The 113,711-nt window shown below is 70.8% G+C and carries 101 protein-coding genes (2 of these 101 only partly in view); 43 read left to right on the top strand and 58 right to left on the bottom strand.

Annotation, left to right across the window (positions count from 1 at the left end):
- The 5 genes in view from tkt to pgl are tightly spaced (at most 34 nt apart) and all read left to right on the top strand, a layout consistent with a single transcriptional unit that may run on beyond the window.
- Positions 1-1,815 carry the 3' portion of a transketolase gene (tkt, locus tag B072_RS0128115; RefSeq protein WP_018533293.1) on the top strand. The gene continues 273 nt to the left of window position 1, outside the view, so the window shows 1,815 of its 2,088 coding nt (coding positions 274-2,088); the start codon falls outside the window, past its left edge; the stop codon is at positions 1,813-1,815.
- Positions 1,816-1,849: 34 nt separating this feature from the next.
- Complete coding sequence (tal, locus tag B072_RS0128110) at positions 1,850-2,968, top strand: transaldolase (RefSeq protein ID WP_018533292.1); 1,119 nt, start codon at positions 1,850-1,852, stop codon at positions 2,966-2,968.
- Positions 2,969-2,972: 4 nt separating this feature from the next.
- A complete protein-coding gene (gene zwf, locus B072_RS0128105) occupies positions 2,973-4,502 on the top strand; it encodes a glucose-6-phosphate dehydrogenase (RefSeq protein WP_026246382.1) in 1,530 nt (509 codons plus the stop codon).
- A complete protein-coding gene (gene opcA / locus B072_RS0128100; RefSeq protein ID WP_018533290.1) occupies positions 4,499-5,587 on the top strand; it encodes a glucose-6-phosphate dehydrogenase assembly protein OpcA in 1,089 nt (362 codons plus the stop codon). Before zwf ends, opcA begins: the two co-directional genes overlap by 4 nt.
- Positions 5,584-6,369 (top strand): 6-phosphogluconolactonase, encoded by a 786-nt coding sequence (gene pgl, locus B072_RS0128095; protein WP_026246381.1) that lies wholly within the window; start codon positions 5,584-5,586, stop codon positions 6,367-6,369. Before opcA ends, pgl begins: the two co-directional genes overlap by 4 nt.
- Before the next feature lie 39 nt (positions 6,370-6,408).
- Here the strand turns inward: pgl and B072_RS49380 are convergent, their stop codons facing one another.
- The 14 genes from B072_RS49380 to B072_RS0128025 form a co-directional block, all read right to left on the bottom strand.
- Positions 6,409-6,630, bottom strand: coding sequence for a DUF2087 domain-containing protein (locus B072_RS49380; RefSeq protein ID WP_051127314.1), 222 nt, complete (start codon positions 6,628-6,630; stop codon positions 6,409-6,411).
- 327 nt (positions 6,631-6,957) lie between these two features.
- Entirely contained in the window at positions 6,958-8,613 is a 1,656-nt protein-coding gene (gene pgi / locus B072_RS0128085; protein WP_018533287.1) for a glucose-6-phosphate isomerase, read from the bottom strand.
- Between the two features lie 157 nt (positions 8,614-8,770).
- Positions 8,771-9,106, bottom strand: coding sequence for an RNA polymerase-binding protein RbpA (locus B072_RS0128080; protein WP_003976875.1), 336 nt, complete (start codon positions 9,104-9,106; stop codon positions 8,771-8,773).
- 266 nt (positions 9,107-9,372) lie between these two features.
- A complete protein-coding gene (gene secG / locus B072_RS0128075) occupies positions 9,373-9,603 on the bottom strand; it encodes a preprotein translocase subunit SecG (RefSeq protein WP_018533286.1) in 231 nt (76 codons plus the stop codon).
- Between the two features lie 104 nt (positions 9,604-9,707).
- Complete coding sequence (tpiA, locus tag B072_RS0128070) at positions 9,708-10,484, bottom strand: triose-phosphate isomerase (protein ID WP_018533285.1); 777 nt, start codon at positions 10,482-10,484, stop codon at positions 9,708-9,710.
- Between the two features lie 5 nt (positions 10,485-10,489).
- Positions 10,490-11,701, bottom strand: a complete 1,212-nt coding sequence (locus tag B072_RS0128065) for a phosphoglycerate kinase (protein ID WP_018533284.1) — start codon at positions 11,699-11,701, stop codon at positions 10,490-10,492.
- Positions 11,702-11,843: 142 nt separating this feature from the next.
- Positions 11,844-12,854 (bottom strand): type I glyceraldehyde-3-phosphate dehydrogenase, encoded by a 1,011-nt coding sequence (gene gap, locus B072_RS0128060; protein WP_018533283.1) that lies wholly within the window; start codon positions 12,852-12,854, stop codon positions 11,844-11,846.
- A 201-nt stretch (positions 12,855-13,055) separates the two neighbouring features.
- Positions 13,056-15,989: a M14 family metallopeptidase gene (locus B072_RS0128055; protein ID WP_026246380.1), complete on the bottom strand. Its 2,934-nt coding sequence runs from the start codon at positions 15,987-15,989 to the stop codon at positions 13,056-13,058.
- A gap of 183 nt (positions 15,990-16,172) precedes the next feature.
- A complete protein-coding gene (gene whiA, locus B072_RS0128050) occupies positions 16,173-17,186 on the bottom strand; it encodes a DNA-binding protein WhiA (RefSeq protein ID WP_018533281.1) in 1,014 nt (337 codons plus the stop codon).
- The gene (locus B072_RS0128045) at positions 17,177-18,214 is read right to left on the bottom strand and encodes a gluconeogenesis factor YvcK family protein (RefSeq protein ID WP_026246379.1); all 1,038 of its coding nucleotides are present in this window, start codon (positions 18,212-18,214) and stop codon (positions 17,177-17,179) included. The genes whiA and B072_RS0128045 overlap by 10 nt, the downstream gene beginning before the upstream one ends.
- Positions 18,211-19,221, bottom strand: a complete 1,011-nt coding sequence (rapZ, locus tag B072_RS0128040) for an RNase adapter RapZ (protein ID WP_078506607.1) — start codon at positions 19,219-19,221, stop codon at positions 18,211-18,213. The genes B072_RS0128045 and rapZ overlap by 4 nt, the downstream gene beginning before the upstream one ends.
- Positions 19,218-21,284, bottom strand: coding sequence for an excinuclease ABC subunit UvrC (gene uvrC, locus B072_RS0128035; protein ID WP_026246378.1), 2,067 nt, complete (start codon positions 21,282-21,284; stop codon positions 19,218-19,220). Before uvrC ends, rapZ begins: the two co-directional genes overlap by 4 nt.
- 71 nt (positions 21,285-21,355) lie before the next feature.
- Positions 21,356-22,138, bottom strand: a complete 783-nt coding sequence (locus B072_RS0128030; protein ID WP_043244878.1) for a hypothetical protein — start codon at positions 22,136-22,138, stop codon at positions 21,356-21,358.
- Between the two features lie 5 nt (positions 22,139-22,143).
- Complete coding sequence (locus B072_RS0128025) at positions 22,144-22,761, bottom strand: papain-like cysteine protease family protein (RefSeq protein ID WP_018533276.1); 618 nt, start codon at positions 22,759-22,761, stop codon at positions 22,144-22,146.
- Positions 22,762-23,012: 251 nt separating this feature from the next.
- Here B072_RS0128025 and B072_RS0128020 point away from each other — a divergent pair, with 251 nt between their 5' ends.
- Complete coding sequence (locus B072_RS0128020; protein ID WP_018533275.1) at positions 23,013-23,963, top strand: hypothetical protein; 951 nt, start codon at positions 23,013-23,015, stop codon at positions 23,961-23,963.
- 41 nt (positions 23,964-24,004) lie between these two features.
- On the opposite strand, the gene B072_RS0128015 is transcribed toward B072_RS0128020, so the two are convergent.
- Positions 24,005-24,436: a Rieske (2Fe-2S) protein gene (locus B072_RS0128015; protein WP_018533274.1), complete on the bottom strand. Its 432-nt coding sequence runs from the start codon at positions 24,434-24,436 to the stop codon at positions 24,005-24,007.
- Between the two features lie 432 nt (positions 24,437-24,868).
- Here B072_RS0128015 and B072_RS0128010 point away from each other — a divergent pair, with 432 nt between their 5' ends.
- On the top strand, positions 24,869-25,810 hold the full coding sequence (locus tag B072_RS0128010) for a carbohydrate kinase family protein (RefSeq protein WP_018533273.1): 942 nt from the start codon (positions 24,869-24,871) through the stop codon (positions 25,808-25,810).
- Between the two features lie 35 nt (positions 25,811-25,845).
- Here B072_RS0128010 and B072_RS0128005 read toward each other — a convergent pair whose 3' ends face one another.
- Complete coding sequence (locus tag B072_RS0128005) at positions 25,846-26,703, bottom strand: helix-turn-helix domain-containing protein (protein ID WP_018533272.1); 858 nt, start codon at positions 26,701-26,703, stop codon at positions 25,846-25,848.
- 101 nt (positions 26,704-26,804) lie between these two features.
- On the opposite strand from B072_RS0128005, the gene B072_RS0128000 reads away from it, so the two are divergent.
- On the top strand, positions 26,805-27,407 hold the full coding sequence (locus B072_RS0128000; protein WP_018533271.1) for a YceI family protein: 603 nt from the start codon (positions 26,805-26,807) through the stop codon (positions 27,405-27,407).
- Between the two features lie 81 nt (positions 27,408-27,488).
- Here the strand turns inward: B072_RS0128000 and uvrA are convergent, their stop codons facing one another.
- Complete coding sequence (uvrA, locus tag B072_RS0127995; protein WP_018533270.1) at positions 27,489-30,581, bottom strand: excinuclease ABC subunit UvrA; 3,093 nt, start codon at positions 30,579-30,581, stop codon at positions 27,489-27,491.
- Positions 30,582-30,876: 295 nt separating this feature from the next.
- On the opposite strand from uvrA, the gene B072_RS0127990 reads away from it, so the two are divergent.
- The 5 genes from B072_RS0127990 to B072_RS0127970 all read left to right on the top strand — a co-directional run bounded on the left by B072_RS0127990 (position 30,877) and on the right by B072_RS0127970 (position 34,904).
- A complete protein-coding gene (locus tag B072_RS0127990) occupies positions 30,877-31,608 on the top strand; it encodes a maleylpyruvate isomerase family mycothiol-dependent enzyme (RefSeq protein ID WP_026246376.1) in 732 nt (243 codons plus the stop codon).
- A gap of 9 nt (positions 31,609-31,617) precedes the next feature.
- Positions 31,618-32,274, top strand: coding sequence for an MBL fold metallo-hydrolase (locus B072_RS0127985; RefSeq protein WP_018533268.1), 657 nt, complete (start codon positions 31,618-31,620; stop codon positions 32,272-32,274).
- Between the two features lie 133 nt (positions 32,275-32,407).
- Complete coding sequence (locus B072_RS0127980; RefSeq protein WP_026246375.1) at positions 32,408-33,280, top strand: ABC transporter substrate-binding protein; 873 nt, start codon at positions 32,408-32,410, stop codon at positions 33,278-33,280.
- Positions 33,277-34,158, top strand: a complete 882-nt coding sequence (locus tag B072_RS0127975; protein ID WP_018533266.1) for an amino acid ABC transporter permease — start codon at positions 33,277-33,279, stop codon at positions 34,156-34,158. The genes B072_RS0127980 and B072_RS0127975 overlap by 4 nt, the downstream gene beginning before the upstream one ends.
- On the top strand, positions 34,155-34,904 hold the full coding sequence (locus B072_RS0127970; RefSeq protein WP_018533265.1) for an amino acid ABC transporter ATP-binding protein: 750 nt from the start codon (positions 34,155-34,157) through the stop codon (positions 34,902-34,904). The genes B072_RS0127975 and B072_RS0127970 overlap by 4 nt, the downstream gene beginning before the upstream one ends.
- Before the next feature lie 7 nt (positions 34,905-34,911).
- Here B072_RS0127970 and aroQ read toward each other — a convergent pair whose 3' ends face one another.
- The 8 genes from aroQ to B072_RS0127930 form a co-directional block, all read right to left on the bottom strand.
- Complete coding sequence (gene aroQ / locus B072_RS0127965; protein WP_018533264.1) at positions 34,912-35,385, bottom strand: type II 3-dehydroquinate dehydratase; 474 nt, start codon at positions 35,383-35,385, stop codon at positions 34,912-34,914.
- Positions 35,386-35,518: 133 nt separating this feature from the next.
- Positions 35,519-36,619 carry a calcium:proton antiporter gene (locus tag B072_RS0127960; RefSeq protein ID WP_018533263.1) on the bottom strand — a complete coding sequence of 367 codons (1,101 nt, stop codon included), beginning with the start codon at positions 36,617-36,619 and terminating at the stop codon, positions 35,519-35,521.
- An 82-nt stretch (positions 36,620-36,701) separates the two neighbouring features.
- The gene (locus B072_RS0127955; protein ID WP_018533262.1) at positions 36,702-37,010 is read right to left on the bottom strand and encodes a hypothetical protein; all 309 of its coding nucleotides are present in this window, start codon (positions 37,008-37,010) and stop codon (positions 36,702-36,704) included.
- Between the two features lie 131 nt (positions 37,011-37,141).
- A complete protein-coding gene (locus B072_RS0127950; RefSeq protein ID WP_026246374.1) occupies positions 37,142-38,131 on the bottom strand; it encodes a TerC family protein in 990 nt (329 codons plus the stop codon).
- A gap of 233 nt (positions 38,132-38,364) precedes the next feature.
- Positions 38,365-40,260: a TerD family protein gene (locus B072_RS0127945; protein ID WP_018533260.1), complete on the bottom strand. Its 1,896-nt coding sequence runs from the start codon at positions 40,258-40,260 to the stop codon at positions 38,365-38,367.
- A 10-nt stretch (positions 40,261-40,270) separates the two neighbouring features.
- On the bottom strand, positions 40,271-40,849 hold the full coding sequence (locus tag B072_RS0127940) for a TerD family protein (RefSeq protein WP_018533259.1): 579 nt from the start codon (positions 40,847-40,849) through the stop codon (positions 40,271-40,273).
- Between the two features lie 151 nt (positions 40,850-41,000).
- Positions 41,001-43,136 carry an excinuclease ABC subunit UvrB gene (gene uvrB, locus B072_RS0127935; RefSeq protein WP_018533258.1) on the bottom strand — a complete coding sequence of 712 codons (2,136 nt, stop codon included), beginning with the start codon at positions 43,134-43,136 and terminating at the stop codon, positions 41,001-41,003.
- Between the two features lie 60 nt (positions 43,137-43,196).
- Positions 43,197-44,051 carry an MHYT domain-containing protein gene (locus B072_RS0127930; RefSeq protein ID WP_018533257.1) on the bottom strand — a complete coding sequence of 285 codons (855 nt, stop codon included), beginning with the start codon at positions 44,049-44,051 and terminating at the stop codon, positions 43,197-43,199.
- 271 nt (positions 44,052-44,322) lie between these two features.
- Here B072_RS0127930 and B072_RS0127925 point away from each other — a divergent pair, with 271 nt between their 5' ends.
- The 3 genes from B072_RS0127925 (at position 44,323) to B072_RS0127915 (ending at position 47,195) form a co-directional block, all read left to right on the top strand.
- On the top strand, positions 44,323-45,207 hold the full coding sequence (locus tag B072_RS0127925) for a glycerophosphodiester phosphodiesterase family protein (protein ID WP_026246373.1): 885 nt from the start codon (positions 44,323-44,325) through the stop codon (positions 45,205-45,207).
- Between the two features lie 44 nt (positions 45,208-45,251).
- Positions 45,252-45,824 carry a methylated-DNA--[protein]-cysteine S-methyltransferase gene (locus B072_RS0127920; RefSeq protein WP_026246372.1) on the top strand — a complete coding sequence of 191 codons (573 nt, stop codon included), beginning with the start codon at positions 45,252-45,254 and terminating at the stop codon, positions 45,822-45,824.
- 153 nt (positions 45,825-45,977) lie between these two features.
- Positions 45,978-47,195, top strand: a complete 1,218-nt coding sequence (locus tag B072_RS0127915) for an MFS transporter (RefSeq protein WP_202539112.1) — start codon at positions 45,978-45,980, stop codon at positions 47,193-47,195.
- Positions 47,196-47,238: 43 nt separating this feature from the next.
- Here the strand turns inward: B072_RS0127915 and B072_RS0127910 are convergent, their stop codons facing one another.
- The gene (locus B072_RS0127910) at positions 47,239-47,640 is read right to left on the bottom strand and encodes a cupin domain-containing protein (RefSeq protein ID WP_018533253.1); all 402 of its coding nucleotides are present in this window, start codon (positions 47,638-47,640) and stop codon (positions 47,239-47,241) included.
- A 153-nt stretch (positions 47,641-47,793) separates the two neighbouring features.
- On the opposite strand from B072_RS0127910, the gene B072_RS0127905 reads away from it, so the two are divergent.
- The 4 genes from B072_RS0127905 (at position 47,794) to B072_RS0127890 (ending at position 51,488) form a co-directional block, all read left to right on the top strand.
- Positions 47,794-48,057, top strand: coding sequence for a GlsB/YeaQ/YmgE family stress response membrane protein (locus tag B072_RS0127905; RefSeq protein ID WP_018533252.1), 264 nt, complete (start codon positions 47,794-47,796; stop codon positions 48,055-48,057).
- Positions 48,058-48,228: 171 nt separating this feature from the next.
- On the top strand, positions 48,229-49,455 hold the full coding sequence (gene fdhA / locus B072_RS0127900) for a formaldehyde dehydrogenase, glutathione-independent (protein WP_018533251.1): 1,227 nt from the start codon (positions 48,229-48,231) through the stop codon (positions 49,453-49,455).
- Positions 49,456-49,677: 222 nt separating this feature from the next.
- Complete coding sequence (locus tag B072_RS0127895) at positions 49,678-50,583, top strand: pseudouridine-5'-phosphate glycosidase (protein WP_018533250.1); 906 nt, start codon at positions 49,678-49,680, stop codon at positions 50,581-50,583.
- Positions 50,580-51,488: a carbohydrate kinase family protein gene (locus tag B072_RS0127890; RefSeq protein WP_018533249.1), complete on the top strand. Its 909-nt coding sequence runs from the start codon at positions 50,580-50,582 to the stop codon at positions 51,486-51,488. Before B072_RS0127895 ends, B072_RS0127890 begins: the two co-directional genes overlap by 4 nt.
- A gap of 510 nt (positions 51,489-51,998) precedes the next feature.
- On the opposite strand, the gene B072_RS0127885 is transcribed toward B072_RS0127890, so the two are convergent.
- Entirely contained in the window at positions 51,999-52,799 is an 801-nt protein-coding gene (locus B072_RS0127885) for a methyltransferase domain-containing protein (RefSeq protein ID WP_018533248.1), read from the bottom strand.
- Between the two features lie 220 nt (positions 52,800-53,019).
- Here B072_RS0127885 and B072_RS0127880 point away from each other — a divergent pair, with 220 nt between their 5' ends.
- Positions 53,020-54,147, top strand: coding sequence for a magnesium and cobalt transport protein CorA (locus B072_RS0127880; RefSeq protein WP_018533247.1), 1,128 nt, complete (start codon positions 53,020-53,022; stop codon positions 54,145-54,147).
- Between the two features lie 5 nt (positions 54,148-54,152).
- On the opposite strand, the gene B072_RS0127875 is transcribed toward B072_RS0127880, so the two are convergent.
- A complete protein-coding gene (locus B072_RS0127875) occupies positions 54,153-54,797 on the bottom strand; it encodes a uridine kinase (RefSeq protein WP_043244804.1) in 645 nt (214 codons plus the stop codon).
- A gap of 56 nt (positions 54,798-54,853) precedes the next feature.
- Here B072_RS0127875 and B072_RS0127870 point away from each other — a divergent pair, with 56 nt between their 5' ends.
- The 4 genes from B072_RS0127870 to B072_RS0127855 all read left to right on the top strand — a co-directional run bounded on the left by B072_RS0127870 (position 54,854) and on the right by B072_RS0127855 (position 59,457).
- Complete coding sequence (locus tag B072_RS0127870; RefSeq protein ID WP_018533245.1) at positions 54,854-55,579, top strand: DUF2293 domain-containing protein; 726 nt, start codon at positions 54,854-54,856, stop codon at positions 55,577-55,579.
- Between the two features lie 236 nt (positions 55,580-55,815).
- On the top strand, positions 55,816-56,301 hold the full coding sequence (locus B072_RS0127865; protein ID WP_018533244.1) for a DUF1772 domain-containing protein: 486 nt from the start codon (positions 55,816-55,818) through the stop codon (positions 56,299-56,301).
- Positions 56,302-56,382: 81 nt separating this feature from the next.
- Positions 56,383-57,873 carry a glutamate synthase subunit beta gene (locus tag B072_RS0127860; RefSeq protein WP_018533243.1) on the top strand — a complete coding sequence of 497 codons (1,491 nt, stop codon included), beginning with the start codon at positions 56,383-56,385 and terminating at the stop codon, positions 57,871-57,873.
- Between the two features lie 102 nt (positions 57,874-57,975).
- Positions 57,976-59,457: a PLP-dependent aminotransferase family protein gene (locus B072_RS0127855; protein WP_018533242.1), complete on the top strand. Its 1,482-nt coding sequence runs from the start codon at positions 57,976-57,978 to the stop codon at positions 59,455-59,457.
- 315 nt (positions 59,458-59,772) lie between these two features.
- Here the strand turns inward: B072_RS0127855 and B072_RS0127850 are convergent, their stop codons facing one another.
- Positions 59,773-60,045 carry a DUF397 domain-containing protein gene (locus B072_RS0127850; RefSeq protein ID WP_018533241.1) on the bottom strand — a complete coding sequence of 91 codons (273 nt, stop codon included), beginning with the start codon at positions 60,043-60,045 and terminating at the stop codon, positions 59,773-59,775.
- Positions 60,046-60,915 carry a helix-turn-helix domain-containing protein gene (locus B072_RS0127845; RefSeq protein ID WP_018533240.1) on the bottom strand — a complete coding sequence of 290 codons (870 nt, stop codon included), beginning with the start codon at positions 60,913-60,915 and terminating at the stop codon, positions 60,046-60,048.
- A gap of 255 nt (positions 60,916-61,170) precedes the next feature.
- Here B072_RS0127845 and B072_RS44225 point away from each other — a divergent pair, with 255 nt between their 5' ends.
- On the top strand, positions 61,171-61,743 hold the full coding sequence (locus B072_RS44225) for an ATP-binding protein (RefSeq protein WP_106432949.1): 573 nt from the start codon (positions 61,171-61,173) through the stop codon (positions 61,741-61,743).
- A gap of 77 nt (positions 61,744-61,820) precedes the next feature.
- Complete coding sequence (locus B072_RS0127835) at positions 61,821-62,273, top strand: hypothetical protein (protein WP_018533238.1); 453 nt, start codon at positions 61,821-61,823, stop codon at positions 62,271-62,273.
- A 358-nt stretch (positions 62,274-62,631) separates the two neighbouring features.
- On the opposite strand, the gene B072_RS0127830 is transcribed toward B072_RS0127835, so the two are convergent.
- From B072_RS0127830 to B072_RS0127820, 3 genes are all read right to left on the bottom strand, one after another.
- Positions 62,632-62,814, bottom strand: coding sequence for a hypothetical protein (locus tag B072_RS0127830; protein ID WP_078506606.1), 183 nt, complete (start codon positions 62,812-62,814; stop codon positions 62,632-62,634).
- A 245-nt stretch (positions 62,815-63,059) separates the two neighbouring features.
- A complete protein-coding gene (locus B072_RS0127825) occupies positions 63,060-63,752 on the bottom strand; it encodes a DUF899 domain-containing protein (protein ID WP_018533236.1) in 693 nt (230 codons plus the stop codon).
- Positions 63,753-63,858: 106 nt separating this feature from the next.
- A complete protein-coding gene (locus tag B072_RS0127820; protein WP_018533235.1) occupies positions 63,859-65,331 on the bottom strand; it encodes an amidohydrolase in 1,473 nt (490 codons plus the stop codon).
- An 85-nt stretch (positions 65,332-65,416) separates the two neighbouring features.
- Between B072_RS0127820 and B072_RS0127815 the strand changes: the two genes are divergently transcribed.
- A complete protein-coding gene (locus tag B072_RS0127815) occupies positions 65,417-66,550 on the top strand; it encodes an endonuclease/exonuclease/phosphatase family protein (RefSeq protein WP_018533234.1) in 1,134 nt (377 codons plus the stop codon).
- Between the two features lie 105 nt (positions 66,551-66,655).
- A complete protein-coding gene (locus B072_RS0127810) occupies positions 66,656-67,507 on the top strand; it encodes a S1 family peptidase (RefSeq protein ID WP_018533233.1) in 852 nt (283 codons plus the stop codon).
- Between the two features lie 9 nt (positions 67,508-67,516).
- On the opposite strand, the gene B072_RS0127805 is transcribed toward B072_RS0127810, so the two are convergent.
- Positions 67,517-69,340, bottom strand: coding sequence for an FUSC family protein (locus B072_RS0127805; protein WP_234018932.1), 1,824 nt, complete (start codon positions 69,338-69,340; stop codon positions 67,517-67,519).
- Positions 69,341-69,465: 125 nt separating this feature from the next.
- On the opposite strand from B072_RS0127805, the gene B072_RS0127795 reads away from it, so the two are divergent.
- Complete coding sequence (locus tag B072_RS0127795) at positions 69,466-70,017, top strand: 2'-5' RNA ligase family protein (RefSeq protein WP_043244801.1); 552 nt, start codon at positions 69,466-69,468, stop codon at positions 70,015-70,017.
- Here B072_RS0127795 and B072_RS0127790 read toward each other — a convergent pair.
- The 3 genes from B072_RS0127790 to B072_RS0127780 form a co-directional block, all read right to left on the bottom strand.
- Positions 69,990-70,808 carry a nucleotidyltransferase family protein gene (locus tag B072_RS0127790; protein ID WP_018533229.1) on the bottom strand — a complete coding sequence of 273 codons (819 nt, stop codon included), beginning with the start codon at positions 70,806-70,808 and terminating at the stop codon, positions 69,990-69,992. The genes B072_RS0127795 and B072_RS0127790 overlap by 28 nt on opposite strands.
- A 71-nt stretch (positions 70,809-70,879) precedes the next feature.
- Positions 70,880-71,848 (bottom strand): glycoside hydrolase family 6 protein, encoded by a 969-nt coding sequence (locus tag B072_RS0127785; protein WP_234018931.1) that lies wholly within the window; start codon positions 71,846-71,848, stop codon positions 70,880-70,882.
- A 115-nt stretch (positions 71,849-71,963) separates the two neighbouring features.
- Complete coding sequence (locus B072_RS0127780; RefSeq protein ID WP_018533227.1) at positions 71,964-73,439, bottom strand: NCS1 family nucleobase:cation symporter-1; 1,476 nt, start codon at positions 73,437-73,439, stop codon at positions 71,964-71,966.
- Positions 73,440-73,574: 135 nt separating this feature from the next.
- Here B072_RS0127780 and B072_RS0127775 point away from each other — a divergent pair, with 135 nt between their 5' ends.
- Positions 73,575-74,252, top strand: a complete 678-nt coding sequence (locus B072_RS0127775; protein ID WP_018533226.1) for a GntR family transcriptional regulator — start codon at positions 73,575-73,577, stop codon at positions 74,250-74,252.
- Between the two features lie 16 nt (positions 74,253-74,268).
- On the opposite strand, the gene pip is transcribed toward B072_RS0127775, so the two are convergent.
- The 4 genes from pip to B072_RS0127755 all read right to left on the bottom strand — a co-directional run bounded on the left by pip (position 74,269) and on the right by B072_RS0127755 (position 79,554).
- A complete protein-coding gene (pip, locus tag B072_RS0127770) occupies positions 74,269-75,219 on the bottom strand; it encodes a prolyl aminopeptidase (RefSeq protein WP_018533225.1) in 951 nt (316 codons plus the stop codon).
- Positions 75,220-75,244: 25 nt separating this feature from the next.
- Entirely contained in the window at positions 75,245-76,456 is a 1,212-nt protein-coding gene (locus B072_RS0127765) for an MFS transporter (RefSeq protein ID WP_018533224.1), read from the bottom strand.
- 180 nt (positions 76,457-76,636) lie between these two features.
- Positions 76,637-78,163, bottom strand: a complete 1,527-nt coding sequence (locus B072_RS0127760) for a YfcC family protein (protein ID WP_018533223.1) — start codon at positions 78,161-78,163, stop codon at positions 76,637-76,639.
- Positions 78,160-79,554 carry a M20/M25/M40 family metallo-hydrolase gene (locus B072_RS0127755; protein ID WP_018533222.1) on the bottom strand — a complete coding sequence of 465 codons (1,395 nt, stop codon included), beginning with the start codon at positions 79,552-79,554 and terminating at the stop codon, positions 78,160-78,162. Before B072_RS0127755 ends, B072_RS0127760 begins: the two co-directional genes overlap by 4 nt.
- Positions 79,555-79,681: 127 nt before the next feature.
- Here B072_RS0127755 and B072_RS0127750 point away from each other — a divergent pair, with 127 nt between their 5' ends.
- On the top strand, positions 79,682-80,170 hold the full coding sequence (locus B072_RS0127750) for an RNA-binding S4 domain-containing protein (RefSeq protein ID WP_018533221.1): 489 nt from the start codon (positions 79,682-79,684) through the stop codon (positions 80,168-80,170).
- 83 nt (positions 80,171-80,253) lie between these two features.
- Here the strand turns inward: B072_RS0127750 and B072_RS0127745 are convergent, their stop codons facing one another.
- The 4 genes from B072_RS0127745 to B072_RS0127730 all read right to left on the bottom strand — a co-directional run bounded on the left by B072_RS0127745 (position 80,254) and on the right by B072_RS0127730 (position 83,795).
- Positions 80,254-80,691: a DoxX family protein gene (locus tag B072_RS0127745; RefSeq protein WP_018533220.1), complete on the bottom strand. Its 438-nt coding sequence runs from the start codon at positions 80,689-80,691 to the stop codon at positions 80,254-80,256.
- 111 nt (positions 80,692-80,802) lie between these two features.
- Positions 80,803-81,483 (bottom strand): class I SAM-dependent methyltransferase, encoded by a 681-nt coding sequence (locus tag B072_RS0127740; RefSeq protein WP_018533219.1) that lies wholly within the window; start codon positions 81,481-81,483, stop codon positions 80,803-80,805.
- A 57-nt stretch (positions 81,484-81,540) separates the two neighbouring features.
- Positions 81,541-82,530 (bottom strand): acyltransferase domain-containing protein, encoded by a 990-nt coding sequence (locus B072_RS0127735; protein WP_018533218.1) that lies wholly within the window; start codon positions 82,528-82,530, stop codon positions 81,541-81,543.
- 23 nt (positions 82,531-82,553) lie between these two features.
- The gene (locus B072_RS0127730; RefSeq protein ID WP_018533217.1) at positions 82,554-83,795 is read right to left on the bottom strand and encodes a helix-turn-helix domain-containing protein; all 1,242 of its coding nucleotides are present in this window, start codon (positions 83,793-83,795) and stop codon (positions 82,554-82,556) included.
- 187 nt (positions 83,796-83,982) lie between these two features.
- Between B072_RS0127730 and B072_RS0127725 the strand changes: the two genes are divergently transcribed.
- The 3 genes from B072_RS0127725 to B072_RS0127715 all read left to right on the top strand — a co-directional run bounded on the left by B072_RS0127725 (position 83,983) and on the right by B072_RS0127715 (position 87,251).
- Positions 83,983-84,825, top strand: coding sequence for an SGNH/GDSL hydrolase family protein (locus B072_RS0127725; protein WP_202539109.1), 843 nt, complete (start codon positions 83,983-83,985; stop codon positions 84,823-84,825).
- Between the two features lie 7 nt (positions 84,826-84,832).
- Complete coding sequence (locus B072_RS0127720; RefSeq protein ID WP_018533215.1) at positions 84,833-86,839, top strand: hypothetical protein; 2,007 nt, start codon at positions 84,833-84,835, stop codon at positions 86,837-86,839.
- Positions 86,840-86,978: 139 nt separating this feature from the next.
- Entirely contained in the window at positions 86,979-87,251 is a 273-nt protein-coding gene (locus tag B072_RS0127715; RefSeq protein ID WP_018533214.1) for a DUF6343 family protein, read from the top strand.
- Between the two features lie 10 nt (positions 87,252-87,261).
- Here B072_RS0127715 and B072_RS0127710 read toward each other — a convergent pair whose 3' ends face one another.
- The 6 genes from B072_RS0127710 to rpsA all read right to left on the bottom strand — a co-directional run bounded on the left by B072_RS0127710 (position 87,262) and on the right by rpsA (position 93,260).
- Positions 87,262-87,624 (bottom strand): tetratricopeptide repeat protein, encoded by a 363-nt coding sequence (locus tag B072_RS0127710; RefSeq protein ID WP_026246367.1) that lies wholly within the window; start codon positions 87,622-87,624, stop codon positions 87,262-87,264.
- An 82-nt stretch (positions 87,625-87,706) separates the two neighbouring features.
- A complete protein-coding gene (locus B072_RS0127705; RefSeq protein WP_018533212.1) occupies positions 87,707-88,090 on the bottom strand; it encodes a DUF3592 domain-containing protein in 384 nt (127 codons plus the stop codon).
- Positions 88,087-88,695: a dephospho-CoA kinase gene (gene coaE / locus B072_RS0127700; protein ID WP_026246366.1), complete on the bottom strand. Its 609-nt coding sequence runs from the start codon at positions 88,693-88,695 to the stop codon at positions 88,087-88,089. Before coaE ends, B072_RS0127705 begins: the two co-directional genes overlap by 4 nt.
- Before the next feature lie 131 nt (positions 88,696-88,826).
- Positions 88,827-89,762, bottom strand: a complete 936-nt coding sequence (locus B072_RS0127695; protein ID WP_026246365.1) for a PAC2 family protein — start codon at positions 89,760-89,762, stop codon at positions 88,827-88,829.
- A gap of 103 nt (positions 89,763-89,865) precedes the next feature.
- Entirely contained in the window at positions 89,866-91,392 is a 1,527-nt protein-coding gene (locus tag B072_RS0127690) for a flavin monoamine oxidase family protein (RefSeq protein ID WP_018533209.1), read from the bottom strand.
- A 362-nt stretch (positions 91,393-91,754) separates the two neighbouring features.
- Entirely contained in the window at positions 91,755-93,260 is a 1,506-nt protein-coding gene (gene rpsA / locus B072_RS0127685) for a 30S ribosomal protein S1 (RefSeq protein ID WP_018533208.1), read from the bottom strand.
- A 389-nt stretch (positions 93,261-93,649) separates the two neighbouring features.
- Here rpsA and B072_RS0127680 point away from each other — a divergent pair, with 389 nt between their 5' ends.
- Positions 93,650-94,450, top strand: coding sequence for a class I SAM-dependent methyltransferase (locus tag B072_RS0127680; RefSeq protein WP_018533207.1), 801 nt, complete (start codon positions 93,650-93,652; stop codon positions 94,448-94,450).
- Positions 94,451-94,480: 30 nt separating this feature from the next.
- Here the strand turns inward: B072_RS0127680 and B072_RS44220 are convergent, their stop codons facing one another.
- Complete coding sequence (locus tag B072_RS44220; RefSeq protein WP_018533206.1) at positions 94,481-94,927, bottom strand: hypothetical protein; 447 nt, start codon at positions 94,925-94,927, stop codon at positions 94,481-94,483.
- A 35-nt stretch (positions 94,928-94,962) separates the two neighbouring features.
- On the opposite strand from B072_RS44220, the gene hrpB reads away from it, so the two are divergent.
- Positions 94,963-97,512, top strand: a complete 2,550-nt coding sequence (gene hrpB, locus B072_RS0127670; RefSeq protein ID WP_018533205.1) for an ATP-dependent helicase HrpB — start codon at positions 94,963-94,965, stop codon at positions 97,510-97,512.
- Here hrpB and B072_RS0127665 read toward each other — a convergent pair.
- From B072_RS0127665 to B072_RS0127655, 3 genes are all read right to left on the bottom strand, one after another.
- Positions 97,502-98,497, bottom strand: a complete 996-nt coding sequence (locus B072_RS0127665; protein ID WP_018533204.1) for a DUF3068 domain-containing protein — start codon at positions 98,495-98,497, stop codon at positions 97,502-97,504. The two genes, hrpB and B072_RS0127665, sit on opposite strands and share 11 nt — an antisense overlap.
- Positions 98,498-98,527: 30 nt before the next feature.
- Positions 98,528-98,662, bottom strand: coding sequence for an SPW_0924 family protein (locus B072_RS47840; RefSeq protein WP_018533203.1), 135 nt, complete (start codon positions 98,660-98,662; stop codon positions 98,528-98,530).
- A gap of 162 nt (positions 98,663-98,824) precedes the next feature.
- Positions 98,825-100,555 (bottom strand): lytic transglycosylase domain-containing protein, encoded by a 1,731-nt coding sequence (locus tag B072_RS0127655; protein WP_018533202.1) that lies wholly within the window; start codon positions 100,553-100,555, stop codon positions 98,825-98,827.
- A gap of 251 nt (positions 100,556-100,806) precedes the next feature.
- Between B072_RS0127655 and B072_RS0127650 the strand changes: the two genes are divergently transcribed.
- Positions 100,807-101,676 (top strand): DUF4184 family protein, encoded by an 870-nt coding sequence (locus tag B072_RS0127650; RefSeq protein ID WP_018533201.1) that lies wholly within the window; start codon positions 100,807-100,809, stop codon positions 101,674-101,676.
- Here B072_RS0127650 and B072_RS47835 read toward each other — a convergent pair.
- Together B072_RS47835 and polA are read right to left on the bottom strand one after the other, a co-directional pair.
- Positions 101,573-102,559, bottom strand: coding sequence for a serine hydrolase (locus B072_RS47835; protein ID WP_078506602.1), 987 nt, complete (start codon positions 102,557-102,559; stop codon positions 101,573-101,575). The genes B072_RS0127650 and B072_RS47835 overlap by 104 nt on opposite strands.
- A 301-nt stretch (positions 102,560-102,860) precedes the next feature.
- The gene (gene polA / locus B072_RS0127640) at positions 102,861-105,530 is read right to left on the bottom strand and encodes a DNA polymerase I (protein ID WP_018533199.1); all 2,670 of its coding nucleotides are present in this window, start codon (positions 105,528-105,530) and stop codon (positions 102,861-102,863) included.
- A 232-nt stretch (positions 105,531-105,762) separates the two neighbouring features.
- On the opposite strand from polA, the gene B072_RS0127635 reads away from it, so the two are divergent.
- Together B072_RS0127635 and B072_RS0127630 are read left to right on the top strand one after the other, a co-directional pair.
- Positions 105,763-108,042, top strand: coding sequence for an FdhF/YdeP family oxidoreductase (locus tag B072_RS0127635; protein WP_018533198.1), 2,280 nt, complete (start codon positions 105,763-105,765; stop codon positions 108,040-108,042).
- A gap of 57 nt (positions 108,043-108,099) precedes the next feature.
- The gene (locus tag B072_RS0127630) at positions 108,100-108,582 is read left to right on the top strand and encodes a PaaI family thioesterase (RefSeq protein WP_018533197.1); all 483 of its coding nucleotides are present in this window, start codon (positions 108,100-108,102) and stop codon (positions 108,580-108,582) included.
- Here B072_RS0127630 and B072_RS0127625 read toward each other — a convergent pair.
- On the bottom strand, positions 108,551-110,494 hold the full coding sequence (locus B072_RS0127625; RefSeq protein WP_018533196.1) for a Xaa-Pro dipeptidyl-peptidase: 1,944 nt from the start codon (positions 110,492-110,494) through the stop codon (positions 108,551-108,553). The two genes, B072_RS0127630 and B072_RS0127625, sit on opposite strands and share 32 nt — an antisense overlap.
- 147 nt (positions 110,495-110,641) lie before the next feature.
- On the opposite strand from B072_RS0127625, the gene B072_RS47455 reads away from it, so the two are divergent.
- From B072_RS47455 to B072_RS0127610, 3 genes are all read left to right on the top strand, one after another.
- Positions 110,642-111,289, top strand: a complete 648-nt coding sequence (locus tag B072_RS47455; RefSeq protein ID WP_018533195.1) for a hypothetical protein — start codon at positions 110,642-110,644, stop codon at positions 111,287-111,289.
- Between the two features lie 422 nt (positions 111,290-111,711).
- On the top strand, positions 111,712-112,941 hold the full coding sequence (locus B072_RS0127615; protein ID WP_018533194.1) for a branched-chain amino acid ABC transporter substrate-binding protein: 1,230 nt from the start codon (positions 111,712-111,714) through the stop codon (positions 112,939-112,941).
- Positions 112,942-113,091: 150 nt separating this feature from the next.
- On the top strand, positions 113,092-113,711 hold the 5' portion of the coding sequence (locus B072_RS0127610; protein ID WP_018533193.1) for a branched-chain amino acid ABC transporter permease. 307 nt of this gene lie beyond the right edge of the window; only the first 620 of its 927 coding nucleotides appear in the window; the start codon lies at positions 113,092-113,094; its stop codon lies beyond the right edge, outside the window.

Genomic DNA, 113,711 nt, shown 5'->3' with positions numbered 1-113,711 from the left:
TTCGGCCTGGAGCTGGACGACCTGAAGGCCTTCCGCACCTGGGGATCCAAGACCCCCGGTCACCCGGAGTACGGCCACACCACCGGCGTGGAGACGACGACCGGCCCGCTGGGCCAGGGCGTCGCCAACGCGGTGGGCATGGCCATGGCCGCCCGCTACGAGCGCGGCCTGTTCGACCCGGCGGCCGCCGTCGGCGAGAGCCCCTTCGACCACTTCATCTACGCCATCGCCGGTGACGGCTGCCTCCAGGAGGGCATCTCCTCCGAGGCGTCCTCGCTCGCGGGCCACCAGAAGCTCGGCAACCTGATCCTGCTGTGGGACGACAACCACATCTCGATCGAGGGCGACACGGAGACCGCGGTCTCCGAGGACACCTGCAAGCGGTACGAGGCGTACGGCTGGCACGTGCAGCGCGTGGCCCCGAAGCCGGACGGCGACCTGGACCACGAGGCGATCTACGACGCCATCGAGGCGGCCAAGAAGGTCACGGACAAGCCGTCCTTCATCGCGATGCGCTCGATCATCGCCTGGCCCGCCCCGAACGCGCAGAACACCGAGGCCGCGCACGGCTCGGCGCTCGGCGACGACGAGGTGGCCGCCACCAAGCGCGTCCTCGGCTTCGACCCCGAGAAGACCTTCGAGGTTCCCGACGAGGTCATCGCCCACACCCGCAAGGCCCTCGACCGCGGCGCCCAGGCCAAGGCCGAGTGGGAGAAGTCGTTCCAGGAGTGGCGCACCGCCAACCCGGAGCGCGCCGCCGACTTCGACCGCATCAACGCGGGCGAGCTGCCGGCCGGCTGGGAGGAGAAGCTCCCGGTCTTCGAGACCGGCAAGGGTGTCGCCACGCGCGCGGCGTCCGGCAAGGTCCTCGAGGCACTCGGCCCGGTCATCCCCGAGCTGTGGGGCGGCTCCGCCGACCTCGCGGGCTCGAACAACACGACGTTCGACAAGACGTCGTCGTTCCTCCCCGCGGACAACCCGCTGCCGGAGGCGAACCCGTACGGCCGCACCGTGCACTTCGGCATCCGCGAGCACTCCATGGCCGCGGAGATGAACGGCATCGCGCTGCACGGCCACACCCGCATCTACGGCGGCACCTTCCTGGTGTTCTCCGACTACATGCGCAATGCCGTCCGCCTGTCCGCCCTGATGCACCTCCCGGTGACGTACGTGTGGACGCACGACTCCGTCGGTCTCGGCGAGGACGGCCCGACCCACCAGCCCGTCGAGCACCTCGCCTCGCTGCGGGCCATCCCGGGCCTGAACGTGATCCGCCCGGCTGACGCCAACGAGACGGCCATCGCCTGGCGCGAGGTCCTCAAGCGCGGCAAGAAGGACTACGGCAAGAGCGCCCCGCACGGCTTCGCCCTGACCCGTCAGGGTGTGCCGACGTACGCGCCGAACGAGGACACCGTCAAGGGCGGCTACGTGCTCGTCGAGGCCTCCAAGGAGACCCCGGACCTGATCCTGATCGCCACCGGTTCCGAGGTGCAGCTGGCCGTCGAGGCCCGCGAGCAGCTGGAGGCCGAGGGTGTCGCCACGCGCGTCGTGTCGATGCCGTGCGTCGAGTGGTTCGAGGAGCAGGAGCAGGGGTACCGGGACAGCGTCCTGCCGCCTGCGGTGAAGGCGCGGGTCTCGGTCGAGGCCGGTATCGGTCTGACCTGGCACAAGTACGTCGGTGACGCGGGCCGCATCGTCTCGCTGGAGCACTTCGGTGCCTCGGCCGACGGGAAGGTCCTCTTCAAGGAGTTCGGTTTCACCGCCGAGAACGTGGCGGCCAAGGCGCGGGAATCCCTCGCCGCGGCCCAGCGCTGACGCCCGTACACGACACGTAGGAGATGCAATTTCCATGACAGACGCACTGAAGCGCCTCTCCGAGGAGGGCGTCGCGATCTGGCTGGACGACCTGTCGCGCAAGCGGATCACGTCCGGCAACCTTGCCGAGCTGATCGACCAGCAGCACGTCGTGGGCGTCACCACCAACCCGTCGATCTTCCAGAAGGCGATCTCGGAGGGTGATGGTTACGACCAGCAGCTCACCGATCTCGCGGCCCGCAAGGTCACCGTCGAGGAAGCCATCCGCATGATCACGACGGCGGACGTCCGCGACGCCGCCGACATCCTGCGCCCGGTCTTCGACGCGACAGGCGGCCAGGACGGCCGGGTCTCGATCGAGGTCGACCCGCGGCTCGCCCACAACACCAAGGCCACCATCGCCGAGGCCAAGCAACTGGCGTGGCTGGTGGACCGGCCGAACACGCTGATCAAGATCCCGGCGACCAAGGCGGGCCTTCCGGCCATCACCGAGGTCATCGGCAAGGGCATCAGCGTCAACGTCACGCTGATCTTCTCCCTCGAGCGGTACCGGGAGGTCATGGACGCCTACCTGGCCGGTCTGGAGAAGGCGAAGGCCGCGGGCCTGGACCTGTCCGAGATCCACTCCGTCGCGTCCTTCTTCGTGTCCCGCGTGGACACCGAGATCGACAAGCGGATCGACGCCCTCGGCACCGACGAGGCCAAGTCGGCGCGCGGCAAGGCCGCCCTCGCCAACGCCCGGCTCGCCTACGAGGCGTACGAGGAGGTCTTCTCCTCCGACCGCTGGGCCGCCCTGGACAAGGCGCAGGCCAACAAGCAGCGCCCGCTGTGGGCCTCGACCGGCGTCAAGGACAAGGCGTACAAGGACACTCTGTACGTCGACGACCTGGTCGCCCCGGGCACGGTGAACACCATGCCGGAGGCCACCCTCGACGCCACCGCCGACCACGGTCAGATCACCGGCAACACGATCGCGGGCACGTACGACAAGTCCCGCGCCGAGATCGAGGCCGTCGAGAAGCTGGGGATCTCGTACGACGAGGTCGTGCAGCTGCTCGAGGACGAGGGCGTGGAGAAGTTCGAGGCGTCCTGGAACGACCTGCTCAAGTCGACCGAGGCGGAGCTCAAGCGCCTCGCCCCCTCGGAGGGCTGAAACCTTGACCGCACACGGAGCCAACCCGCTCCGTGACGCCGCCGACCGACGGCTCCCGCGCATCGCGGGGCCGTCGGGCCTGGTGATCTTCGGCGTTACGGGCGATTTGTCACGTAAAAAGCTGATGCCTGCTGTTTATGACCTCGCCAACCGGGGTCTTCTCCCGCCCGGCTTCTCGTTGATCGGGTTCGCCCGCCGCGAGTGGCAGGACGAGGACTTCGCGCAGGAGGTGCACGACGCGGTCAAGCAGCACTCCCGGACGCCGTTCCGCGAGGAGGTCTGGCAGCAGCTCATCCAGGGGATGCGCTTCGTCCAGGGCAACTTCGACGACGACGACGCCTTCGAGACCCTGAAGCACACGATCCAGGATCTCGACAAGTCTCAGGGCACGGGCGGGAACTTCGCGTTCTACCTCTCCGTACCTCCCAAGTTCTTCCCGCAGGTCGTGCAGCAGCTGAAGAAGCACGGGCTCGCGGACGCGCCGAACGGCTCCTGGCGGCGGGCCGTCATCGAGAAGCCGTTCGGTCACGACCTCGCGTCGGCCAAGGAGCTGAACGCGATCGTGCACGAGGTGTTCGACCCGGACCAGGTGTTCCGTATCGACCACTACCTCGGCAAGGAGACCGTCCAGAACATCCTGGCGCTCCGCTTCGCGAACCAGATGTTCGAGCCGATCTGGAACCGGTCGTACGTGGACCACGTGCAGATCACGATGGCCGAGGACATCGGCATCGGCGGCCGCGCCGGCTACTACGACGGCATCGGCGCCGCCCGCGACGTCATCCAGAACCACCTCCTCCAACTGATGGCGCTGACCGCCATGGAGGAGCCCGCTTCCTTCGACGCGGACGCGCTCGTCGCCGAGAAGGCCAAGGTGCTCGGCGCGATCCGGCTGCCGAAGGACCTGGGCAAGGACACGGTGCGCGGCCAGTACGCGGCCGGGTGGCAGGGCGGCGAGAAGGCCGTCGGCTACCTCCAGGAAGACGGCATCGACCCGAAGTCGAAGACCGACACGTATGCGGCCATCAAGTTGGAGGTGGACAACCGCCGTTGGGCGGGGGTGCCCTTCTACCTGCGTACGGGTAAGCGACTCGGGCGCCGCGTCACCGAGATCGCCGTCGTCTTCCAGCGTGCGCCCCACTCCCCCTTCGACCACACGGCGACGGAGGAGCTGGGCCAGAACGCGATCGTGATCCGCGTCCAGCCGGACGAGGGCATCACCGTTCGCTTCGGCTCCAAGGTGCCGGGCACGTCGATGGAGATCCGGGACGTCTCGATGGACTTCGCCTATGGCGAGTCGTTCACCGAGTCGAGCCCGGAGGCGTACGAACGACTCATCCTGGACGTGCTGTTGGGCGACTCCAACCTCTTCCCGCGCACGGAGGAGGTCGAGCTGTCCTGGAACATTCTCGACCCGATCGAGAACTACTGGGACACGCACGGAAAGCCCGCGCAGTACCCGTCCGGCACGTGGGGGCCCGCCGAGGCGGACGAAATGCTCGCACGAGACGGACGGAGCTGGCGGCGCCCATGAAGATCGACCTTACGGACACCACCTCCAGCAAGATCAACAAGGCGCTCGTGCAGGGGCGTCGGGCCATCGGCACCCCTGCCGTCGGCATGGTGCTCACCCTCGTCATCGTCACCGACGAGGAGAACGCCTACGACTCCCTGAGAGCGGCCAACGACGCGTCGCGCGAGCACCCTTCGCGCACCCTGGTCGTCATCAAGCGCGTCTCCCGCTCCCCGCGCGACCGCACCAAGTCGCGGCTCGACGCCGAGGTGCGGGTCGGCGCGGAGGCGGGCACCGGCGAGACGGTCATGCTCCGGCTGTACGGCGAGGTCGTGAACCACGCCCAGTCGGTCGTCCTCCCGCTGCTCCTGCCGGACGCCCCGACGGTCGTCTGGTGGCCCGTGGACGCGCCTCTCGACCCCGCGAACGACCCGCTGGGCTCTCTGGCCCGGCGGCGCGTCACGGACACGTACGCGGCCGAACAGCCGGTCCACGAGCTGGAGGCCCGCGCGGCGTCCTACTCCCCCGGCGACACCGACCTGTCCTGGACCCGGATCACGCCGTGGCGCTCCATGCTCGCGGCGGCCCTGGACCAGGTCACGACCGACGTCACGTCGGTCGAGGTCGAGGGCGAGGAGTTCAACCCGAGCTGTGAGCTGCTCGCCATGTGGCTCGCGGACCGGCTGGACGTGCCGGTGAAGCGGACCCTGTCGGCGGGCCCGGGCCTGACCGGCGTACGGCTCGATTCCACGCAGGGCCCGATCGTCCTCGACCGGGCCGACGGCACGCTGGCCACCTTGTCCATCCAGGGGCAGCCGGACCGCGCGGTGGCGCTCAAGCGCCGCGAGACGTCCGAGCTGATCGCCGAGGAACTGCGGCGCCTGGACCCGGACGACACGTATGCGGCCGCCCTGCGGTTCGGCGTGGACCGGCTCGGTGAACCGGCCGAGCAGCGGACGGTGCCCGCGGAGCCCGCCCCGGAAAAGGCCCCCGCCGCGCAGGCCGCACCCGCCAAGACGGCTGCCAAGAAGACGGCCGCCAAGAAGACAACCGCGAAAAAGGCCCCTGCCAAGAAGGCTCCGGCCAAGAAAGCAGCAACTAAGTGAGTGCAGCACCCCAACTGGTCGTCCATCGCGACAAGGAGCTGATGGCGCAGGCGGCCGCGGCCCGGCTGATCACCAAGATCGTCGACGCCCAGGCCGCCCGCGGCTCCGCCTCCGTCGTCCTGACGGGCGGCCGCAACGGCAACGGCCTGCTGGCCGCGCTGAGTTCGTCCCCCGCGCGGGACGCGATCGACTGGGGCCGCCTCGACCTGTGGTGGGGCGACGAGCGGTTCCTGCCGGAAGGTGACCCGGAGCGCAACTACACGCAGGCCAAGGAGGCGCTGCTCGACGCCGTTCCGCTCGACCCCGCGCGCGTGCACGCCATGCCCGCGTCGGACGGGCCGTACGGCAACGACGCGGACGCGGCCGCAGAGGCGTACGCGGCCGAACTCGCCGCGGCGGCCGGCCCCGAGGACCACGGGGACGTGCCGACCTTCGACGTCCTGATGCTCGGCGTCGGTCCGGACACCCACGTCGCCTCGCTCTTCCCCGAGCTCCCGGCGGTGCGGGAGACGGAGCGCACGGTCGTCGGCGTACACGGCGCCCCCAAGCCCCCGCCCGTCCGTGTCTCGCTCACGCTTTCGGCGATCCGGGCCGCGCGCGAGGTATGGCTCCTCGCGGCGGGCGAGGACAAGGCCAAGGCGGCCGCGATCGCCCTGTCGGGCGCGGGCGAGGTCCAGGCCCCGGCCGCGGGCGCGTACGGCCGCTCGCGCACCCTGTGGCTGCTCGACGCGGCCGCGGCGTCGCAGCTGCCGCCCGAGCTGTATCCGCCGGCCGTTTCCTGAATCACCGTCAGGGCCCCGCACCTCTCGTGGTGCGGGGCCCTACGCGTGCTGCGGCAGCCGGTAGTCGGACCCGTCGCGCTCCCGTACGAGAACGCCCTCGCTGACGCAGGAGCGGCGCAGCGCGGCCGTGTCGTCGTGGACGGTGCGCAGCGCCTCGTTGACCTCGCGCTCGCTGTAGGTGCGGTCGGCGTCGAAGAGCGTGTCCGTGAGATGGACGAGGAGTTCGTGCCGCACGGCCGGGCGCACCGGGATCGTCGTCAGCCGGCCGCGGGCGAAGAACCCGGTGAGGTGGCGCGGAACCGCCGTGGCTGGCTCGGGAGTCCTGGCCCGTCGGAAGACCTCGGTCCCGGCGCTCAGCGACCCGTCCTCGCCCCGCCGGACGAGCCCCGCGGCGATCAGCTTGCCCAGATGCTTGCGGGCGACCGGCGAGTCGGCCTCGCGCGGCGGCAGGTCGTCGAGGACGACGCGCGCGTACAGCCTCAGTCGTTCGGGGTCGGCGAGCGCCGACATGAGCTGGTCCACAGGGGCCTCCCGGCGGGTGACGGACGGAACGGCAGTCTCACCCGCGGAAGGCCCCCACGCACGTGATTAACGCCCGCGCAGTTCCCGGTACTTGGCCACGAGCGCGGTGGTCGACTCGTCGAGCCCCGGCACGTCGGCACCCTCGGTCAGCGCCGGCTCGACGCGCTTCGCGAGCACCTTGCCGAGCTCGACGCCCCACTGGTCGAAGGAGTCGATGTTCCAGACGGCGCCCTGCACGAACACCTTGTGCTCGTAGAGCGCGACGAGTTGGCCGAGCACGGACGGGGTGAGCTCCTTCGAGAGGAGTGTCGTGGTCGGGTGGTTGCCCTTGAACGTCTTGTGCGGCACGAGCTCCTCGGGCACCCCTTCGGCACGCACCTCGTCCGGGGTCTTGCCGAAGGCCAGCGCCTGCGTCTGCGCGAAGAAGTTGGCCATCAGCAGGTCGTGCTGCGCGACCAGTCCCGGCAGCAGATCCGCGACCGGCTCGGCGAAGCCGATGAAGTCGGCGGGGATCAGCTTCGTTCCCTGGTGGATGAGTTGGTAGTAGGCGTGCTGACCGTTGGTGCCCGGCGTGCCCCACACCACGGGCCCGGTCTGCCACCCCACCTCCTCGCCGTTGCGCTGCACGTACTTGCCGTTGGACTCCATGTCGAGCTGCTGCAAGTAGGCGGTGAACTTCGACAGGTAGTGGCTGTACGGCAGCACGGCGTGCGACTGGGCGTCATGGAAGTTGCCGTACCAGACGCCCAACAGGCCCATCAGCAGCGGCACGTTGGACTCGGCGGGCGCGGTGCGGAAGTGCTCGTCGACGAGGTGGAACCCGTCGAGCATCTCGCGGAACGCGTCAGGTCCGATGGCGATCATCAGGGAGAGCCCGATCGCGGAGTCATACGAATAACGTCCGCCGACCCAGTCCCAGAACTCGAACATGTTGGCGGTGTCGATGCCGAAGTCGGAGACCTTCTCGGCGTTGGTCGACAGCGCCACGAAGTGCTTTGCGACCGCTTCCTGACCGGCTTTCAGCTCCGTGAGCAGCCAATTGCGGGCGGACGTCGCGTTGGTGATCGTCTCGATGGTGGTGAAGGTCTTCGAGGCGATGATGAACAGCGTCTCGGCCGGGTCCAAGTCCCGTACGGCTTCGTGGAGATCGGCCCCGTCGACGTTCGACACGAAGCGGACGGTGAGGTCGCGGTCGGTGAAGGAACGCAGCACTTCGTACGCCATGGCGGGCCCGAGGTCGGAGCCGCCGATACCGATGTTGACGACGTTCTTGATGCGCTTTCCGGTGTGGCCGACCCACTCGCCGCCGCGCACCCTGTCCGCGAACGCGCCCATCTTGTCGAGCACGGCGTGCACATCAGGTACGACGTTCTCGCCGTCGACCTCCACGACGGAATCGCGCGGAGCGCGCAGCGCCGTGTGCAGGACGGCCCGGTCCTCGGTCGTATTGATCTTGTCACCGCGGAACATGGCGTCCCGGAGGCCGAAGACATCGGTCGCGGCGGCCAGCTCGCGCAGCAGTCGCAGCGTCTCGTCCGTGACCAGGTGCTTGGAGTAGTCGACATGCAGATCGCCGACCTGGAGCACATAGCCGGAGCCGCGCGCGGGATCAGCCGCGAACAGTTCGCGGAGTTGCACGTCGCCCAGCTGTTCCCTGTGCTTGACGAGCGCCTGCCACTCGGGCGTCTGGTTCAGTGCTGCCTGCTTGTCGGACGCGTTCATCTCGACCTTCAGCCTTCTTTCGTACGCGCGTACGGGCCATGCCCCACTACTGCGACCCAACCTAATTGATCAGGGTGAATCGGGCCTTTCGGCGCAGCGAATCCCGCGCACGCGAACGGGCCGGGCACCGTCCCTGGTGCCCGGCCCGGCCGGTATGTCAGATCTCGCCCCGCAGTTTCGCGAGCGCCTCGGCGAGGATGGCCTCGCCGTCCGCGTCGCTGCGCCGTTCCCGTACGTACGCGAGGTGCGTCTTGTACGGCTCGGTGCGCGGCGGGTCCGGCGGATTGTCCCGGTCCTGTCCGGCCGGAAATCCGCAGCGCGGACAGTCCCAGGTCTCCGGCACCTGCGCGTCGGAGGCGAAGCTCGGCTGCGTCTCGTGCCCGTTCGAGCACCAGAAGGAGATGCGCAGGCGCGGCGCGGACTCGCCACGCTCGGCCTCGCCCATCGGCCCCGCCCCGACCCGACTTCCTCGGATCGCGTTGCCACTTGCCACGGTCGTAACTCCCTGCGTAATGGTGCCGCGAAGCGTGTCGGCGTCTCGCTTCGCCGCGGAGCGCCTCAGTCTACGTAAGGCCCAACGCGCGTCCAGTGATTGGAGTTACATCCCCTCCCCCTAGACGCAAGCCCCATGATAGGCCGCGCAGTTGAGCGCGTACCTTACATGGGGCCTTACGTGAAAATACGTGACCTATGTGCAGTTGTAACGAGTCGAGACTGCCGAAACGTGTCGAGTCGAACCGAAGACTCGGCGCCCGAAGGTCAGTTGTTGATCTTCATGAGAATGCCGAGCACCACGATGCACGCGAACCACAGAAGACCGATCACGATCGTGATCCGGTCCAGGTTCCGCTCGGCGACCGAGGAGCCGCCGACGGAGGACTGCATGCCGCCACCGAACATGTCGGAGAGGCCGCCGCCCTTTCCCTTGTGCATGAGCACCAGGAGCATCAGCAGCAGGCTGAAGACGATCAGGGCGATCGAGAACCCCATAACCACGGCTGGACCAACTTCCTCGGACTTATTTGGACGACGGGGGCCGAGCAGTACTCCACTCAGCCCCCGACAGGGTACGACGTATCGCCGCTAGCGCATACTCACTGCTCGCCGAAGCGGACGATCTTGACGAACTCGTCGGCGTCCAGCGAGGCGCCACCGATCAGGGCGCCGTCGATATCGGCCTGGCCCATGATCTCCTTGACGTTGCCGGACTTGACCGAGCCGCCGTACTGGATGCGGATCTTGTCGGCGACGTCCTGCGAGTACAGCTCGGCGAGCTTGCCGCGGATCGCCTTGCAGACCTCCTGCGCGTCGTCGGCGCCGCACACCTTGCCGGTGCCGATGGCCCACACGGGCTCGTAGGCGACGACGACGGTCTCGGCCTGCTCGGCAGGAAGGTCCTTGAGGCCGCCCTCGACCTGGCTGAGCGTGTGGGAGACGTGGTTGCCCGCCTCGCGGACGTCCAGCTCCTCACCGACGCACAGGATCGGCGTGAGGCCGTGCTTGTAGGCGGCCTTCACCTTGGCGTTGACGATCTCGTCGGTCTCGTTGTGGTACTGCCGGCGCTCGGAGTGACCGATCGCGACGTACGTGCACTTGAGCTTGGCGAGCATCGAGCCCGAGATCTCGCCGGTGTAGGCACCGGAGTCCTGCGCCGAGAGGTCCTGGGCGCCGTACTTGATCTTGAGCTTGTCGCCGTCGACCAGGGTCTGCACGGAGCGCAGGTCGGTGAACGGGGGCAGGACGGCGACCTCGACGGCCTCGTAGTCCTTGTCCGCGAGGGCGAAGGCGAGCTTCTGGACGTGGGCGATGGCCTCGAGGTGGTTGAGGTTCATCTTCCAGTTGCCCGCCATGATCGGCGTGCGGGTGCTCATTAAGGTCAGTCCTCCAGTGCGGCGAGACCGGGCAGCGTCTTGCCCTCGAGGTACTCGAGGGAGGCGCCGCCGCCGGTCGAGATGTGGCCGAATGCCTTCTCGTCGAAGCCCAGGGTACGGACGGCCGCGGCGGAGTCGCCGCCGCCCACCACGGTGAAGCCCGGGGAGTCGATGAGGGCCTGGGCGACCGCCTTGGTGCCCTCGGCGTAGTCGGGGTGCTCGAAGACGCCCATCGGGCCGTTCCAGAAGACGGTCTGCGCGTCGGCGAGCTTCGAGGCGTACAGCTTGCGGGTCTCCGGACCGATGTCCAGGCCCTCCTGGTCGGCCGGGATGGCGTCCGCGGCGACGGTGCTGGGGTTGGCCGGGGTCTTGCCCTTGAGGTCGGGGAACTCCGTCGAGACCAGGACGTCGACCGGCAGCACGATCTCCACGCCGTTCTTCTCGGCGCGCGCCATGTACTCGGTGACGGTCGGGATCTGGTCCTCCTGGAGGAGCGAGATGCCGACCTCGTAGCCCTTGGCCTTGAGGAACGTGTACGCCATGCCGCCGCCGATGAGCAGACGGTCGGCCTTGCCGAGCAGCTGGTCGATGACGGCCAGCTTGTCGGAGACCTTGGCGCCGCCGAGCGCGACCACGTAGGGGCGCTTGACCTCGTCGGTGAGCTTCTTCAGGACGCCGACCTCGGTGGCGATGAGGAAGCCGGCGTAGTGCGGGAGCTTCTTCGGCAGGTCGTACACGGAAGCGTGCTTACGGTGCACCGCGCCGAAGCCGTCGCCCACGTAGACGTCGGCGAGGGCCGCGAGCTGGTCGGCGAACTCGCCGCGCTCGGTGTCGTCCTTGCTCGTCTCGGCCGCGTTGAAGCGCAGGTTCTCGACGACGGCGACCTGGCCCGGCTCGAGGCCGTTGACGGCGTCGTGCGCGGCGGGGCCGACCGTGTCCTGGGCGAACGCGACCGGGTTGCCGAGGAGTTCGGCCAGGCGCTCGGCCGCGGGCAGCAGCGAGAACTGCAGGTCCGACGCGCTCTTGGGCCGGCCAAGGTGGGAGGCGACGATCACCTTGGCGCCCGCGTCGGCCAGGGCCTTGACGGTCGGCAGGACGGCGCGGATGCGGCCGTCGTCGGTGATCAGGCCGTCGGCCAGCGGCACGTTGAGGTCGGCGCGGACGAACACCCGCTTGCCGTCGACCCCTTCGGCGAGAAGTTCCTCAATGGTCTTCATGAGTGGGCTCCTTGAGAGGACGTACGAAGCCGGGAGGCTTGGGAGGCTGACGTGCGAAGGGTCCGGACTGTCGCGCGGCGTCGCGCGGGTCCGGACCCTTCGCTCACATCTGAGTGCCTTGCTGCTCTGGAACCTTAGAGGTTCAGAGCTGACCGCCGACGAAGACCGTGAGGTCGACGAGGCGGTTGGAGTAGCCCCACTCGTTGTCGTACCAGCCGAGGATCTTCACCGTCTTGCCCTCCTGGACCATCGTCAGGGAGGAGTCGAAGGTGCAGGAAGCCGGGTCGCTGACGATGTCCGAGGACACGATCGGGTCCTCGGTGTAGAACAGGATGCCCTTGAGGTCGCCGTCGTCGGCGGCCTTCTTGAACGCGGCGTTGACCTCGTCCTTGGTGACCTCGCGCTGCAGCTCCACGACCAGGTCGGTGGCCGAGCCGGTGGGAACCGGGACGCGCATGGCGATGCCGTCCAGCTTGCCCTTCAGCTGCGGGAGCACCAGGGCGGTGGCCTTGGCGGCACCGGTGGTGGTCGGGATGATGTTCTCGGCGGCGGCGCGGGCGCGGCGCAGGTCCGAGTGCGGGAAGTCCAGGATGCGCTGGTCGTTGGTGTACGCGTGGACCGTCGTCATCAAGCCCTTGACGATGCCGAAGTTCTCGTCCAGAACCTTGGCCATCGGCGCCACACAGTTGGTGGTGCAGGACGCGTTGGAGATGACGTGGTGGTTGGCCGCGTCGTACTTGTCCTGGTTGACGCCCATCACGATGGTGATGTCCTCGTCCTTGGCCGGAGCCGAGATGAGGACCTTCTTCGCGCCACCGGCGATGTGCTTCTCGGCGTCGGCCTTCTTGGTGAAGATGCCGGTCGACTCGATGACGATGTCGACACCCAGCTGACCCCACGGGATGTCGGCGGGGTTGCGCTCGGACAGCACCTTGATGGTGTGGCCGTCGACGGTGATGGTGTCCTCGGTGTGCGACACCTCGGCCTTGAGGCGGCCCAGGATGGTGTCGTACTTCAGGAGGTGCGCAGTGGTCGCGGTGTCACCCAGGTCGTTGACAGCCACGATCTCGATGTCCGCACCCTGCTCCAGCAGCGCGCGGAAGTAGTTACGACCGATGCGGCCAAAGCCGTTGATGCCTACGCGGATCGTCACGAACCGATCTCCTCGTTGGTACGCCGGTTTCGACGCCGGCGAGATGTATTTGGGATGTCCCCGACCGCCTTCGACCCTACCTCCCATAAGGGCTTTGGGTGACATCGAGCGGCTCTATGTGGGGCACAGCGGCCCGTACTCGCCAGTAACGTACGGGCCGCCGCATATTTCGCCGGTATTTCCATGCCGATCAGCGGTCGATCAGTCGCTAATTGAGCGCAGGGCCTTTCTGATGAGCGCATTTCGATCAGCGGCCGTGGTGACGTGTTCCAGCCCGAATCCGAGGAGAACGGTGTCGGGGGTGCTGATCGCCCCGTAGGTCGTGAACAGGTCCTGGGCGCGCGCCCAGTCCTTCACGGCCGGCGGGCTGCCCGCGGGCGGTCCCGGGACCTGCCAGACGCCCAGGGACGTCTCGAAGCCCTCGGTCGCCGTGGCCTGTCCCCCGATGACGACGGAGGCGTTGTCCGCGCGCACGCCCTCGCCTCCGCTGCCGGGGTCGGTGACGTAGGCGAGCGAGACCTCGACGGAGTGGCCCGCGTAGGCGCTCAGGTCGTACGTGACCGTCTTCCAGTCGTCCGAGGAGCCGGTGAGGCTGTTCCAGGTCCCGGAGGTGCCGGACGCCGTGCAGGCGGCGCCGTCGGGCGTCAGGTAGCGCGTGAGCGCCGGGTGGTCCGCGATGAAGAAGCCGGCCTCGCACTCGGTGGGCACTTCGGTAGAGGTCAGGCCGTCCTTGTCCGGCAGGGTCGTCCAGTCCTCCGCGCCGACCGTGTGCGCCTCGAGCAGTACGTGGTCGTAGCCCTGCTCGGTGTCCCACAGGAGCTGCATGCGCAGGGACGGCTGGTCGGCGGCGCTGACGGCGGTGAGGTCGACGGTGCGGGTCAGGCGTTTGTACGCGTCGTCCGTGTGGACGGCGGCGGCCATCCCCGCGCCTTCGTACTGGCCCGCCCCCGCGCTCGTGAACCGCGGCAGCGTGGCGGACGTGGCCTCGTACAGGCCCGCGCCGTTCAGCGGGTTGCCCGGGGCATCGCCCAGAGTCGCCGCGATGCCGTCGAGGGCGCCCGAGCCGTCGAACCGGGTCGCCACGGGGGCGGCCGTACGGGAGTAAGCGCCCAGGTAGTACTGGCTGAAGTCGTTCGTCGTGGTGCCGCCGATGTCGACGGAGCCGCCCGCCTTCTCGCCCGCCTCGACGAGCTTGCCGCCCTCGTTCAGGTAGTCGCGCAGAGCGAGCTGGGTGGCGAGGCCCGGCCGGTCGGCGCCCGTGTAGTGGACGACCGCCTCGAAGTGGCCCAGGACGCCGAGCGGGTCGGGGGCGCCCTGCTCGGCGACGTTCCAGACGGCTGCCCGGCGGCCGTCGGCCCTGAGCGCGTCTACGTAGGCGGCTGTTTGCCGACCAGAGGCGTCGTTTTCCGCGACGACGAGAGTGTCACCCTTAGGCCGCTCGGCGACGGTGTACGTGAAGTGTTCACCGGCGGTCCGCTTTCCGGATTTCGTACGTCCGGTGAACCACACCTCTACCTTGTCGCCGACATCGGCGTCCTCGACCTTCGCCCTATAGGCGTCGAAGTAGAGGTTGTCCTCCCCTCCGTAGGTCTCGCCGCCCTTCCATGCGCGCAATTTCTCGTCGTGCGGGCGACCGCCATTGATCCGGTAGTTCAGCTCCTTGTCGCGTACGGACTTCCGGGCGACCACGGAGACTTCCTGGTCGCCTCCCCGCGCGTACGAGGTGGTGAACTTCGCCGGGGTGAAGTCGGGGGCGTCCAGGCCGACCGAGGAGGACGGCTGGTCAGGGTGGGAGGCCGTCTCGGCGACGGACAGCGCGAAGGGGACGTTCTTCTCGAACTCGTCCTGGATGAGTTTCTCGTCGTCCGGGAACGTGAAGACCGAGGCGCAGTCCGACGGCTCCCACGCGTCGTCCGGGTCGCTCGCCGAGACGGTCTGGCACTCGCTCATCTCGGGGGTGAACATCCCCATGCCGTTGACGTTGGCGGCGTGCCCGTCGGCCTCGCCGTTGGTCGTGTAGAGCTCCGAGGAGACCTGTGGGTGGTAGCCGGGGATCGCCGAGTTGTCCGGCGTGCCGGCGAGCGCCTTGTAGAGAACGTCGTCCGGCGTCGGGGTGGCGACCTGCCAGCCCACACCGTAGAGGAGCAGTTCGGCCGCGGAGTGGTAGTTGATGCCGTACTCGAAGCCGACGCGCTTCTCGAAGGCGTCGAGCGCCTTGGTCTCCGGTTCGGAGTTCGGACCCGCGCCCCGGTAGGTCTGGCCGGCCGGGTCGGGGGACGAACCCTCGTCGTCGTAGCCCCACTTGTAGGCGAAGTTGCGGTTGAGGTCGACGCCGTCACCGGTGGTGTACTCGCCGTCGCCGTTCACGTCGCGCATGTTCTTGCGCCACTGGCGGTTGCTCGCCGACTTGAAGGTCCAGTCGTAGCCGTCGGGGTTGGCGGACAGGACGAACCACAGCTCCGTCGAGTCGACGATCTTCTTGATGCGCGCGTTCTTGGCGTAGTTGTCCACGTAGTAGTGCATCAGGCGGCGCGTCATCTCCGGGGTGATCCACTCGCGCGCGTGCTGGTTGGACATGTAGAGGACCGACGGCTTCGCGCCGTCCTTGGCCTTCTTGGCGCCCTTGCTGAGCTTGAGCGCGAGGATGTCCTGCCCCTGGATCGTCTTGCCTATGGAGACGACCTTGGTGAGGTCCGGGTTCTCCTGGGCGGTGCGGAGCACCTCCTCCTGGAGGTTTCCCCGGCCGCTGTACGGGCGGAAGACGCCGTCGCCCGCGGCCTCCACCCGGGCCCGCGCCGTGGCCGTCAGCCGGTGCTCGGTGAGCTTCACGCCCTCCTTGCGCAGCTGTGCGGCCTGGCGGTCGGTGAGGTACACCTCGACCTTCGCCGTGCCCTTCTCGGGCACCTGCTCGCCCAGCTCGTGGCTGTCCTGGCCCGCCTGGAGGAGCAGGGGCAACTGCTCCTTCGAGACGTCGGCGCGGAACACCTTGACGGCGTCCGCGCCCGGGTCTTCGTTCGCTGAACTTCTGCTGGTGGCGCTGTCGCTGTCCGCCTGGGCGGCGGGCGCGAGTACCGCGCCTCCCAGACCCAGGACCAGTGCTCCGACAGCGAGGACCGATCTCGCTCTTCGTCTCATGAGCCCCCCTTGCAGTTGTCTGTCGCGGTTGTGGCGTGATGCCGCAGAAGCGAACAGGCGCCAGACTCATGACAGTTCATGGTCAAGTCAAGGGGGCGTCAAGTACCCGCCAGGTATGACAAAAAGCCGGTGGTGGCGCCCTCGAATGGGCGCCACCACCGGCTTGTCGACTCAGGGACGGGCTCAGCCCACCATGTTGTCCGCCATCTCCTCGGTCAGCTCCTCCGCGAGCTCTTCCGAGAGGTTCGACTCCGTGCCCGGGATGCCGAGGTCCTGGGCCCGCTTGTCCGCCATGGCGAGCAGGCGGCGGATACGGCCCGCTACGGCGTCCTTGGTCAGCGGCGGGTCGGCCAGCGCGCCCAGCTCCTCCAGAGAGGCCTGCTTGTGCTCCATGCGCAGTCGGCCCGCGGCGGCGAGGTGCTCCGGCACCTCGTCGGCGAGGATCTCCAGGGCGCGCTGCACCCGGGCACCCGCGGCGACGGCCGCGCGGGCCGAGCGGCGCAGGTTCGCGTCGTCGAAGTTGGCGAGGCGGTTCGCGGTGGCGCGGACCTCGCGGCGCATCCGCCGCTCCTCCCAGGCCAGCACCGACTCGTGGGCGCCCATACGGGTGAGCAGGGCGCCGATCGCGTCGCCGTCGCGCACGACCACCCGGTCCACACCGCGCACCTCACGGGCCTTCGCGGCGATCGACAGGCGACGGGCGGCGCCGACCAGGGCGAGCGCGGCCTCCGGGCCCGGGCAGGTCACCTCGAGGGAGCTCGAACGCCCCGGCTCGGTGAGCGAGCCGTGCGCCAGGAAAGCGCCCCGCCAGGCCGCCTCCGCGTCGCAGGTGGCCCCCGAGACCACCTGCGGGGGCAGGCCGCGAATCGGGCGGCCACGGCCGTCCACGAGGCCCGTCTGACGCGCCAGCTGGTCGCCACCCGCGACCACACGTACAACGAAACGCGAGCCGCGGCGCAGCCCGCCGGGCGCCATCACGATCAGCTCCGAGCTGTGCCCGAAGATCTCGAGAATGTCCCGCTTGAGCCGCCGGGCGGCCATCGCGGTGTCCAGCTCCGCCTCGATCACGATGCGGCCGCTCACCAGGTGAAGGCCGCCCGCAAACCGCAGGATCGCCGAGACCTCGGCCTTCCTGCAGCAAGTCCGGGTGACGGGAAGCCGGGAGATTTCGTCCTTCACCGCTGCCGTCATCGCCATGGGCCGATCCTTCCATGCATCCGAAAAATACGGTCGTACGCGGCGGCCAACAGCTCCGGATCGTGCCTCGGAGTCCCGTCGGGCCTGGCTACCGGCGCCAGCTCGACCGCAGCACCGAAACGCTCTTTGGCAGCGTCGATGAGTTCTTCGCGGTCGGGCACGGCGGCCTCGTCGGCCAGCACCACGTCCAGGGCGAGTTTAGGGGCGTGTCGTCCCAAAACCTCCAAATGACGCTGCGGGGAGAAGCCATCGGTTTCTCCCGGTTGTGGAGCGAGGTTGAGCGAGAGGACCTTGCGGGCCTTCGTCTCGACGAGCGCGTCGAGCAGTTCGGGGACCAGAAGGTGCGGGATCACGGAGGAGAACCAGGAGCCCGGGCCGAGCACCACCCAGTCCGCGTCGAGCACCGCGGCGACCGCCTCCGGGACGGCCGGCGGGTCGTGCGGCACCACGTGCACGGACTGGACCTCGCCCGGGGTGAGGGCGACGTTGGCCTGCCCGCGGACCGTGCGGATGTCGTCCGGGCGCGCCGGATCATGGCCCCTGACCTCGGCCTGCAACTCCAGCGGCACGGCGGACATGGGCAGCACGCGCCCGTGCGCGCCGAGCAGCTTGCCGACCAGGTCCAGGGCCTGCACGTGGTCGCCGAGCTGCTCCCACAGGGCGACGATCAGCAGATTGCCGACCGCGTGGCCGTTCATCTCGCCCGGCGACTGGAAGCGGTGCTGGATGACGCGGGCCCAGGTCTGGCCCCAGTCGTCGTCGCCGCACAGGGCCGCGAGCGCCTTGCGCAGGTCGCCGGGCGGCAGCACGCCCAGCTCGTCGCGGAGACGTCCGCTGGAGCCGCCGTCGTCGGCGACCGTGACGACGGCCGTGAGGTCGCCCGTGATGCGGCGCAGCGCCGCCAGGGACGCCGACAGCCCCATTCCGCCGCCGAGGGCGACGACCTTGGGTGTGGTGCCCCTGCCGGGCCTCGCCGGTGAGCTTCTGCGGCGGATCCTGCTCGTGAGCCGCAGCGTACGTCCTGTCATTCGCGGCCCATGTCCCGGTGGACGACGACGGTCTCCACACCCTGGGAGGCGAGTCGGGCGGCCAGCTTCTCCGAGGTGGCGACGGAACGGTGCTTGCCGCCCGTACAGCCGACGGCAATGGTCACGTAGCGCTTGCCCTCACGGCGGTAACCGGCCGCGATGAGCTGGAGCAGCTCGGTGTAGCGGTCCAGGAACTCCTTGGCGCTGGGCTGCGAGAAGACGTAGTTCGAGACCTCTTCGTTCAGGCCGGTGAAGGGGCGCAGCTCGGGCACCCAGTGCGGGTTCGGCAGGAAGCGCATGTCGACGACCAGGTCGGCGTCGACGGGCAGGCCGTACTTGAAGCCGAACGACATGACGGTGGCCCGCAGTTCGGGCTCCTCCTCGCCCGCGAACTGGGCGTCCATCTTGGCGCGCAGCTCGTGGACGTTCAGGCTGGAGGTGTCGATGACCAGGTCGGCGTCGCCACGCAGTTCGCGCAGCAGCTCGCGCTCGGCGGCGATGCCGTCGACGATGCGGCCGTCGCCCTGCAGGGGGTGCGGGCGGCGCACCGACTCGAAGCGGCGCACCAGGGCCTCGTCGGAGGACTCCAGGAAGACGATGCGGCGCGTGACGTGCTTGCTCTCCAGGTCCGCGAGGGACTCCCGGAGGTTGTCGAAGAAACGGCGGCCTCTGACGTCGACGACGACCGCGATGCGGGCCACATTGCCCTGCGAGCGGGCGCCCAGCTCCACCATGGTGGGGATGAGGGCGGGCGGCAGGTTGTCGACGACGAACCAGCCGAGGTCCTCCAGACACTTGGCCGCCGTGGAGCGGCCGGCGCCCGACATGCCGGAGATGATCACCAGCTCGGGGATGGCCGAATCGGGGACGCCCGCGTCGATGCTGGTGCCTGTGCCGGTACTCACTGATGCTCCATGTTCCGGTTGCTGCCCGGATAGCTGCTCCGGTTGTGCGGGGCTGTGCGCCGTACCGCTGGGGTCGCTGCTTTCGTGGTCCTGCTCGGTCATGGCTCCTGCCCCCGTCGTTCTTCCGAGGCGCCGACCGGCTCCTCGGGGGGCCGCACGTGCGCCGCGCGGTCCGTGGTGTTCTCTTCGTCTTCCATGATCTCTCCGGTGGCCGTGTTCACCGCGGGCGCCACCGGTGCCGCCTGCGCGAAGGCCGCCACGATCGTCTCGGCGGTCTTGCGGCCTATGCCGGGAATCTCACAGATCTGGTCGATTGTGGCGGACCGTAGCCGCTTCACCGAACCAAAGTGCTTGATGAGTGCCTGTTTGCGCGCGTCACCGAGTCCCGGTACGTCGTCCAGCGGACCCGCCTTGAAGCGCTTGGCCCGCTTGGTGCGCTGGTAGGTGATCGCGAAGCGGTGGGCCTCGTCACGGACCCGCTGCAGAAGGTAGAGCCCTTCGCTGGTGCGCGGCAGCACCACCGGGTCGTCCTCGTCCGGCACCCACACCTCTTCGAGGCGCTTGGCGAGGCCGCACACCGCGATGTCGTCGATGCCGAGCTCGTCCAGGGCGCGCTTGGCCGCCGCCACCTGCGGCTGACCGCCGTCGACCACGACGAGCTGGGGCGGGTAGGCGAACTTCTTCGGGCGGCCGTCGTCCTCCGTGAGACGGGACTCCTGCTCGGTCTCCTCGTCCGGCTCGGCGTCGGTCCAGTCTCCCGACTTCTCCTGTGCGGACAGGTAGCGCTTGAAGCGACGCGTGATCACCTCGTGCATGGAGCGGACGTCGTCCTGGCCCTCGAAGCCCTTGATCTGGAAGCGGCGGTACTCGCTCTTGCGGGCGAGGCCGTCCTCGAAGACCACCATGGAGGCCACGACGTCGTCGCCCTGGAGGTGCGAGATGTCGTAGCACTCGATGCGCAGGGGTGCGCTGCCCAGGTCGAGGGCCTCGGCGATCTCCTCCAGGGCGCGGGAGCGGGTGGTCAGGTCGGAGGCGCGCTTCGTCTTGTGCAGGGCGAGCGCCTGCAGCGCGTTCCTGTGGACCGTCTCCATGAGCGCCTTCTTGTCGCCGCGCTGCGGGATGCGCAACGAGACGTTCGAACCGCGGCGCTCGGTCAGCCAGGCCTGGATCGGCTCCAACGGCTCGGGCAGCGCCGGGACGAGGACCTCCTTGGGGACGGCGTCGCCGCTCTCCTCGCCGTAGAGCTGCTGGAGCGCGTGCTCGACGAGGTCGCCGCTGGTGACGGCCTCCACCTTGTCGGTGACCCAGCCGCGCTGGCCGCGCACGCGTCCGCCGCGGACGTGGAAGATCTGGACCGCGGCTTCCAGCTCGTCCTCCGCGAGGGCGATGAGGTCGGCGTCGGTGGCGTCCGCGAGGACGACCGCGCTCTTCTCCATCGCCTTCTTCAGGGCCTCGATGTCGTCGCGCAGGCGGGCCGCCCGCTCGTACTCCATGTCCTCGGCCGCGACCTGCATGTCCTTCTCGAGGCGGCGGATGTACGTGCCCGTACGCCCCGCCATGAAGTCGCAGAACTCCTCGGCCAGTTCACGGTGCTCTTCCGGGGTGACACGGTCCACGCAGGGTGCCGAGCACTTGCCGATGTAGCCGAGGAGGCAGGGGCGGCCGGTGCGGGTCGCGTTGTTGAACACGCCCTTGGAGCAGGTCCGTACCGGGAAGACACGCAGCAGAAGGTCCACGGTGTCGCGGATCGCCCACGCGTGTCCGTAGGGACCGAAGTAGCGCACGCCCTTCTTCTTCTGACCGCGCATCACCTGGACGCGCGGAAAGTCCTCGTTCATGGTCACCGCGAGGTACGGGTAGCTCTTGTCGTCGCGGTACTTGACGTTGAACCGGGGGTCGTACTCCTTGATCCAGGAGTACTCCAGCTGCAGGGCCTCGACCTCCGTGGACACGACCGTCCATTCCACGGACGCGGCCGTGGTGACCATCGTGCGGGTGCGCGGGTGCAGGTTCGCCAGGTCCTGGAAGTAGCTCGCCAGGCGCTGGCGCAGGCTCTTCGCCTTTCCGACGTAGATCACCCGGCGGTGCTCGTCGCGGAACCTGTACACCCCTGGGGAGTCGGGAATCTGTCCCGGCTTGGGGCGGTAGCTGGAGGGGTCGGCCATGTCAGACACCCTACTTCCGGGGTGTGACAGTCCGGGGTGCCCGGCGGGGTGGAACCGGGCACCCCGTGAGGTCAGCCCGTACGGCGGGACCGGCGCGCCCGGCGCACGACGACGCCACTCAGGCCGAGAGCGACCAGGGCCCCGGCTCCCGCGGCGGTCGACGCGGCCGTCAGGGGGCCTCGTGCCGCGTGCCGGGGCGGGCCGTAGCCGCCCGCCTCGCCCTTCTTCGCGTACGCGGAACCGGGCAGCTTGTCGCCGTAGGCCTTGTCGACACGCGTCCGGTAAGCCGCCAGGGAGACCCCGTCACGGCCGACGGCCCGCACGGCGTCGGCGTCGAGCGGCAGCACGCGCGCGTGGTCGGCCACGTACCAGGCGTTGATCTGCGGCTCCCGGAAGACCGTGCCGCCGGGCAGCTTGCGCGCCCCCAGACCCGCGTACCGGACCTCGTCGTCCCCGGAGGCGACGTTGACCACCTTCCAGGATCCCTGCCGTTCGACGGTCCACAGGGATGCCTTCTGCCCGTCGGAGGACACGGCCCCACTGGCGAGGAAGGCGAGCTCGGCGATGTCCGCGTCTTTCTCGCCGGCCACGAAATCGCGTGACAAGTAGTACACGGGTACTGCTTGTTCGCCCTCTATGCGGGGCGCTGCGGCCGCCTTGGTGACCGCGCCGTCGCGGGCGAAGAAGCGGGAGAGCGTGTCGAGGATTCGGGGTGACGTCGCCGCGTCGTGTGCCGCCACGCGCGCGTGGGCGGGAACCGGAGGGGGCGCCGCACTCGCGTGGGGGGCCGCGAGGGCGAGCAGAAGGGTCGCGGTGGCGCCCGTGAGCACGGGGGCCGTGATGCGTCGTCTCATCGCCTTCACGCCCCGATCCGGTACAGCGAGTGGGTCCAGGAGAACGAGCTGTTGCTGATGTACCAGTCGTGGGACGCCCAGTTGTAGCGGTTGTCGGAGGGCCAGGGATCGCCCCAGTAGACCCAGCTGCTCGCGTCGTCGTAGCCGTACAGGACGTGCATGTGGCCGCCGCCGCTCGACCACTGGATGCGGGTCTCCACGGGGCGGCCTGCGTTGATCTCCGTCTGGACGGTGGAGTAGCGCAGCCAGCCGGTCACGTAGGAGCCGGGGTTGATGCCGGCCCAGGAGAGGCCGTCCTGCACATTGCCGAGCGTGGCCTGCGAGTTGGGGCACTCGGTGCCCTGGGCGCGGCCGAAGGCGGCGTTGCAGAACTGGTTCTGGGAGTACGTGCGGCCGAACCAGGTGGCGATGGTGTTGCCGCTCGCGGCCCAGCACCAGTTCGTCTTCTGCTGGGCCTGCATGGTGATGTTGAGGCGCTTCGCGGCGAGGGCGGTCTCGGTGTCCGCTGTGGCGGTGGTCGTGGGCAGGGCCAGGGCGGCGGCCAGCGCGGCCGTCACGGCGGCCTGCCGCAGGCGTCTGCGGCGCGTGGCGCCTGTTCGGGGTCGGGGGTTCGGGGTGCGCATCGCGGTCCTCCCTGGACGGGATGTGGGGTGGAGGAGCGCGTCCGGACGCGTTGACGAGGATCAGCTCTTGTCGGGGGCAGGTCAACACGCTTCAATGCCGGGTGACTTGGGGCAGTGAATGACGTCGTACAGATGTGAACAACTCTCGTACGCCGACCAGCCGCCCCGCTCCGACCGGCGCGAACGCTCGGATACGGCGATGTGAATGTTCACAGTCCGCGGGCGGTGCGCGGAGAAGCAGGAGGCCTCCTATGCGGCTCGGCGAACGGCACACCGAAGTGGAACGGACACCGGCTCTGGAGACGGCCCTGCGCACCGGCCCGTTCCACGTCGCCCTGCGGGCCGCGATCGCCGCTCGGCGACTGCCGCTGCACCGTGTGCAGCACCATCTGTCGCGCCAGGGCATCAAGGTCGGCGTGACAAGCCTGAGTTACTGGCAGCAGGGCGCGCGCAGACCGCAGCGGGACGAGTCGATGCGGGCCGTACGAGCCCTGGAGGAGATCCTCCAGCTGCCCGAGGAGTCGCTGATCCGGCTGCTGGGACCGGGCGAGAAGGTTGCCGCCCCACAGCGGCCCGCGGCCCGCTCCTACCGTTCGCTCGTCGAGGCCTCAGGGGTGCTCCAACGGCTCCTGACGGAGCTGGGGTCGCCGCTGGACGGCGGTCTGCACACGGTCGGGCACTTCGAACGGGTACGGATCGGGGCCCGCAGGGAACTGGTCGGCAGGGATTCGCAGCACATCGTGCGGGCGCACCGCGACGGGGTGGACCGCTATGTGGCCATCCACCACGGCGACCCCGGGTGCTCGCCCGGGGATGTGGCGGTGGAGGCCATGGAGAACTGCCGTACGGGACGCGTGCGCTGGGACAAGGGAACCGGTGTCCTGGTGGCGGAGCTGCTGTTCGACGCACGGTTGCGGGCCGGCGACACCTATCTGTTCCGCTACGGATTCGAGGACGGCACGGCGGGCGCGTCGAGCGAGTACATCCGCGGGTTCAGCTTCACCGGCGGGCAGTACGCCCTCCAGGTGCGGTTCGCCGACGACGCGCTGCCGGTGCGCTGCCACCGCTTCACCCAGCAGTCGACGGCGGCCCCGCGCGCCGGCCGCCAGGAGCTGACACTCAGCGGCCGGCACCGGTCGGTGCACGTGGTGGAGCAGCAGGTGCGGGCGGGGTTGCTGGGGATCGGCTGGGACTGGGAGTAGCCCCAGCCGGGTCCCGCACCTCGGCCGACGGGGGCCGCGCGCTACTGCTTCGGGCCCGCGACGATCTTGCCGCCCTCGACCTTCACCGACAGTTCCTCCAGTGGCGCCGTCGCCGGGGACTGCAGCACCTTCCCGGTGGTCGCATCGAACTTGCTGCCGTGGCAGTTGCAGGTCAGCTCGGTGCCCTTGAGCATGGCGATCGGACAGCCCGCGTGGGTGCAGATCGTGCTGAACGCCCTGTAGTCGCCGCCCTTCGTCCGGCTGACCACGACGTGCTCGTCCTTGTAGAGCTTGGCGCCGCCCGCGGGGACCTCGTCGGCCTTGCCCAGATCGACCGGCGCCGTGGGCGCCGCGGCCGCGCCCGAGTCGGAGCCGGCGGAGCACGCGGTCAGGCCGATGCCTGCCGTCCCCGCCACGGCGACGCCGCGCAGTGCGGTGCGGCGGGAGATGCGGGAAGGGGTTGTGCCGGGCATCGGGGCTCCACGGGTGTCGCTGGGCGGAGGAACAGCCGAGCGACGGATCGCGGTCCGACCGATCGTGAGGCTGACCAGGGGTGACAGATCAGACGATACCGGCGGGGATACGGGCACTTCTCGGGGCCCCTGTTCCTTGATGGGGCGGCTTTTCCTGGTGGGGCGGCTGCTACTTGGCGGGGCGGCAGTTTGGTGGGGCAACTGCTTCGTGGTGGGTCACTGCTTCTTACGCTGCCCGATCCCGGCCTCGATGTGCCCGGTTCGGCGATGGTGGTGCCCGTGTCGGGGGCGAGGGGTGTCCCGCGAGCGGTGAGGCTCTAGCCTGCGGTCTGGCGACCTGGTCCGCGCAGGTGGTCCGTCGCCGCGGGGCGCCATGGCCGTGTCGCCGCCCGCCGTCCCGACCGCCCAGAACCCGCCCCGAGAGGAACCGCCGTGATCGTCGTCGCTGGAGAGGCCCTGATCGACCTCGTCCCCCTGGGTTCGTCCCCCGGCGAGGATCCGGCCCGGCAGTCCCCCGGGCTGTCTCCGCTCGCGCCGCGCCTCGGCGGTGGCCCGTACAACACGGCGGTGGCGCTGGGGCGGCTCGGCTCCCCCGTCTCCTTCTGTTCACGGCTGTCGCGGGACGCCTTCGGCGAGGCCCTGCTCGATGGGCTGCGCTCGGCCGGGGTGGAGGTGACCTCGGTGCAGCGGGGCGACGAGCCGACGACCCTGGCCGTCACGTCCATCGGCGCCGACGGCTCGGCGGCCTACTCGTTCTACGCGGAGGGAACCGCGGATCGGCTCTTCTCGGTGCCGGAGGCGCTTCCGGCGGGCACGCGCGCGGTGTCGTTCGGCACCTGCTCGCTGGTCCTGGAGCCAGGGGCCAGTGCCTACGAGGAGCTGATGCGGTCGGCCGCCGCCCAGGGCCTGTTCACCGCGCTCGACCCGAACATCCGGGCCGGCCTCATCCCCGACGCGGACGCGTACCGGGCCCGCTTCAAGAGCTGGCTGCCGTCGACCACGCTGCTCAAGCTCTCCGAGGAGGACGCGGAGTGGCTCGGTGGCACACCGCAGGAGTGGCTGTCCGGCGGGCCCTCCGCCGTGGTGATCACACGGGGCGGCGACGGTCTGAGCGCCTTCACGCGGGACGGCGGCACGTACGCCGTCCCGGGTGAGCGGGTCGACGTCGTGGACACGATCGGCGCCGGTGACACCGTCAACGCGGCGCTGCTGCACGGCCTTTCGGTGCAGGGCGCCCTCTCTCCCGCCGCCGTCGCCGAGTTGGACGGTGACGGCTGGGAACGGCTGCTGCGTTTCGCGGCCCGCGCGGCCGCCCTCACGTGCGCACGGGCAGGTGCGGAACCGCCCTACGGAGCCGAGGTCGGCGCGGTGTAGGTGCTGCTCTCCCTCCCCCGTGGGGAAGGCCACCCTCACCCGTTGACGGCGCGCAGCGCCCCCGGCGTCCGGCCATGGAGCCGATCCAGGGCCGCAGCCGTGGCGTCGTCGGCCGGGAGGTGCACCAGGATCGTCTGCGCGTCGGCGTCCGGCAGTGACAGAACCTCGTGCGCCAGCCGCAGCGGACCGACCTCGGGGTGCGCCACCAGGTCGTGACCGGCGCGCCGGGGCGGCGCGGGGGCCGCGGCCATCCGGTCGGCGAACGGGGCTCCGGCGGTGACGGTCAACTCGTCGACGAGGGCGACGACCAGCGCATCCACCAGCGGTGCGCCCTGCCGAAACCGTGCCATCTGGTCGTCGGCCACCCGGTCCCAGTCGGGGTAGACGCCGCGGGCCCGCTCGTCGGTGAACAAGTACCGCACGACGTTGGGCCGGTCGCCGTCCAGGATGCCGAGCGGCCCGGCGAATCGGGCGTATCCGTCGGTGTGGGCCAGGATGTCGCCGACCCAGTTCACCAGGACCGCCGGAGTGGGCTCGAGGCGGTGGAGAAGGGCATGCACGGTGGGCCTGACCACCTGCGACGGAGCCGTGTCCCCGGAGCAGAACGCGGCGTCCGCCCCACTGGCCTTCGCGAGGCGGCGCAGCAGCAGCCGCTCGTCCGTCGAGAGCCGCAGCGCGTCGGCGAGCGAACCGAGCACCGAGGGCGACGGGTTGCGGTCCCTGCCCTGCTCCAGCCGGGTCAGATACTCCACGCTGATGCCGGCGAGCGTGGCCAGCTCGGAGCGGCGCAGCCCCGGGGTGCGGCGCCGGGGGCCGGTCTGCAGCCCCACATCGACGGGAGTCACCGCTTCCCGGCGCGTGCGCAGGAACGTACCCAACTCGTTGTCAGCCACCCCATGAACGTATCAACGGGCGGGGTGGCTCATCGTGGCCCTGTCACTACCAGCCTTGGCTCGGCCTTCCTCCTGTACGACAGGGCGCACAGAGTGGGGGCATGGCTGACAACGACACCGCGACGACCGACTCCCCTCCCACCACGGCGACTTCGACCGCGGCGCTGCCCCTCGCCCCCGGCGACTGGACCTTGGATCCGCTGCACTCGGCGGTGAACTTCACGATCCGGCACCTGGGGATCGCGAAGGTGCGCGGCCGCTTCGCCCAGGTGGAGGCAGGGCTGTATGTCGGCGAGACGGTCGCCGACGTGCGGGTGACGGCCACCATCGCGCTCGCCTCGATCGACACGGGCAACGCCGACCGTGACGCCCACACCCGCTCGGCGGATCTGCTGGACGTGGAGCAGCGGCCGACCATGGTCTTCCGGTCGACGGGGGTGAGCGGCTCGGCCGAGGACTGGTCCCTGGAGGGTGAGTTGACCATCGGCGAGGTGACCCGTCCGGTGACGCTCGACGTGGAGTTCGGCGGGGTCGTCGATGTGCCGGTGGACGGGAGTCGGCACGCCGGGTTCGAGGCGACGGGAGAGATCCGGCGCAGCGACTTCGGGCTCGATTTCGGCGGTGGCCTGCTCGGTGATGTTGTCAAGGTTCAACTGGACATGCAGTTCGTGGAGCCTCGTGAACCGCAGGGCCAGGCCGGCTGATCGTTGAACGCACGGCGCCCCGCGGGAAGTTCCCGTGGGGCGCCGATTTCGTTACGGAGCGTGACCGGCCGTTCTGCCGCGTCAGTCCTTTCGGGCCCGGCTGGTCGCCTTCTTGGCAGCGGGCTTCTTCGCCGCCGAAGTGGCCTTCTTCGCGGGCGCCTTGGCAGTCGACTTGGCGGTCGACTTGGTCGCGGACGCCTTCGCCGTGGCCGTCTTCTTGGCCGCGGTCTTGGTCGCCGCCACCGCCGTCTTCGCCCCGGCCTTCTTCGCCCCGGCCGTCTTCGCCGCGGTCTTCCGGGAACGCGCCACGGGCACCGCGGCGTCGCTGACCCGGTCGGCGCCGAGGATGTCGCGCAGGAACTTGCCGGTGTGGCTGGCCGGTTCGGCCGCGACCTGCTCCGGGGTGCCCTCGGCGACGACGATGCCGCCGCCGCTGCCGCCCTCGGGGCCCATGTCGACGACCCAGTCGGCGGTCTTGATGACGTCGAGGTTGTGCTCGATGACGATGACCGAGTTGCCCTTGTCGACGAGGCCCGAGAGCACCGTGATCAGCTTGCTGATGTCCTCGAAGTGCAGGCCGGTGGTCGGCTCGTCGAGCACGTAGACGGTGCGACCGGTGGAGCGCTTCTGGAGCTCGCTGGCGAGCTTCACGCGCTGCGCCTCACCGCCGGAGAGGGTCGGCGCGGACTGCCCGAGGCGGACGTAGCCGAGACCCACGTCGTTCAGGGTCTTGAGGTGGCGGGCGATCGAGGGGACGGCCTCGAAGAAGGCGAGTCCCTCCTCGATCGGCATGTCCAGGACCTCGGCGATGGACTTGCCCTTGTAGTGGACTTCCAGGGTCTCCCGGTTGTACCGCGCACCGTGGCAGACCTCGCACGGGACGTACACGTCCGGCAGGAAGTTCATCTCGATCTTGATCGTGCCGTCGCCCGAGCAGTTCTCGCAGCGGCCGCCCTTGACGTTGAAGGAGAAGCGCCCGGGCAGGTAGCCGCGGACCTTCGCCTCGGTCGTCTCGGCGAACAGCTTGCGGACGTGGTCGAAGACTCCGGTGTACGTCGCCGGGTTCGACCGGGGGGTGCGGCCGATGGGCGACTGGTCGACGTGCACGACCTTGTCGACGAGGTCGTCGCCCTCCACGCGCGTGTGCCGGCCGGGGACCGAGCGTGCCCCGTTCAGCTCCCGTGCCAGGTGCGTGTACAGGATGTCGTTGACCAGCGTCGACTTGCCGGATCCGGAGACGCCGGTGACGGCGGTGAGGACGCCCAGCGGGAAGGACACGTCGATGTCCCGCAGGTTGTTCTCCTTGGCGCCGTGCACGGTGAGGTGGCGTCCGGGGTCCACGGGGCGCCGGACGTCCGGGATCGGGATGGCCTTCTTGCCGGACAGGTACTGGCCGGTCATCGACTCGGCGTTCTTCAGCAGCTCCTTCAACGGGCCGCTGTGGACGACCTTGCCGCCGTGCTCGCCCGCGCCGGGGCCGATGTCGACGACCCAGTCGGCAACCTTGATGGTGTCCTCGTCGTGCTCGACCACGATGAGCGTGTTGCCCATGTCGCGCAGTCGCACGAGGGTCTCGATGAGGCGGTGGTTGTCGCGCTGGTGGAGGCCGATGGACGGCTCGTCGAGCACGTACAGGACACCGACGAGACCGGAGCCGATCTGCGTGGCGAGCCGGATGCGCTGGGCCTCGCCTCCGGAGAGGGTGCCCGCGGCTCGGTTGAGCGACAGGTAGTCGAGGCCGACGTCGACGAGGAACCTCAGCCGCTCGTTGACCTCCTTCAGGACGCGCTCGGCGATCTTCTTGTCGCGCGCGTTGAGCGTGAGCTTCCTCAGGAAGTCGGCGCAGTCGCTGATGGACATGGCCGAGACCTCGGCGATCGACTTCTCCATGACCGTCACCGCGAGGACGATCGGCTTGAGGCGCGTGCCCTCACAGGTGGGGCAGGGCACCTCGCGCATGTAGCCCTCGAAGCGCTCACGGCTCGCGTCCGACTCGGCCTCGCTGTGGCGACGCTTCACGAACGGCACGGCGCCCTCGAAGGGCGTCGTGTACACGCGCTCGCGCCCGTACCGGTTGCGGTAGCGGACCTCGATCTGCGTCTTGTGGCCCTCGATCAGCGCCTTCTTGGCACGCTGCGGCAGCCCGGCGAAGGGGATGTCCGTACGGAAGCCGAGCGCGTCGGCGAGTGCCCCGATGAGGCGGCCGAAGTAGTCCTTGGTGTGGCCGTGCGACCACGGGTGGATGGCGCCCTCGTCGAGCGACTTGTCCTCGTCGGGAACGATCAGCTCGGGGTCGACCTCCATGCGCGTACCGATACCCGAGCAGTCGGGGCAGGCGCCGAAGGGCGAGTTGAAGGAGAAGGAGCGGGGCTCCAGCTCTTCGAAGGACAGGTCGTCGTGCGGGCAGTACAGGTGCTCCGAGTACATGCGCTCGCGCTCCGGGTCGTCCTCGGGGAGGTCGACGAAGTCGAGCACGACCATGCCGCCGGAGAGGCCGAGCGCGGTCTCCACGGAGTCGGTCAGACGGCGCTTGGCGGAGTCCTTCACGGTGAGGCGGTCGACGACCACCTCGATGGTGTGCTTCTCCTGCTTCTTCAGGGTCGGCGGCTCGGAGAGCTGGATCGTCTGCCCGTCCACGCGTGCGCGGGAGTAGCCCTTGGTCTGCAGGTCGGCGAAGAGGTCGACGAACTCGCCCTTGCGCTCGCGCACCAGCGGCGAGAGGACCTGGAAGCGGCTGCCCTCGGGCAGTTCCAGGACCTTGTCGACGATGGCCTGCGGCGACTGGCGTGCGATGGGGCGGCCGCACTCCGGGCAGTGCGGCTTGCCGATGCGCGCGAAGAGCAGTCGCAGGTAGTCGTACACCTCGGTGATGGTGCCGACCGTGGACCGCGGGTTGCGCGAGGTCGACTTCTGGTCGATCGAGACGGCGGGCGAGAGGCCCTCGATGAAGTCGACGTCCGGCTTGTCCATCTGGCCGAGGAACTGACGGGCGTACGACGACAGCGACTCGACGTACCGGCGCTGCCCCTCGGCGAAGATCGTGTCGAACGCGAGCGAGGACTTACCGGAGCCCGACAGACCGGTGAAGACGATGAGGGAGTCGCGCGGGAGGTCGAGCGAGACATTCCGGAGATTGTGCTCGCGCGCGCCACGGACGATGAGACGGTCGGCCACGCCGGTCCGCACCTTTCTAGAGAGAAGCGACAGGGGGAAAGCCCCCGTCTCCCGAGGTCTGACTGGTCTGACTCTCGAGGACGACCCCGAGAGGTTCCCGGAGAAGTCTTGAGAAGGCTGTCTTTCGAAGACTAGAGGGAGCCACTGACAACGCCGGTTGGTTTCCCTGCTTGGTAACAAACCCGGGCCTTCAACCATGCCCGAAGTCGCACTCGACCATATAGCACGTGTATTCGAATTAGGCGCGGGGTCGACCACCTTCACCCGAACGTGTGGCGCGGCTATCGTCGGCGCCATGAGTGATCATGTGCGCGACCTGGTGTCTGTACGCGAAGCGACCGACCGGCTGCTCGCCGCGGTCAGCACCCTGGACAACGCCGCTGTGACCGAGCCGTCACGGCTTCCGGGCTGGAGCCGCGGTCATGTGCTCGCCCATCTGGCCCGGAACGCGGAGGCGCTGGTGAACGTCCTCGCGGGCCGCCCCATGTACGCCAGTGCCGAGGCGCGTGACGCCGACATCGAGCGGGACGCCCCGCGCGGGCTGCGCGCCCAGGTCGACGACGTGCGGCAGAGCGCGGAGCTCTTCCGGCGCACGGGGGCCGAGGAAGCCGACTGGGGGCGGACGGTGGAACTGCGCAACGGCGTCAAGGACACCGCCTCCCATGTGCCGTTCCGGCGCTGGATCGAGGTCGAGCTGCACCACGTGGACCTCGGCATCGGGTACGAGCTGGAGGACCTGTCGGAGGAGTTCACCCAGCGGGAGATCAACTTTCTGTCGAAGCGATTCCGCAACCATCCGGACCTGCCGCCCCTCCTGCTCAAGCAGGACGACGGACGCATGATCTCCACCGGCGCCGTGCAGACGCACACCCTTGAGGAGATCAAGAGCGGTACAGGCGGGCCCCCGCCCCTCGGCATCGTCGTCCAGGGTCGCCAGGCGGACCTGCTGGGCTGGCTCTCGGGTCGCAGGAAGGGCAGCGCACTCACCGTCGACCGAGGCTCTCTGCCCGCGCTGCCCCCGCTATAAGCTGCCTGCATGACGTACAGCGGAACGGTGAAGGTCGGCGGCCCGGCGGACGTGCACGAGCTGCAGAGCCTGATGATCTCCAAGGTCGCGGTCGGGCCGATGGACAACAACGCCTATCTGCTGCGCTGCCGCGCGACCGACGAGCAGCTGCTGATCGACGCGGCGAACGAGCCGCAGACGCTGCTGCGCCTCATCGGTGACGACGGCATCACGGCCGTCGTCACCACCCACCGGCACGGCGACCACTGGCAGGGCCTCGCCGAGGTCGTCGGGGCGACCCGCGCGCGCACGTACGCGGGGCGCGACGACGTCGAGGGCATCCCGGTCGCCACCGATGTCGCCGTGGCCGACGGGGACACGATCGAGTTCGGCCGGATCTCGCTCACGGCGCGTCATCTGGTGGGCCACACCCCCGGCTCCATCGCGCTGGTCTACGACGACCCGCACGGGCACCCGCACGTCTTCACCGGCGACTGCCTCTTCCCGGGCGGTGTGGGCAACACCTGGAAGGATCCGGAGGCTTTCGCGAGCCTCATCGACGACGTGGAGACCAAGATCTTCGCGCCGCTTCCCGACGAGACCTGGGTCTACCCCGGCCACGGCAACGACACGACGCTGGGAGCCGAGCGGCCGCACCTCCAGGAGTGGCGCGCACGCGGCTGGTGAGCCGGCAGGCCCGCACCGGTCACCGCCAGGGCATGGAGCGGGTGTTCACGAGACCGCAACACCCGTTCCCACTATGCGGACAATCGGCCGTCTGACCTCGACAGACAGGCCTGAGCGCTGCCACTCTCCCGCCATGCCTCTCGCCCATCGCACCGTGCGTCTTGCCGTTTGCTCGACCGTGGTTCTCGCCGCCGCGGCGGCCTGCGCCCCCGAACCCGAGAACAAGGCCGGGAACAAGCCCGCGACGGCCTCCTCCTGCGCTCCCGGCAAGCTGACCACGGTGGCGTCCGGGAAGATCACCGTGGGCACGGACAAGCCCGCCTACGCGCCTTGGTTCCAGGACGACGATCCCTCCAACGGCAAGGGCTTCGAGTCTGCCGTCGCGTACGCCGTGGCGAAGCAGCTCGGCTATGGCAAGTCCCAAGTGGTCTGGCAGACCGTGCCGTTCAACAGTTCCTTCGCCCCTGGCGCCAAGAAGTTCGACTTCGACATCAACCAGGTGTCGATCAGCGACGCGCGCAAGAAGGCCGTGGCGTTCTCGTCCGGCTACTACGACGTGCGGCAGGCCGTCGTCGCGCTGAAGTCCTCCAAGGCGGCGAAAGCGAGGAGCGTGGCCGACCTGAAGGACGTGAAGCTGGGCGCCCAAGTGGGCACCACCAGCCTGGACTTCATCAACGACCTGGTGAAGCCCGCCCAGAAGCCCGCCGTCTATCAGAAGAACGACTTCGCCAAGTCCGCCCTGAAGAACGGCCAGGTGGACGCGATCGTCGTCGACCTGCCGACCGCCTTCTACATCACGGGCGCCGAGGTCACCGACGCCAAGGTGGTGGGACAGTTCGAGAACTCCGCCGGTACTCCGGAGCAGTTCGGGCTCGTTCTCGACAAGGAGAGCAAACTGACGTCGTGCGTGACGGGCGCCGTGGACGCCCTCCGTAAGGACGGCACGCTCACCTCCCTGGAGAAGAAGTGGCTGTCCGATGCCGTCGACGCGCCGGTGCTCAAGTGACCGTCGCGAAGCAGCCGTCCGTCGGCGACGACGTGTACGTCCCCTCCGAGCGTCGAATAGCCCGCGAGCGCTACAGGCGGGCCCGCACGCGCCGCGCGACCGCCATCGCGGCGCTGAGCACTCTGGTGACCGGCGCCGTCCTGTTCGTCGTCATCACCAGCTCCCCCGGCTGGGAGCGCACGAAGGGCACCTTCTTCAGTGCGCACTACGCGCGCGTGGCGCTGCCCGACGTCCTTGAGGGACTGTGGCTGAACGTGCGCCTTCTGGTGGTGTGCGGGGCGTGCGTGCTCGTCTTCGGGATGCTGCTCGCCCTGGCGCGCACGTTGCGGGGGCCCGTGTTCTTCCCGCTGCGCGCGCTGGCGACGGCGTACACGGACTTCTTCCGTGGACTGCCGCTCATCATCTGTCTGTTGCTGGTCATCTTCGGTGTGCCCGCACTGCGCCTCCAGGGGGTCACCACGGACCCCGTGCTCCTGGGAGGCGCCGCGCTGGTGCTGACGTATTCGGCCTACGTCGCCGAGGTGTTCCGGGCCGGCATCGAGTCGGTGCACCCCTCGCAGCGGGCCGCGGCACGCTCCTTGGGGCTCAGCAACCGTCAGACGCTGCGCTACGTGGTGCTGCCTCAGGCGGTGCGCCGCGTCGTGCCTCCTTTGTTGAACGACCTGGTGTCGCTGCAGAAGGACACCGGGCTCGTCTCCATCGGAGGTGCGGTGGACGCCGTGTACGCGGCGCAGATCATCGCCAGCAAGGACTTCAACTACACGCCCTACGTGGTCGCGGGGCTGGTGTTCGTCGCGCTCACCATCCCCATGACCCGCTTCACGGACTGGGTGACGGCCCGCATGGACCGCCGCCGGGCTCAAGGAGGCCTCGTATGACCGAGCCCGTGCTGAGGATGGACTCCGTGCGCAAGACGTTCGGCGAGACCGTGGTGCTGCGCGATGTCGACCTCGACGTCGCCCCGCACACCGTGACCGCGCTGATCGGCGCCTCCGGCTCGGGGAAGTCGACGCTGCTGCGCTGCGCCAACCTCCTGGAGGAGATCGACGACGGGGCGATCTGGCTGGACGGGGAGGAGATCACCGATCCCCGCGCGGACGCGGACGCCGTGCGACGGCGGATCGGGATCGTGTTCCAGGCGTACAACCTGTTCCCCCACATGACCGTCCTGGAGAACGTCACGCTCGCACCGCGCCGGGTGCACGGCGCCTCGCGGGAGGAGGCCGAGGAGCGGGCCAGGGGGCTCCTGGAGCGCCTCGGGCTCGCCGCGAAGGCCGACGAGTACCCGGACCGGCTCAGCGGCGGTCAGCAGCAGCGGGCGGCGATCGTGCGGGCCCTCGCCGTCCGGCCGCGGCTGCTGCTCCTCGACGAGATCACCGCGGCCCTGGACCCCGAGCTGGTGGGTGAAGTCCTCGATGTCGTGCGCGACTTGAAGGGCGAGGGCATGACCATGGTGCTGGCCACGCACGAGATGAGTTTCGCGCGTGAGGTCGCCGACCAGGTGTGCTTCCTGGAGGGCGGTGTCGTGCTCGAACGCGGCACTCCCGAGGACGTCTTCGGGGATCCGCGGCAGGAACGTACACGACAGTTCCTGCGGCGGATCGTGGAGGCCGGGCGCCTGTAGGCGGCTGCTACGCCTCCGCGGTGCCCGGTGCGGCCAGCGTGGCCACCCGCTCCACACCGAACGCGTAGCCCTGTACACCGCATCCGGCGATCACGCCGTTCGCGCGGTGCGACACGTAGGAGTGGTGTCGGAACTCCTCGCGCTGGTGGATGTTGGAGATGTGGACCTCGATCACCGGCATGCCGTCGCAGGTGTTGAGCGCGTCCAGGATGGCCACCGAGGTGTGCGAGTAGGCGGCGGGGTTGATGACGATGCCGACGTGGTTCTCCCGCGCCTCGTGGATCCAGTCGACGAGTTCGCCCTCGTGGTTGGACTGCCGGAAGTCCACGGTGGCGCCGTTCGCCGAGGCCGTCTTCACGCAGAGCGCCTCGACGTCGGCGAGGGTGTCGTGGCCGTAGATCTCCGGCTGCCGCTTGCCGAGCAGATTCAGGTTCGGGCCGTTGAGAACCATGATCGGGGCGCTGGCGAGAGTGTGCGGCACTGGGACCTCCGTACGTCGGGCGGTTGCTCCCTGAGGGTCTATCACGGGCCCTTCAGGCGGTGAGCACCTGCCTCTCGGCCTCCGCCTCGCGCCGCTTCCGGGGACGGCGTCGGGGTGGTGGCGCAGGGTCCCGTCACGGCGTGACGGCGAGTTCCACGTATGCGGCGAGGATCACCAGGTGCACGCCGCCCTGGAGCGGTGTCGCCCGTCCGGGGACGACGGTCAGGGTGCTGACCACCATGGTCAGCGCGAGCAGCACCATGTGGGTGGCGCCGAGTCCGAGGACCAGCGGACCCGACAGCCAGATCGAGGCGATGGCGACGGCCGGCACGGTCAGGCCGATGCTCGCCATCGCCGAACCGAGCGCCAGGTTGAGGCTGGTCTGCACGCGGTCGCGGCGGGCCGCGCGCAGCGCCGCGATGGTCTCCGGCAGCAGCACGAGCAGCGCGATGATCACTCCGACCACGGCCTGCGGCATGCCCGCGGCCTCGACACCGTGCTCGATCGTCTTGGAGACGCCCTTGGCGAGTCCGACGACGCCGATCAGGGCGAGTCCGAGGAGGCCCAGGCTGATCAGCGCGGTGCGGGTGGTCGGCGCTTCGGCGTGGTCGTCGGCGTCGATGACCTCGCCCTGTCTGGTGATCGGCAGGAAGTAGTCACGGTGGCGCACGGTCTGCGTCGCGACGAAGAGTCCGTACAGGACGACCGCGGCGACGGCCGAGAAGATCAGCTGCGACGTGGAGAACTCCGGCCCGAGCTTGCTCGTGGTGAACGTCGGCAGGACCAGACAGAGCGTCGCGAGGGTGGCGACGGTGGCGAGGGCGCCGCCGGTGCCCTCCGACTGGAAGATCGCCACCCTGTGCCGCATGGAGGCCGCCAGGAGGCTGATGCCGACGATGCCGTTGCAGGTGATCATGACGGCGGCGAAGACCGTGTCCCGGGCGAGCGTCGAACTCTTGGCCCCGCCGTCGGCCATCAGGGTGACGATGAGGGCCACCTCGATGACCGTGACGGCTACGGCCAGCACGAGTGAGCCGAAGGGTTCGCCGACGCGGTGGGCGACGACCTCCGCGTGATGGACCGCCGAGAGGACGGCTCCCGCGAGGACGACGGAGACGACGGCGACCAGGACTCCTGGCAGGTCGCGCCCCCAGGTGCACCCGAGCAGCACGACCGCCAGCACCGGGACGAGGACGGTCCACTGTGTGGCCAGGGCCCGGAGTCTGGTGATCATGCCTTCGATGGTGCCCGGGGCAGTACGGGGGCGCGACCCGGGTCAGCGGCTGCTCGCGCGCCGCGTCTCAGATCACTTCAGATCACTTCAGCTCGCGCGAGTCCTTCAGGTCGCAGTTGGTGAAGGCCAGCTGCCGCGTGCACAGGGCCGAGAGCTGTTCGTTGAGCTTGGCGACCTCGGGGTGTTCGTTGCTGCGCATGGCATCGTCGTACGACTCGAACTCGATGATCGCGAGGTAGCGTCCCGACTTCTCCCGGTCCTGGAGCAGGATGCGGTGCGTGGGACCGCCGGATGTGCCCTGCATCTGCCGCTCGAACCGGTCGAGCAGGTCCTGCATCTCGTTGTACCGCTGGGTCTCGAAGTCGATGATCTGGACGAACTTCTGGCTCATGGGGACCTCCCCCGTCGTGCCGTCGCGCCCCGGGCCGGAACGCGCTCACGGCACAAGCAAGCACCGGGCGGAGCACGCGGCAATCGGCCGCGCACCCCACCCGGTGCTGGTAATTCCTACGCCGTGTGGCGTCAGGCCTCGATGCTGTCCTTCTGAGCGCCTTCGGCCGCTTCTCGCTCGGCCTGCTTCTTGGAGGCGATCAGGCTGGTGATCGTCGTGATCACCAGGACACCGCAGATGACGGCGAGCGAGACCGGGATGGAGATCTCCGGTACGTGCACGCCGGACTCGTGCAGGGCGTGCAGGATCAGCTTCACGCCGATGAAACCGAGGATCACCGACAGGCCGTAGCTGAGGTGGACCAGCTTCTTGAGCAGGCCGCCGATGAGGAAGTACAGCTGACGCAGCCCCATCAGGGCGAACGCGTTGGCCGTGAAGACGATGTACGGGTCCTGAGTGAGGCCGAAGATCGCCGGGATCGAGTCCATCGCGAACAGCACGTCGGTCATGCCGATGGCGAGCATGACGACCAGGAGCGGCGTCATGACCTTCTTGCCGTGCTGCTGGATGAAGAGCTTCGTGCCGTGGTAGCGGTCCGCGACGCCGAACTTCTTCTCGATCGACTTCAGGACGCGGTTCTCCTCGAAGTCCTCTTCCTCCTCGTCCGCCAGCGCCTCCTTGATGAGTTTCCAGGCGGTGTAGATGAGGAAGGCACCGAAGAGGTAGAAGACCCACGAGAAGCTCGAGATGATCGCGGCGCCCGCCGCGATGAAGATCGCCCGCAGCACGAGGGCGATGAGCACACCGAACAGCAGCACACGCTGCTGAAGGTGGGTCGGCACCGAGAACTTCGCCATGATGAGGATGAAGACGAAGAGGTTGTCGACGCTCAGCGACTTCTCGGTGATGAAGCCGGCGAAGAACTCACCGCCGGACTGGGCGCTGCCCCAGATCGTCACGCCGATGCCGAACAGCACGGCGAGCACGATCCAGACGACCGTCCATATGCCGGCTTCCTTGATCGACACGTCATGGGGCTTGCGCCCGATGAAGAAGTCGACCGCGATCAGGGCGCACAGACCAAGAATGGTCAGCACCCACAGAGTCATTGAAACGTCCACTGCGCCTCCGGCGTCGTACGGCTACTGATCAGCGTCGTCGCTGCCGGAGGTCTCTTCCACCCGAGCGCCGAACGGCGCCACGGGCCGACGCCCCGGGATCGACGGCCATCGGGCCGGTCGTCCGTATTGACGGGTACGTCGCGCATGGGAGTACTCCCCTCCGCGTCAAGAAGAGTACTCGAAAGTCCCATGAAAGGTAAAGGTTTAGGTAAAGAGGTCACCAAGCGCGCAGGTCAAAGGCCTCTTTCCTTACGGGCCCTCGCCACCTCCGCGAGGACCGCACGCAGCACCGCGCTGCCGTGCGGGATGCCCGGTGGCTCGTACGTCCAGGCGTGCCCCACCCAGGGGTCGGCCAGGTGGTCGTCGGGGACCGGCGTCAGGCGCAGCAGGGCGCGCCACAGCGGGTCGAGGAGCGGACCGTACTCGGTTGCGTCCGCGCGGTCGGCGACCAGCATCAGATGGACCCCGACCTGCGGGCCCTCGTCCGCGAGGTAGCGGAGCCTGGTGACGGACCGGTCGTCGAAGCCGTGCGGGAAGTCGTGCACGATCAGCAGCTGCTCGGCGACGTCCAGATCGGGCGGCAGGGAGTCGGCGGCGCCCGCGCGGATCGCCATCTGGACGAGGTCGACGCGCTCGGTGAGCCGGGTCAGGGTCTCGGTGACCCCCGCCGCTCCCCTGGCCGGTGGGCTCGCGAGCACCCCGGCGTCGACGAGCGGGGCCAGTGCGCCCGCCGCCGTGCCGGCCGGGTCGATGACGTGCACGCTGAACTCGCCCGCCGGATAAGAGGCGAGCAGTCGCGCCGCATGGACGACCGCGGTGTGCGCGGCACGGGCCCGCAGTTCGTCGGCGTCGGTGAGCGCGTCGCCGGAGGAGGCGCCCGCGTCGATCCACAGGCCGCGCTCCGGCGGCAGCCGGACGAGCATCGGGATGCGCAGGCCCGCGCTGTCGCTCTCCGGCAGTCTCAGGTCGCCCAGGCGGACGGCCATGGGGATCTCCATCGGGCTGCGGTACGCGTGCCAGCACGGGTTGTCCCAGCCGGCGTACGGCGCCGGGAGCGCGGGCTCGACGACCTCGGACTCGGCGACGAGCTGGGCCAGGTCCCGGTCGAGGGCCTCGCGGGCCCGGTCCACGAGGGCTCCGTGCTTGGCGCGGGCCGCCTCGCGCGCGGCGTCGCCCTGGCCGCCGATGCGGCTGCGCGGGTCGGACAGGACCTGATCGAGCTCCTGTTCCATGCGGGAGTCGGCGAAGTCCACGGCGCTGCGGTACGCGGCCGTGGTCCGGGCCAGGTCCTCGAACATGCCCCACACCTGGTTGTAGAGCCGCTCCTCCATGGACCAGCCGGTGGCGTCACCGGCGACGGGTGCGGCCGGCCGGTCGGGCTCGGCGGGCTGCGCGGTGGGCGGGGGCGGTGGTGCCTGGCGGCGGGGGTGCGTGTAGTCGACGGGGCCGCCGGTTCCCGTGCCGGGAGGCGCGGGGGCGGTGGACGGCGAGCCGCTCGCCGCGTGTCCGGCCGTGGCGGTCGCGCGGATCTGCGTCGTCGCGTCCGACGTGCGCGGCGGCGGTGCCACCGCGCGGGCCTGCCCCTGGGCCACGGCGTCATGGATGCTGCCCGCCAGCCCCTGTGCGTCCGGCAGGCCTTGGTCGGCGAGGAGCGCGGCGAGACCGTCGGCGTAGCCCTGGCCGATGGCGCGCACCTTCCAGGCGCCCTGCCTGCGGTACAGCTCCAGGGCGACGACGGCCGACTCCGTGTCGAGGTCGGTGACGGTGTAGCTGGCCTGCTCGGCGCCGTCGAGGCCGGTGACCGCGAGGAACGGGGCGGCCACCGCGCCGAAGCGGGCCGGGCCGCCCGCGCCGACGGGCAGGGCGAGCAGCACCGTCACGCGGTGCACGTCCTGCGGCAGCGCGTCCAGGTCGACGGCGAGGCGGTGGTCGGCCGCCGCCTGGCGCGGGACTTCGAGGCCCGGCAGCGCGGGCGCACCCGGGTGGGCGACGCGCTCGGTGCCGTGCACGGTGCCCCGGTCGTCGGCGAGCGTGGCGCCCGCGACGACCGGATGGCCGGCCGACACCCGGATCTCGAGACGGGTCTGGGTGAGGGGGTGGTTCTGGCCCCTCACCAGTTCGGCCGCCATCGTCGGCCCGCTACAGGCCGGGCAGGATGGAGGGCATCAGGTCCTGGAACGTGCGGCCGTTGGCCGGCGTGCCCAGGGCCGTCATCTTCCAGCCCGCGCCGTCTCGGTGGACCTTGGCCATGATCTGTGCCGTGTACTGGCCGCCGCCGTCGAGCGTGTAGCGCGCCAGCTCCTCGCCGTTCGTCTCGTCGACCAGGCGGCAGAACGCGTTCTGCACTTCTTGGAAGGTCTGGCCCGTGAACGAGTTGACCGTGAAGACGATCTGGTCGATGTGGACCGGGACGCGCGCGAGGTCGACGAGGATCGCCTCGTCGTCGCCGCCCTGGCCGGCGCCGCCGACCAGGTTGTCACCGGTGTGCCGCACCGAGCCGTCGTCGCTGACGAGGTGGCGGAAGAAGACCACGTCCACCGGCTGCTTGTCGGCGAAGAGGACCGCGGACGCGTCGAGGTCGATCTCCCGCGTGCGGGTGCCGAACAGGCCGCGCCGGGGAGCCGCCTGCCAGCCGAGGCCCATGCGCACGGCGGTGAGGGTGCCTCCGCCCTTCTTCTCGAGGCTGATGGCCTGCCCCTTGTTCAAGCTGATGCCCACGCGCTTGTCCCCTCTCGTGCCGTCCCCTGTTGCCGCGGCGCATGCGCGGTTGGTCAAACCCTAGAGGGCGGCACTGACAGCACCGCCACCGCGGGCGGGATTTTGTGGCGGTCTTGCAACACACCCACGTCACCCCGCCCGTCGTGGCGGGTCAGGCCAGACCCGCCTCCTTCATCTGGCGGAGCTCCTTCTTCATCTCGGACACCTCGTCGCGCAGACGTGCCGCGATCTCGAACTGGAGGTTCGCGGCGGCGGCCCGCATCCGGTCGGTCAGCTCCTCGATCTGCTCGGAGAGTTCGGCAGCGGGGCGGTCGGTCGGGACGGTCGGCTCGGCCTTGCCGCGCTTCTTCTTGGTTCCCTCCGCCTTGCCGAGCGAGGGCACGGGGGCCTTGGCACCCTTTCCGTCCTTGCCGCCCTTGCGGTAACCGCTGCCGAGCAGCTCCTCCGTGTCGACGTCCTCGCGCGCGATGGACGCCACGATGTCGTTGATCTTCTTGCGGAGCGGCTGCGGGTCGATGCCGTGCGCCTCGTTGTACGCGACCTGCTTCTCACGGCGGCGGTTCGTCTCGTCGATGGCCCTCTCCATCGCCGGGGTGATCTTGTCCGCGTACATGTGGACCTGGCCCGACACGTTACGAGCCGCACGGCCGATGGTCTGGATCAGGGACGTGCCGGAGCGCAGGAAGCCCTCCTTGTCGGCGTCGAGGATCGCCACCAGGGAGACCTCGGGCAGGTCAAGACCCTCACGCAGCAGGTTGATGCCGACCAGGACGTCGTACTCGCCGGCGCGCAGTTCGCGGAGCAGTTCCACGCGGCGCAGGGTGTCGACGTCGCTGTGCAGGTAGCGCACCTGGATGCCGAGTTCGAGGAAGTAGTCCGTGAGGTCCTCGGCCATCTTCTTGGTCAGCGTGGTGACCAGGACGCGCTCGTCCTTCTCGGTGCGTGTACGGATCTCGTGCACCAGGTCGTCGATCTGCCCCTCGGTGGGCTTGACCACGACCTCCGGGTCGACGAGGCCGGTGGGGCGGATGATCTGCTCCACGTAGCCGTCCGCGCGTGAGAGTTCGTAGTTCCCGGGGGTCGCCGACAGGTAGACGGTCTGGCCGATGCGCTCCTGGAACTCCTCCCACTTGAGCGGGCGGTTGTCGAGCGCGGACGGCAGCCGGAATCCGTGGTCGACCAAGGTGCGCTTGCGGGAGGCGTCGCCCTCGTACATGGCGCCGATCTGCGGCACGGTGACGTGCGACTCGTCGATGACGAGCAGGAAGTCGTCCGGGAAGTAGTCGAGCAGCGTGTTCGGCGGGGAGCCGGGCTCGCGGCCGTCGAAGTGCATCGAGTAGTTCTCCACGCCGGAGCAGGAGCCGATCTGGCGGAGCATCTCGAGGTCGTACGTGGTGCGCATGCGCAGGCGCTGGGCCTCCAGCATCTTGCCCTGCTTCTCCAGCGTGGACAGGCGCTCGCCGAGCTCCTTCTCGATGTCGTTCGCCGCGCGCTCCAGGCGCTCGGGGCCCGCCACGTAGTGCGTCGCCGGGAAGATGTAGAGCGATTCGTCGTCGCTGATGACCTCGCCGGTGAGCGGGTGCAGCGTGGACAGCGACTCGATCTCGTCGCCGAACATCTCGATGCGGACCGCGAGCTCTTCGTAGACGGGGAAGATCTCGATGGTGTCGCCGCGGACCCGGAAGGTGCCGCGCTGGAAGGCCAGGTCGTTGCGCGTGTACTGGATGTCGACGAAGCGGCGCAGCAGGTCGTCCCGGTCGATCTCGTCGCCGACCTTCAGGGGGACCATGCGGTCCACGTACTCCTGCGGCGTACCGAGGCCGTAGATGCAGGAGACGGATGCGACCACGACGACGTCGCGCCGCGTCAGCAGCGAGTTCGTCGCGGAGTGGCGCAGGCGCTCCACCTCTTCGTTGATCGAGGAGTCCTTCTCGATGTACGTGTCCGACTGCGGGACGTACGCCTCGGGTTGGTAGTAGTCGTAGTACGAGACGAAGTACTCGACCGCGTTGTTCGGCAGCAGCTCGCGGAATTCGTTGGCCAGCTGGGCGGCCAGCGTCTTGTTCGGCGCCATCACCAGGGTGGGGCGCTGGAGCTTCTCGATCATCCACGCCGTGGTGGCGGACTTGCCGGTGCCGGTCGCGCCGAGCAGGACGACGTCCTTCTCACCTGCTGTGACGCGCTTCTCCAGCTCGGCGATGGCCGCAGGCTGGTCACCGCTGGGCTGGTACGGGCTGACGACCTCGAAAGGCGCCACCGTGCGTTCGATCTTGGATACGGGCCGCATGGAATCCACCGTACGACCCACCACTGACAACCGGGCCACAACCGGTCTCGGGACCGGCCGTCACCAGCCCTGCGGGGTGCGCCGCTCCTGCTGCCTGCCGGAGGCACGGCGCGGGCGGGGGACGCGGGGAGCCGTGGCGCCCCGGTGGTCCGCGGCCTCCTGGGCGTCGCGCCAGTCGGGGCGGCCCATGACCATCAGCGGGTCGAACATCACGACCACGCCGGCCAGGAGGAGGAAGCAGAGGGGCCCGATCATCATGGGCGCGAGAATGGTGGTGGCCGTGTCCCCTCCGGGGTTGCCGGTGACCGAGCCCTGTACGTGGACCCTGACGCCCGCCATCGCCATGTAGTGCATGCCGGAGACGGCGAGTCCCATCACGAGGCTCGCGCCGAGGCTCCAGAGGAAGCCGCGCACCTGTACGGCAGCCCACAGCGCGGCGGTGGCGGCAGCCATGGCGATCACCACGGAGGCGGCCACGGTGAGGGTGTTGTACTGGATCGTCCCGTGAAGGCGCATTCCGGCCATTCCCAGGTAGTGCATCGACGCGACGCCCAGGCCGGTGATGGTGCCTCCGGTGAACAGTGCGGTGCCGGTCGCTCCCTTGTAGCCGACGATGAAGACGCCGACGCCGACCATGACGATGGCGACCCCGAGACTCGCGAAGGTCGTCGCCAGGTCGTAGTGGATCGGTATGCCCTTGACCGTGAAGCCCATCATCGCGATGAAGTGCATCGTCCAGATGCCGGAGCCGATGGCCGCCGAGCCGAGCGCGAGCCAGCCGACCCGCCAGCTGTGGGCCACCAGGAGGGATCTTGTGGTGCAGCGCAGCCCCAGGGCGCCCCCCAGGCAGGCCATGAGATACGCCACCACCGGAGTGACGAGCCCGTAACTGAAGCCGTCGACCGTGCCCTGCATGTGTCGCAGCCCTTCCACCCTGTTGTGCCCTGAGATGTCCTGCTCGTGCCCCCGCCGAGGACCACCGAAGTGGCCGCGGTTGAGCCTGAGATTAAAGCTCACACGGGAACGCTCGAACGATTTTCCGGTAAAGAATCCCGGCATCCGACCCGGGGGGTGGTCGCAGTTGGGTAACTCCGTTCAACCTCTGACCATCCTTCGCCTGTTTTCTGTTGGCTCCAGGCTGTCACGCTCGTGCGGTCCGTGATCTCACGACGCATGAGGAGCAGACGTGTACGCACGCGCAGCAGCCGCACTGGCCTCAGTGACCGGTTCCGTCGTCATCGGAGTGGTGGCCCTGCCCACCGCAGCTCAGGCCGCCACCGAGCACGCCGGACACGGTGACCCCGTGATCGTCGCGCACCGCGGTGCTTCCGCCTACACCCCCGAGAACACGCTCGAAGCCGTCGACAAGGCGGACGACCTCGGTTTCGACTGGGTCGAGAACGATGTGCAGCGCACCAAGGACGGCGCCCTCGTCATCCTCCACGACACCACGCTGACGCGGACCACGAACGTCGAGGAGCTCTTCCCCGACCGCGCCCCGTGGAACGTGCGGGACTTCACCGCCGCGGAGATCGCCAAGCTGGACGCGGGCAGTTGGAAGGGCGCCGAGTTCACCGGCGCGCGGATCCCGACGTTGCACCAGTACCTGGAGCGGGTCGAGCACAACCACCAGAAGCTGCTCATGGAGATCAAGTCACCCGAGCTGTATCCGGGCATCGAGGACCAGATCCTGCGGCAGCTGGGCCGGGACGGCTGGCTGAAGAGGGGGCACATCAAGCACCGGCTGGTCATCCAGAGCTTCAGCGCGGACAGTGTGCGGACCGTGCACGAGCGGCGGCCCGACATCACGACCGGTTTCCTGGGCACCCCGGCCGTGGCCGACCTGCCCGCGTACGCGACGTTCTCCGACCAGATCAACCCGTCCCACACGACGATCGACGCGGGCTACGTCGACGCGGTGCACGCGCTCAAGGGGCCGCACGGCAAGCCGCTCGAGGTCTACACATGGACCGTCAACGACGCCGCGAGCACCCGGCGCGCGGCCGGACTCGGCGTCGACGGGATCATCACCAACGCCCCGGACGTGGTGCGCGAGGCCCTGGACGACTGACGGCCGGCCGGGCGTTGTCAGTGCCCGGCCGTACCGTGGTCGGCATGGACGCCACTGGGCAGAACGAGCAGGGCACGGCCGCGCCGCAGCGTGTCGTGTGGGCCGTCGTGGGCAGCGACATCGGGCCGCTGCTGCTCGCCGCGACGCGGGACGGTCTGGTGAGCGTGGTCTTCCACGCCACCGAAGCGGTGCGGGACAAGGCGCTCGACCGGCTCGGCTCCCGTTTCGGGGCCGAGCCGGTCGAGGCGCCGGAGTCGCCGTTGCTCGCCGAGGCGATACGGCAGCTGGCGGACTACTTCGCCGGGCGGCGCCGCGACTTCGAGCTGCCTCTCGACTGGTCGCTGATCACCGGGTTCAACCGGGAGGTGCTGCGCGAGCTGGCGGCCGGGGTGTCGTACGGCGCGGTCGTGGGGTACGGGGATCTGGCGCGGCGGGTCGGGCAGCCGGGTGCCGCGCAGGCCGTGGGGGCGGCGATGGGGGCGAATCCGCTGCCGGTCGTGGTGCCGTGCCATCGGGTGGTGGAGCGCGATGGCGGCATCGGGGGGTTCGGGGGCGGCCTCGAGACGAAGCGGAAGTTGCTCGCGCTGGAAGGGGTGTTGCCCGAGCCGCTGTTCTGAGAGGGTCCCTGAGCTGCGGTATCGCTTCGTCGGGGTGGGGGTTGTGTGGTGGGTGCGGAGAGTGGGTGGCTCGATCGCCTCAAGGGCTCGTCCTCGATCGACGCAGGGGCCGGGGGCGCCGAGTCGGCTGTAGGTGCCGGGCCGGACGTCGAGCTGGTGCAGCGGCGTACGCAGCGGGTGCTCGTCGCCTCTCAGATACTCGGCGGACTGGGGACCGCGACCGGGATCGCGCTCGCCGCCGTGCTCGCCAAGAAGGTGAGCGGGGACGAGGCGCTGGCCGGGCTCGCGTCCACGGCGAGTGTCGCCGGGACCGCGTTGCTCTCGGTGCCGCTGGCCGCGTTGATGAACGCGCGGGGGCGGCGGGCCGGGCTCGTGCTCGCCTATCTGATCGGCACGGTGGGCGCCGTGGTGACCGTGCTGGCCGCCGTCGTCGGGAGCTTTCCGCTGCTGCTCGTCGGGCTGGCCGGGTTCGGTGCGGCGTCGTCCGCGAATCTGCAGGCCCGGTACGCGGCCGCCGATCTGGCCGAGCCGGACCGGCGGGCCCGGGCGATCTCGACCGTCGTGTGGGCCACCACCATCGGTGCCGTGCTCGGACCCAATATCGCGGCGCCCGCGGGCCGCAGCGTGAGCGGATTCGGGATACCGAAGGAGGCCGGGCCGTTCGTCTGGGCGGCCGGGGTGTTCCTCGTGTCCGCCGTTCTGGTGCACGTCACGCTGCGGCCCGATCCGCTGCTGACCGCGCGGGCGCTGGCCCCCGCCGAGGACCAGAGGCCCGAGGCACGTTCCGTCCGGGCGGGGTTCGCGGCGGTCGCCGCCTCGCCCCGTGCCCGGTTGGCGCTGGTGACGGTCGCCGTGTCGCACACCGCGATGGTCTCTGTCATGTCGATGACGCCGGTGGATCTCGAACACCACGGTGCCGGCATCGAGTTGATCGGCCTGGTGATCAGTGGGCACATCACGGGGATGTACGCGTTCTCACCGGTGATGGGGCGGCTGGCCGACCGGTTCGGGCGGCTCACCGTGATCGGGCTTGCGGTCGGGCTGCTCGGGTGCGCGGCCTTGCTCGCCGGAACCGCGGACGGCAACCGGGCGCAGAGCGCGGCGGGGCTGTTCACGCTCGGGCTCGGCTGGTCCGCGGGGCTCGTCGCGGGTTCCGCGCTGCTCACCGACTCCGTGCCGCAGGCAGCGCGGGCCGCAGCGCAGGGGCTGTCCGATCTGACGACGAGCCTGGCGGCGGGTGTCGGGGGCGCGGCGGCGGGGCTAGTGGTGGCGACGGCGAGTTACGCGTGGCTGAACCTGGCGGCGGCGTGCCTGTTGGTGCCTCTCGGCGCGCTCGCGCTGTTCACTCGTCGAACACCCCGACAAGGCTGACAGGGCTGACTGGGCTGATCCGGAGGGCGGTTCGGCCGGGAGTTCAGCCCAGGGTGATGTGGTAGGCCTTGCGCAGCGTCTCGTGCACGGTCCACGTCGTGCGGTCGCCCTCGCGCAGCACCGCGGCGGTGCCGGGGCCGACCTCCAGGGTGTCGCCGCCCTCGACCTCGACGGTGGCTCGGCCGCTGACGACCACGAACAGTTCGTTCGCCTCGGTGTCGGTGACCACGCCGGGCGTGATCTGCCAGATGCCGCGCAGCTGCTTGCCGTCCGCCGACTCCCACAGCACCTTGCCGGTGACCTCGGGGGTGCCCGAGACGATCTGCGCGGGGTCCAGCGGCTCCGGCTCCAGCTCGGCCTCCGGGACACGGACGGCGAAGGAGGCGCCGGAGGCCGTGGCGACAGCAGATGCGGTGGAGGCGGCGGTCTGATCGTTCGTGGTCATGGCGGGTCACCCTAGTTGACCTGCGCCTCTCCTCTCACTGGACGGCTCGTCGTGTGCTCGCCCCGCAGACTGGACGGGCCGTCAAGGGGAAGACGACTCGAAGACGCAGAAAGCGACTTGGCGGCATCGCCCACACAAGGGAGTCGTACAGACATGGAGATCTCCGGGATTCTCAGCGCGATAGTGATCGGTATCGTCATCGGCGTGCTCGGCCGGCTGGTGCTGCCAGGACGGCAGCGCATCGGCATCCTCGCGACGATCGTCGTCGGCATCGTGGCGGCCCTGCTCGGCTCGGCGATCGCCGCGGGCCTCGACGTCGCGGACACCAAGGGCGTGGACTGGGTCGAGTGGCTGATCCAGATCGGTCTCGCCGCGCTGGGTGTGGGGCTGCTCGACCGCGGCCGGATGCGTCGCTGATCACCTACTGAGCGACCGTTTCCGCATCACCGTTTCTTCCTCGACCTCTTCCTCGACGGCCTTGCTCCGCAAGGCTCCTCAACGAGCCGTTTCGGTAGCAGACTCCACCGTGCGCACAGCCGGAACATCCGCCGTAGACGAGCAACGGAGCCGAAGGGACGGCGATCAGGCATGAGCGGAAACAGGGCAGTCGCATATCTCAAGCCGGGTGCGGTCGAGGTCAGGACCATCGAGCACCCGACGCTTGAACTGAAGGACGGCCCGGGGGTGGCGTCCGCGAATGTCGGCCGGACGTGCCGGCACGGCGTGATCCTCAAGGTGCTCGCCACCAACATCTGTGGCAGCGACCAGCACATGGTGCGCGGTCGCACCACGGCACCCGAGGGACTCGTGCTCGGCCACGAGATCACCGGCGAGATCGTCGAGAAGGGCCCCGACGTCGAGTTCCTGGACGTCGGGGACGTCGTCTCGGTGCCCTTCAACATCGCGTGCGGACGCTGCCGCAACTGCAAGGAGCGCAAGACGGGCATCTGCCTGAACGTCAACCCCGCACGGCCGGGGGCGGCTTATGGCTATGTCGACATGGGTGGCTGGGTCGGCGGTCAGGCCGAGTACGCGATGATCCCGTACGCGGACTTCAACGTGCTGCGCTTCCCCGACGCCGACCAGGCGCGCGAGAAGCTCCTCGATCTGACGATGCTGTCGGACATCTTCCCGACCGGCTTCCACGGGGCGGTGACGGCGGGGACGAAGGTCGGTTCGACCGTGTACGTGGCGGGGGCCGGGCCCGTCGGTCTCGCGGCGGCCGCGTCGGCGTACCTGCTGGGTGCCGCCGTGGTGATCGTCGGCGATCTCAACGCCGAACGTCTCGCGCAGGCACGGAGTTTCGGCTGCGAGACGGTCGACCTGACGCGCGGGACGGTCGAGGACCAGGTCGCCGAGATCCTGGGGGTGCCGGAGGTCGACGCCGCCGTGGACGCGGTCGGGTTCGAGGCCCGCGCGCACGGCCCGGACGCGCCCGAGGCACCGGCGACCGTCCTCAACTCCCTGATGGGGCTCACGACGGCCGGCGGCGCGCTCGGCATCCCGGGCCTGTACGTCACCGACGACCCGGGCGGCGTCGACCAGGACGCGCGCACCGGGACGCTGAAGGTGCGACTCGGCCTCGGCTGGGCGAAGAGCCACCGGCTCACGACCGGACAGTGCCCCGTCATGACGTACCACCGGGGTCTGATGATGGCGATCCTGCACGAACGCGTACACATCGCGAAGGCCGTCAACGCGACCGTGATCGGCCTGGAGGAGGCTCCCCGCGGTTACGCCGAGTTCGATCAAGGGGCGAGCAGGAAGTACGTCCTTGATCCGCATGGCGCGCTGAGCGGGGCACGGCCCGTCTAGAGGCGGAGCACGGTCGAGGCAAGGGGGCTCCACGCGCGCGTGGAGCCCCCTTGCCGTCCGCTCGCGTGCGCGTCGCCTGTAGGCGGCGTGTTTGAGAGCGATACGCGTCCGCCAGGGATGACAGGTGACAGGGACGAGTTCCTCACCGGATCACCGGATCACCAGATCACTGGATCACTGGATCACTGGAGCCTCGGGCTCCGACTGGCGGGAGGCGAGCGCATGTTGGTCGTGTCGGACGAGGTACGGGACGCGGTCGGAGCGGGGCGCCCGGTGGTGGCGCTGGAGTCGACGATCATCGCGCACGGGCTGCCGCGCCCCCGCAACCTGAAGGTGGCGCTGGAGCTGGAGCAGGTCGTGCGGGACGAGGACGCGGTACCCGCGACGATCGCCGTGCTGGACGGCCGACCCCATGTGGGCCTGGACAAGGTGCAGTTGGAGCGGATCGCCAATGAGGACGGCATACGCAAGCTGAGCCAGCGCGATCTGCCGCTCGCCGTGGCGACGCGCGCGAGCGGAGCGACGACCGTCTCCGCGACGGCGCTGCTCGCGGCACGTGCCGGGGTACGGGTCTTCGCCACGGGCGGGCTCGGCGGGGTCCACCGGGGCTGGACGCAGACCCAGGACGAGTCGGCCGACCTGGGTCTGCTCGCGCGGACCCGGATCACCGTGGTGTGCGCCGGGGTCAAGTCGATCCTCGACGTACCGGCCACGTTGCAGCGCCTGGAGACGCTGGGGGTGGCGGTGGCCGGGTACGGGACCGGACGCTTCCCCGGCTTCTACCTCGCCGACTCCGGGGAGCCGGTGGACTGGACGTTGCACACGCCGGACGAGGTGGCGCGGGTGATGCGGGCCCAGGACGGCTTGGCGGCCCAGGAGTCGGCGCTGATCGTCGCCAACCCCGTACCGGAGGAAGCGCAGTTGGATCCGGTGCTGCACGCGCGCGTGCTGGAGGCCGGGCTGCGGGCCTGCGCGGAGGAGGGCGTCAGCGGGCAGGGCGTGACGCCGTTCCTGCTGGACTATCTGGTGCGGCACACCGACGGAGCCTCGCTGGAGGCCAATTTGGCTGCCGTTCGCGGGAACGTACGGCTCGCCGGGCGGATCGCGGCGGCCTGGGCCGGGGCGTGACGCGGGCCGGCGGGGCGCTGCTCGTCGTCGGAGACGTCGTCACGGACGTCGTCGCCCGCCACCGCGGGCAGCTCGCCCTGGGGACGGACACGGCGGCCTCGGTCCGTACGGTGCCGGGTGGCGCGGGCGCGAACGTGGCGTGCTGGGCGGCGTACACGGGCTGCCGGGAGGTGGGTCTGCTGGGACGGGTCGGGGTGGACTCGGCGCGGTGGCACGAGGAGGCGCTCGTACGGGCCGGGGTGCGGCCGCGGCTCGTGGTGGACACCGAGGCACCGACCGGGGCGGTGATCTGCCTCGTGGACGAGGCGAACGGCGGCGAGCGGACGTTCCTGACGGACAGCGGAGCGTGCCTGCGGGTGGGGCCCGGGGACTGGTCGGCCGGGTATCTGGACGGGGTCGGGTGGCTGCACCTGTCGGGTTACTTGTTCTTCTCCGACACCGGGCGGGCGTTGGTGGCCGTCGCGGTGCGGGACGCACGCGCGCGTGGCGTGCCGGTGAGTGTGGATCCGGCTTCGGCCGGGTTTCTGCGGCAGTTGGGGGCCGAGCGGTTCCTGGCACTGGCGGAGGGGGTGAACGTGCTGGTGCCGAGCCGGGACGAAGCCGTGCTGCTCAGTGGGGCCGAGGGGATCGAGGACGCCGGGGCGAAGCTGAGCGGGCGGTTCCCGGTGGTCGTCGTGAAGGCGGGGGCAGCGGGGGCTTCGGTCGCGCGGGGTGGGGTGGTGCGGGAGCGGGTCGAGGGTGTGGCGGGGGTGGTGGTGCGGGATTCGACCGGGGCGGGGGATGCGTTCACCGGGGCGCTTGTCGCTGCGCGGCTTCGGGGGGACTCGTGGCGTGAGGCCGTGGTGGAGGGGTGTCGGGCGGGGGCGGTGGCGGTGGGGCGGGTCGGGGGGCGGCCGCCGGGGTGACGTGCCCCTTGTTGTTGGGGGGTCGCGGTCGCAGTTGGTGGGGGGTTTCGCGGTTGGTGGAGTAAGTGTTTTGCTTCCCCGTCCACCCCCCGTCCCCGAAACCGGGGGCGGCCGCCGGGGTGACGTGCCCCTTGTTGTGGGGCGGTCGCGGTCGCAGTTGGCGGGGGACTCGCGGTAGGCGGAGAAAGGGATGTGCGCCCCGGACCCGCCCCTTCCCGAAACCGGGGGGCGGCCGCCGGGCTGCGGTGCCCGCTCTTGTGGGACGGTCGCGGCCACAGTTGGCGGGGGACTCGCGGTAAGCGGAGAAAGGGATGTGCGCCCCGGACCCGCCCCTTCCCGAAACCGGGGCTGCGCCCCTGGACCCCGGTGTGGAGTGGCCGGGGGCGCAGTTGCAGAGGAGGTTGAGGTGAGGGGGGCGGGTGCGGCTTTCGTTGTGGCTGGTCGCGCAGTTCCCCGTGTCCCTGTGGGGCGCTTGGGCGCGGCCACGCGCTCCTTCGGGCGCCTTGCGTCTCAGCCCTTTCTCCCCCACACCGAGATCAGGGGGGCCGTCGCCAGGTCCATCGTGCCCTCTGCCACGTTCGCCAGGTGGCGGTCGATGTCGGCGTCCGTGGCCAGGCCCGCGGTGACCAGGTCGGCGCGGATCTGCTCGACCGTCGCCGTCTCCAGGGCCGTGCAGGCGGGGGACGTCAGCGGGAAGTACGCGTCCGCCTCGACCCGGCGCAGGCCCGCCTCGCGGAGCAGGCGCGGGAGCTTGCGGCCGTACGACAGGTCGGCGCCGCGCTCCGCGAGCAGGGCGCGGAAGCCGTGGCGCAGGCGGTTGGCCAACTGCTGTTCCGGGCCGTGCTCGTCGGGGCAGAGCAGAGGCTGCAGTGCGGGGTCGGCGTCCTCGATCAGGAGGCGGCCGCCGGGGCGCAGGGCGCGGATCATGGACTGCAACGCTCGCTCCCGGTCCGGCACATGGACCAGGACGAGTCGGGCGTGCACCAGGTCGAAGCCCTCGACCGGGGGTGCGTCGACGCCGACGTCGTGCTGACGCACCTCGACCGGGGTGCGGGGCGAACCGGTCTGCCAGGACGTGTCGATGTCGGTGGCGAGAACCCGGCCGGTCGGGCCGACCTTCCGTGCCAGCCAGGACACCACCGAGGTACCGCCGGCGCCGACCTCCCAGCAGCGCCAGCCGGAACCGATGCCGAGCCGCTCGATGTGCCGGAACGTCGTGGGGTCGAACAGCGTCGACAGCGCGTCGAAGCGCTGGCCCGCCTCGGGCTGCTGATTGTCGAGAAGGTAAGCGTGGCCGCCGGAGTGCTTCATGCCCCGATCATCCCAGCCCTCTCGGGGTATACGAGGCATTTGGGGTGGTCAAGGCCGTCTCCGTGGAGATCGCTGCGAAGCGAACCGGAGCGGAATGGTCCGTTCCCACAGGGCTCGACACGATGGCGGCGATCGCTGGCAGACTGGCTCGCCAAGTCGCTCTCACGGCAGGGCGACAGCCAGGTACAGCACGTACGAACAGCGGCGCAAGGAGCCGAGCATGTCGATGGCGGGCAATTTGCGGAAGGTCGGCAGCCTCCGCAAGGTCGGCGGTCTGCGGAAGGTCGCGCGGCTGGCGCGTCGACGGCGACGGGTCGACCTGAGCCACCCGGCGCGCTCCCCGCTCGGGTCCGCGGTGGTGAACTGCGTGACGTACCGCGACGGGCGTCGCGGGAAGGACGGGCGCGATCTCGTCGAGGCCGTACGCGCGGTGCGCAAGGCGGACGACGGGTTCGTGTGGCTCGGCCTGCACGAGCCGTCGGAGCTGGAGTTCGCGGACATCGCCGAGTTGTTCGATCTGCATCCGCTCGCCGTGGAGGACGCGGTCCACGCGCACCAGCGGCCCAAGGTCGAGCGGTACGGCACCACGCTCTTCGCCGTTCTGAAGACGGTCTGTTATGTCGAGCACGCGGAGCTCACCGCCACCAGCGAGGTCGTCGACACGGGCGAGCTCATGGTGTTCGTCGGCCATGACTTCGTGATCACGGTGCGGCACGGCCTGCACGGTTCGCTCGGCCCTGTGCGGGAGTCCCTGGAGGCGGATCCCGAGCAGCTGGCCAAGGGCCCGGCCGCGGTGCTGCACGCCATCGCGGACAGTGTGGTCGACGACTATCTGACGGTGATCGACGAGGTCCAGGCGGACATCGACGAGGTCGAGGCGGCGGTGTTCGCGCAGAACGGAGCGCGGGCGGATCCCGGCCGGATCTACCAACTCAAGCGGGAGCTGCTGGAGTTGAAGCGGGCGGTGGTGCCGCTGTCGCGTCCGGTGCTCGAGTTGGCGAGTCGCCCCTTCCCCGTCGTGCCGCCCGACATACAGGCGTACTTCCGTGACGTGTCGGACCATCTGCTGCGGGCGGCGGAGCAGATAGCGGCCTTCGACGAACTGCTCAACTCGATCCTGCAGGCCCATCTCGCGCAGGTGACCGTCGCGCAGAACGAGGACATGCGCAAGATCACCGCATGGGCCGCGATCGTGGCCGTGCCGACGATGGGGTGCGGCGTGTACGGCATGAACTTCGATCACATGCCGGAGCTGCACTGGCGGTTCGGCTATCCGCTCATGCTGTCCGTCATAGGAGTGATCTGTTTCGTCGTGTACCGGGGGTTCAAGCGCAACGGGTGGCTGTAGCAGGGTCAGCCGCCGTTCCAGGCGGGATGGCGGGGGTCGTCGGCGCGGATGACGATGTCGGCGTTCGCGGCGGGGTCGGTCTCGGTGTCGTAGCGGTCGTAGGCCGGGAGCGTCCAGTGGTCGGAGTCCGGGGTACGGCGGCGCAGGGCGCCCGGAGAGAGGCTCACGTGGACCGTCAGGTCGAAGGGGAACCAGTGGTGGAGGAGGAGGGGGCCGTGCAGCAACAGGGCGCTCCCCGGCGGGATTTGGACGGGGGTGCTGCGGGTGGCCCGGTCGGTTGCGGGGTCCCACAGGTCGGGCAGGACACGGCCCGTGCCGTCCGGTTCGAGGGGGCCGAACACCTCGCGCCACAGCGCGCCCGTGTCGAACCATCCGCTGTAGTACGCCTCCACGTCCTGACGTCCGAACTCGTAGCGCAGCGAGGCCGGGCGCAGGAAGCCTTCCGTGCCGACGACCAGCGAAGACCGGCCCCGGGTGCGCAGGGCTTCGTGGACGCGTGCCGCGAGGTCGCCGGGGCGGGCGGCCGGCGCCCCGTCGAAGGCGACCTTCGGCCAGGGGCCGCCGTCGGACGGCTTCAGGTCGAGCAGGCGCTCGGCGAGGGTTTCGCCGAGCCGTTCCCAGGTGATCGCTTCGAGTCGCACACGGTCCATGATGCCGGGCGGCGACGGAGTGGTGGCAGCAGGTCGGGGGCGGGCATGACGTCGGTATGAGCAGCGCGGATTCAAGCGCCGAGTCGGGCGCCGGGTTCCCGGTCCTCGCCGTGCGCGGGCCCCTCGTTTTCCAGCCGGTCAAGCGGCGGCGGTGCGGTGTGTGCCGGGGTGGGCCGCTCACGCTGCTGGCGCTCGAGGACGGACAGCCGCGTTGTCTGGACTGCGCGGACCTGGGGCATCTGGTGTTTCTGCAGCGCGGCGACACCGCGCTGACCAGGCGGGCAAGGGAGGAGAGTGGTCTCTGCGCGGTCGTGGTGCGGTTCCATCGGCGGCGCGGGCGGTACGAGCGGCAGGGCCTGCTCGTCGAGGAGACGGCGCTCGCGCGGGCCGAGGCACGGTGTCTCGCGGACGCGGAGGCGCGGGCCCGGCGGCGGGCTCGGGACGCCGAGCGGCGGGCGGCGGAGGATGTGCGGTTCGTGGCGGCGTTCGCGGCGGCGATCCGGCGGCTGTTCCCCGGGTGCCCCGAGGAGCGGGCCGTGGCCATCGCCGGGCACGCGGGGTTGCGCGGGAGCGGGCGGGTCGGACGGAGTGCGGCGGGGCGAGCCCTGTCGGAGGGGGCGGTCACGGCGGCCGTGCGCGCGGCGGTGCGGCACGGGGACACTCCGTACGACCGGCTGCTGATGGAGGGAGTGGCGAGGAGGGAGGCGCGGGTGCGGGTGGCCGGGACGGTGGGGGCGGTGCTGGATCGGTGGGCGACGGAGGCCGGCACGGGAGCGGCGTGAGCAGCGGAAGCAGGGAAGCAGGGATGGGGGTGCGAGGCAAGAAGTGAGGCTCGGGTGAAGCCGGTGTTCGGGGGGGGCGGATGTCCGGGCGGCATCGGGTTACTCCCAGATCTTGATGATGCTTTCGTTCCGTGATGCGGAAGATGCGACCGCGAAAGTCGGAAACCATTCCCCTTACATGCACATCTGCGGCATGATCCCTTCACATACCCAGGGCCGGACCAAGGGGGGTCAGGATGATCGAGGGGCCGTACTTCGTACTGGTCGTGCTCGGGGCGCTGTGGTGCGGGGTCGCGGCAGGGGTCTTCGCCGCGTTCTCCACATTCGTGATGCGCGGGCTCGGCGCGCTGCCCGCCGCGCGCGGGATCGCGGCGATGAACTCCATCAACATCGCGGCCGTCACCCCGGCCTTCATGGCCGTCTTTCTCGGTGCGGCCGTGCTGTGCGCGGTGATCGCCGTCGTGACGTTCGTGCTCTGGCCCGAGCACGCGACCGTCGAGCTGCTGCTCGGCTGTGCGCTGTATCTGGCAGGGTCGTTCGGTGTGACGGTCCTGGCGAACATTCCGCGCAACGAGACGCTCGCCAAGCTGGCCGGTGACGAGGAGTCCGAGGGCAGCGCCGCGTACTGGCGTACGTATCTGAGCGAGTGGGTCATGTGGAACCACATTCGGGGCGGCGCAGCGCTCGCCGCGTCGGCGTCGTTCGTGCTGGCCCTGACCTGAGCGTCCCGGACCTGTCGTCGGGGCGGGGCGCGGCGATGCGACGTATCGTGACGAAAGGAGTCACGGAGTAGGGAGACGGCCATGGCCGACCCCAAGGGCTTTCTCACCACAGCGCGGCAGGAGGCACCGCGTCGGCCGGTCGACGAGCGGGTGCGGGACTGGGACGAGGTGTACGTTCCCGGCGGGCTGCTGCCGATCGTGAGCGCGCAGGCGGACCGGTGCATGGACTGCGGGATCCCGTTCTGCCACGAGGCGTGTCCGCTGGGGAACCTGATCCCCGAGTGGAACGAACTCGTCGCGCGCGGCGACTGGCGCGCCGCGAGCGAGCGGCTGCACGCCACCAACAACTTCCCCGAGTTCACCGGACGGCTCTGCCCCGCGCCCTGCGAGGCCGGATGCGTCCTCGCCATCAATCAGCCCGCCGTCACCATCAAGAACGTCGAGGTCGCCATCGCCGACCGGTCCTGGGACGAAGGGTTCGTCTCCGCGCAGCCGCCGGAGCGGCACACGGGGCGGACCGTCGCCGTGGTCGGTTCGGGTCCCGCCGGGCTCGCGGCGGCGCAGCAGCTGGCCCGGGCCGGGCACACCGTCGCCGTGTACGAGCGTGACGACCGGGCGGGCGGACTGCTGCGGTACGGGATCCCCGCGTTCAAGATGGAGAAGCGTCAACTAGAGCGCAGATTGGGGCAGTTGACGGACGAGGGGGTGCGGTTCCGTACGTCCGTGGAGGTGGGGCGGGACATCACCGCGCACCGGTTGCGGGCGCGGTACGACGCCGTGATCGTCGCCACCGGGTCGACCGCGTGGCGTGAACTCGACGTTGCGGGAAGGGAGTTGGGCGGGATCCATCAGGCGATGGAGTACCTGCCGCTGGCGAACCGGGTCTGCGAGGGCGACCTGACCGTGTCGCCGCTCAGCGCGGCCGGAAAGCATGTCGTCATCGTCGGCGGGGGTGACACGGGGGCGGACTGCCTGGGTACGGCGGTGCGCGAACAGGCCGCTTCCGTGACCCAGTTGGACATCTACACCCAACCGGGGGACGTGCGCGACGAGGAGGCCGAGCCCTGGCCGACGTATCCGAAGCTGTACCGGCTGTCCGCGGCGCACGAGGAGGCGGGCGAGTTGAAGACGGCTCCGGAGGCGGATGCGGACGCGCGGCTCTTCGCGGCGTCGACGCTCCGCTTCACGGGGGACGCGGGCGGGCACGTACGGGCGTTGCACCTGGTCGGGGTGGATGCCGGGCGCAGACCGCGGGCCGGGACGGAGCGGACGCTGCCTGCCGATCTGGTGCTGTTGGCGCTCGGGTTCCATGGCCCGGAGCGCCATGTCGGTTCGCTGGTCGACCAGTTGGGGCTCGAGGTGGGTGAGCGGGGCGGGATCGCTCGGGATGCCGGGTTCGCCACGGAGGTGCCGGGGGTGTTCGTCGCCGGGGACGCCGGGCGGGGGCAGTCGCTCGTGGTGTGGGCTATCGCGGAGGGGCGGGCCGCCGCCGCGGCGGTCGACCGGTGGCTCATGGGGACGACGCGGTTGCCGGCGCCTGTCGGGGCGCATGACCGGCCCATGGGGGTGTGATCGCGGGAGGGAGTGGCACGGAGGGAAGCGTTCGACCGGTACGAGGGGTGCGTGGGCCGACGCCCCGGATCGGGTGATCGGCCCTCTGTAAGGTGCGGTTCCATGGCGCAATCGTGGGTCAATTCGGCGGAGCGGATCGGGGTCGATCTGCATCTGGAGCTGTCCCGTTCGGGGAGTCGGCGGGGTGCGCTCACCGGCGCGTTGCGCGACGCGGTGCGGTCCGGGCGGCTCGCGCCCGGGACCCGGCTGCCGCCGTACCGCGCGCTCGCCGCCGATCTGGGTGTCGCCCGCAACACCGTCGCCGACGCCTACGCCGAACTCGTCGCCGAGGGCTGGCTCACCGCGCGCCAGGGTTCGGGGACGCGGGTCGCCGAGCGGGCGCGGCCGCCGGAGCCGTCAGGTGGGCCGGCGTCGCCGCGGACGGCCGTGCCGGTACGTTCCCGGGGGCCCGTGCACGATCTGCGGCAGGGCGCGCCGGACGCGTCGGCGTTTCCGCGGGCCGCCTGGGCCACGGCGTACCGGCGCGCCCTGAACGCGGCGCCGGTCGCCGCCTTCGGGCCCGGTGATCCACAGGGCCGCATCGAACTGCGTACCGCGCTCACCGAGTACCTGGCACGCTCGCGCGGGGTGCGCGCCGAGCCCGGACGCATCGTGATCTGCTCGGGGTTCGCGCACGCGTTGCGGCTGCTCTACGGGGAGAAGGTGCTGCGCGGACCGCTCGCCGTGGAGGAGTACGGGCTCGGGTTCCATCGGGAGCTGCTGGCCGGGGCGGGGGTGCGGACGATTCCGTTGCCCGTCGATGAACACGGGGCGCTCGTCGGGGAGTTGGGTGCGCTCGGGGCCGGGGTGCGCGGGGTGCTGCTCACTCCCGCGCACCAGTTCCCCACGGGTGGGCCCTTGCACGCCGAGCGGCGGGCCGCCGTGGTCGACTGGGCGCGGAGGCGGGACGGGCTCGTGATGGAGGACGACTACGACGGGGAGTTCCGGTACGACCGCAAGCCCGTCGGGGCGGTGCAGGGGCTCGATCCGGAGCGTGTGGTCTACGTGGGGTCGGTGAGCAAGAGCCTCTCGCCCGCGCTGCGGCTGGGATGGATGGTGCTGCCGGAGCATCTGGTGGCGGAGGTGGTCGCGGCGAAGGGTGAGCGGGAGGGGTGGGCGAGCGCGCTCGATCAGTTGGCGCTCGCGGAGTTCCTGTCGTCGGGGGCGTACGACCGGCATGTGCGGCGGATGCGTCAGCGGTATCGGGGGCGGCGCGATCTGCTGGTGGCGGCGCTTGCCGAGCGGGCGCCGTGGGTCCGGGTCAGCGGGATCGCGGCGGGGTTGCACGCCGTTCTGCGGGTGCCCTCCGGGCGGGAGCGGGATGTCGTGGAGGCTGCGCGGGGGCGGGGGATCTCGGTGGACGGGTTGGCGGAGTTCCGGCATCCCGGGGTGCGGGGCGAGCGTGAGGGTGGGGTTGTGGTTCGGGGTGAGGACGGGGTTGTCGTGGGGTATGCGGCGGCTGCTGAGCGGGCTTATGGGGTGGCGGTTGAGGCGTTGTGCGGGGTGTTGGAGCGGTGCGGTGGGAGCGACGGGGGCCGGCGTTAGAGGGCGAGAAGGCGAAGGGCAGGTGTGTGTGGGCGTGCTGGGGTGGCGGTGAGGAGTTCCGGGTGGCGGTTGGGGGTGGCTGAGCGCGCAGTTCCTCGCGCCCCTCAAAACCCACCCGCCGTGCCGGTGCCCCACCGACGNCGGGTGATCGCGCCACATAGCCGGGCGCGCAGCTCCCCGCGCCCCCCTGAAAACCCACCCGCCGTGCCGGTGCCCCACCGACGCCGGGTGATCGCNNCACGTGGCCGGGCGCACAGTTCCCCGCGCCCCCCTGAAAACCCACCCGTCGCTGCGGGCTGCGGGCTCGGGGCGTGTTCAGGGGAGGAGGAAGTCCGCCGCGCCCGACTTGGCGCCCTCGATGAAGGCGGTGATCTCCTGGGGTGTGTAGATCAGGGCCGGGCCGTCGGGGTCCGAGGACTGGCGGACGGCGACGCGACCGTCGGCGAGCTTCATCGCTTCGAGGCAGTTGCCTCCGTTGCCGCCGCTCCAGGGCTTGTGCCAGCCTTCGGTGCCGAGTTGGCGCGCGGGCATGCCGTTGTAGATCGGCTCGCCGTCGACGCCTCGTATTCGGTCCTTGATCTGGTCCATTCACAGCTCCTTGCGGAGATCGGTCAGGATCTCCTTTGTGCGTTGTGCCGTCGCGGCATGTGCCGCCATGCGGTCCATGACCTCGAGGTGGGTGGCCACCTCGGGGCGCGCGTCGAGATAGACGGCGCCGGTCAGGTACTCGCTGTAGACCATGTCGGGCAGCTCCGGCACGGCGAAGCGGAACAGCACGAAGGGTCCGTACGTGCCCGGGTGCGGGCCGGACGCGAACCGGGCGACCTGGAGCGTCACGTTCGGCAGCTCCATCGCCGAGAGGAGCCGGTCGATCTGCCCGCGCATCACGCCCGCGTCGCCGACGGGCCGCCGCAGCGCGGTCTCGTCCATGACCACCCACAGCCGCGGCGCGTCCTCGCGGGTGAGCAGGGCCTGGCGCCGCATGCGCAGGTCGACGTGGCGCTCGACGCGGTCCGGGTCGTCGACCAGGGAGCGGCCGATCGCACCGGACTTCAGCACCCCGCGCGCGTAGTCCTCGGTCTGCAGGAGTCCGGGCACGAAGTGCGGCTCGTACGACCTGATGAGTGAGGCGGCGCCCTCCAGGCTCACGTACATCGAGAACCAGCCGGGCAGGATGTCGTGGAACCGCTGCCACCAGCCCGGCTTGTTCGCGTCCTCGGCGAGCTGCACGAACGCGTCGGCCTCTGCGTCGGTGACGCCGTAGTACTTCAGGAGCATCTGCAGGTACGGGATCTTGAGCCCGACCTCGGCGGTCTCCATGCGGCGAACCGTCGCGGCGGTTACACGGAGTACTTTCGCGGCGTCCTCGCGCTTGAGCCCCGCACCCTCGCGCAAGTCCTGGAGACGGCGGCCGAGAACGACCTGGCCGACCGTCGGCGCGGACCGCGGTTCACTCACGCCGCATCCCTCCCAGCAGTCCGACCCGTGTCCGACCCGTTGTCCCAGTAACTGTCCAGTGACCGAATCCAGCCGCACCCAGACACGCACAACCGCGAGAAAGAGCCGTTCATCGGCGGATTCTCTCGCGGTTCGCATCCAGGAGCCGCCGTGCGGCGGGCTGTTGCGAGCAGTCTGCCATGTCCGATCCGGGCGGCACACTGCACTCTGCACTTTTCAGAGTGGCTCTTGCCAAGTGTTCACGACGGGGCGATAGTGGCAAGCGTGACTCCGTCCGCGCCCTTAGGAACAGAAGCCATCGAAACTACTCTCGGTGACCGTATGGGTACATCGTCGATGTACCCGGTCCGCCGCAGCAGCTTCGAGTTGGCTCCCCATCCGGGCTCCGCCGCACAGGCCCGGCGTATGACGCGCGCCCAGCTCAGTGGGTGGGGCGCGTGCGAGGACACCTGTGACGCGGCGGCCCTCGTCGTGTCCGAACTGGTCACGAACGCGATCGTGCACACGGCGAGCCGCCGTATCCACTGCGAACTGCACGATCTGCGTACCCACGAGGCCGCCGCGGCCGGGGACGGCGAGCGCGTACGGATAGCCGTGCGCGACGAGGGCCTGATCCCCGGTGACACCGGCTCGGCGGGCCGGACAGCTCCCGAGGAGGAGCACGGCAGAGGGCTGCTCCTGGTCGCCGCCGTCTCCGCGGCATGGGGAGCCCAGGAGAACGGCCCCGGCCTGCTCGTCTGGGCGGAGCTGCCGCGGGACGCCGGGGCGCAGGCCACGGGCCCCGGGCCGGTGCCGGACGCACCCGACAGCGGCGGATGGGCCTGGTAGACCCCGGCCGCGGACACTCTGGGCCGGGTGAGGATCGACAAGCGTGCTGAACCGACGAGCGTGCTGAACGGGAACGGATGGGCGTGGTGAAGACGGGCACGATGCGGACGATGCAGCTGGACTCGCTGGTCGGGCTCGCCCGGCGACGACACACTCCGCGCCCGCCCGCACCCCTCATACGCCTGACGGTGCCGGACGGCATGACGGCGCCGCTCGGCTGCGACGCGGTGGCCGTGCCCGAGAGCTTCGCCCGCGCGATGACGCCGCGGCTGCCCCGGATGGGCTGCGTGTACGCGGCCGAGGGGCACTGGTGGTGGCTCGTGCCGTCGGACTCGGACGTGGCGCTCGAGTGGCCCGCGCCCGCGCGCTACACGGCGGGAGCCGTGGTGCCGGACGCGGCACGGGTACCGGCTCTCATCCACTGCCCCGACGTGTCGGTGCCCTACACGCCGCCGATCCCGCTGTATCTCGCGCTGTGCCGGGTGACCGGGACGACCCCGGCCTGGTCCCGGTCCGTCGGGACTCCCTGAGTCGCGGCTTCCCGGGGCGCGGCTTTCTGACTCGCGGCCGCCCGCGTCGGAACGTGCCGAGCAGGCAAGGCAGTTCACCGGCGAGGACGTCGGGGCTCCCGCTCCCGACGTCCCGCGCCGAGTCCCCGTGTCCACATGGTCCGAGATGGTTCGAGGGCGTGCGCGGTGTGCCGCACGGCCGGTGAGGCCCGACCGGCCGTCGCCGGCCATGGCCTGCCATGGCCGACCGTTGCCACCACCGTAGCCGCGCTCCGGCACGGCGTCTCGGCCCCGACTCCTCCGGTGACGCGGACGGGCCGCCTTCCGGCCATCCCGGTCGTGGGGCCGCGGAGGCCTCCCGGTACCGGTGCGGGCGGGGTCAGGCCACGGGTTCCGGCATAGCCTCCCGCACGATCACGAGGAACGCGTCGGTCGCCAAGTCCATGACCACTTCGGCCGGTTGGCCCTCGAGCCGACACCGGCGCGCGAAGTCCTCGGCCGGCCAGGAGCCGCGAGGCCCGCCGGCCGGGAAGCGTTGCAGTACCACTCGTGCGTTGATCATTGTCCGTCCCTGTCCCCCGTGTCATACGTGTCGCACGTGTCGTACGGGTCGTGCGTGCCGTACGCGACGTACGTGCCGTGCCTGTCGCACCTGAAGCGCGGGCTCCGGAACGGTCCGGCGCCCTGTGTGAAGGAGAACGCTGACAGGACGGGTAAGGACTCGCAACGTGACAAGAATGACACCGAGTTGGGACGAGGTCAGGGCGGTCGGGACGGCTGGTGCGTCCGGGAAGTCCGGGACGGTCGTCAGTCGACGTACTCGTCGTGGTACCGCACCCGCGCACTGCCCGCGGGCGCCCCGAGCGACGACGCTCGTCCCTCCGGCTTCTCCCATGCCTCCTGCCGGCCGAGGGCGGTGAGGTCGATGAGGTTCGTGGTGAAGCCGATGTTGTCCAGGCCTCGGTCGAACGCCGAGTACGTGTGGTAGATCCGCTCCCCCTCCCGCAGGAAGCAGCTCAGGGCCGGGCGCTCCTGGGGTTCGCCGTCCTCGCCCTCGACGGTGGCGCCGAAGTCCTGGTTGAAGTCGCTGAGGTTCGAGGAGTACCAGGGCACGGTCCAGCCCATCCGCGCCTTGAAGGGCAGGATCCTGGTGAAGGGCGCGCGGGAGACCGCCGCGAACGCCGTGCCGCGGGCGCGCAGGTGGGCCAGGTGTCCGATCTGGTCGAGGAAGCCGGAGCAGCTGGTGCAGCCCGCCTCCCACTCCGGCGCGAACATGAAGTGGTAGACGACGAGTTGGGGCCGTCCCTCGAACAGGTCGAGGAGTTCGGACTTGCCGTCCGGGCCCTCGAACACGTACAGCTTGTCGACCTCCACCATGGGCAGCTCGCGCCGCCGCGTGTTCAGCGCGTCGCGCGCCCGGGTCGCCGTCTTCTCCAGGGCGAGCAACTCTTCGCGAGCGGCACGCCACTCGTCCCGGGTGACCACCTTCGGCAGCCCCATGGTTCCTCCTCGGGTCGGGTCTCTCGGAGGGGTGACCGGGGGCGGTCGCGGAACTCATCGCTCACGGGAAGAAAATCTTCGAAGAGATTCTCCGGGGTGGGCGCGCTCAGGTGTCGTACTCCTGGATCCGCTTGCCGTGCCCGCGCTCGACGAGTGCGGGCAGCAGTTGACTCAACTCCCCTGTCACGGACGGTACGTCGACGGTGGTGAGCCGTCCGTCGCGCATCAGGACCCTGCCGTCGACGATCGTGGTGCGGACATCGGCGGAGCGCGCGCTGTGCACGAGGGTCGCGGCGAGGTCGTGCACGGGCTGGGTGTGCGGGCCGTTCAGGTCCACGAGGACGAGGTCGGCGCGGCGGCCGGGTGCGAGGGAGCCGACGGTGTCGCCGAGGCCGACGGCCCGGGCGCTGTCCAGCGTCGCGTGGCGCAGGGCCTGACGGGCTGTCAGCCAGCGGGGGTCGTGTTCGGTCTGCTTCTGCACGAGCGCGGTGAGCGTCATCGCCTCCCACACGTCGAGGGTGTTGTTGGAGGCGGCGCCGTCGGTGGCGAGGCCCACGTGGACGCCGGCGTCGACGAGGGCGCGTACGGGCGTGGTGTCCCAGCCGAACTTCATGTAGCCGCGGGGCGCGGTGGCGATCCCGGTCCTGCCGCGCGCGGCCCGCAGGGCGGGCAGGTCGCGTTCCAGGATCCCGGTGCCGTGGGCGATGAGGACGTCGACGTCGAGGAGTCCGGTGTCGTGGAGCACGTCGATGGGGGTGCGGCCGTGGCGGGCCAGGCTGGTGTCGGTCTGGGCGCGGTTCTCGGCGGCGTGCAGGTGCACCAACAGATCGTGCTCGCGCGCCACTTGGGCGGTCGCGGCGAGGTCCTCGGCGGTCACGGTGTACGGGGCGTGCGGCGCGAGGGAGGTGGTGATGCGGCCGTCGGCGCGGCCGCGGTGGGTGAGCGCGAAGTCCAGGGAACGGGCGAGTCCCTCCGATCCCTGGGCGACGCCCTCCGAGGCGCCCTGTGACGCTCCCTGCGAAGCTTCTTGCCCGGCTTCTTGCGAGGAGAAGAACGCCTCGCCGAGATTGGCGCGCAGCCCGGTCTCGGTGACGACGTCGGCGATGACGTCCATCGCGAAGTAGTGGTCGGCGAAGCACGTGACGCCCCCGCGGATCATCTCGGCGCAGGCCAAGCGGGCGCCGAGCGCGACGACGCGCGGGGTGAGGTTGGACTCGATCGGCCAGATCCAGTCGTTGAACCACTCCTGTTCCGGCCGGTCCTCGACGAGGCCGCGCAGGGCCACCATCGGGCTGTGCGTATGGCAGTTGACGAGACCCGGCAGGGCGACGAGGCCGTGCGCGTCGATCCGCTCGACGCTCTCCATGCGGGACGCGGCGGCACTGTCGGTGACATCGGCGATGATGCCGTCGCGGACGACGATCGCCGTGTCGGGCCTGAACTCGATTCCTTCGGCGGCGCGTTGGGGATCGAGCTCGTCCGGGTCCGCGTGCAGCAGGGCGGTGCAGCCCGTGACGATCAGGTCGGCGGGCGGAAGGCTCGCGGACGCGGGGCTCGCGGGTGCGGTGGGGGCGGCCATGGGGTCACGGTAGCGGGGTGGGGCTGGACCGGTTCCGGACCGGCGGGAAGGTGGGCCCGGGCCGGTCCCGCCCGGAGTGCGCCCGGTGGCGTACGGCCCGTTCCGCCGCGGTGGCCACCCGGACCGCGCATCGTGCGTACGCGCCGTCCCCCGCCGGACCGTCCTGCCACGCCGGCCGCCCCGGCCCGGTCCGGGCCGAGCCCCCACCGACCGGGATGGAGCGGCCCTCACGCTCGTCGGCACTGGGAACCTGGAGAACCTCTACCGCCCCGGTGGCCCGTTCGGTCCCCGTGACAAAGCGGCGTACGAGGCGAAGCCGGCCGCCGCCCTCGCGGCCACGGTCAACCGGCTGCGGCCCACACTGCTCGGCGTCCAGGAGGTCGGCGATCCCGCGGCGCTCGACGACCTGACGCGGATGCTGGACGGGCGGTACTCGGCGACGCTGTCCGAGTTCCCCGACGAGCGGGGGATCCGGGTGGGCTTCGTCAGCGACGTCGTGGTGAGCGCGGTCGCGGACACGCCCCTGTTCCCCGCACGGCCGCTGCCGGTGCAGGTCGCCGATGACGGCCGGACCACGGACCGGGCCGGGCGCGGGGTGCTCGCCGTGCTCTTCTCCACCCGGGCGGCCTGGCTGACGGCTGCCGTGTGCCACCTGAAGTCGAAGCTGATCAGCTGTCCGGGCGGCCGGTTCCAGCCGCGCGACGAGGGCGAGCGGGCGCGCTACGCGGTGTACCCGCCGCAGCGCCGGGCGGCGGAGGCGGCCACGGTGCGCGCGGTCGCCGACCGGCTCATCGGCGAGGACGGCCGGCCCGAACGCGTCGTCGTGCTGGGCGACTTCAACGACGAGACGCACGCCACGACCACCCGGATCCTCCAGGGACCGCCCGGCCCCGAGATCGGGACGCCCGGCTTCGACCGCCCGGACCAGGGCGACGCGCAACGCCTGTGGAACGTCGCGCCGCTCATCCCGGAGGACCAGCGCCACTCACGAGTGCACGCGGGCCGCCGGGAGCTGATCGACCACGTCTTCGTCACGCACGGGCTCGTCGGCCGCATCTCCCGCGCCGGAACGGGCGTACCGCACGAGGAGGCGGCCGAGCCACCCCCGCTGCCGTCCGTCGGCGACGGCGACGACGACGACGACGACGACGACCCCAACGAGCGCCGGGACGCGGCGGGTTCGGAGCACGCGCCGGTCTGGATCGATCCGCTGCCCTGATCGCCCCGGGGGCGTGTTCGCTGGGGAGGCACTGTTGTCCGCTGAGCCGTACGCCATCACAATGCTCATGCCAAGAATGGCGATACGCACGAGAGGACCCCCCACATGAAGAAGTCTCTCGCCGGTGCGCTCCTGGGCATGATCGTTCTAGGAGCCGCCGCAGCAACCACCGCCCCCGCGGCCGCCGTCGACGGTTCGTCCGTGGCCGCCAAGCCCAGAGCCAAGGCCGTGACCTTCGCCGGAACGGTCGCGCTCAGCAACTGCTCCGGCTCCGTCGTCCGCGTCCCGGACTCGCAGCCCACGGACCCCGCCCTGGTGATGTCCAACGGCCACTGCCTGGAGTCCGGCTTCCCCGGCCCCGGCGAGGTCGTGATCGACCAGGCGTCGTCGCGTACGTTCAGCCTGCTCAACGCCTCCGGCAGCAAGGTCGCGACGCTGCGGGCGAGCAAGGTGGCGTACGGGACGATGACCGACACCGACGTCTCGCTCTACCAACTCACCTCCACGTACGCGCAGATCGAGAACTCGTACGGCATCAAGGCCCTGGAACTGTCGGCCGACCACCCCACCCAGGGCACGGCGATCAGTGTGGTCTCCGGCTACTGGAAGAAGACGTACAACTGCTCGATCGACGGTTTCGCGTACCGCCTCAAGGAGGGCGAGTGGACCTGGAAGGACTCGGTCCGCTACACCTCCGCCTGCGAGACGATCGGCGGCACGTCGGGTTCTCCCGTTCTCGACCAGGCGACCGGCAAGGTCGTCGCGGTGAACAACACCGGTAACGAGAACGGCGAGGAGTGCACGGACAACAACCCGTGCGAGGTGGACGAGAGCGGGAACGTGACGGTGCGCGAGGGCATCAACTACGCGCAGCAGACGTACGGGATCGTGCCGTGCGTGGTCACCGGCAACAAGATCGACCTGTCGGCGCCGGGGTGTGAACTGCCCAAGCCGTAGCCGGTTGCCTCATGCCGCGAGTTCCGCGAGCAGCACGCCGATCCGCTCGGCGTGCCGCTCCGGGACCCGCCCGGTGTCGTCGACCTGGACGGCGCACGCGGTGGTCGTGTCGACGAGCCGTTCCAGGACGACGGTCACCTGTCGCGCCCCGTCCGAGTGCCGGGCGACGACGGGCAGTTCGGCGGCGGCCAGATCGACGGCGGCCCGCGCCTGGGCCAGCGTCCGGTACGCCTCGCGGCGCAGCGCCCACCGCCGGGCCCGGTCCTGCGGCCCGCCGGACTCCTCGCTGAGCACGTGCCGTACGTACGCGTGGGCGGCCTCGCGGGCGACGGCGACCCGCACCCGTACGCCGCCGCCGCGCTGGGTTCCGGGTCCCGGCAGGTGGCCGGCGATCAGCACGATGGCGCAGGCGAGCAGCGTCTCGGTGATCCGGCTGACCGACGCCTGCGGTTCCCCGCCCACCATCACGAGGGACAGGACGAGCACGGTGACGACCGCGGTCTGCGCGGCGAAGTGCCGGGTGGCCACGGGGATCAGCGCCCCGCACAGCGCCACGAGCACGACGAGCCCGGCGGGCCTCGGCAGCAGCGCGGCGAGCCCCGCGAACGCGGCGGCGCCCGCGACGGTCCCGGCGGCCCGGCACAGCACGCGCGAGGCGAGCGGGCCCAGGTCCGGCTTGACGAGGAAGACGGCGGTGGCGGGCAGCCAGTACCAGTGCACGGGGTGCAGCGCCTGGGCGACGGCGGCGCTGGCCCCGAAGGAGAGCCCGACGCGGAGCCCGTACTCGCGTCCGGCGGGCCCGGCCGCCTTGCGCAGCAGGGCCGCCGGGCTGTTCCTGCGCCGCGGGGCTGCGGGCGCCCCTCCCCCGTCGAACACCTCGGCGGCGCGCAGCAACGCCTCGTCGAGGGCGCGCAGCCCCGCGTCGTACCGGGCGGGCGCGGGCAGCGGACCCGTGGCCGAACCACTGCGCACCGCGGCCGCGAGCCGGCGCGGTCCCTCGCAGGCCCGCTCGGGGACGGCCTTCCCGGCCCAGGCGAGCGCGGTGGCCGCCTCGGCGAGCGGCAGCGCGGCGACGTACTGGGCCCGCAGCCGCCGGGCCGCGGCCCCGTCCCCGCGCAGGGCGTCCTGGGCCTGGTCGAGCGCGGCGGTGAGGGCGGCGCGGCGGGCCCGGGCGTGCGGCCCGCCGGCGGCGTCGAGGAGCCCGGCGACGGCGTCGTACACGGCCGCGACGGCGGCGCGTTCACCGTCGTACAGATAGCCGTACACGGAGCCCGGGCGTCTGCCCCGGGCGGGCGAGGGCAGCAGCACCCGCAGCACGATCAGCCAGGCGGCACCGGCCGCGAAGAGCACCCCGCGCAGCCATCCGGCCTCGGGCAGCGGCATCCCCGCGCCTATGGCGACGGTCACCAGGAGCTGCGTACCGCAGGCGGAGGCGACGGGTCCCACGGCGCTGAACGCGCCGCCGACCAGTCCGAGCCCGGTGAACGCGGCAGCGATGAGGAAGCCACCCGTCCCGAGCAGGCTCCCCGCCAGGGTGCCGACCACCATGCCGAGCCCTCCGGCGAGCGCGGGCCCGCCGAGCCGGGTCAGGGCGGCGAGCCGGGGCCCCGGCCGGTCGTTGACACCGGCGAGCATGGCGCCGAGGGCGAGCAGCACACCGCTGGAGGGTCGGCAGAGCAGGATCGCGAGGAGAAGCAGCGGTCCGGCGGCGAGCGCGCCGCGCACGACGGCGGGCCACGGAACCGGGGCTCGCTGGGCGCGCAGGGCGTGACCGAGCCAGGGCGGAAGCGGGCGGAGACGAAGGCTCGGGCGCGGACGCGTCGGGCGGCGCAAGACGGGCTCCTGTCGTACGGGATGGTGCCGGACGACATCGGCCAGACCTGAACTGGTCCCTCCACGGTAACGGGAGTTCATGGAGGGGAAGGAACGCCCGTATTTCCGCGATGTGACACTTGACCGTGCCCACACCACGGACGACGCGTGCCACCCGTACGACCGACGACGGCTGGCCGGACGCCGTCGGCGACACGGCGCTGTCGATCCACGTCCCCGAGGCGGACCACCTGGTCCGCACCCCGGCGCGGGCGCACGTGACGGTCCTGTACCCGTTCCTGCCGCTGGCCCGTCTGACGGAGGAAGGGGACGGGGCCCTGCGGGCGCTGCTCTCCGCGACCCCGGCCTTCACGCTCACCTTCCGGAAGCCGCGCCGCTGGCCGGGAGTCCTCTACCTGGCGCCGTCCCCCGCGGAGCCGCTCCGTGCGCTCACCCGGTCCCTGCGCGGGCGCTGGCCGGAAGCGGTCCCGTACCGGGGCGTCTTCGGCGACGCGGGCCTGGAACCGCACCTGACGCTGGCGAGCGGTCCGGGCACGGACGACATCCCGGAATCGGACGTCACCCCGCACCTCCCCCTCGCCTCCCGGGTCACCGAGGTGCGCCTGATCGTGTCGGACGGCCGAGGCACCCCATGGCGGGACGTCCGCGCCTACCCCTTGTCCCGCTTGCCCCGCTGACGCGCGTCGGCCACGACGGCGGCCATGAACTCCTGCGCCCGGTCGACGAGTTCGACGAGCCCGAGCTCGCGGTCCGCCACGATCTCGTCGACGCCCCGCAGCCCGGCCCGCGCCAGCAACCGCTTCTCATTGGTCACCCACTCCCCGCGCGCGGCCAGCACCGCGTGCGCGGCCGAAGCGGCGGCGACGGCGATCGCGCCGACCACCTCGGTCCGCCCGCTCTTCGGTGCGAACCCCTCTCGCGCGTAGTGCAGCGTCATGACGGCCCGCCCCCACCACTGCGCGGCCGCGGCCTCGCGCAGCGCGACCGGATACCCGTCCGGCTTCGGAGCCTTCCCCCGCAGCACTTGGTTGACGGCGAGCTCGGCGACGACGAGGTAGCTCGGAATCCCGGCGAGGTGAAACATCAGCGGCTCGACCTGGAACCGCCCGGCCTCGGCGTCGGCGAGCACGCGCTCGATGTCGTCGAGATCGCGATAGTGGACGTCGACGCGCCGCCCCTCGACGCTGAACCAGCCCCCGCCGTTGAAGACCCCGCCACCCCATCCCCCGATCTCGGAGGCTTCACCTTCCCAGCCGAGGTCGCGCAGGTCCTGCGGCTCGAACAGCCCCTCACCGCCCCGGTAGTAGACGGCGGTGTCCCAGTCGCTGTCGGGGGTGTGGGTGCCCTGGGCGCGGGAGCCTCCGAGGGCGACGGCGCGGACGCCGGGGAGAGCGGCGAGGGTGTCGACGAGGCGGTCGAGGAAGGCGGCGTCGTCGACGGGCGCCGGGGCGTCGTTCGGTACGGGCATGGGGACACGCTATCCAGGACGTGACCTGCGACGCCGTCGATTATTCGCGGATGGCGGCCCTGCTCGCAGATCTAGCCCTTCGCGTTCCGCGCCAGCTCCAACCCCTGGGCCGCCCACCACTGACCCGCCGACGGCCCGCCCCGGCACGTCCCGTCCGACTCTCCCGGGCGCTTCACCCACAGGTAGGCGTCCACCACCGGGTCGCCCGTGCGCGTCGTCGGCGGGACGCCCAGGGCGCGGCCCGGCGGGTTGCACCAGGCGTCCGTGCCCTTGTACGGGCCGTTGCCGTTGCGGCTGGTGTCGATCACTACCCGCTTGCCACCGCCGAGCGCGGTCACCAGGCGGTGTCCGTAGGCCGTGGTCTCCTTGTCCGTACGGTAGTTGGAGACGTTCAGGGCGACGCCGTGCGCCTTGGCGACTCCCGCCGACTTCAGCGCCGCCGCGAGCTGCCACACGTCGGGGATCCAGCTCGCGTTGCCCGCGTCCAGGTACACCCGGGTGCGGGGCTGCCGCGCCAGGCGGGTCACGGCGTACGTGAGCAGGGCGTATCGTTCCTGCGCCTTCGCGCCCGCGCAGCCCGCCACCATCGAGGACACCGCGTCCGGCTCCACGATCACGTACGCGGGGCGTGAACCCAGGCCCGCCGCGAAGGAGTTGACGTACGCGCGGTAGGCCGCCGCGTCGCCGGCGCCGCCCGCCGAGTGGAGGCCGCAGTCGCGGTGCGGGATGTGGTAGGCGACCAGGACCGGGGTGCGGTGGGCGCGGGACGCGGTCAGGGTGACCGTGCGGACCGTCGGGCCGGGGTCGGGGGTGTTGAGCCAGGTCGCCTGGGGGCGGGTGGCGATGCGGTCGATGAGGCGGGCGTCGGCCTCGCGGTGCTGGGCGCGGTAGGCCGCCGCCTGGTGGGCGGCCGGGGTGCCGGGGTCCACCCAGAAGGTGGTGGGGGGCGCTTCCGACGGGTGCGCCGTGGTCGTCGTCGGCGTCAGCGCCAGGAAGCCTGCGAGGAGGGCGCCGAGGACCGGGCGCGGGGACATGAGCATGGCCGGATGATGCGTCGCCGGCCTGCCGAACGGGCGCCGGGACAAGCCGGGTTACCCCGGGATGCACTCGTTCGGCCCCCGCGTCCGAGCCCCACGCCCGGTCGTCCTTCTTCCGTCACGCGGCCGCCACGTCGCCGTCGAGCATCCGCTCCGAGCGGCAGATCACCCCGTACAGGACGGCCGACACCGCCGTCCCGATGAACCACGAGTAGGCCGCCACGTCGTCGAAGTACGGGACCAGGGCCAGGATCACGGCCAGCGCCGCCGACGGGACGAACGCCGCGAGCGCCTTCGGGTTCACGCCGTGGCGGTAGTAGTAGCGCGAGCCGGGCGTCGCGTCGAAGAGGGCCTGCGTGTCGATCTTGCCACGCTTCACCCAGAAGTAGTCGAGCATGATGATGCCGAACAGCGGCCCGAGGAAGGCCCCGAGTCCGCCCAGGAAGTAGTTGACGACGTTCGGGTTCGAGTACAGGTTCCACGGCGTGACCACCAGCGCCGCCACCGTCGAGATCGCCCCGCCCACCTTGAACGTGATCTTCTGTGGCCAGACGTTCGCCAAGTCGTAGGCCGGAGAGACGAAGTTGGCGACGATGTTGACGCCCATCGTGGCGATCGCGAAGGTCAGCGCGCCGAAGATCAGGACCCAGGTGTTGCCGATCCGCGCCACCAGCATCGCCGGGTCGGTGATCGCCTCACCGAAGACCTCCACGCTGCCCGCCGTGACGACGACCGACAGCACCACGAAGGCGGTCGAGTTGATCGGCAGGCCCCAGAAGTTGCCGCGCCGCACCGTCCTGTAGTCGGGCGCGAAGCGCGAGAAGTCGCAGAAGTTGAGCATCAGCGTGCCGTACGTCGCCAGGATCAGGCCTATCGCGCCGAACCACTGCCTGAACTGTTCGCCCGTCGAGACCGGGTGCGGTGTCGTCGTGAGGGAGATGGTCCAGCCGGCCTTCGCCCAGATCCAGACCGCCAGCGCGATCATCACCACCCAGATCGCCGGGCCGCAGAAGTCCTGGAACTTGCGGACCGACTCCATGCCCTGCGTGATGATCAGGAACTGCACCAGCCAGAGGGTCAGGAAGGACGCCCAGCCCAGGGCGTGCAGACCCAGGAAGGAGTGACGGGTCCACGACTCCACGCCCGGGAACGCCGCGAGCATCATCACGTTCACCGCGACCGACGCCAGGTAGGTCTGGATGCCGTACCACATGATGGCGATCACGGCGCGGACGAGAGCCGGGATGTTCGCGCCCCAGACCCCGAAGCCGATCCTGCTGACCACCGGGAACGGGACGCCGTGGCGCTGGCCGATACGGCCCATCGCGTTGCAGCCGGCGTAGATGACGACGAAGCCGATGAGCAGGGCCGTGAAGATCTGCCAGGCGTTGAGACCGAGCACCAACAGGCCCGCCGCGAAGGTGTAGTTGCCCAGGTTGTGGACGTCGGACATCCACAGGGCGAAGAGGTCGTAGACCTTCCATGTGCGTGCGCCCTCGCCCGCCGGGGCGAGGTCCTCGTTGACCAGACGGGGGTCGGGGACGAAGTCACCGCCGCCCCACGGCGACGCCTTCACCGGTTCGGCCACGGACATGAGAGCCTCCTGGATCCCTGGACGTCTTTGGTATACCAAAGCGCCGTCATGCTCCCGCGCTCGGCAACTCCCCGCAATGTCCCTGCAGTTACGGCTCGGTAAATCACCGCGGCGCCGATCGGTGAAAATGGGGGCATGACGACGGCCGACCTGAGTGCTGGACCGACCGAGCCGCTGGGCGCGGTGCGCGAGCGTGTGCTCGGCACGCTGCGGCAGGACGTCATCGGCGGTCGGCTGCGGCCCGGCGACCGGCTGGTCGAGCGGGAGCTCGCCGAGCGGTTCGGGGTGTCACGGGTGCCGGTGCGCGAGGCCGTGCGGGCGCTGGTCGCCGAGGGGTTCGTCACCTTCGAGACGCCGCGCCGCGCCGTCGTTCGCACCCTCACCCGCACCGACGTCGCCGAACTCTTCGAGCTGCGCGAGGCGTTGGAGGTGTACGCGGCCGGGCTCGCCGCCGGTCGGGCGACCCGGGAGGAGCTGGTTCGGCCGGCCGAGCTGCTCGACCGCGCCGCCGAGGCGACCCGCGAGAACGACGCCGAGACCCTCACCGACGTCAACTCCCGCTTCCATGACCAGTTGCTGGCGCTCTCGGGGAACGCTCTCCTCGTCACCGTGATGCAGCCGGTCGCCGGACGGCTGCGCTGGCTCACCCGGCGCAACGAGGAGTGGCCTCAACAGCTCGCCGAGCACCGGGAGTTGTACGACGCCGTGGCCGCGGGGGACGCGGAGCGGGCGCGGGCGGTGGCGCTGGACCACGTACGCACCAACTACCGCTCAACCGTGCGGCACCTCTTCGGTGACGAGGAGCGCCCGTAGTCCCTCCCGGGGCGCGTCAGGTGCCGAACCGGTCGGTGGCCGCGACCAGTTGGTCCACGATCCCCGCGGCTCCCGCGTCGTGCCCCGCCTGGTCCACCATCACGAGCTCCGCGTCCGGCCAGGCCCGCGCGATGCGCCACGGGATGCCGATGAGGTTGTTCAGGTCGAGCGTCCCCTGCACCAGCACGCCCGGGATCCCCTTGAGCCGCGGCAGGTCGCGCAGCACCGTCTCGGGACCGCCGAGGAAGTGGTCCCGCGACCAGTAGTGGGTGACGGTGCGCGCGAAACCGTAGCGGAAGACGGGGTCCTGGTAGCGGCCGACGGAGCGGGGCGGCAGCGAGGCCATGGCCGTCTCCCAGTCGGTCCAGGCGAGCGCGGCCCGCTCCCGCGCCTCGGGGTCGGGAGACTCCAGGAGCCTGTTGTACGCGGCCGCGAGGTCGCCGTCCCGGTCCGCCTCGGGGACGCCCGCGACGAACGCCGCGTGCGCCTCGGGGAACACCTTGCCGAGCCCGCGCATCATGGTGCGCACCTCTTCCCGGCTGCCGGTGGCCAGGCCGGTGAGGACCAGTCCGGTCACGGCGCCGGGGTGCGTCTGCGCGTACCGCAGGCCGAGGACCGAGCCGAAGGAGAGCCCCGCCACCAGCCACCGTTCGATGCCGAGGTGCGCGCGCAGCAGCTCCAGGTCGGCGATGAGGTGCGGGATCGTGTTGACGCTCATGTCCGTCGCGTACGCGGCCGCCGGCGGGGTCGAGCGGCCCGCGCCGCGCTGGTCGAGCAGGACGATGCGGTAGCGCGCGGGGTCGAACCAGCGCCGGTAGAAGGGCCCCGCGCCCGATCCCGGTCCGCCGTGCAGCACGAGTGCGGGCTCGCCGTGCGGGTTGCCGCAGGTCTCCCAGTGGACGCGGTTGCCGTCGCCGACGTCGAGCAGGCCTTGGTCGTACGGTTCGATGTCCGGGTACAGGGGCATCGGGCGAGCCTAGGGCCGTAGGGGCTCAGTCCGCCTTGATGGTCCGCATCCGCCCGTACGCGTACACGCACCCGGCGAGCGCCAGGTCGGACAGGAGCATGAAGCCGATCGAGTACGAGCCCTTGGCGCTGTAGATGGCGCCCATGACGAGCGGCGGGACGAAGCCGCCGAGGCCGCCCATCGCGCCGACGATGCCGGTCACGGAGCCGACCTGGGGCTGCGGGGTGACCTGCGAGACGAGGGCGAAGACGGAGCCGCTCGCGGTGCCGAGGCCCGCCGCCATCAGCAGGAAGCAGATCGTGCCCATGGGGCTCAGCTGCGGGTCGAAGGCCTGGAGGATCGCGAACACGGCGACGACGGCGAGCGCGCACGCGGTGACGACGGCCGGATGGATGCGGTCGGAGAGCCAGCCGCCGATGGGGCGGAAGATGACGGTGACGAGCGCGAAGCCCGCCGCCTTGGTGCCGGCCTCCGTGGGGCTGAGCTCGTACCAGGTCTTCAGGTACGTGGGCAGGTACACGCCGAAGGCGACGATGCCGCCGAAGCCGATCGCGTACAGGGCCGAGAGTTCCCAGGTCACGCGGAGTTTTCCGGCCGCGCCGAGACGCTTGCCGAGCGACGTCGTGGGGATCTTGCGGTCCGGGTGATCGGTGATCAGGACGGCCGCGAGGACCGCGTACGCGGCGAGCGCGACGGCGACGACGATGAACGGCAGGTTCTCGCCGTGCTTGGCGATGCGCGGCGTGAAGTAGCCGGAGAGGGCGACGCCGCCCATGCCCATGCCGAAGACGCCGAGCGCCAGGCCCCGGTGCGCGGGCGGGAACCAGGAGTTCACCAGCGGGATGCCGATGGCGAAGGTGGTGCCGCCGAGGCCGAGCAGGAAGCCCACGAGGATCATCGCGAGGAAGTTGTGCCGGGCCGGGATCACCAGCAGTACGGGGATGATCGTCAGCGCCGAGATCAGCGGGAACAGCAGCCGTGCGCCGTACCGGTCGGTGAGCGCGCCGACCGGGATGCGGCCGAGCGAGCCCACGAGCACGGGCACCGCGACGAGGAACGACTGGGCGAACGAGCTGAGGTTCAGATCGGAGCCGAAGACGCCGGCCAGGGGCGCGATCAGGTTCCAGGCCCAGAAGGTGAGGGCGAATCCCACCGTGGCCACGACGAGGTTGCGATAGGCAGCGGCCGGAGGCTTGGCGTGCTGCGCCGGCGCGGGCGTCGGAGGAGTCGTAGGCATCGTCACTCCTTCACGCTAGGAAGACCGGCCCGGCCTCTCCTGATCTGCTGCTCCGTTCCGGTGAACGGGCAGCAGATCAGGAGAGGCCGGGCCGGGGGCGGGGGCGGCAGCGGGTGATCCGCTCGTCGGGTTCCCCGAGTGTGTCCATGCCGGCCACGTCAGGGGCTCACCGCTCGGGCGTCACGTGAAGGCCGCCCCCAGCGCGACGAACGCGCAGATCAGGATGAAGAGCAGTGCCAGCAGCGGCCAGACGAACCGCAGGTACTTGTCGTAGCCGACCTTGGCGAGGGCCACGCCGCCGATGGTGACGGCGGTCGTGGGCACCCAGAGGTTCATCCAGCCGCTGGCCGCCTCCCACGCGGTGACGACGACGGCCCGCGAGACGCCCGCGAAGTCGGCGAGCGGCGCGAGGATCGGCATGGCGAGGGTCGCGTGCCCGGAGGTGGACGGGATGAGGAAGGCGAGCGGCAGGTTCACGACGAAGACGATGATCGCGAAGATGGCGGAGGAGGTGCCCTCGACGACGCCCTCGATGGCGTGCAGCACCGTGTCCGTGATCTTCGAGTTGTTCATGATCACGGTGACGCCGCGGGCGAGCAGGATGACGAGCGCGGGCGACACGAAGTCGGCGGCGCCCTGGATGATCGTCGAGCTGAGCTTCTGCTCGCCCATCCGGCCCACGAGCCCGAGCAGCACGGCCGCGCACAGGAACAGCGCCGCCAACTGCGGGAAGGACCAGTCGAGTTCGAAGCCGTACGGGGTCGCGTCCGCGTCGCCGGTGAGCGCGCTGGCCCAGGGCACGACCGAGAAGATCATGAAGGCGAAGACGAGTGCCGTGCCGATGAGCACCGCCTTGTGGAGCCCGGTGAGTTCGGGCACCTCGGCGCCGGAGGCGGCGTCGGACGTCTCGCGGTCGCCGGGCAGGAACCCGGACAGGGAGCGCTCCGGATTCCTCTGTACGCGCTTCGCGTACCGGATGACGTACGCGACCGTCACCGCCGTCAGCACCACCCACATGACGAACCGGAGCACGATGCCGTCGCCGAGGGAGATGTCGGCCGCGGACGAGGCGACCCCGGTCGCGAACGGGTTCACGGTCGAGCACAGCACGCCGATGCCCGCGCCGAGGATGATCGCGCCGACCGCCGTCATCCGGTCGTAGCCGAGCGCCAGCATCAGCGGCACGATCAGGCCGTAGAAGCCGAGCGTCTCCTCGGCGAAGCCCTCGACGGTGCCGAGCACCGAGAAGACGACCATGACGCCCGCGATGAGCAGCGCCCCGCGGTCGCGCAGCCGGTGGGCGAGGCGGCCGATGCCGCGGTCGAGGGCTCCGGTCGCGAAGACGACGGTGATGAACGCGCCGATGGCGAGCACGAAGAGGAAGACGCCCGCGCTGCCGTACAGATCACCGGAGTTGTCGGGTCCGACGAGGGAGGTCTTGGGGTCCTGGATGCCGTAGAGGCCGTTGACCGGGGAGAGGAACAGGTCGTTGAGGCGGTCGACGAAGGACTGGCCGGACGGGACGCGGTGGTACGTGCCCTCGACCGGGGCGCCGTCGCCGTTGCGGTTGTACTGGCCGGAGGGGATCAGGAAGGCGAGCAGCCAGACCGCGACGGTGACGACGGCGAGGACGGTGAGGGCGCTCGGGAAGGTGAACCTGCGCTTGGTGGGCGGCTCTTGGTCGCCCGTGGGGGCGGTCGTCGTCATGCCTCGCCCCTGTCCTTGTCGCCGGGCTTGAAGTCCGCCGCGTACGCGCGCACGAACGCGCACATCGCGACGACCGTGGCGCGCAGTTCGGAGAACAGGACGCGTTCGTTCGGGGCGTGCAGGTTGCACTGGTTGTCCTGGGCGCCGAAGAGCAGCACCTCGGCGTTCGGGGCGGCCTGCGCGAGTCCGTTGACCAGCGGGATGGAGCCGCCGGTCGCGATGTACGAGGCGTCGGTGCCCCAGGCCTCGGCGAGCGCGGCGCGGGCGGCACGGTAGGCGGGCCCTTCGGTCGCCGCCTCGTAGCCGGGTCCGGTGTCGCCGGGGGTGACGGTGAGCGGGACGCCGAAGGGCTTGAGCGCGCGGAGGTGGTCGACCAGGGCGGCCTGGGCCTCGTGCGGGTCCTGGCGCGGGTGGAAGCGGAGGTTGAGCTTGGCGCGGGCGTACGGGACCACGGCGGACGCGGCGTGGTCCACGCTCGGCGCGTCGAGGCCGATGACGGTGATCGCGGGGCCGCTCCACAGGCGCTCGCCGAGCGTGCCGCTGCCGAGGAGCGGGAGGCCGGCCTCGATGCCGGCGAGGTCGCGGAACTCGTCCTCCGTGTAACCGGCGCCGGTCCATTCGTCGCGGCGCAGGCCCTCGACGGCGACGTCTCCGTGGACGTCGTGCAGGGTCGCGAGGGCCTTGAGCAGGACGAGCAGCGCGTCGGGGGCGGCGCCGCCGAACTCCCCGCTGTGGCGCGGCTCCTGGAGAGTGCGGACCTCGACCACGACCTCGGCGGCGCCGCGCAGGCCCGTGGTGAGGGTGGGGGTGCCGGGGCGCAGGTTGCCGAGGTCGGCGATGACCATGGCGTCGCAGGCGAACCGCTCCGGGTCGGTGGGCGGATAGGTGTCGAAGGGGCTGCCGTACTCCTCCTGCCCCTCGAAGACGATCTTGACGCCGACCGGTGGGCGGCCGTCGAAGGCCCGGAGCATGCCCAGGTGCGCGATGACGTTGGACTTGTCGTCGGCGATGCCGCGCGCCCGCAGGCCGCCCCCTGCTTCCTGGACGGGCGTCGGCTCGAACGGCGGCGATTCCCACAGGCTCTCGTCGCCGGGCGGCTGCACGTCGTAGTGCGAGTAGAGCAGAACGGTGGGCGCGTCCGGGGTGGGCGGCGGGATCTCACCGAAGATCACCGGGGCGGTGTCGGGCAGGTCGATGCGCTCGATGCGGTCGACCCCGGCGTCGCGCAGCAGGCCGACGAGCAGGTCGTGGGCCTCGTGCACCGGAGCGGCCGGGAAGCCGGGGAAGGCGATCGACGGGATGGCGGCGAGCCGCTCCAGGTCGGCTCTCAGTCCGTCCATCAGCCGGTCGACTTCCGCCTGCGGGTCTTGCGGGTCCAGCAGGTCTGCCATGACGTACGCGCCCCTCACTGTGGTGTATGTGCGGTTCGCCCGGATTATCCGCGTCGGGGCGGGGCGGTTCGTCCGGGGCTCGCCGACGGGGCGGCAACGACTCGGGCAACGGCATTAAGGTCGACCCATGGCAGCGGAGACATCGCAGACACCGCAGGCATCCGGGACGGCGAAGAACCCGGCGGACGCGGCACGGGCGGCCGCCCCCGCGGGCGGCGAGAGCGTGCGCGTCGACAGCTGGGTCTGGGCCGTACGCCTGGTCAAGACACGCTCGGCGGGCGCGGCGGCCTGCAAGGGCGGACACGTCAAGGTCAACGGGACGAGCGTGAAGCCGGCGCACGCGCTGCGGGTCGGCGACGAGGTGCGGCTGCGCCAGCCCGGGCTCCGGGAGCGCGTGGTCGTGGTGAAGCGGCTGATCCGCAAGCGGGTCGGCGCGCCGGTCGCCGTCGAGGCCTACGTCGACAACTCGCCGCCGCCTCCGCCGCGCGGGGTCGTGGCGCCGGTCGGCGTCCGCGACCGCGGTACGGGCCGGCCCACCAAGCGGGACCGGCGGGAACTGGAGCGGCTGCGCGGCGTCTTCGGGCAGGGGCCCGGGGCGGAGCCGGAGCAGGACTGACCGACCCGAACGAGGACAGCCTTGACGCCGGGGCCCACTTCCCATGGGCCCCGGCGACAAGGCTGTTCACGGACCACGCACCTTCAGGCGCCACGTCGCAGCAGCAGCGCGGCCAGCTCCCGGTTGCGCCCGCGGTGCGCCCGGGCCAGGACGACGAGGGGCACGAGGAGGATCAGCGGCGTCGCCGCGTTCTCCCCGCCGAAGGCGACGACCTGCATCGCGAAGGCGCCGACCATGAGCGCGCTCAGCCCGATCGGCGCGAGACCGGAGAGTACCGGCACCAACAGGCCGATGGCCCCGGCCAGTTCGAGCAGGCCGATCGCGTACATCCCCGGCGCACCCCACCCGATGGAGTCGAACGCCTCTACCGCGGCGGGGGCGGCGAAGAGCTTGGGCGCTCCGCTCGCGATGCCGAAGAACGCCGCGAGCACGATCGCGGTCGTGCGCAGCGCGATCCGGGCGCGCCGGGAGCGGGCGGGGGCGTCGGTGGAGGTGAAGGCGGCGGCGACGAGGTTCGTCATGACGGTCTCCTGAGCGGTGGGTGGAAGCAGTGGGTCACTGTCACCGGATAAGACCGGGGCCACCGCCGGAACTCATCGCGCCGCCGCGCGCCGACTCAGGTGACCATCACCTCAGACGGGCACCACCCGGACCCACACCTGGTCCTCGGTCAGATAGCGGTCGACCTTCAAGTCGGCCTCCGCGAGCGCCTGTTCGAACTCCGCCGGCACCATCGGCCGGATCCGGTACGTCTGCGTCCACACGGCGTCCGGGAACAGATACTCCACCTTCGTCGAGCGCACCCCGCCGCCGACCGGCTCCGACGACACCATGCGGATGGTGAACCCCCCGTCCGGGAAGACCCGCTCCCGCGGCAGGTTCTCGTACGCCCCGTCCCGCACCCGCTGGATCAGCACGCAGCCGTCGTCGGCGACATGCCGCCGGACCGTGTCGAGCATGCCGCGCCGCACCTCGGGGTCCCCGGTGTTGACCAGGAGCGACGCGAGGAGCACGACGTCGAACTTCTCCCCGATGTCCAGGCCCTCGATGGTGGAGCGCACCGTGCGCGCGCCCCGGACCCGCTCCAGCATCTCGGCGGACTCGTCCACCGCTGTCACCTTGAAGCCGCGCTCGATCAGCTCGTGCGTCACCCGGCCCACGCCGCAGCCGAGTTCGAGCAGAGTCGCGCCCGCGGGCACCGCCGCGGCGACGATGTCCGGCTCGTCCTCGACGGGCAGTCGCGCGTACAGCTCCACCGCACAGCCGTCGGGCGTGTGGGCGCCCGGTCCCGTCGCTTCGTATCCCTCTCGCATCTCAAGGCTCATGCACGAGGAACGCACAGCCCGCGCCGCGCGTTCCGCGCCCCGGCGTCAGACCGGCAGCGGGAACCAGCCGTGTCCCAGGTACCAGTGCCCGCCCGCGTCGAGATGGCCGAGGACGGCGCGCTGCACGCCGGTGCGGCGGGGCAGCAGGTCGCGCGGTGTCTCGGTGCCGCCGAAGACGAAGGCGACCGGGGTGTCGTCCTCCGGCTGCGACGAGGTGCGGACGATGTCGAACCGCTCCTGGAAGCGGACGATGTTGGACTCGGCCGGCAGGTACCGCTTCAACTGCCGGTCCAGGAGCCAGGAATGGCACACCGCCACCCGCACCGGTTCCTCCGGGTAGTGCCGTGCGAAGAACTCCCGGGCCCGAGCGATCGACTCGTCGCACGCGCGCGGGGTCAGGGGCCCGAGGAAGTCGGGGATGTGCACGCTCAGGCACGGGTCGCCGGGCCCCGCGCCCGCGACCGCCGCCCCCATGCGCTCCCCGAGCCGCCGCCGCTCGAACTGCAGCCGCCCCAACTGGTAGAGCTCGCCCCGGAAGTGCCGGGTCGGCCACCACGGTACGAGCAGGCCCGTCGTGCCGAACCGGCGGCGGTGCACGGCGAGATTGCGGCCGAGGTCGACGAGCGTGCGGCGCGAGACGTCGTCCGGGATGCCGCGCTCGCGGTGCCGTACGCGCGTGTGCGGCAGAGCGGCGGCGAACACGAACACGGCGAAGCAGCGCCCCATCGCCCCCGCGGCCCTGGGGAACTCCGGGAGCCCGGTGCCCTCGTCGGGTGCGCCCGTGCGCTGCCACAACAGTCCGCGAACGGCCTTGCCGAGCAGCGCGCGCGACTCCTCCGAGCGGTTCAATTCCCCCGCAAGGGAAAGGAGTTGAGCCATGTCCTCGTGCGGTACGCCCAGATCGACCAGACTCTCGGCCAGCTCCGACGGACCCGGCAGCGCGACCTCCAGCCACGGGATCTCCGGGTCCTCCAGGGACCGCAGCCACTGCGCACAGGTCTCGTCGCTCTTCAGTACGTCCAGTATCTCCCGCACCCGGTCTCCTTCGTTCGCCCCGCTCACGAACTCAACGTACGCGCCCTTCGCGCCACCAGCGCGGCCGTCAGGTGCTGGAGGTCGCCGGGGACGGCCGGGGACAGGCCGGTGAGGCGGGCGATGCGACGGATGCGGTAGTCGACCGTGTTCGGGTGGATGTGCAGAGCGGCCGCGCTGCCGCGCCGGTCCAGGCCGTGGCGCAGATACGTCTCCAGCGTGTACAGCAACTCCGGTTTCGCCTCCAGGGGTTGGAGCAGCCGGGCCAGGCCCTCGAGGGCGACGCTGGGGCGGCTGAGCTGGTAGTCGAGGAGGACGTCGGCGAGCCGGTACAGGCCGGGGCCGCGCCCGGTGCGCTCCACCAGGTCGACGATCTCCGTGTTCTCCGCGACGGCGGCGGCCACCGCGAGGGGCTCGACGACGGCCGCGGCGGCGGTGACCGGCACCCCGGCCGCGTCCGCCGCCGTACCGACGAGGGCGCACAGTTCGGGCCAGGGCGGCGCGGTGGCCAGCGGCAGCAGCGCCGTGCCGCCGGAGCTGTCGAGCGAGGTCAGCGCGGGCTCCCCGGTGCCCGCGGCGAACGCGTCGAGCGCGGCCCGCACCCGGCGGATCTTGCGGCGGGTGGCGACCCCGGCGCCCGGCCCGGGCAGCGTCTCGTCGGGGTGCGCCCCCAGGCGCAGGGTCAGCGCGGCGTAGAGGGCGGCGGGCCGCTGCACCCCGGGCCGGTCGGTGGGCTCGCCCGCGAGCAGAGCGGCCAGCAGAGCGTGCCGGCCGACGTGTTCCTGGCTGTCGAGGATGGCGCGGGCCTGGAGGTAGGCGCGGCTGACGGCGGAGGTCAACTGCCGCTGCAGCACCATGATCCGGTCGACGGCCTCCTTCAGGTCGGGCAGTTCGTCGGGGCGCGCGTCCTGCGACAGCTCGGCCCAGCACATGGCCATGCCGATCTGGTACGCGGTGAGGATCGCGTCCAACGGCACGCCCTCCTCCGCCCGTTGGGCCGCCGAGTCGCGCTGCTGGGCGAGCTCACCGTGGGTGGCGGGTCTTCGGTGCTCGATGACGTCCGCGAGCAGCCGCAGGCTGTACTGCACGATGTCGGCGATGTCCCCGGCGATCTCCTCGCCGGGCAGTTCGGCGTAGACCGGGAGTTCGCTGCGCAGCCGGGTCACCACGCGCCGGGTCAGGGCGGGGACGCGGGCCCGGAGCCGGGCGGCGGCCGGGACCCCGGCGACGATCAGTGGGCCCATGGCCCCGGTCTTGTCACGCGTCACAAGTTTCCCCCGGTAATTCTGCGTTACCGACCAGTTAAGCGCTGCCCCACGAGTCTGCATCATGTGCGGCGACCCCATCCATGCCCCACCGTGAGATTCAGGGAGCCGCACCGTGAACTCTCCTCGCAGCCGCACCAGTTCGGGCACCGCACGCGCGAGCCGCGCCAGAAGAGGGTGGGGTGCCGCCCTGGTCGCCGTGGCGGCCCTCGCGACGCTGGGCGCGGGCACCGCGCAGGCCGACGCCGCCACCGGTCAGGTGTACGTGGCGCTCGGCGACTCGATGGCGTCGGGCCCGCTGGTGCCGCCGATCACGGGCCCGCTGGCCTGCGGCCGTTCCACCCGCAACTACGCGCATCTGCTGGCCGATCAGCTGAACGTGACGACGTTCCGTGACGTGACCTGTTCCGGCGCGGACACGGACGACATGGCCAACCCGCAGAAGCTGTCCCTGCTCGGCGTCGACATGGGCACGGCGGCACCGCAGTTCGACGCGCTCAGCGCCGACACCACCCTCGTCACGCTCACCATCGGCGGCAATGACGCGGGCCTGGTCGGTGTCGCCCAGGACTGCATGCAACTCGACCCGACGGCGGACAGCTGTCAGAAGAAGTTCGTCGTCGACGGCGTCGACAAGGTCGCCCAGAGGATCGAGGCGTTCGGCCCGAAACTCGCGGCCGTCCTCGACACGATCCACCAGCGCTCGCCGCAGGCCCGCGTCCTGGTCACCGGGTACGGCGAGTACATCAAGAAGGGCGGCTGCTGGCCGATCGTCCCGGTCCTCGGCAAGGACGCCGACTGGCTGCAGGGCAGCGTCGACCACCTCAACTCGGTGATCTCCGCGCAGTCCGCCGCGCACGGCGCCGAGTACGTCGACGTCCGCACCCCGAGCGCGGGCCACGACGCCTGCCGGGCGATCGGCACCAAGTGGGTGGAGGGCTTCGTCCCGACGGCTCCCGCGGCGCCGCTGCACCCGAACGCCCTCGGCGAGGCCGCGTACGCCCGCTTCATCGGCGCGCACCTCGGAGGCTGACGCCACCGTGCGCACCCGTCGCCCCTTCGCCCTGACGCTCGCGGCGGCGCTCCTCGGCGCCGTCACGCTGCTCACCCCCTCCGCGTCCGCCTCGCCCGCCAACTTTCCGTCGCATCAGGGTGGTTGTGACCCGTTGACGGGCGCCGCGGAGGACTGCCTCCTCCCCTTCCCCAACGACTGGTACACCCGCCCGGACTCCGGCACGCCCACCGGCCGCCGGGTCGCCTTCACGCCGGACATGCTGCCGCGCGGCACGGCCTCCCCCGTCGTGGACCCGACCGCGTGGAACCGCTCGGACGGCTTCTCCCCCGGCTCGACCCTGGTCGTCCACGTGCCGGGCCTGGACCTGACGGCGACCGGCGCGGCCCCGCTGACCGACATCGGCAGCTCCCTGGACCGCGACGCGCCGATCGTGCTCCTGGACACGACCACGGGTGAACGCCGGCCCTACTGGGCCGAGTCGGACGCCAACGCGAAGAGCCAGGACCGCCGGGCGCTGCTGATCCACCCGGCGAAGAACTTCCGCGAGGGCCACCACTACGCCGTGGCGCTGCGCGACCTCAAGGACGCCGCGGGGCACCGGCTGCCGACACCCGACGCCTTCGCGAAGGTCGCGGGCAAGAAGCTCCCTCGGCACGACACCCTGGCAGCACGACAACGCCAACTCCAGCCCACACTCAGGGCGTTGAGGCACCACACCAAGTCCAGCGATCTCTATCTGGCCTGGGACTTCACCGTCGCGAGCAGCCAGAACCTCACCGGCGACCTGTTCACGATCCGCGACGACGCCTTCCGTCAACTAGGTTCCCGTTCACCCGGGTTCGCGGTCACCGGCGTCAAGGACTTCACACCCGAACAGGACGCCCGGATCGCCCGCGAGGTCACGGGCACGGTGACGGTCCCCAGCTACCTCTCCCTGCCGGGCGGCCCGCCCGGATCCACCCTCAACCGGGGCCGCGACGGCACCCCCCGCCGCCTGCCCGGCAACGTCCAACCGGCCGCGTTCCGCTGCGAGATACCCCGTACCGCCTTCACCGGACAGCCGTCGCGCCCCGCCCTCTACGGACACGGCCTGCTGGGCAGCGCCAACGAAGTCGGCGCGGGCAACGTCAAGGCCATGGCCGCCGAGCACGGCTTCACCTTCTGCGCGATCGACTGGATCGGCATGGCGCAGGCCGACATCCCCGTCGTCCTGGGCGCGCTCGCCGACCTCAACCGCTTCCCGGCGGTCCCCGAGCGCACCGAACAGGGCATGCTCGACGCGATGTTCCTGGGCCGCGCCCTGATCCACCGGGACGGCCTCGCGAGCGACCCGGCGTTCCGCACCGAGGACGGCCGCCCGCTGATCGACACCGCGCACGGCCTCACGTACGACGGCAACAGCCAGGGCGGCATCCTGGGCGGCGCCCTCGTGGCGGCCTCGAAGGACGTCAGGCGCGGGGTGCTCGGCGTGACCGGCATGAACTACGGCCTGCTGCTCAACCGCAGCGCCGACTTCGCCCCGTTCCAGCAGGTCCTCGACGTGGCGTACCCGGACCGGCTGCGCCAGCAGATCGTCCTCGCGCTGTATCAGATGGTGTGGGACCGCGGCGAGACGAACGGCTACGCGCAGACCCTGGCCGGCAGCGGCGACCGCGTCCTGATGCACGTCGCGTACGGCGACCACCAGGTCGCGAACGCCGCCGCCGACGTGGAGGCCCGCACGCTGGGCGCCCGCCTGGTCACCCCCGCCCTGGCACCCGGCCGCAGCCCCGACCGGGTCCCGTACTGGGGCATCCGCCGCGCGGGAGAGCTGCCCTACGACGACGGCTCGGCCATGGTCGTCTGGGACAGCGGCACCCCGACACCGCCGCTGACGAACACCCCGCCCACGGAACCCGAGTACGGCGAGGACCCGCACTCCGATCCGCGCTCCACCGCGGCGGCCCGGCAGCAGAAGGCGACGTTCCTCAGAACGGGCGTCGTGACGGACGTGTGCGGCGGCGCGCCCTGCCGCTCACTGCCCACTCCGTAAAAGCACACGCCGTAAATGCCCACTCCGTAAAAGCACACTCCGTAAAGGCGCACTCCACAGGAGAAATCCGCGCGCGAAAGAGGCACCCTGGAAGCGGGAAACCACCAGGGTGCCTCTTTCGCGCGCGGAGGTGACGGCCATGCCGCACCACCTGATCCGTACCGGTGACGAACCGGTCACCGCCCGCAGCCCGCTGCGGCTGCGGCTCGGCCTGGCGCTGTTCGGCCTGTTCTGGACGACGGCTGGCACGATCGCGTTCCTCTTCGCCCACCGCCCCGGCTGGGCACTGGCCTGCGGAGCCCTCTGGCTGCTGACGACGATCGACCTCTTCATGATCACCCGCCACATCCGCCAGGGCCCGCACTACCAGCCGGGCCGCGACGTCCCGCCGTACAGAAGGAGCGCCCCGTGAGCGAGGCGGGTCAGTCCTCGAATCGGGCGGCGGCCACATACTCGGGCTGCGGGTCGAGCGCCGCGGCGAGCCGGAAGTGCCGCCGGGCCTGCTGCGGCCGGGACCAGCGCTGATAGGTCCGCGCCAGCGCGAAGTGCGCGAACGCGTTGTCCGGCTCCCGCTCCAGCACGATGGAGAACTCCAGCTCGGCGGCGCGGAGTTGAGCGGCGGCGAAGAACGCCCGTGCGCGGAGCAGCCGCGCGGCCGTGTTCTCCGGATACGCGGCGATCACCTCGTCGAGGAGCTTCACCGCACCCTGAGGATCGCGCGCGGCGAGCAGCTGCTCGGCGGCGCGGTAGTCGATGACGTGCGTCTCCGGGGTGGCGTCGGACACGGTGTACTCCCTTCCGGTGTCGACCACGTCAACGCCGTGGCCCGTAGGGCCTATTCCTGCCCGCCCGGCCCCGCGCGGACACTCAGCTCAGCGACACCGCGAGCACCATGCCGGCGAGCACGAGAACCGCACCCGCGATCATGAACCCCCGGTCCACGTCGGGCCGTTCCCCGCCGAGCACGACGGTCTCGCGTGGGTCCTCGACGTCGTAGGCGACACTGACGACCCCGCCGGCGGGCAGCGGTCGCCGCTTGCTGGGCGGCACCGGGGAGACGACCTCTATGACCCGCCCGTCGCCGATCACGAACTGGAGCAGCGGCCGGTCGGAGCCGGGCTGCGGCGGTTTGACCAGGGCCTCCGCCACATTGCCCGCCGCGCGGACCCGGCGGGTGCGCTGCAGTCCGTACGCCCCCGCGAGCAGTGCGACGAGTCCGCCGATCGCGGTGCAGGCGGCGAGGACGATCACCGCGACGCGGTGCGCGCCCGGCGCACCAGGTCGTCCCAGACCGCGTCGACCCGCTCCGTCAGCTTCTCCAGGGGTACGTCGTTGTCGATCACGACGTCGGCGATGGCGAGCCGCTTCTCGCGGGTGGCCTGCGCGGCCATCCGGGCCCGCGCGTCCTGCTCGGTCATGCCGCGCAGCCGGGTCAGCCGGTCGAGCTGGGTCTCGGCGCTCGCGTCGACGACGATCACGAGGTCGTAGAGCGGGGCGAGCGCGTTCTCGGCGAGCAGCGGCACGTCGTGCACCACCACCGAGTCCGGTCCTGCCGACGCCTCCAGTTCCGCGGAGCGGGCCCCGACCAGCGGATGCACGATCTTGTTGAGGGCGGCCAGTCTGTCGGGGTCCGCGAAGACGATCGACCCGAGCTTCGGGCGGTCGAGCGTGCCGTCGGCCGCGAGGATGTCGTCCCCGAACGCCTCGGCGACGGCCGCGAGCCCCGGCGTACCGGGCTCGACGACCTCGCGGGCGATGCGGTCCGCGTCGATCAGGACGGCGCCGCGCTCCACGAGGAGCCTCGACACCTCGCTCTTGCCCGAACCGATTCCCCCGGTCAAGCCCACAGACAACAAGTCCGCGCCTCCCACTCGCCTCGGCATCCCCGCGTGCGCGGGGAGCATCTTTCCGACGCCGATGCCGCCGGTCAGACCCACCGGATCATCCCCACGTCCGTGGGGACTGCGAGGCGCGGACGATCAGCAGACTAGTCCCCTTCGCGCTCCGCCAGGAACTTCTCGAACTCGAGCCCGATCTCGTCCGCCGACGGGATCTCCATCGGCTCCGCGAGCATGTTGCCCCGCGATTCGGCCCCGGCGGCGGCGTCGTACTGGTGCTCCAGCCCCTGCACGAGGGAGACGAGCTCCTCGTCGCCCTCCTGGACCTGCCGGTCGATCTCGGTCTGCGTGCGGTGCGCCTCGGTGCGCAGGGCGTGCGCGATGCCCGGCAGGACGAGCCCGGTCGCGCCGGTGATCGCCTCCAGGACGGTGAGCGCGGCGTCCGGGTAGGCAGAGCGCGCGATGTAGTGCGGGACGTGCGCGGCGACGCCGAGGACGTCGAACCCGGCTTCCATCAGCCGGTACTCGACGAGCGCCTCCGCGCTGCCGGGCACCTGCGCCTCCTCGAACGGGCTGCGGTGGCCGGGCACCAGCTCCGTCCGGTTCCCGTGCGGGGTGAGGCCCACCGGCCGGGTGTGCGGGACGCCCATCGGGATCCCGTGGAAGTTCACGGCGAGCCGGACACCGAGCCGCTCCACGATCTGCTGCACGGCGGCCGCGAACCGCTCCCACTCCACGTCCGGCTCGGGGCCGGTCAGCAGCAGGAAGGGCGCTCCCGTCGCGTCCTGCACGAGCCGCACCTCGATCGAGGGGACCTCGTACTCGGTCCAGCGATCGCGCTTGAACGTCAGCAGGGGACGGCGCGCCCGGTAGTCGACGAGCCGGTCGTGGTCGAACCGCGCGACGACCTGGTGCGGCAGCGAGTCGAGCAGCCGCTCGGCGATCTGGTCGCCGGTCTCTCCCGCGTCGATGTATCCGTCGAAGTGATAGAGCATGACAAGGCCGGCGGACTCCTGGGCGAGTGCCATGTCCACCACGGCCAGGCCCTTCGGCTCCCATGTGTACAAATCCTGCGGATCAAGCACAGTGACCGCTCCTCCTCGTGTTCGTAGGGGGAACGCGCGCCAAGGGCGCGAGCATTCCCGCCCGCGCCCTTTCTCAGCAGCCTCTTACGTGAATGTGGCGTGCCTAACTCGCCATCACGCGCGTGTGCAGTTTGGTGACCGCCCGCCGTGCCGACGTGAACGCGCCGTGCTGCCAGGCGTCGGTGTAGCTGAGCCAGTCACCGGCGAAGTAGACGCGGCCCGTCGGCTCGTTGAGCGGCTTGTAGCGCACGTCGTCGGGCCCGCCGGGGGTGTTGTGCCAGGCGGCCTCCAGGTGCGGGGTCTGCCGCCAGTGGTGCGAGAACGACGAGGCGAGCTCGGTGCGGTACTTCTCGCCGAAGATCTTGGAACCCTGCGCGACGGCCCGCGCCTCGCGCGCCTTCGGCGTGAGCTTCGCGTACGCGTCGGCGTCGCCGCCGTAGTTGTAGTAGCCGATCATGACGCCGCGCTCGCCGTGGAACCCGTACGACGGGTGCCAGATGTGGCTGAGGTCCATGTCGGTCTCGGTGATGCCGCCGTAGATGCGGTGGTCCAGCTCCCACCAGCGGGACTTGTACTCCAGGCCGATCTTGCCCGCGGACTGCGGCGTGATGGCCTCCAGGGCGCTCTGCACGCCGGAGCCGAGGTTGTGCGGGATCTTGGCGAGGATGTTGGGCGGCAGCGCGCCGACGCAGAAGTCGGCCTCGACGGCCTTGGTGCGCCCGTCCTGGGTGTACGTGACGACGACCCCGTCGTTCTTCTCCGTGATCCTGCTGACGACGGCCCCGGTGCGCACTCTGCGCGCGCCGATGGCCCGGGTGAGGGCCTTGGGTATCTGGTCCATGCCGCCCACGGGCTGGAACATCAGCATGGCCTGGTCGAAGCCGAACTCGAAGGAGAAGTACCGTCCGACGCCGCTCGCGAACACCTCGGACGCGGCCGGTACGTCGCCGAGCAGCACGCCCGGTGTGCCGGTGGCCGCGGGCACGGTCGTGTAGCCGCGCCGCTCGCCGCCCTCGTACGTCAGCTTGTCGCCCAACTCCCCGAAGTCCTTGAGGAACTCGACGAGCCGGTCCTGGTCGGTGGCGGTCAGCTCCTTGTCGAGCGCGCCCTTGTCCGTGGCCTTCGCGAGGAGCTCCGACATGTATCCGTACACGTCGGCCTTGGCGGTCCGGTACCGCATCGGCGCGGTCATCCCCGCCGACTCGTTGAAGATGTAGGAGTCGGCGTTGGAGTTGGTGAACACCTCGACGGGGACGCCGAGTTCACGGCAGTAGTCGAGGGTGACCATCCACTGCGGGAGCCGGCCGGGCCCGCAGTTCATGTACTGCCCGTCGCTGAACCGGGCCGTCTGCTTGTTCCCGTACGTGTCGACGGTCGAATCGCCGCCCCGCGCCGTGAAGTTGCGGCCGCCGGTACGCTCCCTGGCCTCCAGGATCGTACAGTCGTAGCCCGCTTTGCCCAGTTCGTACGCGGTGGCGAGCCCGGCGATGCCGCCGCCGACGATCACCACCTTCGCGGCGCCCCGCCCGGTCAGCGAGAAGTCCCCCGACTTCGGTGCCCGATAAGGGAGTTCGCGCTGCGCGGCCTGCGCCGTGGGGGCGAGTCCGAGCGCACCCATGGTGGCGAACATGGCGCCCGCGCCTCCGGTGAGCCCGACATTGCGAAGAAAGCCCCGCCGACTGGTCCCCGTGCCTGCCGTCTGCTGCTGTGCTGCTGCCATGTGCCCGGCTCCCTCACGATCCCGCGTGATCTTGCATGACGCGGAGATCCTGACAACGCCCTGTTACGGCACGGCAGCAACTCGTGTATCGCACATGTTTCCGTTGGGGCGGCGTATCCGCCCCGCCAGGGGCGCGGGGAACTGCGCGACCAGCCACCCCCAACCCGCACCCGCCGACGAAGAATGCCCCCTACGGCGAGGGGGCATACAACAGTGGGCCCGCACCCAAAGGGTGCGGGCCCACTGTCAACTACCTGCTAGCGCAGAGCGATTCAGCTCTGGCCACCGGCCAGCTTCTCACGCAGCGCGGCAAGCGCCTCGTCCGAAGCGAGCGCGCCGGAGTTGTCGTCCGACTCCGAGGAGTACGAACCGCCACCGGAGGCAGCCGGAGCCGCACCGGTCGCACCGGCGACGGCACCCTCGGCCTCGGCCTGGGCGTCCGCCTCGCGGGACTTGATGACCTGGGCCTGGTGCTGCTCGAAGCGCTGCTGCGCCTCGGCGTACTGGCCCTCCCAAGCCTCGCGCTGGGTCTCGAAGCCCTCGAGCCAGTCGTTGGTCTCGGGGTCGAAGCCCTCGGGGTAGATGTAGTTGCCCTGGTCGTCGTAGGACGCGGCCATGCCGTACAGGGTCGGGTCGAACTCGACGGCCGACGGGTCGGCGCCGAAGGCCTCGTTGGCCTGCTTCAGCGAGAGGCTGATGCGGCGACGCTCGAGGTCGATGTCGATGACCTTGACGAAGATCTCGTCGTTGACCTGGACGACCTGCTCCGGGATCTCCACGTGGCGCTCGGCCAGCTCGGAGATGTGGACCAGACCCTCGATGCCCTCGTCCACGCGGACGAACGCACCGAACGGAACCAGCTTCGTGACCTTACCCGGGACGACCTGGCCGATCTGGTGGGTACGGGCGAACTGCTGCCACGGGTCCTCCTGCGTCGCCTTCAGCGACAGGGAGACACGCTCGCGGTCCATGTCGACGTCGAGGACCTCGACGGTGACTTCCTGGCCGACCTCGACAACCTCGGACGGGTGGTCGATGTGCTTCCAGGAGAGCTCGGAGACGTGGACGAGACCGTCGACGCCACCCAGGTCCACGAAGGCACCGAAGTTGACGATCGAGGAGACGACGCCGGAGCGGACCTGACCCTTCTGCAGGGTGGTGAGGAACGTCTGGCGAACCTCGGACTGGGTCTGCTCGAGCCAGGCGCGGCGGGACAGGACCACGTTGTTGCGGTTCTTGTCCAGCTCGATGATCTTCGCCTCGAGCTCCTTGCCCACGTAGGGCTGGAGGTCGCGGACGCGGCGCATCTCGACAAGGGAGGCCGGCAGGAAGCCACGGAGGCCGATGTCGAGGATGAGACCACCCTTGACGACCTCGATGACGGTACCGGTGACGATGCCGTCCTCTTCCTTGATCTTCTCGATGGTGCCCCAGGCACGCTCGTACTGAGCGCGCTTCTTCGAGAGGATCAGGCGGCCTTCCTTGTCCTCCTTCTGGAGAACCAGGGCCTCGATCTCGTCGCCGACCTTGACGACCTCGTTCGGGTCGACGTCGTGCTTGATCGAGAGCTCGCGGCTCGGGATGACACCTTCGGTCTTGTAACCGATGTCGAGGAGGACCTCGTCCCGGTCAACCTTGACGATGACGCCGTCGACGATGTCGCCATCGTTGAAGTACTTGATCGTCTCGTCGATGGCGGCGAGGAAAGCTTCCTCGTTACCGATGTCGTTGACCGCAACCTGCGGGGTGGTGGCGGTGGTCTCGGTGCTGCTCGTCATGTGGGAAAGGGCTCCGGCGGACATTGAAAGTCGGTGGGTACTGCTACGCCGGGAGCCTGTTTCGCACCGAAGAAGCCGGACAGCCTAGGAAGCGCCGATCCCGTGAACCGGGAGGCGCCTCGACAACCGAGGGGACATGCAACAGATGCGAGCACAGCCTGCTATGTCTGAGGTGCGCAGGCCCGCAGCGCAACTTGTAGCATACGGGGGCAGCCGGACAGGGTCAATGCGCGAAGGCGCACACCCGGGGCGGATCGCCGCATACCCGGCACAAATCATGTCTCACGAGGCCACGACGGCCGCAGAACCCGCAGATTAATACCAGGGAGCCGATCATCCAAGGGTCCGGACCAAGGGAAGAGCACGAGCCGGCGTCCGCCGGGAACACGGTGGACGAGGACTCGACGGCCACCCGGCGTGACGCCGGAACCACCGAGAGCTCGCGGGCCAACCGCGGCTGGTGGGACCGGAACGCGGACGAGTATCAGGTCGAGCACGGCACGTTCCTCGGGGACGACCGTTTCGTCTGGGGTCCCGAGGGGCTCGACGAGGTGGAGGCCGAGCTGCTGGGACCGCCGGAGGAGCTCGACGGCAAGGACGTCCTGGAGATCGGCGCGGGCGCGGCCCAGTGCTCGCGCTGGCTGGCCGGCCAGGGCGCGCGGCCCGTCGCCCTCGACCTCTCGCACCGGCAGCTGCAGCACGCGCTGCGCATCGACGGCGGCAAGGTGCCCCTCGTCCAGGCGGACGCCGCGGTCCTCCCCTTCAAGGACGCCTCCTTCGACCTCGCCTGCTCCGCCTACGGCGCCCTCCCCTTCATCGCGGACCAGGTGAAGGTGATGCGCGAGGTGCGCCGCGTGCTGCGGCCCGGCGGCCGCTTCGTCTTCTCCGTGACGCACCCGATCCGCTGGGCGTTCCCGGACGAGCCGGGCCCGGAGGGTCTGTCGGTCTCCGCCTCCTACTTCGACCGCACCCCTTATGTGGAGCAGGACGACGAGGGCAACGCCGTGTACGTCGAGCACCACCGGACCGTCGGGGACCGGGTCCGCGACGTGGTGGCCGGCGGGTTCCGGCTCGTGGACCTGGTCGAGCCCGAGTGGCCCGCGTGGAACACCCAGGAGTGGGGCGGCTGGTCGCCGCTGCGCGGGAACCTGATCCCCGGCTCGGCGATCTTCGTCTGCGAGCGCGACTAGGGCCTGTCCGGCCCGTCCACCGGCGGTCCGCTAGTCCACGGGGCCGGCGGTCGGGTCGGCCGTCAGCCACGCGGTCACGAGCCGTTCGGCCGCCTTCGTTCCGCCGCGCTGCTTGATGAGGCCTTCCTTCGCCGCGCCCCTGACGAGCACCACGCTGCCGTCGCCGGTCGCGGCGGGCGTGACCGTGAGCGTGACGACGGCCGGGTTGAGGCCGCCGATCCCGGTGCCGACGACGCCGCGGATCGCGCTGCCGTCGGCGGGGTCGGTGTCGGTGGCCACGGCTTGGCCCTGGTCGGAGAGCAGCTGCTGCGCCCGGGACAGGGCGGCCTGCGGGGCGAGGTCCGTCTCCAGGCGAACCTCGCGGACGTCCTTCTTGAGGCGCCGGGCCGTGAAGCGGGCACCGGCCCCTCCCCCGCCTCTGCCCGCAACCTTGCCGAGCTGGTCGATGAGGAGTGCGTCTTCGTCGGGCAGTGGCATGCGGCGAGCGTAGCGGCGTGCTGGAGACTGAGGGAGTGATCCGCAGCGACCTTCTCGATCAGTTGCCCGTGCGTTCCGCCGTGCCCGCGCTGCGGGACGCGCTCGACGCGCACGGGACGGCCGTGCTCGTGGCGCCGCCCGGCACCGGAAAGACGACGCTCGTGCCGCTGGTGCTCGCCGGGCTGCTGGAGGAGGGCGCTCCCCCGCGCCGGGTCGTGGTCGCCGAGCCGCGGCGGATCGCGGCGCGGGCGGCGGCCCGTCGGATGGCGTGGCTGCTGGGGGAGAACCTCGACAAGCACAGCGGGCGGGTCGGGTTCACGGTGCGCGGCGAGCGGGCCGTCGGGCCGAACACCCGCGTCGAGGTGGTCACGACCGGTGTGCTGCTCCAACGGCTGCAGCGGGACCAGGAGTTGACCGGTGTGGACGCCGTGATGCTCGACGAGGTCCACGAGCGGCATCTGGACGCGGACACGGTGGCGGCGTTCCTGTGGGACGTACGGCAGGCGCTGCGGCCCGAGCTCGAACTGGTGGCGGCGTCGGCGACGACGGACGCCACGGGGTGGGCCCGGCTGCTCGGGGACGCGCCGGTCGTCGAGGCCGAGGGGGTCGCACACCCGGTGGAGACGGTGTGGGCGCCGCCGGGCAGGCCGGTGCGGCCGCCGCACGGGATGCGGGTGGACCCGGCGCTGCTCACGCACGTGGCGTCGGTGGTGCGGCGGGCCCTGCGGGAGCGGGACGGGGACGTGCTGTGCTTCCTGCCCGGCGTGGGGGAGATCGCCCGCGTCGCCGGGCAGTTGGGCGATCCGGGCGGCGAGGTCGACGTGCTGCAGGTGCACGGGCGGGCCCCTGCCGCCGTGCAGGACGCGGTGCTCTCGCCCGGGGCGCGACGGCGGGTGGTCCTCGCCACGGCCGTCGCGGAGTCGTCGCTGACGGTACCGGGGGTGCGGGTGGTCGTGGACGCGGGCCTCGCGCGCGAGCCGCGGGTCGATCACGCGCGGGGGCTGAGCGCGCTGACGACGGTACGGGCGTCACGCGCGGCCGGGACGCAGCGCGCGGGCCGCGCGGGGCGTGAGGCGCCGGGAGTCGTGTACCGGTGCTGGGAGGAGGCGGAGGACGGGCGTCTGCCGCGGTTCCCCGCCCCCGAGATCAAGGTGGCGGACCTGACGGCGTTCGCGCTGCAAGTGGCGTGCTGGGGCGACCCGGAGGCGTCCGGGCTCGCGCTGCTCGACGCGCCGCCGGCGGGCGCGATGGCGGCGGCGCGGGAGGTCCTGGTGGCCGTCGGGGCGGTGGAGCCCGGTTCGGGGAGGGTGACGGAGCGCGGGCTGCGGCTCGCGCGGCTCGGACTGCATCCGCGGCTCGGGCGGGCCCTGCTGGACGCGGCCCCGGTGGCGGGCGCGCGCCGGGCGGCGGAGGTGGTGGCGCTGCTGAGCGAGGAGCCGCCGCGGGAGTACGGGGACGACCTGGGCGGGGCTCTGCGTGCCGCTCGGCGCGGGGGTGACGCCTACGGTGCGCGCTGGCGGCAGGAGGTGCGGCGACTGTCCGGCCTCGTCGGCGAACCCGCCGCCGCGGAGCGGGAGTCGACCCGTACCGGGCGGGCCCCGACGGCGACCGGTGACGACCAGGTGGCCGGTCTCGTCGCCGCGCTCGCCTTCCCCGAGCGCGTCGCCCACAGGTCCGGCGGCTCGTATCTGATGGTGTCCGGGACGCGGGCGGACATCGGCGACGGGTCCGCCCTGCGGCACGCCGACTGGGTGGCCGTGGCCGTGGCCGACCGGCCCGTCGGCGCCGGGCTCGCGCGGGTGCGCCTCGGGGCCGCCGTGGACGAGGAGGTCGCACGGTGGGCGGCCGCGCCGCTGTGCGCGGACGGCGATGAAGTCACGTGGTCCGACGGGGAGTTGATCGCCCGGCACGTGACCCGGATCGGCGCCGTGGAACTGACGGTGCGCCCGCTGAAGAAGGCCGCCCCCGCCCTCGTACGGGAAGCGCTTCTGGACGGGCTGCGGCGCGAGGGGCTCGGGCTGCTGCGCTGGGACCGGGACGCCGTGGCGCTGCGGCAGCGGCTCGCGTTCCTGCGGCGGCACGTCGGGGAGCCGTGGCCGGACGTGGGCGACGAGGCGCTGTACGCGCGCGTGGACGAGTGGCTGGAGCCGGAGTTGAGCGCGGCCCGGCGCCGCGCCGACCTGGAGCGGATCGACGCGGGGAAGGCCCTCGCCCGGCTGCTGCCGTGGGCGAGCGGGGCGGCCGTGCGCTTCGACGAACTGGCCCCCGAACGCATCGAGGTACCCAGCGGTTCGCGGATCCGGGTCGACTACGCCGATCCCGACCAGCCGGTGCTCGCCGTGAAGGTGCAGGAGATGTTCGGGCTGCAGGAGACACCGCGGGTCGCCGGGGTGCCCGTTCTCGTCCATCTGCTCTCCCCCGCCGGGCGGCCCGCCGCCGTCACCGCCGACCTCGCCTCCTTCTGGCGCGACGGCTACCGCTCGGTGCGGGCCGACCTGCGCGGCCGCTATCCGAAGCACCCGTGGCCCGAGGACCCGGCGACGGCGGCGCCGACCCGGCACACGAACGCGCGGCTCAGGCGTTGACCGGTTCCGGTTCCCGGTCCGGCGTCGCCTCCGGCTCGCCCGGGCGACGGCCGCGCGCCTCCAGCCACAGGGACAGGGCGAGCAGCAGCATCCCGAGGATCAGGAAGCCCCACGGCAGGTAGGAGGTGAGCAGGAGGACCAGAGTGCGCTGGGACTTGACCAGGGCGACCGTGTCCTTGATGTAGTCCTCGCGCATCTTCACGTGGCCGGAGAACGCGGTGACCTTCTTGCCGGCGCCGCCGAGCAGCGTGCCGCCGCGCATCTCCTCCTTGTGGATCTCCTCGCCGTAGACGGGGGCACCGGTGGTCGGGTCGACCCAGAACTTGCGGACGGTGGTGTACCACATCTCGGTGCCGGTCTTGGCGACGGACTCGGGCGTGATGCCCTTGACCGGGAGCTTCTTGGGGAAGGGGACCTTGGTCCAGGGGATGGTCTGCTCGAAGTAGTAGACCTTCACGCCGCGGAAGTCCTGGGTGCCCTTGTAGTGGATGGGGCGGGTGACGCGGGCGCGGGCGTCGAAGTACTCGTAGTCCCGCTTCTCCGTCAGGAAGGGCCACTTGAACTCGATGCCCTCGCGCTTGACCTGGTCGCCGTCGACGGATTCGCCGGTGGCGTGGACGGGCTCCTGGCTGTGGGCGTCGAAGATGTAGCGCTCGGGGATCTCGGAGACCATCTTGCCGTCGGGGCCGACGACGTAGGTGAGGCCGTCCCAGACGACGACGTCGCGGCCGGCGCTCTTCTCGATCTTGTCGGACTCCTCGACGTTGCCCTTGAGCGTCTGCACGATGCTCAGCTTGGGGACCGTCTTCTCCTTCATCGTGCCGTAGTCGATGAGGGTCGCGTTCTTCGCCTCCAGGACCATCGTCTGGTACTGGCTGGGCGGAATCTTCGCCAGGCGCGGGAACGCGTACCAGCGCATGAGCGGGGACATCGCCGTGAAGAACACGGCGAAGGCGAGCAGGATCAGGCTGGCCTTGCGGCGCATCTCGGCGGCCCTCCTCAACTACCTACGTAGCTACGGATGTTTGGGGACTGTGGTCAGCAGCGGCTTGGGGGACGTCTCGCCCGCCGGGGCTCCGACCGCCGACATGGTGAGGACGAGGGCGAGCGCCGCGGCAAGCCCGATCGCGGCCGCGATGAGGGCACGCATGTCCGCCTCCCGGTTCTGGACCCTGTATCTGATGGGGCGTCAGGGCCTTGGGTCGGTGCACCGTAGCAATGCCGGGGGCAGATGAGAACACGTTGCACAGCACGTACTGAGCCCCCGGCCGTTCAGCGGCCGGGGGCTCAAGTGGGTGGTGCGCGGGGGGACTTACGCGGACGGGCTCGCGGACTGCGTCGGCGTCGCCGAACCGCCGTCGGACGGGGCGGCCGTGACCTTCAGCTCGACGTCGAGCGTCGCGCCGCCCGTCGTGGTGACGCGCAGCAGGAACGTGCCGGTCGCGTCGTCCGCGTACAGCTTCGGCAGTTCGAGCAGGCCGTCCTTGTCGGTCTTCAGGTCCTTCAGGGTGCGGATCGTCTTGCCGTCCGCGTCCTTGAAGTAGGGGCCCGTCGTCGCTTCGGTGGCGTCGTCCTTCGCCTTGATGAGGGTGGCCGTCGCGGCGACGCCGTCGGCGACCGCGTCCTTGTACGTGGCCTTCACCGTGACGGTGTCCTCGAAGGTGCCGCCCGCGACGCAGCTGAGTTCCTTGTCGCTGGTAGGCACCAGGGTGTCGGCCTCACGTGCGGTGACCGTCGCCTTGTAGTCGAGGCCGGACAGGGAGCGGCCGACGACGGTGGCGTGGACCGTGAACGTGCCGGTCTTCTCGCCCGCGGTCAGCTCGGGCGCGGTGGCGGTGCCGGCGCTCGTCGTGGTGACGACGGCACTGGCCGAGCCGCCGTCGAACCGGGCGTCCGTGTCACCGGTGACGGTGAAGCGGATCTTGACCTTGCCGACGCCCTTGCCCGCCTTGTCCTTGGCGCGCACCTCGACCCGCTCGGCGAAGGTGTCACCGGCGGTCGCGCTGAGCGTGCCGGTGCCCGCGTCGGCGAGCTGGGTGACGGAGTCGACGGGGTTGGGCGCGGGGGTCTCCGAGGAGCCGTCGCCCGGGTCGGGGCTCTCCGAGCCACCGCCGTCGCCAGGTGTCGAACCGCCGCCGGTGGGAGGCTTGGGCGACGAGCCGCCGCCCGGGGTCGGGGTCGGGGTCGGCGACGGGTTCGCCCCGCCAGCGCCCGAACCGCCGCCGCTGGGGTGCTTGGGCAGGACGCCGGTGCCGTCGGGGACCTCGTAGGTGCCCTTGCGGTAGTACTCCAGCCAGGACAGGACGGTCGTGAGGTACTTCGAGGAGTTGTTGTAGCTGAGGATCGCCTTGTTCAGATCGCCGGCGTTCGACAGGTCCCAGCCGTTGCGGCACAGGTAGTGGCCGGCGGCGAGGGCCGCGTCGTAGACGTTGTTGGGGTCCTTCTTGCCGTCGCCGTTGCCGTCGCGGCCCGCCCACTCCCAGGTGGAGGGGATGAACTGCATGGGGCCGACGGCGCGGTCGTGGACCGTGTCGCCGTCGTAGAGGCCGCCGTCGGTGTCCGTGATCTTCGCGAACCCGTTGCCGTCGAGGGGCGGGCCCGTGATCGTGTCCTTCGTCGTGCCGTTCGCGTCGACGTTGCCGCCGCGCGCCTGACCCGACTCGACCTTGCCGATCGCGGCGAGCAGTTCCCACGGCAGATTGCAGCCGGGCTTGGACGACGCCAGCTCGGACTCGGCCTTCTTGTACGCGTCGAGGACGGTGGCGGGTATGCCGGCCTGGGCCTCACCCGCGGCGCCGCCGCCCGGCGAGGCGGTCGGCGGGGCGGTGGGGCTCTCGAGGTCGGGCAGGTCCTGGTAGTAGTCGGGGCCCGACGCCTGACCGGAGTCGTCGTCGGAGCGGTCGGCCGCCGAACGGCCGCTGTCCGCGGGCTGGGGCGTGGCCACTCCCGGGGCCTGGGACGCGGAGAGGGCCGCCACCGCCGCGGCGGCGACCGCGGCCGTCATGACACCCCTGCGCAGCCGCCTGCCGAAAACCGCCGCCATGCCGCGAACCCCTCCCGAATCGCCTGTGCCGGCCTGTGTGGCCGCTGTGCCCCGCTCCGCCCCGGGTCGCGGGGTTTCACGGCGCGCACCGCGCGCTCCCCAGCGCACGACCCCGCCGACACTACGACAACTTCCGCCGCCTGGGCACCCGTTCGTGCCCGCTATTAACCGATTGATCAGGTAAGCGTTGCCGTACGCTGCCACGCTCGGACGCTGTTGTTCCGAGTGACCCAGATGTTCCGGGGGGAACCTTGCCGTTCACGATCAGCCATGCCGCGGCCGTGCTGCCGTTCGTCCGCCGCGACGGGTCGGGGCGGGGGCGGCTCGTGCCGTCACTGCTCGTGGCCGGGTCGTTCGCGCCGGACGTCACGTACTTCGCGGCGAGCGCGGTGCCGGGCGCCATGGAGTTCGGCGCGTTCACGCACTCGTTCACCGGGGTGTTCACGGTGGACGTGCTGTTCGCCCTCGGCCTGGTGGCACTGTGGCGGCTGATCCGGGAACCGGTCCTCGCGCTGCTGCCGCGGCGGGTGCGTGGACGGGTGTGGACGGTGGTGCGCGGGCGGCCGGCGGACCGGCGGCAGTGGCATTGGTGGTACGTCTCCGTGGTGTGCGGCGCGCTCACGCACGTGGTGTGGGACGCGTTCACGCATCCGGGCCGGTGGGGTGTGCGGCTGCTGCCCGTGCTCGGCGAGAACGTCGCCGGTTCACCGCTCTACTGGTATGTGCAGTACGGGAGTTCGGCGCTCGCGCTCGTCGTGATCGGCGTGTTCGTGTGGCGCGCGGTCAGGGGCGCCGCGCCCTCGGGCGGCCCGCCGCTTCCCCCGGCGCGGGCAAGCCGGCCGGCGGCCTTGCTGATCGGGGGCTGCGCGTGCGGGTGCGGGGCGGTGCGGGTGGCGGACTGGCTGTCGTACGTCGACGAGGAAGGCCTCGACTGGAAGCCGTGGGAGATCGTCCCGGCGGTGTGCTTCGGGGCGGGCGCGGGGCTCGTCGTCGGACTCGTCCTGTACGCGGTGGTGGTCAGGGCGCGGGCACGCCTGCGGGGCCCTGACCTGCCGTCTCCTCGTACGGATCCGGAAATTCCGGAGCGTCCGGCGGAACCGAGCCGTCCGAGCGCTCGCTGATCTCGGCCGGCGGGGTCAGACCGCGGCCGACGGCACGGCCCTTGTTGAGCGCGCGGTGCACGGCCTGGGCGACGCGCTCGACGGTGCGCACCCCGTACTTCATCGACGGGTTGCCGTGGCTGAGGACGGCGATGCGGTAGCTGCGGCCGCCGCCGGTGAACGCGCCGATGCTGTGGATGCGCCAGCCGTGCGTGGCCCGCGGCAGCCAGCCGTTCTTGAGGTGGGCGCGCAGGCCGCGCGGCATCCCGGCGGGCACGCCCCAGCGCTGGTTCTTCTGCACCTGGCTCATCAGCTTCAGCCCGTACGAGCGTGACGCGGCCGTCATGAAGGATCCGCGGCGGGCGGTGAGCGCGTCCAGGAGGCGCATCTGGTCGGCGGCCGTGGTGCGGGTCAGGCCCCAGTAGCCGTACGGGCCGAGGCTGGTGCCGGTGGTGCCGGCCCGGCGCAGGGTCGAGGTGAGGTAGGGCCGGCCGAGGTCGTTCCACAGGCGGCCCGCGGAGGCGTTGTCCGAACTGCGGATCATGGGGCGGAGGTTGCGCCGCTCCCAGCCGGTCGGCTGGCGGCCCCGGTGCGCGGCGCGGCGCAGGGTGGCCTCCAGCATGAGGACCTTCACGATGGACGCCGAGTCGTAGCGGGTGCCCGCGGCGAGGCTGCAGCGGACCTTGGTGCGGTCGTCGCGCACGACGACGGAGACGGTGCCGGTGCGGCCCGCGAGGGCGGCCTTCACGTCCCGGGTGAGCTGCTTGGCGAGGGGGCCGGCGCTCCTGGGGGCGCGGCAGGTCGGTGCGCGGTCCGCCGCGGCTGCCGTGCCGGGTGCGAGCAGGACTACGGTCACCACGAGCGCGGTGACCGCGGATCGGCGTCGGGCCGGGTGTGGGCGCATTCGCCCATGGTGCGGGTGGGGTCGGGCGGGAGCACGGTGTGCGGTCTGAACGGGTTGCGGGCCCAGTCCCGCACCCCTGGAAGGGGAAGCTGCGCGCAGCGCATGCTTCAGGGGCGCGGGGAACTGCGCGCAGCAGGACCACCGGCCCGCGCCCGGCAACAGACCCACGCACCACCGGACGTCCCCCAGGGGCGCGGGGAACTGCGCGAGAAGCCCCCCGGCGAAGAGCCGACGAACCGGGGAACGCCCGGCCGGCCCGCACCCGACGACAGCCCCGCGCAGTCCCCCGCACCGCCGGAGGCTAGTGCGCCGCGGACTCCCAGTCCGTGCCCAGGCCCACCGAGACATCCAGCGGCGCGCGGAGCGCAACCGCGCCGGCCATCTCCCGCCGCACCAGCTCCTCCGCGACCTCGGCCTCCCCGGACGCGATCTCCAGGACGATTTCGTCGTGGACCTGGAGCAGCATCCGGGAGGCGAGCCCCGCCTCGGTGAGCGCCTTGTCGACGTTCAGCATCGCGATCTTCACGATGTCCGCGGCGGTGCCCTGGATCGGCGCGTTCAACGCCATCCGCTCGGCCATCTCGCGGCGCTGCCGGTTGTCCGAGTTCAGGTCGGGCAGGTACCGGCGGCGCCCCAGCATCGTCTCCGTGTACCCGGTGGCCCGCGCCTCGTCGACGACGCGCCGCAGGTAGTCGCGCACCCCGCCGAACCGCTCGAAGTAGGTGTCCATCAGGCCGCGCGCCTCGCCCGGGTCGATGTTCAGCTGTCCCGAGAGGCCGAAGGCCGACAGACCGTAGGCCAGGCCGTACGACATCGCCTTGATCTTGCGGCGCATCTCCGCGTCGACCGCGTCCCGCTCCACGCCGAACACCTGCGAGGCGACCGTGGTGTGCAGGTCCTCGCCGGATGTGAACGCCTCGATGAGGCCCGCGTCCTCCGACAGGTGCGCCATGACGCGCAGTTCGATCTGGCTGTAGTCGGCGGTCATCAGCGACTCGAAGCCCTCGCCGACGACGAACCCGCGGCGGATGGCACGCCCCTCGTCCGTGCGGACCGGGATGTTCTGCAGGTTCGGGTCGGTCGACGAGAGGCGGCCGGTCGCGGCGACCGTCTGGTTGAACGTCGTGTGGATGCGGCCGTCCGCCGCGATCGTCTTGATCAGGCCCTCGACCGTCACGCGCAGCTTGGCCTGCTCACGGTGGCGCAGCATGATCACGGGCAGTTCGTGGTCGGTCTGCGTGGCCAGCCAGGCCAGCGCGTCCGCGTCCGTCGTGTACCCGGTCTTGGTCTTCTTCGTCTTCGGGAGGTCGAGTTCGCCGAAGAAGACCTCCTGGAGCTGCTTGGGCGAGCCGAGGTTGAACTCGTGCCCGACCGACGCGTGCGCCTCCTTCACCGCCTGCTGGACGGCGCCCGCGAACATCTGCTCCATGGATTCCAGGTGGGCGCGGTCGGCGGCGATGCCGTGCCGCTCCAGGCGGGCCAGGAGCGTGGAGGTCGGCAGCTCGATGTCGGTGAGCAGATCGGCCGCGCCGACCTCCTTCAGGCGCTCGCCGAACGCCTCGCCCAGGTCGAGGATCGCGCGGGCCTGCACCATGAGCGCGTCGGCCTCGGCCTGCTCGTCCTCCTCGGAGCCGAACGCGAGCTGCCCGTCGGCGGCGCCGGCCGGGGCCAGCTCGCGGCCCAGGTACTCCAGGGACAGCGCGTCGAGCGCGAAGGAGCGGCGGCCCGGCTTGACCAGGTACGCGGCGAGCGCCGTGTCCATGGTGATGCCGTCCACGGTCCAGCCGTGCTCGGCGAAGACCCGCATGACGCCCTTGGCGTTGTGCAGCACCTTCGGCTTCTTCGCGTCGGCGAGCCACTTCGCGAACGCCTTCTCGTCGGCCTCGTCCAGCGTGGACGGGTCGAACCAGGCGGCCGCTCCGTCGGCCGCGGCGAGCGCGACCTCGGTGACCGAGCCGCTGCCGAGCGCCCACGTGTCGACGGAGGCCAGCCCCAGCGCGGCACCGGCGTGCTCGGTGAGCCACGGGGCGACCTCGCCGGTGCCCAGGACCGTGCCGTCGACCTCGACGCCCGGCTCGGCCGGCGCTTCCTCGGCCTCGGCGGCGCCCGGGTCTACGGCGAACAGGCGCTCGCGCAGCGACGGGTTACGGATCTCCAGGGTGTCCAGGATCATCGCGATCGCCGTACGGTCGTACGCCGCGCGCTCCAGGTCGGTGACCGTCTTCGGCAGCTCGACGTCGCGGACCATCTCGGTCAGGCGGCGGTTGAGCTTCACGGCCTCGATGTGGTCGCGGAAGTTCTGCCCGGCCTTGCCCTTGACCTCCTCGGCGCGCTCGACCAACTCGGCGAACGAACCGAACTGGTTGATCCACTTCGCGGCCGTCTTCTCGCCGACGCCGGGGATGCCCGGCAGGTTGTCCGACGGGTCGCCGCGCAGCGCCGCGAAGTCCGGGTACTGGGCCGGGGTCAGCCCGTACTTCTCCTCGACCTTCTCCGGCGTGAACCGGGTCAGCTCGGAGACGCCCTTCGTCGGGTACAGCACCGTCACGTGCTCCGAGACGAGCTGGAAGGAGTCACGGTCACCGGTGACGATGAGGACGTCGAAGCCGGCCGCCTCGGCCTGTGTGGCGAGGGTGGCGATGATGTCGTCCGCCTCGAAGCCGTCGACGGCGAAGCGCGGCGTGTGCATCGCGTCGAGCAGCTCGCCGATCAGCTCGACCTGCCCCTTGAACTCGTCGGGGGTCTTCGACCGGTTCGCCTTGTACTCGGTGAACTCCTCGGAGCGCCACGTCTTGCGGGAGACGTCGAACGCCACCGCGAAGTGCGTCGGCGCCTCGTCACGCAGCGTGTTCGCCAGCATCGACGCGAATCCATAGATCGCGTTGGTCGGCTGACCCGACGCCGTCGTGAAGTTCTCCGCGGGCAGCGCGAAGAACGCGCGGTAGGCCAGCGAATGCCCGTCCATGAGCATCAGCCGGGGGCGCCCACCAGCACCGCTGTCCGTCGCCTTCGTCGCGGTTGTCTTCGCCGTCTTCGCTGCTTTTTCTGCCACGTCCCCGATCCTGCCAGACCCCACTGACACTCCGGTCCACCCCGGACCGACCTGCGGCGCTGTCAGCCGTACGTGCGAGTATCGAAGTGGTACCTCACAGCGCCCCGGCGCACCAGGATCAGCACGGCCCAGCTCGAAGGGGAGCACGACCATGGCCAGCAAGCCGCCCGCATCGGACCCGGTCCAGGACGCACCGCAGGTCGCGGCGCCGCAGCACCACGCCGCGGGCCTCCCGGCCGTCAGGCACTCCCTGAAGATCGCCCGCGAGCAGATGGGTGTGAAGCGGACCGCGCTGACGCTGCTGCGCGTCAATCAGAAGGACGGCTTCGACTGCCCGGGCTGCGCCTGGCCGGAGCCGGAGCACCGGCACGCGGCGGAGTTCTGTGAGAACGGGGCGAAGGCGGTCGCCGAGGAGGCCACCCTGCGCCGCGTCACCCCCGAGTTCTTCGCCGCGCACCCGATCACGGACCTCGCGACGCGCTCCGGCTACTGGCTGGGCCAGCAGGGCCGCCTGACGCACCCCATGTACCTGGCCGAGGACGCCTCGCACTACGAACCGGTGACGTGGGAGCGGGCCTTCGACATCATCGGCGAGGAGCTGGAGGCGCTCGCCTCCCCCGACGAGGCCGTCTTCTACACGTCGGGGCGCACCAGCAACGAAGCCGCCTTCCTCTTCCAGCTGTTCGCCCGCGAGTTCGGCACGAACAACCTGCCCGACTGCTCGAACATGTGCCACGAGTCGTCCGGTTCGGCGCTGACCGAGACGATCGGCGTAGGCAAGGGCAGCGTGCTGCTGGAGGACCTCTACAAGGCGGACCTGATCATCGTGGCCGGGCAGAACCCGGGCACGAACCACCCGCGCATGCTCTCCGCGCTGGAGAAGGCCAAGTCCGGCGGCGCGAAGATCATCTCGGTGAATCCGCTGCCGGAGGCGGGCCTGGAGAAGTTCAAGAACCCGCAGACCCCGAAGGGCCTCACCAAGGGTGCCTCGCTGACCGACCTGTTCCTGCAGATCAGGCTCGGCGGCGACCAGGCGCTCTTCCGCCTCCTCAACAAGCTGATCCTCGATGCGGAAGGCGCCACGGACGAGGCGTTCATCGCCGAACACACCCATGGCTTCGAGGAGTTCGCGACGGCCGCCCGCGCCGCCGACTGGGACGAGACCCTCACGGCGACCGGCCTGTCCCGCGCCGACATCGAGCGCGCCCTGGAGATGGTCCTCGCCTCGAAGCGGACCGTCGTGTGCTGGGCGATGGGCCTGACCCAGCACAAGCACTCCGTGCCGACCATCCGCGAAGTGGTCAACTTCCTTCTTCTGCGGGGCAACATCGGCCGTCCGGGCGCCGGCGTGTGCCCGGTGCGCGGTCACAGCAACGTGCAGGGCGACCGCACCATGGGCATCTTCGAGCGGCCCGCGCCCGCCTTCCTGGACGCCCTGGAGAAGGAGTTCGGCTTCGCGCCGCCGCGCGAGCACGGCTTCGACGTCGTACGGGCCATTCGCGCGCTGCGCGACGGCGAGGCGAAGGTCTTCTTCGCCATGGGCGGCAACTTCGTGGCGGCGTCCCCCGACACCGACGTGACGGAGGCGGCCATGCGCCGCGCCCGCCTCACCGTCCACGTGTCGACGAAGCTGAACCGCTCGCACACCGTCACCGGCGCCCGCGCCCTGATCCTGCCGACGCTCGGCCGCACCGAGCGGGACCTCCAGGGCGGCGGCGAGCAGTTCGTCACCGTCGAGGACTCCATGGGCATGGTGCACGCCTCGCGCGGCCGCCTGGAGCCCGCGAGCCGCCACCTGCTGTCCGAGCCCGCCATCGTGGCCCGCCTCGCGCGCCGCGCCCTCGGCCACGACTCCCGTACCCCCTGGGAGGAGTTCGAGAAGGACTACGCGACGATCCGCGACCGCATCGCGCGCGTCATCCCGGGCTTCGAGGACTTCAACGCGCGCGTGGCGGACCCGTCCGGCTTCGCGCTGCCGCACGCCCCGCGCGACGAGCGCCGCTTCCCCACCGCCACCGGCAAGGCCAACTTCACGGCCGCGCCCGTCGAGTACCCGCACCTGCCCGAGGGCCGCCTCCTCCTGCAGACGCTGCGCTCGCACGACCAGTACAACACCACCATCTACGGCCTCGACGACCGCTACCGCGGCATCAAGAACGGCCGCAGGGTGGTCCTGGTGAACGAGGAGGACGCGCGCGACCTCGACCTCGCCGAGGGCAGCTACGTCGACCTCGTCAGCGAGTGGAGCGACGGCGTCGAGCGGCGCGCGCCCGGATTCCGCGTGGTGCACTACCCGACGGCCCGCGGCTGCGCGGCCGCCTACTACCCGGAGACGAACGTGCTGGTGCCGCTGGACGCCACCGCGGACACCAGCAACACCCCCGCCAGCAAGTCCGTCGTGGTGCGCCTGGAACAATCCGGCACCGACTGAGCGTTTGCTCAGCCGACACATCCAGGCCTGTAGGCACGACGGACGGAGCAGGGCCCCATGGGCGAGCAGAACCACGTGAAGTTCCCGCAAGAGGTCCTCGACGAGTACGCGGCCTACGGCATCGACCTCCCCGCCCTGTTCTCCGCCGGGCACCTCGGCACCCGCATGGGCATCGAGATCAAGGAGGCGTCCGCGGACCGCGTCGTCGGCACCATGCCGGTCGAGGGCAACACCCAGCCCTACGGCCTGCTGCACGGCGGCGCATCCGCCGTCCTCGCCGAGACCCTCGGCTCGGTCGGCTCGATGCTGCACGGCGGCAGCGGCAAGCTCGCCGTCGGCGTCGACCTGAACTGCACGCACCACCGCAGCGCCCGCTCCGGCCTGGTCACCGGCGTGGCCACGCCCGCGCACCGCGGCCGCACCACGGCCACGTACGACGTCGTGATCACCGACGAGCAGGGCAGGCGGGTCTGCACGGCCCGCCTGACCTGCCTGCTCAAGGACTCGCCTATGACCGACTCGGCGCCACCGGCAGCGTGAGCGAGCTGAGCCCGGCGCGCACGGTCATCCTCGTGCCCGCCGGGTATCGCAGTGTGTAGTCGTAGTCGGTCGAGATCAGGACCACGCCGAGCCGGTGCCCGGCCTTGAACACGTAGTCCTCCGGCTGCATGTCCCAGCGCAGCCGGTACTCGCGGCCCTCCACGACCTTCGACTGGTGCGCGTACGAGGAACGGTTGCGCGCGTCCAGCCAGCCCCGCGTCACGATCTTGAAGTCGGCCGTCTCGATGGCGTGCTTGCTGCGGTAGGCGCAGCCGGTCTCGCCCGCCATGCCCGGCACGGCCTCGCCGTAACAGACCTGCTGCGAGGTGTCGGTGACCGTCCCGGACGTGGCGCGGGTGTCGCGGCCGTAGTCGACGAGCAGCGCGGTCACGTACGGCGACGTACCCGACAGCGAGGCACGCACGTCGACCGACGGGACGCCGTTGAGGCGAACGTCCTTGTCCAGTACGCCCGTCGTGTACGCGAGCCGGTTCGGGTTCGCCGCGTCCGGTGACGTCACGAGCTGCTCGGCGGGCACGGTGCGGCCCGCGTCCGTCAGCGACTGCACGGCGGCCGGACCGGCGCCCTTGCCGAGCGTGCCGTCGGCGCGCAGCCGCAGCGTCGTGTCCCGGGTACCGGCGGCGGGCCAGTCGGACTGCTGCCTCCAGCTGAAGTCGGCCTGCTCGACGTCGACCTGAGGCTCACTCAGGACGCCGTTGTGGATGCCGTACAGCCAGTAGTCGAACCAGTGGTGGACCTGGCTCAGCCACTCCTCCATGCGCAGTGGCATCGGGTTGGTGTGCCCGGCCTGGTGCAGCCACAGCTTGCGCGGCACATGGTTCTTCTTCAGCGCCTCCCACAACTGGCCCGCGTTCTTGGTCTTCACGTTCCAGTCGTTGAGCCCGTGGACCACGAAGACACCGGCCTTGATCCTGCCGACGTCCTTGATGTAGTCGCGCTCCTGCCAGTACGCGGACCAGTCGCCGGTCGCGCGGTCCTGGTCGTGCTCCAGGGAGTCGAGGACCGGCTCGCAGATCTCCCGGTCGGCGCGCGAGTACACGTACTTGGCGAGGACGTCGGTGTCCTCGCCCTGGTACGTGCCGGGCGCCACGACGCCGCCGTTCGCCCGGTAGTAGTCGTACCAGGAGGAGATCCCGGAGATCGGCACGATCGCCTTGAGGCCCTTGACTCCCGTACTGGCGACGGCCGTCGGCAGCGTGCCGTTGTACGAGATGCCCATCATCGCGGCGTTCCCGGTGGACCAGTCGGCCCGGATCTCCTTGCCGTCGGCATCCCAGCCCTTGGCCCGGCCGCCCAGCCAGTCGACCGCGGCCTTCGCACCCAGCGTCTCGTTGCGCCCGCCCGAGGTCGGACAGCCGGTGGAGCCGCCCGTGCCGAGGCTGTCGACCTGCGCCACCGCATAGCCGCGGGGCAGGAAGTAGTTGTCGTAGTAGCCGGAGTACGCGACGGAAGGACCGGTCAACCCGGGCTTACCGGAAGCGAGTTGCGCCTTCGCCCCGGCGAGCGGGAGACCGTCCTCGTCGAGGTCCACGTTGTGGTTCGGGACATCGTTGCCACCGGCCCAGTACGGGCTCGCCTCGATGATCGTGGCGACCTTCAGGTGCGCCGTGTCGGTCTCCTTCGGACGCAGGATCCGCATCCTGACCGTGTCGCGCTTCCCGTCGCCGTCACTGTCGACCTCCGTCTGGACGTCGACCTCCTGATAGACGGCGTCCGCGCGCGAGAAGACAGGTTGCGTCTCCTGCCCGGATATCTTCAACTCGCTTCGCGCGGCTGGCTGTTGCGTCGCGTACGCGGCCGGGGCCGCCAGGGCCAGGACGAGCGCGCCTGCCGTGGCGAGGATCAGCCCGCCGCGGGGTCTGCTGCCGGGGATACGTGCGGATCTCACCATCGTGCCTCCTGGGCGCGGTAAGGGAGTTCACTTCCGGGACGCCTGGTATTCCATCGCGGCCCCGTACGGGCCCGCCAGAGGGCCCGGACAACTTTCTTGATCCGCACCGGCGTTGGCGGAGCCCCACCCTCCGGCATACCGTCGAGCATGACCGGCATCGGGCCCGTCGAGCCGTACGAACCGGACGACGCCACCGCGCGCCCACCCACCCCCGCCCCGGACGTCCTGACCGCGGGAACCACCAACCCCCGCACGCTGTACGAGCGTTGGCGCGGACTGTCGCCCTGGCACCGGCACACCGTCCGGGCCCTGCTCGGCGCCGGCGCCGCCACCGCCGCCCTGCTCCTGCTGCGCCCGCCGCCGGCCACCCCGACCGCGTCCCCCTGGCCCTCGCAGGTCACCTACCTGCACTACCAGGGGCAGCGCGGCGACGACCGCTACCGCTTCCTGGTCCGCGTCGAACAGGGCAGCCCGGTCACGGTCAGCCAACTCACCCTCCCCTTCGTCGAGTTCGCCACGACCACCACACCCCGGCTGCCACTGACGGTGAGGGCGGGCAGCGCCGAACGACTCACCGTGCGGATCCGCGTACGCGAGTGCACCACCCCCCGGCGCGACATCGACCTGCCCCACCTCGACCTGGTGATCCGCAACGAACGCGCGCGGCAGCACCACAGCTACCTCTTCGGCGGCGCCTTCCCCCACGACCTGGACCAGCAACTACGTGCCGCCTGCACCGATTTCCCCGCCACGGTGCCACCGCCCACCCGCCCGGCAGGCCTCACACGCCGGTAACACACCGTTACCTCTGCCGAAACAGAGCAATGCACCGCAGCACGGACTCCGCACCCCTCCCACAGGACACTTCCCACCGACAAGGGCCTCCCCACCACCCACCCATGTAAGGACCAAGATCAACTCAAGTTCCTTAGCGGAACTGCGTGTTCGCTCCCCCCACCCACCGGCCGACCACACCCAAAAGTCCCAATCGCACCTACTGCTCCCCCACACGACCACCCCGGCATAACAAGAGCGTCACAGCCTTTCCCGCACAGTGCCCCACGCCCCCACCTGCGCTTATAGTCACGGCCAGTCACCGCGCCGCCGGGCGCGTCTGCTGCACGGCCCTGTACGACCCCAGTACGGCCCGGCGAGACATACGGCCCCCGACCACGGGAGCCGCGCCAGGGAGAGGATTGATCGTGCGACACCGTTCTTTGCTCATACTCACCACAGCGCTCACCACCGGAGCTCTTACCCTCACCGCCTGCGGGTCCCGTGACGACAACGGAGACAAGGGCGGCGACAGCGGCAGCTCCACCACGCTGACCATCGGCGTCGACGCTCCCCTCTCCGGTGAGAACTCCACCACCGGACTCGGCATCCAGTACGGCGCCAAGATCGCCGTCGACGACGCCAACAAGAAGAAGACCGTCGACGGCGTCACCTTCAAGATCAAGGCCCTCGACGACAAGGCCCAGCCCGCCACCGGCCAGTCCAACGCCACCGGCCTCGTCGGCGACAAGTCCGTCGTCGGCGCCATCGGCCCCCTCAACTCCGGTGTCGCACAGTCGATGCAGCAGGTCTTCGCCTCCGCCAACATGGTGCAGATCTCGCCCTCCAACACCGACCCCTCCCTCACCCAGGGCAAGGACTGGCAGAGCGGCACCAAGAAGCGCGCCTACAAGACGTACTTCCGCACCGCCACCACCGACGCCCTCCAGGGCGGATTCGCCGCCGACTACGCCTACAACACGCTCAAGAAGAAGAAGGCCTTCGTCGTAGACGACAAGCAGACCTACGGCGCCGGCCTCGCCAAGATCTTCAAGGCGCAGTTCGTCAAGGCGGGCGGCAAGGCCGTCGGCACCGACCACGTCAACACCGGCGACAAGGACTTCGCGGCCCTCGTCTCCAAGATCAAGTCCTCCAAGGCCGACCTGCTCTACTACGGCGGCCAGTACGACGAGTCCCAGCTGATCACCAAGCAGCTCAAGGAAGCCGGCGTCAAGATCCCGCTGTTCGGCGGCGACGGCATGTTCGCCACCACCTACATCGAGACCGCCGGCAAGGCCGCCGAAGGCGACCTCGCCACCTCCGTCGGCGTCCCCGTCGACACCCTCCCCGCCGCCAAGGCCTTCGTCCAGGAGTACAAGGCCAAGGGCTACAAGGGCGACTACGGCGCCTACGGCGGCTACTCCTACGACGCCGCCACCGCCATCATCAACGCCGTGAAGGCCGTCAAGGAAGCCAACGGAGGCAAGCTCCCCACCGGCGACGACCTCCGCTCCAAGGTCGTCGAAGAAGTCCAGAAGTCCAACTTCGACGGCATCACCGGCAAGGTCTCCTTCGACGAGTACGGCGACACCGCCAACAAGCAGCTCACCGTCTACCAGGTCACCGACGGCGCCTGGAAGGCCGTCAAGACCGGCACCTACGAGGAGAACTGACCCAGCCTCAGCTGGTCAGCTGATCCACGACCCCCAGGCACCACCACGGGCCGCGCGGCAGGACGACCCCGACCGCGCGGCCCGTTCTCACACCACCCCCCGCACCCCACCGGTGCACACACCCACCACCAGCGACATGGAGGCCACGCGGTGAACACCCTGCCGCAGCAGCTGGCCAACGGGCTGCTCCTCGGCTCGATGTACGGGCTCATCGCCATCGGCTACACGATGGTGTACGGCATCGTCCAGCTCATCAACTTCGCGCACGGCGAGATCTTCATGACCGGAGCCTTCGGCGCCCTCACGGTCTCGCTGATCCTTCCGTCCGGCACCTCGATGTGGATCCTGCTCCCCCTCATGCTGATAGGCGGCGGCCTCGTAGCCGTCCTCATCGCAGTCGGAGCCGAACGATTCGCCTACAGACCCCTGCGCGGAGCCCCACGCCTGGCACCGCTCATCACCGCCATCGGCCTCTCCCTCGCACTCCAGGAAGTCGTCCGCAACTTCTACCCCAAGGCCGACCGCGCCCGCCCCTTCCCCAGCATCGGCGGCTCCCACGACATCGGCAACGTCACCATCCAGGACGGCGACCTCTTCCTCATCGTCGCCGCCGTCGTCTGCATGTCGTCCCTCGCCCTCTTCGTCCGCCGCAGCCGCACCGGCCGCGCCATGCAGGCCACCGCACAAGACCCGGACACCGCCCAGCTCATGGGCATCGACACCAACCGCATCATCGTCATCGCCTTCGCCATCGGCGGCCTCTTCGCCGC

It is taken from the genome of Streptomyces sp. HmicA12 (assembly GCF_000373565.1).
In the GTDB taxonomy this organism is placed as follows: domain Bacteria; phylum Actinomycetota; class Actinomycetes; order Streptomycetales; family Streptomycetaceae; genus Streptomyces.
Note: the sequence above shows the minus strand (reverse complement) of the source record. Positions and strands in the feature narration are given on the sequence as shown.

What these genes read in the sequence shown, in the direction of transcription:
- B072_RS0127690 (WP_018533209.1), bottom strand. Translation starts at nt 91,392, where the DNA reads ATGTTCGCCACCATGGGTGCGCTCGGACTCGCCCCCACGGCGCAGGCC.
- uvrB (WP_018533258.1), bottom strand. Translation starts at nt 43,136, where the DNA reads ATGCGGCCCGTATCCAAGATCGAACGCACGGTGGCGCCTTTCGAGGTC.
- B072_RS0127905 (WP_018533252.1), top strand. Translation starts at nt 47,794, where the DNA reads ATGGAGATCTCCGGGATTCTCAGCGCGATAGTGATCGGTATCGTCATC.
- B072_RS47840 (WP_018533203.1), bottom strand. Translation starts at nt 98,662, where the DNA reads ATGCGTGCCCTCATCGCGGCCGCGATCGGGCTTGCCGCGGCGCTCGCC.
- B072_RS0127960 (WP_018533263.1), bottom strand. Translation starts at nt 36,619, where the DNA reads ATGATCACCAGACTCCGGGCCCTGGCCACACAGTGGACCGTCCTCGTC.
- B072_RS0127930 (WP_018533257.1), bottom strand. Translation starts at nt 44,051, where the DNA reads ATGCAGGGCACGGTCGACGGCTTCAGTTACGGGCTCGTCACTCCGGTG.
- whiA (WP_018533281.1), bottom strand. Translation starts at nt 17,186, where the DNA reads ATGGCGATGACGGCAGCGGTGAAGGACGAAATCTCCCGGCTTCCCGTC.
- B072_RS0127635 (WP_018533198.1), top strand. Translation starts at nt 105,763, where the DNA reads ATGGCCAGCAAGCCGCCCGCATCGGACCCGGTCCAGGACGCACCGCAG.
- B072_RS0127750 (WP_018533221.1), top strand. Translation starts at nt 79,682, where the DNA reads ATGGCAGCGGAGACATCGCAGACACCGCAGGCATCCGGGACGGCGAAG.
- B072_RS0127715 (WP_018533214.1), top strand. Translation starts at nt 86,979, where the DNA reads ATGCCGCACCACCTGATCCGTACCGGTGACGAACCGGTCACCGCCCGC.
- B072_RS0127745 (WP_018533220.1), bottom strand. Translation starts at nt 80,691, where the DNA reads ATGACGAACCTCGTCGCCGCCGCCTTCACCTCCACCGACGCCCCCGCC.
- B072_RS0127885 (WP_018533248.1), bottom strand. Translation starts at nt 52,799, where the DNA reads ATGAAGCACTCCGGCGGCCACGCTTACCTTCTCGACAATCAGCAGCCC.
- B072_RS0127860 (WP_018533243.1), top strand. Translation starts at nt 56,383, where the DNA reads ATGGCCGACCCCAAGGGCTTTCTCACCACAGCGCGGCAGGAGGCACCG.
- rapZ (WP_078506607.1), bottom strand. Translation starts at nt 19,221, where the DNA reads ATGACCGAGCAGGACCACGAAAGCAGCGACCCCAGCGGTACGGCGCAC.
- B072_RS0127985 (WP_018533268.1), top strand. Translation starts at nt 31,618, where the DNA reads ATGACGTACAGCGGAACGGTGAAGGTCGGCGGCCCGGCGGACGTGCAC.
- B072_RS0127835 (WP_018533238.1), top strand. Translation starts at nt 61,821, where the DNA reads ATGGGCGTGGTGAAGACGGGCACGATGCGGACGATGCAGCTGGACTCG.
- B072_RS0127760 (WP_018533223.1), bottom strand. Translation starts at nt 78,163, where the DNA reads ATGACGACGACCGCCCCCACGGGCGACCAAGAGCCGCCCACCAAGCGC.
- B072_RS0127740 (WP_018533219.1), bottom strand. Translation starts at nt 81,483, where the DNA reads ATGCGAGAGGGATACGAAGCGACGGGACCGGGCGCCCACACGCCCGAC.
- B072_RS0127785 (WP_234018931.1), bottom strand. Translation starts at nt 71,848, where the DNA reads ATGCTCATGTCCCCGCGCCCGGTCCTCGGCGCCCTCCTCGCAGGCTTC.
- polA (WP_018533199.1), bottom strand. Translation starts at nt 105,530, where the DNA reads ATGCTCATGGACGGGCATTCGCTGGCCTACCGCGCGTTCTTCGCGCTG.
- B072_RS0128025 (WP_018533276.1), bottom strand. Translation starts at nt 22,761, where the DNA reads ATGCGCACCCCGAACCCCCGACCCCGAACAGGCGCCACGCGCCGCAGA.
- B072_RS0127855 (WP_018533242.1), top strand. Translation starts at nt 57,976, where the DNA reads ATGGCGCAATCGTGGGTCAATTCGGCGGAGCGGATCGGGGTCGATCTG.
- pgi (WP_018533287.1), bottom strand. Translation starts at nt 8,613, where the DNA reads ATGAACGCGTCCGACAAGCAGGCAGCACTGAACCAGACGCCCGAGTGG.
- B072_RS0128000 (WP_018533271.1), top strand. Translation starts at nt 26,805, where the DNA reads ATGGCTGACAACGACACCGCGACGACCGACTCCCCTCCCACCACGGCG.
- uvrC (WP_026246378.1), bottom strand. Translation starts at nt 21,284, where the DNA reads ATGGCCGACCCCTCCAGCTACCGCCCCAAGCCGGGACAGATTCCCGAC.
- B072_RS0127765 (WP_018533224.1), bottom strand. Translation starts at nt 76,456, where the DNA reads ATGCCTACGACTCCTCCGACGCCCGCGCCGGCGCAGCACGCCAAGCCT.
- fdhA (WP_018533251.1), top strand. Translation starts at nt 48,229, where the DNA reads ATGAGCGGAAACAGGGCAGTCGCATATCTCAAGCCGGGTGCGGTCGAG.
- B072_RS0128045 (WP_026246379.1), bottom strand. Translation starts at nt 18,214, where the DNA reads ATGACAGGACGTACGCTGCGGCTCACGAGCAGGATCCGCCGCAGAAGC.
- B072_RS0127825 (WP_018533236.1), bottom strand. Translation starts at nt 63,752, where the DNA reads ATGGGGCTGCCGAAGGTGGTCACCCGGGACGAGTGGCGTGCCGCTCGC.
- B072_RS0127910 (WP_018533253.1), bottom strand. Translation starts at nt 47,640, where the DNA reads ATGACCACGAACGATCAGACCGCCGCCTCCACCGCATCTGCTGTCGCC.
- B072_RS0127875 (WP_043244804.1), bottom strand. Translation starts at nt 54,797, where the DNA reads ATGGACCGTGTGCGACTCGAAGCGATCACCTGGGAACGGCTCGGCGAA.
- B072_RS0127830 (WP_078506606.1), bottom strand. Translation starts at nt 62,814, where the DNA reads ATGATCAACGCACGAGTGGTACTGCAACGCTTCCCGGCCGGCGGGCCT.
- B072_RS0127780 (WP_018533227.1), bottom strand. Translation starts at nt 73,439, where the DNA reads ATGTCCGTGGCCGAACCGGTGAAGGCGTCGCCGTGGGGCGGCGGTGAC.
- B072_RS0127980 (WP_026246375.1), top strand. Translation starts at nt 32,408, where the DNA reads ATGCCTCTCGCCCATCGCACCGTGCGTCTTGCCGTTTGCTCGACCGTG.
- B072_RS0127955 (WP_018533262.1), bottom strand. Translation starts at nt 37,010, where the DNA reads ATGAGCCAGAAGTTCGTCCAGATCATCGACTTCGAGACCCAGCGGTAC.
- B072_RS0127920 (WP_026246372.1), top strand. Translation starts at nt 45,252, where the DNA reads ATGGACGCCACTGGGCAGAACGAGCAGGGCACGGCCGCGCCGCAGCGT.
- B072_RS0127790 (WP_018533229.1), bottom strand. Translation starts at nt 70,808, where the DNA reads ATGCCCGTACCGAACGACGCCCCGGCGCCCGTCGACGACGCCGCCTTC.
- B072_RS0127655 (WP_018533202.1), bottom strand. Translation starts at nt 100,555, where the DNA reads ATGGCGGCGGTTTTCGGCAGGCGGCTGCGCAGGGGTGTCATGACGGCC.
- opcA (WP_018533290.1), top strand. Translation starts at nt 4,499, where the DNA reads ATGAAGATCGACCTTACGGACACCACCTCCAGCAAGATCAACAAGGCG.
- B072_RS0127895 (WP_018533250.1), top strand. Translation starts at nt 49,678, where the DNA reads ATGTTGGTCGTGTCGGACGAGGTACGGGACGCGGTCGGAGCGGGGCGC.
- pip (WP_018533225.1), bottom strand. Translation starts at nt 75,219, where the DNA reads ATGCCCCTGTACCCGGACATCGAACCGTACGACCAAGGCCTGCTCGAC.
- B072_RS0128030 (WP_043244878.1), bottom strand. Translation starts at nt 22,138, where the DNA reads ATGAGACGACGCATCACGGCCCCCGTGCTCACGGGCGCCACCGCGACC.
- B072_RS0128065 (WP_018533284.1), bottom strand. Translation starts at nt 11,701, where the DNA reads ATGAAGACCATTGAGGAACTTCTCGCCGAAGGGGTCGACGGCAAGCGG.
- B072_RS0127870 (WP_018533245.1), top strand. Translation starts at nt 54,854, where the DNA reads ATGAGCAGCGCGGATTCAAGCGCCGAGTCGGGCGCCGGGTTCCCGGTC.
- B072_RS47455 (WP_018533195.1), top strand. Translation starts at nt 110,642, where the DNA reads ATGACCGGCATCGGGCCCGTCGAGCCGTACGAACCGGACGACGCCACC.
- tpiA (WP_018533285.1), bottom strand. Translation starts at nt 10,484, where the DNA reads ATGAGCACCCGCACGCCGATCATGGCGGGCAACTGGAAGATGAACCTC.
- B072_RS0127665 (WP_018533204.1), bottom strand. Translation starts at nt 98,497, where the DNA reads ATGCGCCGCAAGGCCAGCCTGATCCTGCTCGCCTTCGCCGTGTTCTTC.
- B072_RS0127990 (WP_026246376.1), top strand. Translation starts at nt 30,877, where the DNA reads ATGAGTGATCATGTGCGCGACCTGGTGTCTGTACGCGAAGCGACCGAC.
- B072_RS0127820 (WP_018533235.1), bottom strand. Translation starts at nt 65,331, where the DNA reads ATGGCCGCCCCCACCGCACCCGCGAGCCCCGCGTCCGCGAGCCTTCCG.
- B072_RS0128015 (WP_018533274.1), bottom strand. Translation starts at nt 24,436, where the DNA reads ATGCCCGGCACAACCCCTTCCCGCATCTCCCGCCGCACCGCACTGCGC.
- B072_RS0127850 (WP_018533241.1), bottom strand. Translation starts at nt 60,045, where the DNA reads ATGGACCAGATCAAGGACCGAATACGAGGCGTCGACGGCGAGCCGATC.
- B072_RS0128020 (WP_018533275.1), top strand. Translation starts at nt 23,013, where the DNA reads ATGCGGCTCGGCGAACGGCACACCGAAGTGGAACGGACACCGGCTCTG.
- B072_RS0127630 (WP_018533197.1), top strand. Translation starts at nt 108,100, where the DNA reads ATGGGCGAGCAGAACCACGTGAAGTTCCCGCAAGAGGTCCTCGACGAG.
- tal (WP_018533292.1), top strand. Translation starts at nt 1,850, where the DNA reads ATGACAGACGCACTGAAGCGCCTCTCCGAGGAGGGCGTCGCGATCTGG.
- B072_RS44220 (WP_018533206.1), bottom strand. Translation starts at nt 94,927, where the DNA reads ATGCCACTGCCCGACGAAGACGCACTCCTCATCGACCAGCTCGGCAAG.
- B072_RS0128055 (WP_026246380.1), bottom strand. Translation starts at nt 15,989, where the DNA reads ATGAGACGAAGAGCGAGATCGGTCCTCGCTGTCGGAGCACTGGTCCTG.
- B072_RS0127865 (WP_018533244.1), top strand. Translation starts at nt 55,816, where the DNA reads ATGATCGAGGGGCCGTACTTCGTACTGGTCGTGCTCGGGGCGCTGTGG.
- B072_RS0127970 (WP_018533265.1), top strand. Translation starts at nt 34,155, where the DNA reads ATGACCGAGCCCGTGCTGAGGATGGACTCCGTGCGCAAGACGTTCGGC.
- B072_RS0127775 (WP_018533226.1), top strand. Translation starts at nt 73,575, where the DNA reads ATGACGACGGCCGACCTGAGTGCTGGACCGACCGAGCCGCTGGGCGCG.
- B072_RS0127945 (WP_018533260.1), bottom strand. Translation starts at nt 40,260, where the DNA reads ATGGCGGCCGAACTGGTGAGGGGCCAGAACCACCCCCTCACCCAGACC.
- secG (WP_018533286.1), bottom strand. Translation starts at nt 9,603, where the DNA reads ATGGGGTTCTCGATCGCCCTGATCGTCTTCAGCCTGCTGCTGATGCTC.
- B072_RS47835 (WP_078506602.1), bottom strand. Translation starts at nt 102,559, where the DNA reads ATGCGCCCACACCCGGCCCGACGCCGATCCGCGGTCACCGCGCTCGTG.
- B072_RS0127625 (WP_018533196.1), bottom strand. Translation starts at nt 110,494, where the DNA reads ATGGTGAGATCCGCACGTATCCCCGGCAGCAGACCCCGCGGCGGGCTG.
- B072_RS0127755 (WP_018533222.1), bottom strand. Translation starts at nt 79,554, where the DNA reads ATGGCAGACCTGCTGGACCCGCAAGACCCGCAGGCGGAAGTCGACCGG.
- B072_RS0127880 (WP_018533247.1), top strand. Translation starts at nt 53,020, where the DNA reads ATGTCGATGGCGGGCAATTTGCGGAAGGTCGGCAGCCTCCGCAAGGTC.
- B072_RS0127810 (WP_018533233.1), top strand. Translation starts at nt 66,656, where the DNA reads ATGAAGAAGTCTCTCGCCGGTGCGCTCCTGGGCATGATCGTTCTAGGA.
- rpsA (WP_018533208.1), bottom strand. Translation starts at nt 93,260, where the DNA reads ATGACGAGCAGCACCGAGACCACCGCCACCACCCCGCAGGTTGCGGTC.